Origin of the sequence: Faecalibacterium intestinale, assembly GCF_040096575.1 — a bacterium.
Taxonomy (GTDB): Bacteria; Bacillota; Clostridia; order Oscillospirales; family Ruminococcaceae; genus Faecalibacterium; species Faecalibacterium intestinale.
On the sequence record NZ_JBBMEN010000003.1, the window covers coordinates 170379 to 251301 of the forward strand.

An 80923-nucleotide genomic window follows, 5' to 3' on the forward strand; every position below is an offset into this window, starting at 1 on the left:
TCGGTAAGCTCCTGCGGCGGCAGCGCGGCAGGCTCCTGCGGGCGGCAGTAGCAGCAGCGCAGGTTGCAGCTCTCGGTCAGCGAGAGCCGCAGGCAATGGATATCACGGTTTGCCTGATCATACATAGCTTTGGTCTCCTTGCGCCCCGTCTGCGGGGCTGTTTTTATGCCTGCCGGATGCCGGATGAAAAAAGCCCCTGTCCGCCTTGCAGACAGGGGCTTTTCAATCAACCCTCGGTAAAGTATTCCGGGTGGACGCTGCGGGCCTGCTCCACCGAAAGCTTATAGCGGTTCAGGTGGCTTTCCAGCGCTTCGCCAAGCTCTTCGGCGGTGCCGTGCAGCACCATTTCCAGAATGCGGGTGTGCGCATCGCAGACGGACTTGTTCTCGTTGGTCTGCAGGCTGAACTTGCGGATGCGCTCCACGTGCTGCAGCTCGCCGAGCATATGGTCAAAATGTGCTTCCATGCCGGTGATCTCAAACGCCTTGCGGTGGAACTGGTTGTCCAGCTCCAGCAGGCGGGTCTCCCGGTTCGGCTGGGTCTGGTCGGCCTCCAGCAGGCGGTAGTTCTCAATGATCTGCCGATACTCCTGCTCCTGCTGGTCGGTCAGATGGCCGCGCACCCGGTTCAGGATCTCTTTTTCAAGGGTAAAACGGGCAAACTGCTCCAGCTCCATCCGCTTCAGGTCGATAGGGGCCACATGGGTGCCGCTCTGGGGCTTGATGTCCACCATGTGGGCAATGTTAAGCATGATCAGCGCTTCCCGCATGGGGGTGCGGCTGATGCCCATCTGCTCCGCAAGCTCCCTGTCGTTCAGGGGGTCGCCGGGCTTCAGCTCCATGGTGATGATCCGGCTTCGGATGGTCTGATACGCCTGTTCCCTCGCACTCAAAGATGCCATTGCAGTGTTCTCCCTTCGGGGTCAGTTGGTGATATATTAGTATATGACCATATTACCCAACTGCCGGGCAACTGTCAATAGCAGGAGCAACCGAAAATCAAGGGCAATTTTTTGCTATTTTGTTCAATGAAGTGCCCGCACCCGGCGGTACGCCACCGGCAGCCACACAAAAGCCACTGCCAAGCCGCAGGCCACGTCAATGACCGAGTGCTGCTTGGTGAACACGGTGGACAGGCAGATCAGCGCCGCCCAAACCCATGCCAGCGCCTTGCGCAGGGGCTTGCCCTCTGCCAGCTTACTGTGGCTGAAGGCCATTGCCATGCAGGCAGAACTCTGGCAGTGGATGGAGGGACAGACGTTCACGGCGGCGTCCGCTTTCCACAGCAGCTGCATGATCCGCAGCGCCGGGTTATCCCTGCCAAGGGTCTCCACAGCGGGGCGCAGCTCCAGCCCGTTGGGCAGGATCATGTACACGATCAGGCAGAAGGTCATGCCGGAAAACATGGTCAGGCAAAGCTTATCGTAGCTGGCGGTATCGCACCACCACAGTGCCGCCGTCACCCCCGCCAGCAGCAAAAACCAGCTGCAATAGGGGAGCACGAACCACTCGTTGAAGGGGATCAGATCGTCCAGCGGACTGTGAATGATATATTTCGGGGCGGTAACGGTGAGATCCAGCCAGAAGAACCAGATCAGGTACACCACCCAGTACAGCTGGTACCACAGGTGCGGGCGGCACCGGCTGCGCAATTGGCTAAGCTTCATGTCGTTTCTCCTATTTTTTATGTGAATTGACGTGCTATTATAGCACATTCCGTCCACTTGCGCAATTGCCGCCCCTGCGATACAATAAAAATAAGCTGGATCTTATTATAAAAGGAGTACCCTATGCCACAACAATTTCCCGCCATCCGTCTGGTCGCACTGGATCTGGACGGCACTCTGCTGAACCGCGAGGGACACGTCACTCCCCGCACCCGCGCCGCATTGCAGGCCGCCGTGGACAAGGGCGTGTACATCGTACCCGCCACCGGCCGTCCGCTGGCCAGCCTGCCGCCGGAGGTGGCGCAGCTGCCCGGCATCCGCTACGTCATCACCTGCAACGGTGCCGCCGTGTGGGACTTGGGCGCAGACCCCGTGGGCGCAGTGTACAGCCGCTATTCCAACGCGAAAGAGCACCGCACCAGCACCCCGGTCTGCCTGCTGCACAGCCTGATGCCGGTGGAGACTGCCCGCGAAGCCTTTGCCGTCTGCGAAAGCTTCCACGCCGACCTGCGCATTTTTTCGGACGGATACGCCTGCACCGATGCCCGCAGCATTGCGCTGGCCGCTGCCCGGGCAGCAAAGAAGGACGGCACCGAAGCGTGCCAGCCCAACGATGGCCGCTTTACCATCCTGCGGGACGCAGCCGAGTGGATGAGCCGCAACGCCTTTGCCATTGAAAAGCTCTGCGTGTTTTTTGAAAACCCGCAGCAGGCTGCGGCTGCCTTGCCCCGCTTTTACGCCGTCCCGGGCGTGGAGATCGTGCAGGGATCGCCGAAAAATGTGGAGGTGACCGCCGCCGGTGTGGACAAGGGCGAAGCGCTGCGCGCGCTGGCAGACCGGCTGGGCGTCCCGCACGAAAGTACCCTTGCGGTGGGCGACAGTGAGAACGACCGCGCCATGCTGCAAAAGGCAGGGGTCGCCGCTGTAATGGCCAACGGAATGCCGGAAATTCAGGCGCTGGCGCGCCTTGTCAGCAAGGCCGACTGCGACCACGACGGCGTGGCAGAGATACTGGAAACCCTTGGCATCTGAGCCAGTTTTTACAGCAATTTCACAGCATTTTCACTGGGTTTTGCCCCGATTTTTCGGGTCGTTCGTCATTTTTGTGCAATGTATACAAGCTATTATGCCAAACATTGTGCTTGTTGAGTATTACCAAAGACGGGCTGTTCGTTTATACTAGTATCATAAGCGCGTATGGGGGTATTGCGCCCACAGGAGCAAACCCGACGCACCGAGAGAGTTCAAATATAAAAGGAGAAATGCGTTATGAATCCCATCGTAGAAAAGGTCTATCAGATCGGCATTATCCCTGTTATCGCTTTTAACAGCGTTGATGAGGCCCTGCCCCTGTGCAAGGCTCTGGCTGAGGGCGGTCTGCCCGCAGCCGAGGTCACCTTCCGCACTGCCTGTGCTGAAGAGTGCATCCGCAAGATCCACGAGGAGATGCCCGAGATGCTGCTGGGCGCCGGCACCGTTCTGACCTGCGAGCAGGCTGACCGTGCTATGGCTGCCGGTGCTTCCTTCATCGTTGCTCCCGGCTTCGACCCCGAGGTCTGCAAGCACGTCATCGACAAGGGCGGCATCATGATGCCCGGCACCTGCTCCGCAGGCGAGATGCAGCAGGCCATGAACATGGGCTGCGAGGCTCTGAAGTTCTTCCCCGCCGAGGCAAACGGCGGCGTGGGTATGCTGAAGAACATCGGCGCTGCCCTGAAGGGCGCTCGCTGGATGTGCACCGGCGGCGTCAACGCCAAGAACGTCAATGATTATCTGGGCTACGACCAGATCTTTGCCGTGGGCGGCACCTGGATGTGCAAGAGCGACGTGATCAAGGCCGGCGACTGGGCAAAGATCACCGCACAGAGCAAGGAAGCTGTTGACACCATGCTGGGCCTGAAGCTGCTGCACGTCGGCATCAACACCGACAACGAGGAAGAGGCCATGAAGGTAGCTAACCTCATCAGCGCAATGCTGAACATGAAGGTCGCTCCCGGCAACTCCAGCATCTTTGTTGGCAACAAGGAGTTCGAGATCATGAAGAAGCCCGGCCGCGGCACCAATGGCCACATCGCCATCGGCTGCAACAACGTGGATCGCGCCATCTACCACCTGTCTCAGCGCGGCGTGAAGTTCGATCTGGACAGCAAGAACGTGAAGAACGGCAAGACCGTTGCCTGCTACATGGCAGACGAGATCGCCGGCTTTGCCTTCCATCTGGTGCAGGCATAAGCGCCTGTCCCCTTTTACCGTAAAAGCCCCGCCGCACCGGGTACGCCCTGCGGCGGGATGATGAAACACCTGATATAAAGGAGAATAACCAATGAAAGTCGTTACTTTTGGCGAACTGATGGTCCGTCTGCAGCCCTTCAACTACGAGCGTTTCGTTCAGGCTAACAGCCTGGAGTTCACCTTCGGCGGCGGCGAGGCTAACGTTGCTGTTTCTCTGGCCAACTACGGTCTGGACGCAGCCTTCGTCACCAAGCTGCCCGCACACGCCATCGGTCAGGCCGCTGTCAACAGCCTGCGCCGCTACGGCGTCGATACCAGCATGATCACCCGCGGCGGTGACCGTGTGGGCATCTACTACAACGAGAAGGGCGCTTCTCAGCGTGGTTCCGTCTGCATCTACGACCGTGCCAACAGCGCTATCCAGCTGGCTCAGCCTTCCGACTTTGATTGGGATAAGATCTTCGAGGGCGTGGATTGGTTCCACTTCACCGGCATCACCCCGGCTCTGGGCGAGAATGTTGTCGAGATCTGCCGCGAGGCCTGCAAGGCTGCTAAGGCTCACGGCGTGAAGATCAGCTGCGACCTGAACTACCGCGGCAAGCTGTGGACCCGTGAGCAGGCCCGCGCTGCCATGACCGATCTGTGCCAGTACGTTGACGTCTGCATCTCCAACGAGGAGGACGCAAAGGACGTGTTCGGCATCGAGGCCGAGGCTACCGATATCTACGGCGGCAAGCTGAACGCTGAGGGCTACAAGAGCGTTGCCAAGCAGCTGGCTGACAAGTTCCACTTCGAGAAGGTCGCTATCACCCTGCGTGAGAGCCACAGCGCATTCGACAACGGCTGGAGCGCTATGCTGTACGATGTTGCTTCGGGCGAGTACTGCTTCTCCAAGAAGTACGACCTGCACATCATCGACCGCGTTGGCGGCGGCGACTCCTTCGGCGGCGGCCTGATCTACAGCCTGCTGACCGGCAAGAGCACTCAGGAGGCTGTCGAGTTCGCAGTTGCAGCTTCCGCTCTGAAGCACTCCATCGAGGGCGACTACAACATGATGACCGTGTCCGAGGTCGAGAAGCTGGCCGGCGGCGACGGTTCCGGCCGTATCCAGCGCTAAGAGCAGGAGGGAGTCCGCTATGGATATCCGTTATTCCTGCAACCAGAAGGATTTCAAGCGCTATACCACCGAGGAAATGCGGGACGAGATGCTGATCACCGGCCTGTACAAGGCTGATGAGGTGGTGGCTGTTTACAGCCATGTGGACCGTATGGTCACGCTGGGCTGTATGCCGGTGCACGAGACCGTGTCCATCGACAAGGGCATCGACATCTGGGCCAACTTCGGCACCCACTACTTCCTGGAGCGCCGCGAGATCGGTATGTTCAATATCGGCAAGGATTCCACCGGCATCGTGGTGGCTGACGGCGTAAAGTACGAGCTGGGCTATAAGGACTGCTTGTACATCACGCAGGGCACCAAGGAAGTCACCTTTGCTTCCGCCGACCCGGAGCATCCCGCCAAGTTCTACATGGTCTCTGCTCCGGCACACTGCGCTTACCAGACCCGTCTGATCAAGATGGCTGATGCAAACCACCGCCCGCTGGGCAGCGTGGACACCTGCAACAAGCGTACCATCAACCAGTTCATCCACCCGGATGTGCTGAAGACCTGCCAGCTGAGCATGGGTATGACCGAGCTTGCACCGGGTTCCAACTGGAACACGATGCCCAGCCACACCCACGAGCGGCGCATGGAGATCTATACCTACTTTGAACTGCCCGAGGGGCAGGTGGTGTTCCATATGTGCGGCGAGCCTACCCAGACCCGCCACATCGTGATGCACAACGAGGATGCTGTCATCAGCCCCTCCTGGAGCATTCACAGCGGCGTAGGCACCTCGAACTATACGTTTATCTGGGCAATGGGCGGCGAGAACATGGAGTTTGACGACATGGACAACATCGCTACCACTGACCTGCGCTAAAAGCACCAATCAAACGCCCCGTACCGGGAAACCGGTACGGGGCGTTTTGCTAAAAAATTAACTTGGATACTGTGAAAAAAGGAGAACATCATGGATCTGTCTGCATTTAACCTGCAGGGCAAGGTAGCCCTGATCACCGGCGGTGCCCACGGCATCGGTTTTTCCATTGCAGAGGGCATGGCCAAGTGCGGCGCAACCATCTGCTTCAACTGCTCCTCTGAGGCCAGCTTGGAAAAGGGCATGGCCGCCTACAAGGCTGCCGGCATCGACGCCCACGGCTATGTGGCAGACGTTTCCGACGAGGACGCCGTGAACGCCATGGTGGCAAAGATCAAGGCCGAGGTCGGCTCTGTGGATATTCTGGTGAACAACGCCGGCCTGATGAAGCGCGTGCCCATGATCGAGATGAGCCACGCCGACTTTATGCGGGTGATCGACGTCCATGTGGGCGGTGCCTTCAACTGCTCCAAGGCCGTGCTGCCCGACATGATGGAAAAGCGCGAGGGCAAGATCATCAACATCTGCTCCATGATGAGCGAGCTGGGCCGCGAGACCGTCTCTGCCTACGCCGCTGCCAAGGGTGCATTGAAGATGCTGACCAAGAACATCGCCTCTGAGTACGGCGAGTACAACATCCAGTGCAACGGCATGGGCCCCGGCTACATTGCCACCGCCCAGACCGCTCCCCTGCGCGAGATCCAGCCGGACGGCAGCCGTCACCCCTTCGACCAGTTCATCGTTGCCAAGACCCCCGCAGGCCGCTGGGGTGACCCGGAGGACATGGTCGGCCCCTGCGTGTTCCTTGCCAGCCACGCATCCGACTTTGTGAACGGCCAGATCCTCTACGCCGACGGCGGCATTCTGGCCTATATCGGCCGCCAGCCTAAGTAAATCCTGAAAAAATCCCCCCGGCGCTGCTCGCCGGGGGGATTTTTATAGGAAAATTAGACTATTTTAAATGCGCTCCGCTTCTTCCGGATTGCAACAAAGTCAACTCCCCCAGTCATCGCTACGCGATGCCAGCCCCCTCTGGGATGGGGCCTTTGGCATGGCGGGAAAGTTTCTGGCTTGATTGCAAACTTTCTGGTTTCGCCAGAGGCTCCCTCTCCGAGGGAGCTGTCAAAACCGTCAGGTTTTGACTGAGGGAGTTTTTCAACAAAACCGGCTGCCGCACATTTTGTGCAGCAGCCGGTCGGTGTTTTATTTAGAGGTCATTCTGCCAAAGTGGCCTTTTTCCTCTTCGTCCTTTTTGGAGTCGGGCTTTTCCGCCGGGGTCAGACGTACCTCGGTCACGCGGCGCTTGGCGGTGCGGGTGACCACGCCGTCGTAGCTGCCCAGCGTGAAGCGGTCGCCCACCTTGGGCAGACGGCAGGTCTTTTCCTGCACCAGACCGTTCACTGTGTTGGAGTCGATATCCTCGTCCTCCGGCAGTCCCAGCCGCTCGTACAGGTCATCCACACCGGCGCTGCCCAGCACGATCCAGCTGCCGTCCGACTGCTTGCGGAAGTCCTCGGTCACCTCGTCGTGCTCATCCCAGATCTCGCCTACCAGCTCCTCCAGAATGTCCTCCAGCGTGATGATACCCTCGGTGCCGCCGTACTCGTCCACCACCACAGCCATGTGGTGGTGCTGCTCGCGCAGGGTGCGCAGCAGCTGGGAGATCTGGGTGGAACCGGTGGTGTAGAGGGTAGGCTTGACCAGATCCTCCAGCTTGACCTCCTTTTTCAGGCGTGCCATGTAGAAGTCCTTTTCATGTACCACACCAATGATGTTATCAATGGTGTCGTGGTACACCGGCAGACGGGAGTAGCCGGACTCGGCAAAGGTCTGCGCCACCTCTTCCAGCGGCAGATCGTCCTCCACCGCGATCACATCCACGCGGGGGGTCAGGATCTCTTCCACCTCCACGTCATCAAACTCGATGGCGCTGCGGATCAGTTCGCTTTCCCGGTCGGTCAGCTCGCCGTCATTCTCGGCTTCGCTGACCATGGTCATCAGCTCGCCCTCGGTGATGGTGTCCTCCTCAGTGCTGTGGACAAAGTGTCCCAGAAAGCGCTTCCACTGGCTGAACAGCCATGTCAGCGGGGTAAACACCAGCATCAGCAGGCTGAGCGCCGGCGCAACTGCGGTGGCAACCGTTTCCGGCATCTCCTTGGCAAGGCTCTTGGGGGTCACCTCGCCAAAGATCAGCACCACTACGGTCAGCACCATGGTGGACACCGTAGCGCCACGCTCTGCGCCCAGCATCTTGGTGAAAATGATGGTGCCGATGGAAGCTGCGGCAATGTTCACGATATTGTTGCCGATAAGGATGGTGGAAAGCAGCTTATCGTATTTTTCAGCCATTGCCAGCACCCGGGCGGCAGAGGTATCGCCGTCCTCGGCGCGGCTTTTCAGGCGGATCTGATTCAGGGAAGAAAATGCGGTCTCGGAGGCGGAGAAAAAGGCAGAGAGTGCCACCAATACTACCAGCGCTACCCAGAGCGTCATACTGCCATCGTCCATAAAAAGGGGAATCACACTCAACTTTCTGTTTTAAATTTAGTTTTATTTGCCCGCCGTGTTCCCGTTGTGCTTCAACAGTGCCACGCGGGCTTTTCCGTATACAAAAATGTGCTTTCCATCGTTGCCATTTCCGCGATGAAAAGCACATCAATGTTATTTTCTATAATAACATATTCTGCACACAGGTGCAAGCGTTTGGCCCGTACTCCATGTACAAAACCGGTAAAGTTTAGCGCAGAACCAATGCGCTGCCGTCATAATCCACCGTCAGGGTGTTGCCCTCGGCATAACTGCCCTTGATGATGGCCTTGGCGATCAGGGTCTCCACGCGGCTCTGGATGAAGCGCTTGATGGGACGTGCACCATAAACGCTGTCGTAGGCAGAATCAATGATGAAGTCCTTGGCGGCGGTGGTGACCTCCAGCTTGAGGTGCTTGCCCTCCTCCATGCGGCTGCGCAGATCCTGCAGCTGCAGATCCACGATCTTGCGCATTTCGTCCTTGGTCAGGCTCTTGTAGTAGACGATCTCGTCCAGACGGTTCAGGAATTCGGGGCGGAACTTGCTCTTGAGCAGCAGGTCGATCTGATGCTTTGCGTCCTCGCTCAGCTCGTTGGAGCCCTGCGCACGGCGCTGCTCCAGATCGTTCAGGATGATGTCACTGCCAAGGTTGGAGGTCAGGATGATGACCGTGTTCTTGAAGTCCACGGTGCGTCCCTGACTGTCCGTGATGCGGCCATCGTCCAGCACCTGCAGCAGGATGTTGAACACATCGGGGTGGGCTTTTTCCACCTCATCGAACAGCACCACGCTGTAAGGCTTGCGGCGCACAGCCTCGGTCAGCTGGCCGCCCTCTTCATAACCGACATATCCCGGAGGCGCGCCGATCAGGCGGCTGACGCTGAACTTCTCCATATATTCGGTCATGTCGATACGCACCATGTTGCGCTCGTCGTCAAACAGTGCCTGTGCCAGCGCCTTGGCCAGTTCGGTCTTGCCCACGCCGGTGGGGCCGAGGAACAGGAAGCTGCCGATGGGGCGGTTGGGGTTGGCGATACCGGCGCGGCTGCGCAGGATAGCTTCGCTCACCTTGGTCACGGCCTCGTCCTGTCCGATGACCCGCTGGTGCAGCACATCATCCAGATGCAGCAGCTTCTCGCGTTCGCCCTCCACCAGCTTTTCTACCGGGATGCCGGTCCAGCGTGCCACGATGCGGGCGATCTCCTCATCGGTCACGCGGTCGCGCAGCAGGCTGTCCTCCTTCTTGGCGGCAGCCACCTTTTCCTCTTCGGCCAGCTGCTTTTGCAGCTGGGGCAGCTTGCCGTATTTCAGCTCGGCGGCCTTGTTCAGGTCGTACTCGCGCTGGGCTTTCTCGATGGCGGCATTGGTCTGCTCGATCTGCTCACGCAGGGTCTGCACCTTGCCAATGGCATTCTTTTCGTTCTCCCACTTTGCCTTCATGCTGCGGAACTTATCCTGCAACTCGGCAAGCTCCTTTTCCAGATCCTTCAAACGGCTCTGGCTCAGGGCATCGGTCTCCTTTTTCAGGCTCACCTGCTCGATCTGCAGCTGGGTGATGCGGTGTGCCAGATCGTCCATCTCGCTGGGCATACTGTCCATCTCAGTCTTGATCATGGCGCAGGCTTCATCCACAAGGTCGATGGCCTTATCCGGCAGGAAGCGGTCGGTGATATAGCGGTCGGAAAGGGTGGCAGCGGCGATCAGGGCGTTGTCGTTGATCTTTACGCCGTGGAACACCTCATACCGCTCCTTCAGGCCGCGCAGAATGGAGATGGTATCCTCCACGGTAGGCTCATCCACCTGCACCGGCTGGAACCGGCGCTCCAGTGCGGGGTCTTTTTCGATATACTGGCGGTACTCGTCCAGCGTGGTCGCGCCGATGCAGTGCAGCTCGCCCCGGGCCAGCATGGGCTTGAGCAGGTTGCCTGCGTCCATGGCACCGTCGGTCTTACCGGCACCCACGATGGTGTGCAGCTCATCAATGAAGAGGATGATCTTGCCCTCGCTCTTCTTCACCTCGTTCAGCACGCTCTTCAAGCGCTCCTCGAACTCGCCGCGATACTTTGCACCGGCCACCAGAGCGCCCATGTCCAGACTGAACACGGTGCGGTCTTTCAGGTTTTCGGGCACATCGCCGCGCACGATACGCTGCGCCAGACCCTCGGCGATGGCGGTTTTACCAACGCCGGGCTCGCCGATCAGGCAGGGGTTGTTTTTGGTCTTACGGGACAGGATACGGATCACATTGCGGATTTCCTGATCACGGCCAATGACGGGATCCAGCTTCTGCTTGCGGGCAAGCTCCACCAGATCCTGACCGTACTTCTGCAAGGCGTTGTAGGTGTCCTCCGGGTTATCGGTGGTCACCCGCTGGTTGCCGCGCACGGCGGTAAGCTGCTGTAAAAAGGCGTCCTTTTTCAGGTTAAAGGCGCGGAACAGCTCACTGGTGGTCTGGTCCTGCTCGTCCAGCAGACCAAGGAACAGGTGCTCCACACTGATGAAGTCGTCCTTCATGGCCTTGGCTTCGCGGGCGGCGGCGCTGAGCACCTTATCGGTGGCCTGCGAGATATAGACCTTATCGGGGTCACGGCCGGAGCCGGACACCCGGGGCAGCGCGGACAGCTTTTCCGCCACGGCGGCGGCAAAGCTGCCGGGGTCAACGTTCAGCTTTTGCAGCAGCTGAGGGATCAGGCCGTTTTCCTGCGCAGCCAGTGCGTGCAGCAGGTGGGCGGGCTCCAGCGCGTTGTGCTGGTACTCCACAGCCAGCTGCTGGGCGGCCTGCAAAGCCTCAAGGGTCTTTTGGGTATATTGATTGGTATTCATAAAGTCAAGCCTCCATTCATACCGGAAGGTTTATTTTAGCGGACGGATAAGCTCTGTGCTAACAGCTCCGTGCCCGGCGGCGGCAGAGCCTTGCGTTGATTGTATCGATATTCTTCTTCATGGTCTTGCACACCTCCCGCGGGGCAGTTCGTTTTGTTTTTAGCACTCTATCTGCTCGACTGCTAAAAATATACTCCTGTCCACCTGCTTTGTCAATAGGGTTCACAAAAAGTTTGCAAAATAGACGCAAACCCATGCTTTTCTGCCCAGCGGGATAAAACAAAAAAGCACCGGCAGCCTTCGCCGCTGAATTTCAGAAACTCAGCGAATTGGTTGCCGATGCTTTATTTTTAGCGTCCTCGCCCTCTCAGTCATCGCTGCGCGATGCCAGCTCCCCCAAAGTGGGAGCCCTTGGCAGTCCACGCAAACTTCATCTCTTTGCCAAGGCCTCTCCCTTTGGGAGAGGTGGATGCGAACAAAGTGAGCAGACGGAGAGGGCGAGCCCGCTGCCCTTTTCCGTCTTATTTCAGCGCTTCTTCCAGCACCTTCAGCAGGTGCGGGATATCCAGCGGCTTTGCGATGTGGCCGTTCATGCCCGCATTCAAGGCGTTCTGCTTATCCTCCTCAAAAGCGTTGGCAGTCATGGCAAAAATGGGGATGCCCGCCTTGCGGGGGTCGGGCAGGGCGCGAATGCGCCGGGTGGCTTCGTAGCCGTCCATGCGGGGCATCTGGATGTCCATCAGGATCAGATCGTACTGCCCGGGCGCGGACTGCTCCATCTTTTCCACCGCTTCAACGCCGTCCTCGGCGGTGTCCACAAGGAAGCCCGCTTCCTTTAAGATCTCTATGGCGATCTCCCGGTTCAGGGCGTTATCCTCCACCAGCAGCAGGTGCTTGCCGTCAAAGCTTGCCTTGGGCTGCGGGGCGGTCGTCTGCTCCGGCTGCACCCGGAAGGGTTCTGCCAGCACCTTGCGCAGCTCCGAGAGGAACAGCGGCTTTTCGCAGAAGGCGGTCACACCGGCGGCGCGCGCTTCTTCCTCGATATCCGCCCAGTCGTAGGCGGTCAGGATGATGATGGGGCAGCTGTCCCCGATGACCTTGCGGATCTGCCGCACGATCTCGATGCCGTTCATATCCGGGATGAGCCAGTCGATGATATACACGCTGAAAGCATCGCCCTGCTCCACGGCGTACTTGGTGCGGATGACCGCTTCCTTGCCGGAGATGGTCCACTCCGGGCGCATCCCGATCTTGGAAAGCATGGTGCTGACGCTCAGGCAGGTGTTGGTGTCGTCATCTGCCACCAGCGCCCGCAGCCCTTCCAGCTGGGGCAGCTGCTTGATCTCCGCCTTCTGCCCGCTGAGGGGGAAGCAGAGGTTCACGATGAACTCGCTCCCCTTGCCCGGCTCGCTTTCAAGGGTGATGGTGCCGCCCATCAGGTCTACGATATTCTTGGTGATGGAAAGGCCCAGACCCGTGCCCTGAATGCCGCTGACGGTAGAATTCTCCTCCCGGGTGAACTCTTCAAAGATATGCTTCTGGAACTCCTTATTGATGCCGATGCCGTTGTCTTTAATGCGGAACTCGTAGTTGCCGCAGCCCTTGGGCGCACCGGGCTTCTGGGCGATGCGGATGCTCACCATGCCGCCGGTGGGGGTGAACTTGATGGCATTGGAAAGGATGTTCAGCAGTACCTGATTCAGCCGCAGCGGGTCGGTGATGATGTCCTCGTCCACCACGTCCATGGTGTCGATAAACAGCGACAGGCGCTTGGAGCTGATGTTGGGCTGGATGATGGAGCGCACATCGTGCACAAGGTCCGGCAGATGCACCGCCTTTTCCTCGATCTTTACCTTTCCGCTCTCAATGCGGCTCATGTCCAGCACATCGTTGATGAGGGAGAGCAGGTGCTGGCTGGAAATAGAGATCTTTTTCAGGTAGTCCAGCACCTGTTCCTTATTATCAATATGGGTCGCCGCCAGCGAGGTGAAGCCGATGATGGCGTTCATCGGGGTGCGGATGTCGTGGCTCATGTTGAACAAGAACTCCCGCTTGGCGCGGTTTGCCGCTGCCTCGTGCCGGACAGCCTTTTCCAGCTTGCGGTTCTGCTCCTCCAGCTGAGCGTGGTATTTCTGCTCCTGCTCCCGCTTTTGCTGCTCCGCAGCCTTTATGGAGCGATGGCGCAGCGTTTGCAGCACCGCCACAAAGATCAGATAAAGGATCAGCGTTGCCAGCAGTGTACTGCTGGAATTACGGAACACCGCTTTTTCGTTGATATAGATATACAGATCAAAATTCTGTCCGTTGCTGTACATCCCGAAATAACAGCCGGAATTTGCCCAGTCGTGGGTATGGGTCAAGGTATCGGGCGCACCGGCCTTGCGGATGCCCTGCACCAGCGGGCTGTTCGTGGTGTACAGTCCGATGAGGCTCGGGTCGTTTGCGGCGATCACCTTGTTATCCTGCACGATAAAGATGGTGCCGCTGATGTCCTGCGGGTAGCCGTCCAGCACGCTCTGGATGGACAGGGCTGCGCCCTCCACAAACTCCGGCGGGGTCACCCGGTAAGCCAGCAGTATGGCATCCCCTGCTGCGGCGCGGTGGGTGGCAACATCCACTGCCGTGCCATCCTGTAACAGAATGCGCTTGAGATAGGTCTTTTGCGGGTTTTGCAGCACGTTCAGCGCGGCTTTCTCCCGCAGCGACTCCGCAAACTGCGCATAGTCAACATTACCACTTGTATATTCACACAGTGCTTTTCCGTTTTCGTCCAGTACGGCAATGCCGGTAAGCCAGAGGGACTCTGTTTCTGCCCGGAGGCTTTCGGGGTCGTAGAGGTCTAAGGCATCATTTTCAGCCAGCTGCCGCACCGCCACCGCCATCCGGCGCAGCGCCTTTGCGGTGATGGTGTCGTTATGTTTTTCGAAGCTGGTGGACTGCACCTTTACAAAGCTGATGGTGCGGGCAAAGTAATCCTCGGTAGCACGTATGGACTCCTGCCCGGAGAAGAGGGTCACTGTCAGCAAAAGCAGCACGCCCATCAGCAGATAGAGCGCCGCCATCCGCATATTGGGAGTGAACGTTTTCTTTTTACGGTTCAAGGGCGTCCACCTCCAGATATTTTTCCGGGTCCGGCAGATACTTGCCTACGATCTGTTTCATCGTGCCGTCGGCGCGCATGGCGGCAAAGGTCTTGGTCAGCTGTTCGTCCAGCCCGCGGGTGTCGTTCAGCGCAAAAGCCACGCCGATGCCGGTGACCAGCAGCGGCTCTTCCAGAATGCGGAAGTTGGCATTGCAATCCTGCATATACTGCAAAATGGCAGTCTCGTGGGCGGCAACGGCGTCCACATAGCCGCAGTTCAGCATAGCGTACTGCACGCTGCGGTCCTCGGTGCTCAGCACTTCGCCCAGCTGCGGGATGCGGGGGTCGGTACCGGCAAGGAAAATTTCTTCCGGCTTGGTGGTGCTTTGCACCATCATGGTCTTGCCCGCAAGGTCGGCAAGCGTTTCAATGCCGCTGTCCGCATTAACCGCCACCACCTGACGGCTAGTCATATACGGCCCTGCCCAGCGGTACAGCTGCTCCCGCCCGTCCATGGAAAAGCAGCCCCAGATGCAGTCGATGGCACCGCTTTCCACCAGATTGGTTTTCTGCTCCCAGTCAATGATCTCGATCTGCACCGCATACCCCATGCGGGCAAAGGCTTCGGTGGCAATGTCCACATCAATGCCGGTGGGGGTGCTGTCATTGCTCAGGTAGACAAAAGGCGGGTAGGAATCGCTGCCCACCGTAAGTTCGGGCAGTGCTGCCGCCGCCTGCGTTTTGCCGCAGGCGGTCAGCCCGGCTGCCGCTGCCGCCGCGCACACTTTTAAAAAGGTGCGGCGGGGTATTTTATGGTTGGATCTCTGGTTTGTCACGCGTAATTTTCCTCACATTACCATTGTAAAATATCCTGCTTCAGTTCCCCCTGCACGTCCAGTAAGCACTGGATCAGCAGCGGGTTGAACGCCCCGCACGCGCCGTTTGTGATCATCTGGACAGCAGTCTCGTGCGGGAACGCCTTTTTGTAGCACCGCTCGCTGGTCAGCGCATCGTACACATCCGCCATGGAGACCAGCTGCGCACTGATGGGGATATCGTCCCCTTTCAGCCCGTCCGGGTAGCCCTTGCCGTCCCAGCGCTCGTGGTGCCAGCGGGCGATCTCGTAGGCAGTCTGCAAAAGCGGCTGGTCTGCAAAGCTTTCGGTCTTTTGCAGCATCTCTGCGCCCAGCATACTGTGGGTCTTGATCACCGCAAATTCCTCTGCGGTCAGCCTGCCGGGCTTATTCAGGATGGCTTCGTCAATGCCTATTTTGCCAATATCGTGCAGCGCCGACGCAAGCGGGATATCATCCTGCTGCTCCGGGGTCAGGTCGTAGCGGCTGGTCAGCTCCATCAGCCGGTGCAGCAGCGTCTCGGTGATGACGCGGATGTGCCGCACATGAGAGCCGGACTCGCCGTTGCGGAACTCCACGATCTGGCTCAGCACGCCTACCAGCACATCGGTGTTCTTTTCGCGGGCGCGGATCTGGTCGGACACCATCTGCACCAGCCGCCGCTGCTTGGCATACAGCTTGATGGTGTTGACCACCCGGCGGTAGACGATCTTGGCGTCAAAGGGGCGGCTGACGTAATCGCTTGCGCCCAGCTCATACGCCTTGCGGATGGCTTCTTCCGAGTCGTCGCTGGAGATCATGATCACCGGCACATCCTCGATGGTGTGGTTGGTGTTCATGGTGCGCAGCACCTCAAAGCCGTCCATGACCGGCATATTGATATCCAGCAGCACCAGCGAGATCTGCCCCGCCTTTTCCCGCAGCAGCTCCAGACACTGTTTGCCGTTCTCGGCTTCCAGAATGCGGTAGTCCCCGCCCAGAATGCCGGTAAGCATCATGCGGTTCATCATGGCATCGTCCACAAGCAGGATAGTGGGCTTTTCCTCCAAGACTTGCTCCTGAGCCGCCAACCGGCTGTCCTGTGTGTCCACCGCTACCGCGTCCTTGTGGTTCTTGGCCTGATACATTATAAAATCTGCCCGGCGCACCACATTCTCCATAGGGTCGGCAAGGGTCTGCATCGCGCCGCCGATGCTCAGTGAAAGCCGGAAGTGAGGGTAGCCCGGCACCACAGCCTTTTGCACGGCATCGCGGATCTGCTCCAGCTTTGTCTTGAGGTAATCTGCCGGGATGCCGGGCAGCACCAGCAAAAACTCATCGCCGCCGTAGCGGATCAGCAGATCCGTCTCCCGGATACAGCTGCGGATGGTCTTTGCAACGGTTTCCAGTGCCAGATCTCCGGCGTGGTGGCCGTAGGTATCGTTGCAGATCTTGAAATCGTCGATATCCATCAGGGCGATGCCCGCCGGGCCGAGGTTATTGCGCACCACATCCTCGTAATAGCGGCGGTTGTAGGTGCCGGTCAAAGCGTCATGGTTCAGCCGCTGCCGGTAGCGCTCTTCTTTTTCCATATTCCGGGCGGTGGTCTGGGCAAACTGAGTCTTTTGCTCCTCCATCTGCTGCATCATCCGCAGCAGGTTGCGGTTGGCGGTTTCCAGTGCTTCTTTCTGGGTGCGGTTCTGCTGTTCCAGCTTTTCCCGCAGCTCCATATAGGGGGTGATATCCGTGATAGTGCCCACGATATAGCCATCGCCGCGCCATTCCACCCGGTTGGCAGCACTGGAGACCCAGCGGTAGCCGTTTTTGCCCAACAGCCGAAAGATGTTGTCGCCCTCCTGTGCGTAAGTCGCGCTGTTTTCTGCGTTCCGGTAGCGCAGCCCGTCCGCCATATCATCCGGGTGTACCAGCGCTGTATAGCGGTTATCGAACCTTGCCGCAAACTCTGCCCGCCCCCAGCCCAGTATCTCCAGAAAGCGGTCGCTGATATAAATAAAGGGATAGCCGTTTTCCGGGTCCTCTGCGCAGCAGTGAAAGCCACCCGGTATATTCTGTGCATAGCGTTCCAGCCGCAGAAGTCCCTTTTTTATCGTCTCGCCTGTTTCCATCTGGTTTTCCCTGTCTCTTTCTCTGTGTACCGCACCTTGACAGCACGCGGTACACCCTGTTGCCGCAATTTACAAATTTACCTTCCTATGATGCCCCGATTTTGGGCGTACTGTAACAGTGTAATTTTATCATCAAAACCGCCTAGATGCAAGCATTTTTTGCCAATTTTGCCAGTGGGGTGGCAAGTAAAATGTATCAGAAAAAGTTACAAGGGCGAGCCTAGTGAAATCGTTCCGCGCAGCAAAAAAGCCGCTGCACAAAAAGTGCAGCGGCTTTGCGGGGTGTCACCTCACAGCCAGCGCTCTGCGATGATCCACCACATACCGGGCAGATTGATCCGACCCAGCAGATGCTCCAATACGATCAGCATGGTATTCTCCTTTCAGACCGTCCGTTTCAGCCGAACAGCCCCTTCAGTAAAAACAGAAGCAGCTTAGTCAAGCTGCCGCCGCCCAAAAGGTTGAGCAGCGGCCCAAGGCCTTGAAACATGGAAGGTTTGCTCCTTTCGTTTCTTTCCGTCCCGGCTGCTGCCGGGTGCCGGTCTGCCTTATATACGAACCAGCCCGCCGCAGGATTGCAAATACCATGGTGGTAAACATTGGGAGTATCGCAGCTGCCGTTTGTCTTTACGACCCCTTCCCGTGAAAAAAAGTTGCTCAGAAACGCCCGCAGGCGTTTCTGAGCAACAAATCCAAAATACTATTTCCGCTGAAAATGCCCAAAGCAGCGCGGAGGGCATTCTCAATCGTCTTGTTTAGAACGCTTCCATGCCGGGGTAGACGGCGCTTTCGCCCAGCTGCTCCTCAATGCGCAGCAGCTGATTGTACTTTGCCACACGCTCGGTGCGGCTGGGCGCACCGGTCTTGATCTGGCAGGTGTTCAGCGCCACAGCCAAGTCCGCAATGGTAGTGTCCTCGGTCTCGCCGGAGCGGTGGGAGCTGATGGCGTTGTAACCGGCCTTGTGCGCCATCTTGATGGCCTCCAGGGTCTCGGAGACAGAGCCGATCTGGTTCAGCTTGATCAGGATGGCATTGCCCGCACCCAGCTGAATGCCCTTTGCCAGACGCTCGGTGTTGGTCACGAACAGATCATCGCCCACCAGCTGCACCTTGCCGCCCAGCTCGCGGGTCATCTGCTGCCAGCCTTCCCAGTCCTCTTCGTCCAGACCGTCCTCGATGGAGATAATGGGGTACTTTTCCACAAGGCTCTTCCAGTGTGCGATCAGCTCGGCAGAGGTGAACTCGGTGCCCGCCTTGGGCAGCTTGTAGAAGCCCTTGCCCTTGGGGCTCTTCCACTCGGAAGCGGCGGCATCCATCGCCAGCATAAAGTCCTTGCCCGGCACATATCCCGCCTTTTCGATGGCAGCCAGAATGGTCTCGATGGTCTCCTCGTCGCTGGAAAGGTTGGGCGCAAAGCCGCCCTCATCGCCCACGGAGGTAGCCAGACCCTTGGACTTCAGGATAGCAGCTAGCGCATGGAACACCTCGGCGCACCAGCGCAGCGCTTCCTTAAAGGAGGATGCACCCACCGGCATGATCATGAACTCCTGCGTGTCCACGGTGTTGGTGGCGTGTGCGCCGCCGTTCAGGATGTTCATCATGGGCACGGGCAGGCGGTTGCCGTTTACGCCGCCCAGAAAACGGTACAGCGGCATTTCCAGCGAAGCGGCAGCTGCGCGGCAGGCTGCAATGGACACCGCCAGAATGGCGTTTGCGCCCAGATTGGACTTATCCTTGGTGCCGTCCGCTTTGTGCATGGCGGCGTCGATGGCGTAAATGTCGGAAGCATCCATGCCCACAACCGCGTCCGCAATGACCGTGTTGATGTTCTCCACCGCCTTGGTCACGCCCTTACCCAAGTAGCGGCTCTTGTCGCCGTCCCGCAGCTCCAGCGCCTCAAACTCGCCGGTGGATGCACCGGAAGGGGCGCAGCCGCGCGCCACCGTGCCGTCCGCCAGCGTGATCTCGGCTTCCACGGTGGGGTTTCCGCGGGAGTCCAGAATCTCGCGGCCTACAACAGATTCAATTTCCAGATAATTCATCTTGAAACCCTCCTGAATATCATTTTCTCTCCCATACTGCCCGGGCGGGCAGACGGGGAACTGCTCTATTTAGTTAGTTATATATAACTAACTGCCAATATCCTACCACGCTTTGCGCCCCGGCGCAAGAGCCCGGGCGGATGTTTGCAGCCCTAAATTTTTAACAGGAACGCAAACCGCCGTGGAAAACCCGTTTACAGTCTGCCCCCTTGTGGTAGTGGGGATACATTATGCTTACCATGTGTTTTTTATATGGCAGATATACCAAAAATTCTCTTTACTTTTTGGCAGTTCGGTTCTATACTGGTTGCGGCATTTACGCTGTTTTCCCATTTATAGTCGTTATAGAGGAGGATTTTTGCAATGAATAAGGATCTGACGGTGGGCAAGCCGTCACAGGTATTGTGGCAATTCTGTCTGCCCATGTTCGGCAGCATCATTTTCCAGCAGCTGTACAACATCGCCGACAGTCTGGTGGCGGGCAAGTTCATCGGTGAGAACGCGCTGGCTGCGGTGGGCAACAGCTACGAGATCACCCTGATCTTCATCGCCTTTGCCTTTGGCTGCAACATCGGCTGCTCGGTCATCGTGTCCCGCTACTTTGGCGCAAAGGAATACCGCGAGATGAAGACCTCGGTCTACACCTCCCTTATCGGCTCTGCCGTGCTGTGCGCGGTGCTGATGGGCATTGGTCTGCTGGGCTGCGACGCCCTGCTGAAGCTCATCAACACCCCGGAGGAGATCCTTGCGGACTCCGCGCTGTATCTGGATATCTACGTTCTGGGTCTGCCCTTCATGTTCTTCTACAACATTGCCACCGGCATCTTCTCTGCCCTTGGCGACAGCAAGACCCCCTTCTACTTCCTTGCAGTCTCTTCTTTGTCCAACATCGGCGTGGACATCCTGTTTGTAGCCGGTTTCAAGATGGGCATTGCCGGTGTGGCATGGGCTACCTTCCTGTGTCAGGGCGTCAGCTGCGTGCTGGCCATGGTGGTGGTGTTCCGCCGCATCCGCGCCTTCCGCACCGAGGGTCATGTGCAGCTGTTCTCGTGGAATATGCTGGGCAAGGTGGCCGTGGTGGCTGTGCCCAGCATCCTGCAGCAGAGCTTTGTCTCGGTGGGCAACATCATCCTGCAGAGCATCATCAACACCTTTGGTGCCAGCGTCATTGCAGGCTATTCTGCCGCCGTCAAGCTGAATAACATGGTCATCACCTCCTTTACCACCTTGGGCAACGGCATCTCCAACTACACCTCCCAGAACATGGGTGCAGGCAAGATGGACCGCGTCAAGGCGGGCTTTGGCGCAGGCCGCAATCTGGTGTGGCTGCTGTGCGTACCGCTGGTGGTGTTGTACTTCTTCTTCGGCCGCTTTTTGCTGCTGCTGTTCATGAACGACCCGCAGGGCCCCGCCATTGACACCGGTATGCTGTTTTTGCGCATCCTCTCCCCCTTCTACTTTGTGGTGTCGGTCAAGCTGGTGGCAGACGGCATCCTGCGCGGCTGCGGCCTGATGGTGCGGTTTATGATCGCCACCTTCACCGACCTGATTTTGCGCGTGGGCATTGCCGCCGTACTCAGTGCCACCGCGCTGGGCTCCACCGGCATCTGGATGGCATGGCCTGTGGGCTGGTGCATCGGCACGGCGCTTTCCATGGTGTTCTACGTCACCGCCATCCGCAAGGCACTGGCAGAGCCGGTGGCTGTTGCCGAGGCTGAGGGACAGGCCGCAGAGACCCGCGCCGAGGCCGAATTTGCCGCCGACGCCGAGATGGAAACTCTGTAACCTTTTTGCAACTTGTGAATCTGTTTCATGTCACAGATAAACAAAATGAACAATTTGAAATAGTGCACAAAATCGCGCTTTAATTTTTGTGTAAAGTATCAACAAAGCCGAGAAAATGCGCCCAAAAGTATGGACGGTTTGTGAATTGCGGATTTGAACCCAGATAGCTATAATAACAGACAAGGATAGGAGCAAGGCCGCTTTAGAGGGGAAGGGCCTTGCTTCCGTTTTTATCAGTTTACTTTATAGAACACTCCGAAGGAGGAGATTTTTATGAAAAAGATGATCACTCGTCGTCAGTTCATGGCTGCTGCCGGTGTTGTTGCCGCAGCAAGCGCTCTGACTGCCTGCGGCGGTTCTTCCGCAAGCACTGCCGCTTCTTCTGCTGCCGGTTCTACCGCCGGTTCCGCTGCTGCTTCCGGCAGCACCATCAAGGTGGGTGTGATGGGCCCCTTGACCGGTGACGCTTCCGTTTACGGTCAGGCTGTTGTAAACGGTGCCAGCCTGTACATGAAGCAGGTCAATGCCGATGGCGGTGTCAACGGCAAGCAGCTGGAGATCATCACCATGGACGAGCAGGGCGATGCTACGCAGGCTGTTACCTGCTTTACCAAGATGGTGGATCAGGGCATCACCGCTTTGGTGGGCGATGTTACCACCACCCCGACGCTGGCTGTCGCCGCTGAGAGCGCCGATTACAATATGCCCATGGTCACCGCTTCCGCTACTGCCGAGGCTGTTACCTACGATGCCGAGACCGACACCGTGAACGCCAACGTGTTCCGTGCAACCTTCACCGATCCGTTCCAGGGCATCAAGATGGCTGACTACGCTTACAAGAAGCTGGGCTACACCAAGGCAGCCGTTATCTTCCAGAAGGGCGCTGACTACAACGAGGGTCTGGCCGAGAATTTCGTGACCGAGTTCGAGAGCCTGGGCGGCACCGTTGTCGATCAGGAGAGCTACTCTGAGGGCGATGTGGACTACAAGACCCAGCTGACCACCATTCTGGGCAAGGGTCCCGAGGTGGTGTTCTGCCCCAACTACTATCAGGAAATTGGTCAGATCCTTGCGCAGGCCGAGAGCGTTGGCCTGACCGTTCCCTTCCTGGGCGGCGACGGCTGGGATGGTCTGGAGGGCTACGCTACCGCCGACCAGCTGAAGGATGCTTACTTCTGCGCCAACTACGCAAAGGGCTCCAACCCCGACTTTGAGAACGCCTACAAGGCTGAGTACGGCGAGGAGTACCCCAACGGCTTTGCACCTTTGGGCTACGATGCAGCCATGACCGTTGTGTACGGCATCAAGGCAGCTGAGGAGCAGGGTCTCGAGGCTGGCTCTGACGAGTACAAGCAGGCCGTCATCGACGCCATTGCCGGCGGCACCATCGATGGCATCACCGGCACCTTTACCTTCGACGAGCACCACAACCCCGTCAAGCAGACCGCTATCCTGTGCTTCGACGGCGCAACCCCCGTGCTGAAGGAAATGTTCTGATCTGCGCCGTTCCATCCACCGGTGATGGAGCCGCCCGCACAGAGCAAACCCCATGATTTTCTGGAGAACGCCGGAACAGCTTTTTTCTGGTCAGGCGTTCTCCGTTTTTTATATCAAAAAGTGTAAACGCCGCAAAGAAAGGAAGTATCCAACCATGACAGTGTTCTTTAGCCAGCTGATCAACGGCTTGTCCCTTGGCAGCATCTATGCACTGATCGCACTGGGCTACAGCATGGTGTACGGCATTATCCTGCTGCTGAACTTTGCCCACGGCGATGTCATCATGGTGGGCGCATATATGTCGTGGTTCGTCATGAACCAGCTGGGTCTTGGCCCGGTCACCGCTGTGTGCGCCACCATCATCACCTGTACGCTGCTGGGCGTGGTGATCGAAAAAATCGCCTACACCCCCCTGCGCAGCGCACCCCGCATCTCGCTGCTGATCACCGCCATTGGTGTCTCCTTCTTTCTGGAGTACACGGCAGAACTGATCCTCGGCTCGGGTGCAAAGGTGATCCCCGCCTACTACACCAACCAGACCTTCCGTCTGGGCAAGGTGCCGCTGGGTCTTACTTCGATCATCACGCTGGTGGTCACCGTGCTGTCCATGCTGGTGCTCACCTTTCTGGTGCAAAAGACTAAGCTTGGCAAGGCCATGCGCGCCGTTTCGGAGGATATGGATGCTGCCCGCCTGATGGGCATCAACGTCAACAGCACCATCTCCTTTACCTTTGCCGTTGGCTCGGCGCTGGCGGGCATCGGCAGCGTGCTGTACTGCTGCTCCTACCCGCAGGCTACCCCCACCATGGGCTCCATGCTGGGTCTGAAAGCTTTCGTTGCCGCCGTGCTGGGCGGCATCGGTTCCATTCCGGGTGCCATGATCGGCGGCATTGCCATCGGCCTGTGCGAGTGCTTTGTTTCCGCCATCGGCCTTTCCGCTTGGAAGGACGCTGTTACGTTTGCAATTCTGATCATCGTGCTGCTGGTCAAGCCCACGGGCTTCCTTGGCCGCAAGGTGCAGGAAAAGGTGTAAGGGGGCATAACGATGAAAACCAACCGTAAAACCATCAAAATGCCCGTGCGCTACCTGATGAACGCCGTGCTGGTGGCGCTGCTGTTCGTGGGGCTTTCCTTCCTCACCCAGAATGTGCTGTCCACCTACCAGAACAAGGTGCTGCTGACCGTGGGCATCAATATCATTCTGGCTGTCTCGCTGAACGTTGCCACCGGTTATCTGGGGCAGCTGCCGCTGGGTCACGCCGGTTTTATGGCCGTGGGTGCCTACACCTGCGCGCTGTTTACGAAGTATTCCAACCTGCCCAAGGGCGTTGCCTTTGTTATCGGTCTGGTGCTGGCATGGATCATGGCCGGGCTGTTCGGGGTGCTCATCGGCATCCCCGCCCTGCGCCTGACCGGCGACTATCTGGCCATCCTGACGCTGGGCTTTGGCGAGATCATCCGCATCACCTTGAACAACATTGATGATGTGCTGGGCTTCAAGCTGTTCTACGGCGCAAAGGGCCTGAAGAACATCCCCAAGTACTCCAACTACTGGAACGTGTTCCTGTGCGTGGTCATCACCTGCTTCCTCATCCACGCCATGATGAAGAGCCGCCACGGCCGTGCCGTGCTGGCCATCCGCGACAACGAGATCGCCGCCGAAAGCTGCGGCATCCAGACCACCTACTATAAGGTGATGGCCTTTGCCTTCTCCGCCGCCTTTGCAGGCTTGGCCGGCGGCCTGTACGCCTGCTATCTGGGCGTGCTGGATCCCTCCACCTTCGGCTTTATGAAGTCCATCGAAATTCTGGTCATGGTGGTGCTGGGCGGCATGGGCTCTATGCTGGGCTCCATCCTGTCCGCTACCGTGCTGACCATCCTGCCCGAGGCGACCCGCAGCTTTGACAGCTACCGCATGGTGGTCTACTCGCTGGTGCTGGTGCTGATGATGATCTTCCGCCCGGGCGGACTGCTGGGCAGCTACGATTTCTCCCTGAGCCGCATCGTGGAAAAGGCCATGAATGGCGAACTGTTCCGCAAACATACCAAAAAGGAGGCCGCTGACCATGAGTGAGTTCAAGACCAGACTGCACAGTGTTCCCTCCGGCGGTTTTCTGACCGACCGCGACAAGGACAAAAAGCCCATTCTGGACGTGCGTGAGCTGGGCATCGACTTTGGCGGCCTGACCGCCGTGGACAACTTTAACCTGATGATCGGCCGCAACGAGATCGCCGGCCTGATCGGCCCCAACGGCGCAGGCAAGACCACCGTGTTCAACCTGCTCACCAACGTCTACCAGCCCACCCGCGGCTCCATCCTGATCGACGGGATGCCTACCGCCGGGAAAAAGACCTATCAGGTCAACCGCATGGGCGTGGCGCGCACCTTCCAGAACATCCGTCTGTTCAAGGAGCTGAGCGTCATCGATAACATCAAGGTGGGTCTGCACGAGTCCATGAAGTATAATCTGGCGTCCTCCCTGCTGCGGATGCCGAACTACTGGAAAGAGGAAAAAAAGTGCACCGAGCGCGCACTGGAACTGCTGGACATCTTCCACATGGCAGACCTTGCCAATACACAGGCCGGTAGCCTGCCCTACGGCGCACAGCGGCGGCTAGAGATCATGCGCGCACTGGCTACCGGCCCGAAGCTTCTGCTGCTGGACGAGCCTGCCGCCGGTATGAACCCCTCCGAGACGGCAGAGCTGACCGAGACCATCCGCCGCATCCGCGACGAGTTCAACATTGCCGTGCTGCTCATTGAGCACGACATGAGCCTTGTCATGGGCATCTGCGAGGGCATTGCGGTGCTGAACTTCGGCCGCATCATCGCCAAGGGCACCCCGGACGAGATCCGCGATAACCCGCAGGTCATCGAGGCCTATCTGGGCAAAAAGGAGGGCTGAGCCATGGCTGATACATTACTGAAGGTGGACGGCATCAACGTCTACTACGGCAACATCCACGCCGTAAAGGATATCTCCTTCACCGTCAACGCGGGCGAGATCGTCACCCTGATCGGTGCAAACGGCGCGGGCAAATCCACCACCCTGAAAACCATTTCCGGCCTTTTGAAGCCCCGCACCGGCGATGTGCTGTACAAGGGCAAAAGCATCAAGGGCGTGCGCGCCCACAAGATCGTGGAAAGCGGCCTTGCACAGGTGCCGGAGGGACGCCATGTGTTTTTGCACATGACGGTGGACGAGAACCTTGATATGGGTGCGTACACCCAGCCCGCTTCCACCATTGCCGCCAACAAGGAAAAGGTGTTCACCCTGTTTCCCCGCCTGAAGGAGCGCCGCAAGCAGCTGGCGGGCACCATGTCCGGCGGCGAGCAGCAGATGCTGGCCATGGGGCGTGCGCTCATGAGCAACGCTTCCATGCTGATGCTGGACGAGCCTTCCATGGGTCTTTCGCCGCTGCTGGTGCAGGAGATCTTTGACATCATCCGCGACATCCACAAGGAAGGCATGACCATCCTGCTGGTGGAGCAGAATGCGCAGATGGCGCTTTCGGTGGCCGACCGCGCCTATGTGCTGGAGACTGGCCGCGTGGTCATGGACGGCACCGGTGCTGAGCTGCTGACCAACGAGCGCGTCCGCAGCGCCTATCTGGGCGGGTAAACGGAAAAATAGTTTGATCTGCAGTTCCGAAACGCCCATGGGCGTTTCGGAACTGCTTTTTCCTGCTATCACTTTACTTTCGTAAAAAATTGTGCCATAATGGGTGCAGTATTCCGGCTTTGCAAAAGCCACGCCCCGGCTCGGGAAAGCGGGGCGCAAACCACACAGAATGAGGGGTAAACGTTATGAGCAAGATCATCATCCCGGCAAACTACAAACCCGCGCTGAACCTGTACGACACCCAGCGCGCCATCGGCACGGTAAAGCGGCTGTTTGCCGATACCCTGTGCGCTACGCTGAACCTGTACCGCGTGTCTGCACCGCTGTTTCTGGAGGCTTCCACCGGCCTAAACGACGACCTGAACGGCGTGGAGCGCAAGGTGACCTTTGACATCAAGGACAGCGGCACCGAGGCACAGGTGGTGCAGTCGCTGGCAAAGTGGAAGCGTCAGGCACTGAAGGACTACGATTTCCGCGTGGGCAAGGGTCTGTACTGCGACATGAACGCCATCCGCCGGGACGAGGAGCTGGATAACCTCCACTCGGTCTATGTGGACCAGTGGGACTGGGAAAAGATCATCACGGTGGAGGACCGCAACGAGACCTACCTGAAAAACGTGGTGCGCTGCATCGTGTCTGCGGTGTGCGCTACCGAGATGAACCTGCACGCCATGTTCCCCCAGCTGCAGGATCTGCCCCTGCACACCCCCAACGTGACCTTTGTTACCTCACAGGAGCTGGAGGACAAGTACCCCGATCTGACCCCGAAGGAGCGGGAGAACGCCTTTGTCAAGGAGAACGGCACCACCTTCCTGATGAAGATCGGTGCACCCCTGCGCAGCGGCAAGCCTCACGATGGCCGCGCCCCGGACTACGATGACTGGGATCTGAACGGCGACCTGCTGTTCTGGAACGACCCGCTGCAGTGCAGCTATGAGCTGAGCAGCATGGGCATCCGCGTCAGCCCGGAAAGCATGGACAGGCAGCTGACCATGGCAGGCTGCGATGACCGCCGCACCCTGCCCTTCCACAAGGCAGTGCTGGCTGGCGAACTGCCCTACACCATCGGCGGCGGCATCGGCCAGAGCCGCCTGTGTATGCTGCTGCTGGGCAGCGTCCACATCGGCGAGGTTCAGGCCAGCGTGTGGGACAAGGCCACCCGCGAAGCCTGCGCTAAGGCTGGCATCCCGCTGCTGTAAGCGGAACGATTTTAAATATCCTCCGCTTATGCTCTGGATATTTTCAGCGGAAAAATATTTTTATTTTGAAATACAGCCAAGCCTGCGGGCTTGGCTGTATTTCGTTTTCACGAGAAGGGTCGTAAAGATAAGCTGCATCTCTCCCGTGAAAAAGAAAATCGGGAAGATCCGCAGATCTTCCCGATTTTCAAATATAAAAATAGAGTTCCTTGAATCATGCCCAGAGCAACGCGGAGGGCATTTTAAATCGTCCTCCGGCGGGCATTCCTGCTTATCAATTTTGCTTTTTCCAGCGGCGCATGACGCCCATGCCCAGTGCATAGGGGCCGGTGTGCACCGCAATGGTGCAGCCGATCTGCAACAGCCCTACCTCACACTGTGCGCCGGGGTACTTGGCGCGCAGGGCGGCACGGGTCTGCATCCACAGACGCTTACCTTCATCGGCATCGTAGCCGTAGCCCACCGTGATGCGGTAGTCATCCGGGGTGCCGCCGTGGGCATCCAGATAGTTCATCAGCTGTTCCAGTGCCTTTTCAAAGCTCTTCTGCCGGCCGCGGGCTACGCCGCCGGAGAAGATCTCGCCCTCCTTGAACAGGATCATGGGCTTCAGCCCCAGCATATTGGCGGCGCGGCCGGTCACCTTGCCGATGCGCCCGCCCTTGATGAGGTAGTCCAGATCACCCACGGTGAAGAAGATCTGGTTGGTGGATTTTTCCGCTTCCAGCCAAGTCACAGTCTCGTCCAGCGTGCAGCCTGCGTCCCGCATGGCCACGGCGTTTTCCACCATGGTGGATTCGGTCACGGTGGCGGCGGCAGAGTCGATGACCTCGATGCGGGCATCGGGGTAGTCCTCCAGCACCAGATCCCGGGCGTTGCGGGCGCTGCCCACGCAGCCGCTCATTTTGCCGGTGAACACCAGACACAGTACATCCCGACCCGTCTCGGCGTGTGCGCGGAAGGTCTTTTCAAAGTCCTCGATGGAGGCCAGACTGGTCTTGGGATAGGCCGCCGGGTTATCTACCATGAACTGATAGAAGTCCCGCACGGGGATCTCCAGCCCTTCCTTGCGGTAATGCTCGCCGTCCAGCGATACATAAAAGGGCACGACCTCGATGCCAAGCTGCTTGGCGGTGTCCAGCGTCAGGTCGCAGGCGCTGTCGGTAATGATATCAAACATCTGTGACGCTTCCTTTTCTGAAACTCGGGGGCTGCTTTTGGCGGCAGCTCAGCCGCGGTGGATGTAGGCTTCGCGCTCTGCGCCCACCGAGATATAGGTGATCTTGCAGCCCACAGCCTTTTCCAGATACTCCACATAATCGCGGGCCTGCTGGGGCAGGTCCTCCCACTTGCGGGCTGCAGTGATATCACAGTGCCAGCCGGGCAGATACTCCACCACGGGCTGTGCGGTATCCAGTGCCTCACCCATGGGGAAGCGGGTGGTAGTGGTGCCGTCGGTCAGCTTGTAGGCGGTGACCATGGGGATCTTTTCCATGTAGTCCAGCACATCCAGCAGGGTCAGAGCGACCTCATCGCAGCCCTGGCAGAACACGCCGTAGCGGCTTGCCACCAGGTCGATGGGGCCCACGCGGCGGGGACGGCCGGTGGCTGCGCCGTACTCGTGGCCGGCCTCACGCAGAGCGTGCTTCTCTTCCTCGGTCATGGCCAGTTCGGCGGCGAAGGGGCCGTCGCCCACGCAGGAGGAGTAGGCTTTCATGACACCGATGGAGTTGTGCAGCTTGTGGCCGGGGATGCCGGCACCGATGGGTGCATAAGCACCGATGACGTTGGAGGAGGTGGTGTAGGGGTAGATGCCAAAGTCGATATCGCGCAGTGCGCCCAGCTGTGCCTCAAACAGCACCTTCTTACCGGCTGCATCGGCATCGGCCAGATACTGACCCACATCGCAGATATAGTCCTTGAAGATGGCGGCATACTTTTCGAGCCAGTTCCACATCTCGTCCACGCTGATGGGGGAAGCGTTGTAGCTGCCCTCCATGACCAGATTCTTGGAATCCACCATGGTGACCAGACGCTTCTTCACGGCGTCGTCCAGATGCAGCAGGTCGCCCATGCGCAGGGTCTTTTTCATGTACTTGTCGCCGTAAGCGTAAGCGATGCCGCGCTTGGTGGAGCCGAACTGTGCGCCGGTCTTGGACAGGCGTGCTTCCTCCAGACCATCCTGCTCCACATGATAGGGCATGGTGATGGTTGCGCGGTCGGAGATCTTCAGGTTCTCCGGGGTGATCTTAATGCCCTGCTCGCGCAGCTTATTGATCTCGCCGTCCAGATGATGCGGGTCGATGACCATGCCGTTGCCCATGACGCAGACGACATTGGGGCGCAGGATGCCGGAGGGCAGCAGGTTCAGCACGAACTTGCCGCGCTCGTTTTTAACGGTATGGCCTGCGTTGTTGCCGCCCTGATACCGTGCAACGATGTCGTACTCCTGGCTGATCAGGTCGACCATGCGGCCCTTGCCCTCATCGCCCCAGTTGATACCCGTAATTGCAGTAAGCATAATAAATGACCTCTTTATCCTTTTTTCAAAAGACAGCCTTTTCCGTGCACCTTGCCCGGGATACGCTACCTTGGGTAAAACGCACCGGCTCGCTGCCCTTGCGGCACGCACCAATGCTATTATAGTATAGCACAGTCTGCCGCGCAAAAAAAGGGGCTGTTGTAAAATACAACGCCCCTTTTATACAGATACATCCGATTGACAAAACAGCCGCCCGGTCTGCCCGGACGGCTGCTTTGCACGGAAAAGCGCTTTTTCCGCACGCCCGTTTTACTGGATAAAGCCCACGAACACCGGGCAGAGCACGGCGGTCAGCACACCGGCTACAGCAATGGAAAGGCCGCTCATGGCACCTTCCACCTCGCCCATCTGCAGTGCCTTGCTGGTGCCCACGGCATGGGCTGCCGTGCCGATGCCCACGCCCTTGGCGATAGGGTCGGTGATGTGGAACAGCTTGCACACGGTCTCGGCCAGCAGTGCGCCCACGATGCCGGTGACGATGACGATGGCACCGGTCAGGGCGGCAATGCCGCCCAGCTCTGCTGCCACGTCCATGCTGATGGCGGTGGTCACAGACTTCGGCAGCAGGGTGGCGTACTGCTCCTGGGTCAGGTCCATCGCCAGTGCCAATGCAAAGGCGCTGCCCAGACTGACCAGCGTGCCCACCGAGATGCCCGCAATGATGGCGGGCGCGTTCTCTTTGAGCAGGTCCAGCTTTTCATACAGCGGGATCGCCAGCGCCACCGTAGCGGGCAGCAGCAGATAGCTTACCGGCGCGGCGCTGGTTTTATAGTCCCCATAGGGGATATTGCACACCGACAGAAAAACGATGACAAAAATACTGCCCAGCAGCAGCGGGTTAAAGATGGCCTTGCCGGTCACCCGGTTGATGAGCGCACCCAGCCCAAAGGCCGCCAGCGTAAGCAGCACGCCCCAGGCCGCAGAGCCGGTCAAAAAGTCATTCAGCAGTTCCGTCATGGTCGGCCTCCTCCTTTTTATTGCGGGCGGTCAGCGCCTGCGTGGTGCGGCCTGCCGCCGCCATCACCAGCACCGTCACCGGCAGAATGGCGATCAGGATGGGCAGCAGCAGCTGTCCCATCTCTGCCCACAGCTCCATGATGCCCGCAGCAGCGGGCACGAACAGCAGCGGAAAAATACCGGTCAGGTAGGTGCCGGTCTCCTTGACCTGCTCCAGCTTTACGATCCCGGCGGTCAGGGCTGCCAGCAGCAGCACCAGACCGTACACACTGGCAGGCACCGGCAGCGGCAGCACCACGTGCAGCACCTCGCCCAGAAAACAGAACGCGAGAATGCGCCCGAACTGAAAAATATACTTCGTGTCAGAACTCCCCTTTCTGGTCTTATAAACGAACAGACAACGGGCTTTTCGCCCGGAATTTTCTGCCTTACACAAAGTAAAAGTATACCGCGGACAGCCCGCCCCATCAACCGTAAATCTTGCCAAGAAGTTCTGCACCTTTTGCGCAGAACTGTACAAAAAAGCGCACCGATGCAGTTCCGGTGCGCAAGGCTCAGATCACATAATCGTTGCCGGCCTGATCCGGCAGGGCAAGGTCTGCCAGCGTGATCTTGCCAAAGTAGTCCGAGATCAGGTCGTTGAGCCCCTTCCACATCTCGTAGGTGCGGCAGTTGGCCATCCGGGCGCAGGCAGAAGCTCCGGGGGTCAGGCAGCTTACCGGGGCAAGACTGCCCTCGGTGAGCATCAGGATCTCGCTTACCGTGTACTGATCCGGGCTGCGGGTCAGCCGGTAGCCGCCGCCCTTGCCGCGCAGCCCCTCCAGAAAGCCGTTCTGCACCAGCACCTTGAGGATGTTCTCCAGATACTTTTCCGAGATCTCCTGCCGGGCAGCTACTTCCTTTAAGGGAACATATTTTTCAGACTGATGCTCCGCGAGGTCGATCATCACCCGCAGCGCATAGCGTCCTTTGGTCGAAACGATCATAATCCGTACTTCCTTCCGGTCAAATTTTAATATAACCCATTATACAACAGGGTAAATCACTTTTCAATCCCACTTTTTTCAAAATAACCCTTGACAAGCAGGGAAAACAGGGCTATAATGCCATCAAACCCACAAAGAATGTTGGTTTAAAGGTTTAGAGGGAATCACAGCCGGGCTCACCGGCACAAGACAGGGTCATACACCCCGTAACGATACCAGAAAGAGGGACAAGTATTATGAGCAAGATCTATACCGCCGCAGATCAGTTGATCGGTCACACCCCGCTGCTGGAGCTCAGCCATATCGAAAAGGAAGAGCAGCTGCCCGCCCACGTTATTGCCAAGCTGGAGTACTTCAACCCCGCTGGTTCTGTGAAAGACCGCATTGCGAAAAAGATGATCGACGACGCCGAGGCCAAGGGTCTGCTGAAGGAAGGCTCCGTCATCATCGAGCCCACCTCCGGCAACACCGGCATCGGTCTGGCTGCTGTGGCAGCTGCCAAGGGCTACCGCATCATCATCGTGATGCCCGAGACCATGAGCGTGGAGCGCCGCCAGCTGATGAAAGCTTACGGTGCCGAGCTGGTGCTGAGCGAGGGTGCCAAGGGCATGAAGGGTGCCATTGCCAAGGCCGATGAGCTGGCAAAGGAGATCCCCAATTCCTTCATCCCCGGCCAGTTCGTGAACCCCGCCAACCCGCAGGCGCACATCGAGACCACCGGCCCCGAGATCTGGGAAGATACCGACGGCAAGGTCGATATCTTTGTGGCAGGCGTTGGCACCGGCGGCACCGTGACCGGCGTTGGCAAGTACCTCAAGAGCAAGAACCCCGCCGTCAAGGTAGTGGCTGTGGAGCCCGCCTCCTCCCCTGTGCTGAGCAAGGGCACTGCCGGTGCACATAAAATTCAGGGCATCGGCGCAGGCTTTGTGCCGGACGTGCTGGACACCACCGTCTATGACGAGATCATTGCCGTGGAGAACGATGATGCCTTCGCCACCGGCCGTCTGATTGGCCACAAGGAAGGCGTGCTGGTAGGCATCTCCTCCGGTGCTGCCGTCTGGGCCGCCATCCAGCTGGCAAAGCGCCCGGAGAACGCAGGCAAGAACATCGTTGTCCTGCTGCCCGATACCGGCGACCGTTACCTGTCCACCCCGCTGTTCGCGGAATAATCCCCAAAAAACTCTCCTCTCCCGCTCTGCACCCCGCAGGGCGGGAGTTTTTGTTTGGGGACAAGACGATTTGAATGCGCTCCGCGTTGCTCTGCGCATAGTCATCGGAATAATTATTTTTATTTGTAGTTTCGAAACGCCTGCGGGCGTTTCGAAACTACTTTTTCACAGGAGGGGTTTGGAACGAACTCCCTCAGTCAAAACCTGACGGTTTTGCCAGCTCCCTCTGGGAGGGAGCCTCTGGCGCACCCGCAAACTTTGCACTTTAGCCGGAAACTGTACCGCCATGCCAAAGGCCCCATCTTAGAGGGGGCTGGCATCGCGCAGCGATGACTGGGGGAGTTTCCCCCGTCCACTCCCCTTTCCCCTCACCCGATTTTATGCTACAATACCGGTAACAAAAACGTTTGGAGAAACGCCCATGCTTTATTATGCTGCCCCCATGGAGGGGTTCACAGACCGGGTCTGGCGGCAGGCCCATCAGAAATGGTTCGGCGCACAAGGCGCTGCCGACCGCTATTATGCGCCGTTTATCTCCCCGCCGGAGAACCGGGTGCTCATTAAAAAGAAGATGGCAGAGCTTGCCCCGGCGGCAAATCCCGGTGCGCCGGTCATCCCGCAATTGCTGGCGAAGGACGGCGAGCTGGCTGCTTGGATGATCGGGCAGCTGCGGGCGCTGGGCTATACTGAGGTGAACCTGAATCTGGGCTGTCCCGCCGGGACGGTGACCGCCAAGGGCAAGGGCTCCGGGATGCTGCGGGACCCGGCCAAGGTAGATGCCTTTCTGGACGGGGTATTCTCCCGCGCCGAGGGACCTGTCTCGGTCAAGACCCGGCTGGGTGTGGAGAAGGCGGAAGAGTTTGCCGCCATTCTGGAAATTTATAATCGCTACCCCATCTCGGAGCTGACCATCCATCCCCGGGTGATGCGGCAGCAGTACCGCGGACAGGCCGACCGCGCCGCCTTTGCGGCTGCGCTGCCCCGGTGCACCATGCCGGTGTGCTACAACGGCGATGTGACCACCGCCGCCCAGCTCCACGCGCTGGAAGAGGAGTTTCCCGCCCTGTCCGGCATCATGGTGGGGCGCGGGCTCATTGCTGACCCGGCGCTCTTCCGCAGGGCGCGGGGCGGTGCGCCCGCCGCCAAGGAGGAGCTGCGGGGCTACCTGACCGACCTGTACCACGGCTACACTGAACTGTTCGGCAGCGCGGGCTGCGCCATCAGCCGGATGAAGGGGCACTGGTTCTACCTCATCCACTGCTTTGCCGGGGCGGAAAAGCTGGAAAAGCAGCTGAAAAAGCTGCGGGAGCCGTGGGAGTACGAGGTGGTGGTGAACCAGATCTTCACCCTGCCGCTGGTGGAAAACGATTAAAATGTGCTCCGCTTTGCTCTGCACATATTCAGCGGAAATCATATTTATAATTTCGTGTTTGTCGCACTCTGCGGAGTGCTCCAAACACATTTTCACGGGTGGGGTCGCAGAGGAAAACTGCATCTGCAATAAAAAAGCCCGCCGTCTTATGCAGACAGCGGGGCTGAAAAGGACCGTATTACACGTTGAGGTAGCTGCGCAGCATAGCCTGCAGCAGGTCGTCACGATCCACCTTGCGGATCATGGCACGGGCATTCTTATAGGTCGTAATGTAGGTAGGGTCTTCGGACAAAATGTAGCCCACCAGCTGATTGACCGGGTTATAGCCTTTTTCCTTCAAAGCATCGTACACCTGCTGTACGATCTCGTGGATCTCATAGTCCTTTTTATCGTGGATGGAGAAAATCGCGGTTGCGTCTCCCACGCAATACACCCCCTTCGGTTGAAACTAGTCTCATTGTACACGAAATGCGCCGAAACTTCAAGATAATTACGCCGGATTTGCACATCCTGTACAAAATTTCCAGCAATGTTCCGGCAAGATGAACGATGTCCGGGCGGCATTCTGCCCGCGAAAGGAGCCTTTGTATGCTTTACGGCATCGGCTGCGACCTGTGCAGCCTTTCCCATCTGGAAAAAAGCCTTTCCTCTGCCCACGCAGCAGCCTTTGTGCGCCGGGTGTACGGCCCGGCTGAGCAGGCGGCGCTGGGGCTTTTGGAAGGCTCTGCTGCGCCGCTGAACGCCCACCGCCTTGCCAGCGCCGCCGCAGATTTTGCCGCCAAGGAAGCCTTTCTCAAGGCGGCAGGCACCGGCCTGCGGGAGCCTTTTTCTCTATGTGAGATCGAGGCCGTCCGGCAGGAAAACGGTGCCCCGGCCTACCGCTTCAGCGGGCAGACCGCCGCATGGGTGGCGCAGCACCGGCTGCGGGCCCGGCTCTCCTTAAGCCACGAGGGCGGCATGGCGCTGGCCTTCTGCACGCTGGAAGAGGAAAGCTGACCGCCCTTTGTGCATACAATGGAATATCGCCCCCGCACTGCATAAGCCGCACCCGGTCTGCGCATACTGAGAGCAGACAGGATGCGCCGGACGCATCACATAGCGGGGCACATCCTCCAGACAAACAGGAGGGAGATTCCATGGAGGTACACAGAGGAGAAGTTTTCTACGCCGATCTTTCGCCGGTGGTGGGCTCGGAGCAGGGCGGTGTGCGCCCGGTGCTGATCGTACAGAACGAGATCGGCAACCGGCACAGCCCCACTGTGATCGCGGCAGCCATTACATCCCGGCTGGACAAGACCCGCCTGCCCACCCACATCAACATCCGGGCGGCGGACACCGGCCTTGCCAAGGACAGCGTGGTGCTGCTGGAACAGATCCGCACGCTGGATAAGCACCGCCTGCGGGAGCGCGCCGGGCAGATCACCGCCGCCGACCAGAAGCGGGTGGATCAGGCGCTGGACGTAAGCCTTGGGCTGAGCTCGTACTAAAAAACAAGCGGAAAGATTATTTATAATTTCGGGACACCGGAGCGTCTGCGGACGCTCCGGTGTCCCATTTTCACGGGAAAGAATTTGTGGAACCCCACCTATAACAAAAGGTAAATTTGCGAAAAAGACGTGACGAAACGGCGCAGATGTGGTATCGTTAAAGGGTAGATTTTTGTTCGGAAAGGATTTCTTTGCTATGACCCGGATCGCTTTCTGTGATGACGATGCCGCCCTGCTGCATCAGATGCAGGATTTTCTGGAGCAGTACCGTGCCCTGCGGGGTGTGCAGCTGGAGCTGTTTCCCTATACAAAACCCATGGAGCTTCTGGCAGATATCGAAGCCGGGGTGCGCTTTGACGTGCTGTTTTTGGATGTGCTCATGCCCGGCATCAACGGCATCAATGCCGCGCGGGAGATCCGCCAGTACGACACGGCGGTGCAGATCATCTTTGTCACTTCCTCTTCGGAATTTGCCGTACAGTCCTATGTGGTAGGCGCATACTACTACCAACTCAAGCCCATCTGGAAGGACAGCTTTTTCCGCCTTACCGATGCTGTGCTGGCCGAGTGCCGCAAGCGCACCCAGCACAGCCTGATCCTGCGCTGCAAAAGCGGCGTAACCCGCATTACACTGGACAGTCTGGAATACTGCGAGGTGCAGGGGCGCACGCTGGTATTCCATCTGCTGGACGGCACCGTCATCGAGAGCAGCGGCAGCATGGACGAGCTGGCACGGCAGCTGGCAGATTACCCGGGCTTTCTGCGCCCGCACCGCTCCTATCTGGTAAACATGGAGTACATCCAGAACATCACCGCCAAGAGCATCACCATGGAAAGCCTTGCCGAGGTGCCGCTGCCCCACGGGCGCTTTACCGCCGTGCGGGATCAGTATCTGGAATACGCCTTTGCGGGAAAGAAGGTCGTCCTGTGACCGCCCCGGGCATTCTGCCGGAAGTGCTGGACGGTGCAGCAGTAGGCATTTTCGGTATCCTGCTCAGTGCGGCGTTCTGCCCCATCCGCTGGACGGGCAAAAAGCGCTGGGCGCTGGCGGGCTGCACCGCCGGGCTGCTGGCACTGCAGGGCATCTTCTACTTTGGCACCAGTCCCACGGCTGCCCAGTACCTTTACCCCCTCATCACCCACCTGCCGCTGTATGTCGTGCTGGTGCTGTTCAGCGGACAGAAGGTCTGGCCGCTGGTGGCGGTGCTCACGGCCTACCTGTGCTGTCAGGTGCGGCGCTGGGCGGCGCTGGCCGTGGCGCTGTTCTTCCCGCAGCATCCGCTGGTGCAGCCGGTGGCTGAGCTGCTGTTCACCCTGCCGCTGCTGTTGCTGTTCATCCGGTTCCTTGCCCCCTCCATGCGGCAGCTTTCCCGCTACCCGGCTTCCGTGCAGTGCCAGTTTGGCATCGTGCCGCTGGTGGGTTATCTCTTTGATTACATCACCCGTGTCTACACCAGCCTTTTGTCCGGTGCAAACCCGGCGGCGGTGGAGTTCATGTTCTTTGTGTGCTGCGCAGCCTTTTTGTGCTCCATTTTGCGCGCCTCCCGGGTGGAGCGGCAGCGCATCCAGATGGAGCAGTTACAAACCAGCCTGAACTTGCAGGTCACGCAGGCCATGCGCGAGATCGAAGCACTGCGCCTTTCCCAGCAGCGCGCCAGCACCTACCGCCACGACCTGCGCCACCATATGCAGTTTCTGGCAGGCTGCATCGAGAATGGCCGCACCGAGCAGGCGCTGGGCTACATCCGCAGCGTGTGCAGTGAGATCGAGGCCGGCAAGGTGACCGTCTACTGCGAGAACGAAGCTGCGAATCTCATCTTTTCTGCCTTTGCAGACCGCGCCGCCAAGGCCGGGGTACAGTTCACGGTGCAGGCAGGCATCTCGCAAAAGCCGGCCGTCTCGGAGAGCGATCTGTGCGTGTTGCTTTCCAACGCACTGGAAAACGCCCTGCACGCCGCCGTGCGCTGCCGCGAAGCCGGGCACGAAGCCTTTATCGAGACCTCCGGGCACGAAAAAGGCCACAAGCTGTTTTTGCAGATCACCAACAGCTGTCTGCCGGACGTGCAGCTCCGGGATGGCATCCCGGTCACCGACCAGCCCGGCCACGGGCTTGGGGTGCGCAGCATCTGCGCCATCTCAGAGCGGTACGGCGGCCTGACCAGCTTTGCCGCAAAGGACGGACAGTTTACCCTGCGGGTAATGTTATAATGAAAAGGGTATCGGAACCGCCGCAGCGTTTCCGATACCCTTTTTTACAACATGAATTTCTCTCTGTGAAAATGGGACACCGGAGCGTCCGCAGACGCTCCGGTGTCCCGAAATCAAAAATATTCTTTCCGCTGAACATGGCCAAAGCAAAGCGGAGGCCATGCAAAATCGTCTTATTACAGCTGCTGCTTGCCCAGCACGTCAGAGGTAGGGGTCTGGAACACCGGGATGCCGGCATAGGGGTCGGCATCGGTGTCGGCGGGCAGGCTCTTCATATACTCATCCATGGCGACAGCCACCTTCTTGGCAACGGCCACAGCCTCCACCACGGTGCGTGCGCCCATGACGGCGTCGCCGCCGGCAAACACGCCCTCGCGGGTGGTGCGGCCGTCCTCGCTGACGCTCAGCAGGCCCTTCTGGTTGGTCTCGATGCCGGTCGTGGTCTTGACGAGGTTGCTCTCAGAGCCCTGACTGACCGACACGATGACGCCGGTGTGGGGGTACAGAGTTTCGCTGCCCTCCACCTGCGTGAACTTGCCGTCCTCGCCCTTGACGGTGTCGCGGCAGATCAGGCCGTTTTCCCGGATCTCCACCGGTGTCTTGCAGAAGCGGAAGCCCACGCCCTCCAGCTTGGCGTAGCTGACCTCGTACTCGGAAGCGCTGATGCAGCTTTCGTCCCGGCGGGCGTAGCAGGTAACATGGCGGGCACCGTTGCGGATAGCGGTGCGGGCACAGTCCATGGCGGAATTGCCCACGCCGATGACAGCCACGTCATCGCCCAGACGGAAAGCCTTGGAGTTTGCCAGATAGTCGATGCCAAAGGCTACGTTGCCAAGGCTCTCGCCCTTGATGTGCATGGCGTTGGCCTTCCACAGACCGGCACCGATGAACACGCTCTTGTAGCCGTCGCGGAACAGGTCATCGATGGTGATGGTCTTGCCGATGGTAGTGTTGGGGCGCACCTTGATGCCCTTCAGCTCCAGATGGCGGTACTGGAAATCGTCCAGCACGCTGTCCGGCAGGCGGTAGTTGGGGATGCCGTAGCGCATCACGCCGCCGATCTTATCCCGGGCGTCAAAGATAGTCACGTCATAGCCCCAGCGCGCCAGCAGCACGGCGATGGTCAGGCCCGCCGGGCCGGAGCCCACCACAGCGGCCTTCATGCCGTTTTTCGGGGCAGGGCCTGCGGTCATCTTGTTGGCGTAGGTGGTAGAGATATAGTCCTCGATGATGGAAAAGTGCACCGGGTCGTGGCTGAGCATCCGGTTGCGGATGCAGTGGCCCTCGCACTGCTTTTCGTGGTTGCACACCAGACTGCACACGGTGGTCAGGGGATTGTTTTCAAACAGCATCCGGCCTGCATCGTCCATCTGGTTTGCCTTGAGCAGACGGATGACCTCCGGGATATTGGTGTGGATGGGGCAGCCCTCCTGACACATCGGCTTTTTGCAGCCGAGGCAGCGGTTGGCTTCGTCCAGAACATGAAGTGCCATGGGTTCCTCCTTGTGTTTCCCCTGCGGGGACAGTCATTTTTTACAGGTTTGTTGTATCCAACATTGCATTGCTTTAATCATACACCCGAACCGCGCCGGATACAAGAGGGCACAATATAAAATTTTTCACGTTATTTTTTGTCAATTCGTCAAAAAGATAATTTTTTGACGATATATCCCGCCCATCGGCTCCGGTTTTGCCCGGCACAGCGCACCAAGGTCGCTGGCTCTGCTTTGGGCGGCAGCCATTTGGGCGCAGGTCCCGTTTTCCCGCGACAGACGCGCCAGCGAGTGGGACAGCGGCAGCGCCGTCTCCCCGGGCAGGGGCAGCGCTTCCTTGCGCGCACCCAGCAGGTGCAGGTAGGGCGGCAGCGCCGGGGTCTGGGCGGTGTAGCCAAGCGCCGCATCCATCGCCAGCCGCCGCATCCGTGCCCGGGGGTAGCGCACGGTGGTCAGGGCATCCAGCAAAGCGGGCAGGCTTGCGGTCTCCCGCACGGCGTTTTCCAGCCGGTGCTCCAAGCCCTCGGATACTCCGCGCACTGCTGCAAAGGGAGCTTGCTCTGTGCAGGCAGCCCGCAGCAGTGCCAGCTCGCAGTGCCCCATGACTGCAAAATCTGTATACTTTCCGTCATATTCCGCTTGTATATACAATTTTAGTGCCTTTTCCGGCACATAGGGCGCCAGCGCCGCCGCGCCGCCCTCCGCCCAGAGCGTCCGCAGGGCGCTGGCGCTGGCAAAGGCTGCGTGAGCGCTTTCGGTCAGCGCCTGCCCGTGGTCTGCCCCCTGCCGGGGCAGGGCGATGGGCTGCATTTCTACATTTTGTTCTATGATGGCTTTACAATACTCTACGGCAAGATTATTGTTGGGCTTGTCCAGCAGGGCGGCAATGTCCGACCCCGGACACAGCGCCTGCACCGCCGCCTGCCGGGCAGCGGCAAAGCTGCGTGCCCCGGCGGCAAGCTGCTGCCTGAGCGCGGTGCGGTATTCTTCGCTGCACAGCACCCGGGCGGCTTTTTGCAGCAGGGCGGTGTCCGGGGTCTCTGCCCCAAAGACCAGCGCATCGCACCCGGCAGCTGCCAGAATGCGCACGCCCGCCCGGGCAAAGGCCTCGGCACCGGCGCAGGCGCAGGGCGCGGGCAGGGCAAACACATGGTCTGCCCCGCAGGCCAGCGCCGCCTGCACCCGCACTGGCTCCGGCAGCAGCGGCAGCGCACCCCGCTGGGTAAGCCCGCAGCTCATGGCAACAGCCACCCGCTGCGCCCCCAGTGCCCGCGCCTGCGCCAGCTGCCATGCGTGGCCGTTGTGGAAGGGGTCGTACTCCGCAATGATGCCTGCAAACTTCATGGAACTGCTCCTTTTCACCAAAAGATTGTTAAATTTATATCGGATATACAGAAAAATCCTGCCGTCTCCGGGATTTGTGGGCAGGATGTACAAAAACCTTGTACACAAGTTTTACCGCTTTGCCCGGGTTGCGCCTTGAAAAGCCGCCATCCCTATTATATAATAAACATAGGAATCTGTAAAATTCTGTCCGCAGGTTTTTTCAGGCTGCGGACGGTACAAAAATTTTCAGGAGGCAACACAGATGAAAGTTCTGGTTATTAACTGCGGTTCTTCTTCCCTGAAGTATCAGCTGATCGATATGGACGGCGAGAAGGTGCTGTGCAAAGGCCTGTGCGAGCGCATCGGCATGGAGAGCAGCATGATCACTCACGAGGCCAACGGCACCAAGGCTACCACCCCGGCGATCTTCCCCACCCACACCGAGGCTTTTGCCGAGGTCGTGAAGAAGATGACCACCGGTGCAGGCAAGTGCATCAATGACGTGAGCGAGATCGACGCCATCGGTCACCGCGTCGTGCACGGCGGCGAGAAGTTCAAGAGCAGCTGCCTGATCACCGATGAGGTCATCAACACCCTGCGCGAGCTGAGCCCGCTGGCTCCCCTGCACAACCCCGCCGGTATTCTGGGTATCGAAGCCGCCCGCAAGGTGTTCGGCAACATTCCCATGGTAGCCGTGTTCGACACCGCTTTCCACAGCACCATGCCGCCGAAGGCTTATATGTACGCCATCCCCTACGAGTACTACGAGAAGTACGGCGTGCGCCGCTATGGCTTCCACGGCACCAGCCACAAGTACGTTGCCCACAAGGCAGCCGAGTATCTGGAGGAGCCCATTGAGCGCCTGAAGCTGATCACCTGCCATCTGGGCAACGGTTCTTCCATTGCCGCAGTCGATCAGGGCAAGGTGGTGGATACCTCCATGGGCATGACCCCGCTGGCCGGCCTGATGATGGGCACCCGCTGCGGCGATCTGGACCCCTCTGTGGTCAACTACCTGAAGTACACCCTGAACATCACCGGCCACGAGCTGGACGAGATCCTGAACAAGAAGTCCGGCCTGCTGGGCATCTCCGGTGTTTCCAGCGACAAGCGTGACGTGGAAGAGGCTGCCGAGGCCGGCAACAAGCGCGCACAGCTGGCTTCCGATATGCTGAACTATCAGATCAAAAAGACCATCGGCAGCTACATTGCAGCCATGGGCGGCGTGGATGCCATCGTCTTTACCGGCGGCATCGGCGAGCACGATGCCATTGCCCGCGCAAAAATCTGCCACCACATGGATTGGCTGGGCATCCGCATCGACACCGAGAAGAACAAGCACCCCATTGGCGATGTGTGCGAGATCACCGCTTGGGGCGCAAAGGTGCGCACGCTGGTCATTGCTACCGACGAGGAGCTGATGATTGCCCGCGACACCAAGGAAGTCATCGAAAAGAAGTAAGCTTTTCCCAAAGGGCTTTGCAGGGGCTGCTGCACAGAATGTGCAGCAGCCCCTTTTTGATATTTCAGAAAATCGGCAGTTTCTTTATTGTAGCTGTTTTTACTTTAGCATCCTCGCCCTCTCAGTCAATGCCTATCGGCATTGCCAGCTCTCCCAAAGGGAGAGCCTTTGGCAGTCCACGCAAACTTCATCTCATTGCCAAGGCCTCTCCCTTTGAGGAAAGACTTCCCCCGGCCGGGGGAAGATGTCGCGCAGCGACAAAAGGGGGAGTGTGGCACGGCGTAAGCCGTGACGGAGAGGGCGAGGGCGCTGACCTTGTGCAGTATACCGCTTTTCTATCTTCCGGCGGTGATTTTACCCAAATATATGCTGTCGGTTTGTGCCATGTGTACAAATAAAAGGGCGAACGGTTGTTTTTTGGTTGACAAATCTTAAAAATAACGGTACAATAGGAAAGTCCTCAATCCGAGGGCGTTTATCTATTCAAGCCCCTGGTAAGCTTACTGATCAGCGCGATGGTCCCAAAACCAAAGGTATGGTTACAATCCTTCCGTGGGCAAGAACTAACTAAAGAGGAGATACTACTATGTTTGAAGACAAGACTCTGGTCTGCAAGGACTGCGGTAAGGAATTTGTTTGGACTGCCGGCGAGCAGGAGTTCTACGCTTCTCGCGGCTTCGAGAACCAGCCCCAGCGCTGCAAGCCCTGCCGTGACGCCCGCAAGAACGGCGGCGCACGCAGCAACAGCGGCGAGCGTCAGATGTTCGACGCTGTCTGCGCAGCTTGCGGCAAGACCTGCAAGGTTCCCTTCCAGCCCCGTGAGGACCGTCCGGTCTACTGCTCTGACTGCTTCGCTCGCATGAAGCAGAACTAAGCGCTGATTTTCATTTAAATCGGTAACAAATCCCCCCGCTGCCTGCTTGGCAGCGGGGGGATTTTTGCGCTCCTCTTCAGGTATTCTTGCGCTGATTTACACCCGAAAGCATCAGCACCGTGCGGTACAGCCGCAGCTTGAGCAGCAGCAGCTTTACCCGGTCGTTCCGGCTCTGCATGGCGTGCAGCGGGGTGCTGCGCACCGCTGTGCGCACCCGGGGCTTTTGCAACGCACTGCGCAGCCAAGCAGTCTGCTCGGCGAGGGAAAGCGGGCTGCAGCCAAGGTTCTTGATCCCCATCATCAGGTCGCGGATGGTACAGTAATTGGCCTTTGCGCGGTGCATGGGACTGTCCAGCAAGCCCCACGCGGCAACGGTGTCCCACACCGCATCGCTCAGGTAGAAGTTATCTTCCAGCCGTTCCGGGTGGTAGCGGTTGGACAGACTGCCCCGCCGGGCGATGACATAATGGTACAGCGGCTTTTCCAGCACCACCAGACAGCCGGGGTTCTGGCGATAGAATGCTACGAAGAACATTCCATCCTCACCCAGCTGATGGGGAGGAAAGCGCAGATGGTGCTGTTCCAGAAACGCTCTGCGGTACATTTTGTTTGCAGCCAGATACGAGGACGCCATCTTGTCGAAATGCTCCTTGAAGGGCTCGCCCCGGTACACGCCGGAAAAGGTATAGTGGTCGGTTTCAGAGTGCAGCAGCTTTCCGTTTTCATCGCAGATGTCGTAAAACATCCCAAACTCCACACAGTCTGCATCCGCGTCCCGGACGGTATGGTACAGCACCTCTGCGGCGTCCGGCTCCACCCAGTCGTCCGGATCCAGAAAGAAAATATATTCTCCCCGGGCAGCATCCAGACCCGCATTGCGGGCAGCGGCTACACCGCCGTTGGGCTGGTCAATAAAGCGAAACCGCGCATCCTCGGCAGCAGCTTGTACGCACAGCGCGGCGCTGCCGTCCTTGGAGCCATCGTTGATGAGAATAGCCTCGAAGTCGGTCAGGGTCTGCGCCCGCAGTGAGCGCAGCGCCCGGGGCAGCAGGCGCTCCATATTATAAATGGGCACTATAAACGTAATACAGGGCATGATCCCAACTCCTTGAAATGATTATCCCGGCAGGCCGAGCCGACGCAGCAGCGGACGCAGATGCAGCCGACCGGCAAGACGGCAGAACAGGTACGGCACTACCAGACCGGCCGCACCGCAGATGAAAACTGTCCCGCCCGCAGAAACGCCCAGTTTTTCATACAGCACAAGCCCCGGCACTGCGCAGCAAAAGGGCTGGTGATACAGATAGAACAGCATGGTGTTCTGCCCCAGCGGAACCAGCCGCCGCAGGGGCTTTTGCAGCAGCACACACGCCGCCCAGATGCCCACACAGAACCCGCTGACCTTAAAATAGTCCACCCATGTGCACACAGCCTCTGCAAGCAGGCCGTCAGGCCAGACCATAGTGGGGAACAGCAGTCCCCACACCACCCACAGGCCGCACAAGGTGCCAAAAAGCATCAGCGGCTTTGCGTGCTGTTCGGCCTTTTCACGCGGGAGCACACAGCCCAGAAAGAAAAACGCACCCTGCTGGAAATAACTTTTCACTGCCCAGAACCATTCGGTGAAAAGCAGCTGATAGCACGCGGGCAGCGCCACCACCAACACCAGCTTTGCCGCCCGGGCTGCCGCCGGGGACAAGGCTTTGTCCAACAGCCATGCCGTGAGGACAAACCAGAACAGCGTAGGCAGATACCACAGATGAAAACCATAGGGGTTCTCGTTGCGCAGCACCAACCAGAGATATTCCGCAGGCTGTTTTAGCTGGTATGCGCTGCCGGACAGCAGCGCCCGCACCGGCGGCACCAGATTTGCCATGCAAAACAAAACGTATAAAAAGCCGGAATATATCCCCCACGGCAACAGCAGACTGCGTGCCTTTTTGCACACGTATTGCCGGGCGGAAAGGCTGCGGTTCTTCTGCGCGGTCAGGGTGCAGCCCATACCGGAGAGCAGAAACAGCAGCGGGACGTGGAACCGGTAAACAAAGGTATACGAGAACGCACACCATGGATGTGCGGCACGCATGGACATCCGAAAGGTATGACCGTAGATCACCAGCAGCAGGCCAATGGCCTTGGCGATGTCGATGTGATCCAGACGTTTGGTGGTTTGTGTCATCTCTGTCAGCCCTCCTGCATCAGAATATGGATGCGATCCCGCATCTCCTGCCGACTGTCCGGCATCCACACCTTGGGCTTCGGGGGCTTTTTGCGCTCCATTGCATAGGCAAGCGTCACCAGACGCAACGCCATCGTGCTCCAGAAATAAAAGGCAGTGTTATCGGTCAGATAGGTCACCGTCATATAGCCCAGTTCGCACAGATACAGCAGTGTGGTCTGCTGGTCTGCATAGTGCTGCCAGAACAGCGGGGTCAGAATATATTGAATGCCGGACCAGAGCAGAAAACCCGGAAAGCCCATTTCTACAAAGACCTTCAGGATATCGTTGTGGAAAGGAAAGGGCTGGTTGATAAGTCCCGCATCGTACCACTGGCTAATGATGGTATCCACATATTCAAAGCCATGGCCAAAATAGGTAATGGATAATTCATAGTAGGGGTTTGCCATGCTCCACAGGTAGTCCCGTCCCATCATATCTACGCCAACACTGTTCAAAAGCCTTGAAATGATGCCATTACGCACACCGTAGAGGAATGCCAGAAAAAACAGGATGCAGCACCCGCCCACTGTCGGGTAAACCCAGCTGGGCACCTTGCGCTTACGGAAAAACAAAGCAATCAGAACAAACAAGAGCACTGCCGGAATGGCGCTGCGCTTCATACCGACCAGAAAAAACCAGCAGCAGGCAAGCAGATACCGCCGACGTTTGCGTTTTTCCTGCTGAGTGTCATGGGGCGCAAAGACGGTATAATACAAAACCATCTGTCCGAACACAAAGGTCAGATCATGGATCTCCAGCTGCAGCGCGTAGCCGTCTGCATCGCCGAAGGTGACCAGACAGGTGATGAGAGACTGGAGGCTGGCTGCAACGCCATATCCGGGAACGCTCATCAGCATGATGGCAGTGTTGGTAATACAGATGCTGATGGTGAACAGTTCGATTGCCTTTTCCCGAAACAGATAGACCAGCGCCACGGCAGTAAGGATGGCAATGCTCTGGAACAAAAGCTTAGAACAGCTGCGGATCATGGAGGACACCGCAGCAAAGCTTTCGATCCAGATGACTATCGACCAGAAAAACAACGCCACCATCAGGGACATATACAGCAGGGTAGGCTTCCAGATCTCCCGGAAGCGCTTTTCGTCCGGGTAAAACAGAGCGTACAGCACCGCCAGCCCGATCACCCCCAGCGCAACGGCCTTGGGCAGACCGCCCACTGCACTGTTGATAGGTTTCCACTCCCCCAGCCCGGCACAGGACAAAAAGACCACGCAGCCGATGGTCAGCAGCCTTTGCCACAGCGGGCTGTCCTTATAAAATAAAGAGGCCGGTGTTTTCCGGCTATAATCCTTTTTGGTCAGGATCTGATCCAATGTGCGCATGAAAAAGGGTTCTCCTTTTGTAGCGGGTGTTCCCGCAGGTGACTTACGCCTCTCCGCTTAGTTGCAGGTACTGCTGCTGTAAGCGGGCGGCGGCGATGTTGATATCGTAGCCTGCCTGCCGGATCAGTTCTGCACCGGCAGAGCGGTCGCAGGGCTGTTGCAGCATCCGCTGCAAGCCAGCTGCCCAGTCTGCATTGCTGGCAGAAAGCGGGATCTGGATGGCGTGGGGCGAAAGCAGCACTTCCTCCGGCACTGCGTCCGAAAATACGCACCCCAGCCCGGCAGCCTGCGCCTCGATGCCCACCACCGGCAGACCCTCGAAGCGGGAAGGCATGACGAAGAGATCCATCAGCTGGTACCAGTCTGCCACATTACTTTGCAGCCCGGCAAACAGGATATGGTCTGTGATGCCCAGTGTCTGTGCCTGTGCGCGGACAGCCTGCTCCAGCCTGCCGGTGCCGATAAGCACCAGCATCGCCCGGGGCTCCAGCTGCAAAAAGGCGGCAAAGATCTCCAACAGACGCTCGTGGTTCTTGCGGACGTCAAAGCGTCCTACATGGCCCAGCACTACCCGGTCTTCCAGCCCGTAGCGCGCCCGCATTTCGGCGCGGACGGCGGGAGAGAAGCGGAAGGTCTCCGGCTCGATGGCGTTGGGAATGATCTGTCCCCGGCGCTCCCAGTCTGCTTTTCCAAAGTAGTAGATGCCCGCATCCCGTCCGCAGGCCCACAGGTGGGTGGCGGCACCGGGCAGCAGCCGCTTGCAGAACATCTTCAGCGGCCACTTGTAGTCCCGGACGATCCAGATATTATGGGCATGGGCAATGCGCACTTGCAGCCCCGCCTTCTCGGCGCCCTTCAGGGCGTACAGCCCCATCGCCTCGTTGTGGGCGTGCAGGATGCGGATGCGGGGATCTGCGGTCACAGTCTGCTGCACAAAGCGCAGATACGCCGGGTAATGCAGCGGGTCAAGTCCCGGGCTTTGGTAGATATGCCCGCCCAGACGGCGGATCTCGTCGTCGTAGTCGCCGGGCTTTTTCTTGTTGACGATAAAATCAAACTGAACCTTGCTGCGGTCGATATGCCGGTAGTAGTTCATCAGCATGGTCTCGATCCCGCCGCGGTCCATATTGCTGACCGAATGCAGCACTCGTATCATAAATTTCTCCCCTTATCTGTGTTTGCAGCCCTTATGTCAGGTTTTCTGCGGCAGCGAGATACTGTCCATAGTTTTTCGCCGCCAGTGCCTGATGCAGTGCCAGCAGACGGCTGTCCTGCACGCAGATATCCTGTGGGGCGTAGTACGCAGCATACATCTGCTGCATCACCAGAAATGCCGCCTGCTGGACGGCTTCGTCCAAACGGGAGAGCCGATACCATGCCAGCGCGATGTGCTGTAACAAAAGCTGCTGCACCTGCGCAGAGTGCACCTCTTTTTTCTGTGCCAGTTCTGCCATCAGATACCGCATGATCCATACGGTATCTACCGCCTTTGCCTTTTTGCGGGAGCGCATTGTAATGCCCAGCGGGTTCCGGGTATAGTTATAGACATACGCCGGGATCAGGTAATGGGCAGGCCGGAAAGGGCCGATGCAGAAGGCAAAGATCGTATCCTCGAACCAGTAGCCCTCCGGGAATTTCAGATGTGCAAAAAGGCTGCTGCGAATCACCTTGCCCCATGCCATGCCGTAGGGGGTCTGTCCGGTTTCGTCAACAGAGCCCTCCCGGTAGCCCGTCCGGCCAAAGACAAGGCCGTGCCCGGTAATGTTGACAAATCCGCCCTGCACAATATCTGCATTCGTCTCCATCGCTTTGGACAGCAGCGCCTCTACGGCACCTTTGCGCAGGGTGTCGTCCGAATCCACAAACAGGATGTACTTTCCCCGGATATGCTCCAGTGCGCGGTTCCGCGCCCCGGAAAGCCCGCGGTTAGCCTGTGTAAGGATCTCTACCCGGGGATCTGCGCGGTATCGCTCCAGCAGCTCCGGTGTTTTGTCGGTCGAGCCATCGTTGACCAGTGACACAAAAAATGTGTATCCGGTCTTTTGCGAAAGAATGGAGTCCGCACAGCGGACAATGGTGCGTGCAACATTATAGCACGGCACAATGATGTGCAGGTCGTACTGCGGCGTTATCTGGTTGTCAGCTTGCACGGTCCCCGTGGGGATCGGTGCAAGAGCTTTCAGGTAGTTCTCTGCGGCAGCGGCATCAGCAAACACCAACACAGACGGGACTGCGGCGGTGCGCTGTTTCCCGTAAGTCAGCTTTTTCAGCAACTGTTTCATCTACACTCTCCTGTTTTTCCGTATGCGTAACTCCATACAGAAAACAATTTTTCAGTTTTCAAGAAGTCCCAAGGGCAGAGCCGCCCTCCTCTGCGATCAGGGACATCTTTTTCTGCGCCGTGCGCACCAGATCCCTCACATTATAGATATCATCCTCCGAAGAGGTCGCCCATGCGGCGGTGAACAGGATGGGGTACTCCGGGTTCAGCTTGTTGTACTCGTCCACCTGACTTTGCAGGATGCGGATCATGACCTCTGCCTTCCGGCTGCTGCACTCACCAAAGAAGGCAAGGAACTTGCCCACGCCGTTGTAGCCAACCACGCCGTCGGTATCACCCATCAGCTGCAGCAGACCGGAAAAATCCTTCAGGATGCCATCGCCTACATGGTAGCCGAAGCGGCGGCTCATATCGGACAGATTATCCAGCTGCAAAGCAAAGCAGGTATAATCTTCCGGCAGGATGCGGTCTGCCATACTGCTGATATAAACATTGAGCTTTTCGCGGTTGGGCAGCCCGGTCTTTTTGTCCACATACAGCAGATAATCCACGATATCGGAGATACGGCCCAGCAGAACGGCACCGCAGCAGCCGATGACGAAGAACAGCACCAGCGCCAGCATCAAATACAGCTTGACATTGATGGCGGCAGCAACCTGCACCGAGCTGATCATCTTCAGATAATCCGCGCTGATGTACAGGTTCAGCTCCTTGCTGCTGGTATTGATGATCTCGTAGTAGCGCTTCAGCTGTGCCTCGTAGTCATTGATCAGGCTTTCCATCTTGGCGTGCTGCTCGTCTGTGCCGCCAAAATCCACGTTGCGGAAGCTTTGCAGGATCTCTTCCTGAAACTGCCGGTCGATCTGGCTGGCAGCCACCTGCTGTTCCAGTGACACCAGTTTCAGCACCAGACCGTCGTAGGTGGTCTGTGCCTTATCGCCCGCGCCCTCCAGCTCGATGTTGCCCAAGATGTAGTCCGAGGACACCACCTCGCCCCGGTCGGTAAAGTAGTTTTGCAGCAGGTCGGCGTTCTTGTACACATACTGGTCGGTCAGAGCCCACAGACTGTCCCGCTGCTCGGTGGAGATCTGTTCGTTCTGCTTTGCAGTCTCGATGCAGTTGGCCAGATACTCCTGCAGCACCGTGCCGTCCCGCACCTGCGGACCGTTGAGCACATAGGCGTACAGCTCTGGGATGGTGTATTTTTTAAAATCGGAATAGATATCGCACAGGTCTGCATAGGTGTAGCCGGTGCGGGAGGAGCGGAAGTCCGGGTAGTGCTCCCGCTTATTCAGCAGATAGTCCTGCATCTCGGTGGTATCGTTTTCCAGAATGCGGATGCACTCGTAGTAGTCGTAGCCGTTGTCCAGCAGACCGGAGGAAGGGTTGAGCGAGAGCTTCTGCTCCACATATTTTTCCGTGTAGTAGGTGCAGTAGCTCTGGATGATAGCATCCAGCATATTGCGGGCATAGCCCGCGCCCAGCGCTCCGTCTACCACAAGGCTCACCTTGTAGGTGTCGGGGAAATAGGTCACCTCTTCGCCCTTATCCAGCAGTGCCTCATTGATAGTCTGCTGATCCTCTGAAATCACCGGGGTCACCGAAATGTTGGAACGGATGGTGCTCAGCCGCCCGGAAGCGCCCAGCGCATCCATGGCTTGCGAAATGACCGTGGAGGAATAGATCTCGTTGACATCCAGCTCGCTGCCGTCCGGGGTGTAGCCGTCCGAGATACCGTCGTTGGTATAGCGGATGATGACCGATGCAGTGTACTTCTGCCGACCGTCCGCATACAGGTAGATGGCGGCCGCACCTGCCAGCGACACCAGAAAGATCAGCAGGCTGAAACGCTTCAGATAGCGCAGGATCTCAAACTTTTTCATTTGTGGTGCCTTACCTTTCTGCGTTTCCGTTCGTGGAGCAGCCATGCGCCGCCCAGCATCACGGCAACAGACTCCATCAGGGTCTTTTTCGGGCTCAGACGCTGGATAAAGGAGGATGAACCGTAGCTAAAGGTGATATAGTTCTGGGATTTATACTTGACGTAGGCTTTGTCCAGCACGAACAGCTGCTCCGAGATCTCGTTGATGGCAGCTTCCAGCTTGTTCACCATGGCCTGTGCCTCGGCCAAGCGCGGCTGCCCGGCATCCAGCTCCCGGATCTTCTGGATCACATAGTTCGTGCTCACGATCTCGGACTGGTAATCGGTGGCATCGGACAGAGAAGCGTCTGCCGAGCGCGCCAGCGCGTCCATGGCGGTCTTGGTGCGGGACATATAGTATTCGCTGTCCTCATCCACGGTGGGGATCATCATGATGGAGGTCATGGACTTTTCGTAGATGGAAATGCCCTTTTTATCGGCGTCATAATAAGCCTGCTGAGTGCGCATGGCAAGATCGTCGATTTTGTTCTTGTATTCCAGAATGCTGGTCAGCATGGACGGATCCCGGGCAACGCCGCCTTCGATCACAAAGGCCATGGCATTGGGCAGATCGTAAGCTACCAGATTGTTGATCTTTTTACCCAGCGTGGTAAAGTTGTTGGTGGCAGAGTCGGGGTTTGCCTCGTCCGTAAAGCTTTTGTTCTCCTGCAGACGAGCGTTCAGGTAGCGGTTCAGCCCCTCAGCGCGCACCTCCAGCTCGTTCAGCCGCAGATAAGGCTCACACGCAGAGGTCACGTCCAGCTTTTCCTTCAGCAGGCTCTGGTTGTCGCAGTAGTTGCTCTGAAAGATCTCCCGGTAGGATTCGCACACGCTCTGCAAAAGATCCGTAGCCTTGCGGCTGCCAAGCTCCAGTTTGCGGGTATTGATGGAAAGATAGTAGTTGGTGCTGATATACTCGCTGCCATTGGCGCTGCCGGTGCCTTCCGGGCTGAGGTAAAGACACTGGGCCAGCTGGGAGGCAGTCAGGCTGTCCTGCAAGCCCACCCGCCGGATGGCGCGTTCCATCACCTCGTCCGAAACGATCTCGTAGGCGTTGAAGCGGGTCTTGTTGGGGTTCATGCCAAGCGCCGCCTCGGAGTAATTGAAGGAGATGCTGGCGGTGGCGCTGTCCGCACTTTTGAAATAGTGAACCAGCCCGAACAGACAGCACAAGGTCAGCAGGCAGAAAAACAGACGGTATTTATTGATCCAGATATGGCGCAGCGCCTGTTTGATCTTTTCTTTGATGTCATCCATGGCATTCTACCCTTTTGCAGCGGCCTGTGCGCTCTGCGCAGACTGCTTAGTCGATGTCAATGACCGAAAGCTCCGGCACGTTATTGATGCGGGGCACCCAGCTGGAATCGCCCAGTCCCCGGCTTACAATGAGGGTGGCGTTGTTGGCAAGCCCATAGCTGCCACCGGCATAGTCGGGCAGAAAGCCCTCCTCGGCGCTATAAAGCGGGCCGATCTTCGGCAGACGGACGATGCCGCCGTGGGTGTGCCCGGCCAGACCCAGTTCAAAGGAATAATTTTCCAGATGCTCAGGAAAGTAGGTGGGAACGTGTGCCAGACAGATGCGCAGATCGTAGTCTGTCTGCGGCTCCACGCTGTCCATAAAGGTGCTTGCTCCGTAATTATAAAAGTCCTCCGGGCTACCCTCCACACCCAGAATGCTGATGACATTGTCGCGGACGGTATAGCGCGCTTCCTGATTGCGCAGGATGGTCACCCCGGCGGCGGTGAACTTTTCCACCAAAGCCTGATCGCCGTCCAGAAAATACAGCTCGTCCTCGTGGTTGCCCAGCACCCCGCATACCGGCGCGATCTCGCTCAGCTGACTGCACAGGGAGAGCATATTGTCGTAATTGGAGCCCTCGCCGTAGGTCACAAGGTCGCCGCCCAGCAGGATCAGATCCGGGGCAAGGCTGTGGATATCCTGCACCAGCTCGCAGTTATCCTGCCCGTACTCCCGCAGATGTAAATCGGTGAGAAAAACGACCCGGCAGCTCTGGGTCAGCTTGCGGGAATGGATCTGATAAAACTCTGCGGTATAGTGGGTACGGTTATAGCAGATATTCTGCCACAGCGCCTCGCCGATCAGAGCGAGCAGAGCAATAAAGATCAGCAGGGTCAGCAGCACCTGCTTCCACCGGGAAGCCGGCGCCTGTGCGCCGCCGCCGCTGTGTCTGCTGTTTTGCACTGCGCCTTTTCCGTGCTTTGCTTTGATAAAGGCCACATCCTTTCTGTGGGGGAACGTTGCAGGGAGACGCGCGCGGCACAAGGCCGCAGCCCATCTCTCCAAAAACGAATACAAGAATTGATATATAAAGAAATTATAACATATTTAAAGTGAAAAGCAAAGAGTGCATCGCTGTCGTGAGCGGATTTCACATTTGGGAGTTTCCCATAAAAAAGGGATGCCGCAGCGCAGCATCCCTTTTTTGCATATTTGCGGATCAATCGTCGTCGCTGTCCAGCTTGAGCACGGCGGTAAAAGCTTCGCTCGGCAGGGAAACGCTGCCCAGCTGACGCATCTTCTTTTTGCCTTCCTTCTGCTTTTCCAGCAGCTTCTTTTTACGGGAGATATCGCCGCCGTAACACTTGGCCAGCACGTCCTTGCGCATGGCCTTGACCGTCTCGCGGGCAATGATCTTGCCGCCGATGGCTGCCTGCACCGGGATCTCGAACAGGTTGCGCGGAATGTTATCCCGCAGCTTTTCGCAGATGCGGCGTCCCTTGGCGTAGGCGTTGTCCCGGAACACGATCATGGACAGTGCGTCCACGGGGTCTCCGTTGAGCAAAAAGTCCAGCTTGACCAAATCGCTCTCGCGGTATTCCTTGAACTCGTAGTCGTAGCTGGCGTAGCCCCGGCTGCGGCTCTTGATGGCGTCGAAGAAGTCGTACACGATCTCGCCCAGCGGCAGCGCGTAGTGCAGGTCCACCCGCACATCGTCCAGATACTTCATATCGATCAGTACGCCGCGCTTGCTCTGGCACAGATCCATCAGACCGCCCACATAGTCGTTGGGCGTGTACAGGTGCACATCCACAAAGGGCTCTTCCTGTTTGACGATATTGCTGGGATCCGGGTAGCTGGAGGGGTTATCGATCATTTCCACCGTGCCGTCGGTCAAAGTCAGGCGGTAGCGCACGCTGGGGGTGGTGGTGATGATGTCCAGATCGAACTCCCGCTCCAGACGCTCGGTGATGATCTCCATGTGCAGCAGACCCAAGAAGCCGCAGCGGAAGCCGAAGCCCAGCGCGGCACTGGTCTCCAGCTCAAAGGTCAGGGAGGCATCGTTCAGCTGCAATTTTTCCAATGCGTCCTTCAGGTCGGGGTACTTGGCACCGTCGGCGGGATAGATGCCGCAGAACACCATGGGCTTGACCTGACGGTAGCCGGGCAGTGCTTCTGCGGTGGGGCGCTCTGCCAGCGTGACGGTATCGCCCACGCGGGTGTCCTGCACCGTCTTGATGCTGGCGGTCAGGTAGCCTACCTCACCGGCCTGCAGTTGGGCGCAGGGAGTCAGGGCGGTGGCACCCATGTGACCCACCTCCACCAGCGTGAACTCTGCGCCGGTAGCCATCATACGGATGGTGTCGCCGGGCTTCACTGTGCCCTCGAACACGCGGATGTAGACGATGACGCCCTTGTAGCTGTCGTAGATGCTGTCGAAGATCAGCGCCTTTAAGGGGGCGTCCGGGTCTCCGGTGGGTGCGGGGATATCGCTGACCACACGCTCCAGCACCTGATCGATGTTCAGGCCGGTCTTGGCGGAGACGCGGGGCGCATCCATGCAGGGCAGGCCGATCACGTCCTCCACCTCCTGCGCCACCTCGTCCGGGTGGGCGCTGGGCAGGTCGATCTTGTTCAGGATGGGCACCAGTTCCAGATCGTGCTCCAGTGCCATATAGGTGTTGGCCAGCGTCTGCGCTTCCACGCCCTGCGTGGCGTCCACCACCAGAATGGCGCCCTCGCAGGCGGCCAGACTGCGGCTGACCTCATAGGCAAAGTCCACATGACCCGGGGTGTCGATCAGGTTGAACTCGTAGGTCTTGCCGTCCTTTGCAGTATAGTTCATGGTCACGGCACGCGCCTTGATGGTAATGCCGCGCTCGCGCTCGATATCCATGTTGTCCAGGATCTGATCCTCCATGGTGCGCTCGTCCACGCTCTTGGTCAGTTCCAGAATGCGGTCGGACAGGGTAGATTTGCCGTGGTCGATATGTGCAATGATGCAGAAGTTGCGGATGTTGTCTCTTGCCATGTAGTTCCTCCGGGCAGCTTTATGCTTCTAAGATCCAGTCCTCCACGGCCACGATCTGTCCGTGGTCGCGGTAGACGCGGGGCACGCGGCGGGAAACGCCGCACAGCACTTCGTAGGGGATGGTGTCGGTCTTGCGGGCGATGGTCTCTGCGGTGTCGCTCACGGTGCCGCCCCACAGGATGGCTTCATCGTCCTCGCGCACTTCCGGCACGTCGGTCACGTCCACCATCATCTGATCCATGCACACCCGCCCCAGCACCGGGCAGGCCTTGCCGTGGATCTCCACCACGCCCTTGCCGCAGCTCAAAAGCCGGGGGTAACCGTCGGCATAGCCGGTGCAAAGGGTGGCTACCTTGGTGGGCTTTTCGGCGGTAAAGCGGCGGCCGTAGCTGGCGCACTGACCGGGTTGCATCTCCTTGATCATGCTCACCACGGTCTTGAGGGTCATCACCGGCTTAAAGCGCCCAAAGCGTACCTCGTCGCTGGGGTCGTAGCCGTACAGGATGATGCCGGGGCGCGCCATGCAGCGCTCCCGGGGCAAGCCCTCCGGCCAGTCCGGGTGCAGCATGACCCCGGCAGAGTTATCGCAGTGCACAAGGGCAGGCTCCCGCCCGGCGGCCTTCAGCGCGTGGAAGGCTTTCACGAACAGTGCGTGCTGTTCGGCGGTATAGGCCACATTCTCCGGAGCGGTGTCATCGGCCACGGAAAAATGCTGGAACAGGCCGGTCATTTCCAGCCCGGGCAGCGCACAGGCTTCCAGCATCTCCCGGATGGCGGCGTCAAAATCGGTGCGCAGGGCAAAGCCGATGCGCCCCATACCGGTGTCGGCCTTGAGGTGGATATGCACCCTGCCGCCCGCCGCCACGGCAGCTTCGCTCAGGGCGCGTGCCTGCGCAAGGGAGTAGCAGGCCACGGTGATGTCGTTCTGGATCAGGGCGGCGGCGTAGGCGGGCTGCACATGACCCAGAATGAGAATGGGCAAAGTCTGCCCTGCCTTGCGCAGCTGCACAGCTTCGGTCAGGCAGCTGACCGCCAGCCATGCGGCACCCTCCTCGGCGAACACCCGGGCGCACTGTACCGCGCCGTGGCCGTAGCTGTCCGCCTTGACCACTGCGCACAGGGGCAGCGCCCCTGCCCGGGCTTTTACCTCCCGGAAATTATACCGAAGGGCCTCGAGGTCGATCTCGGCCCAGACGTGTTTTTCAAACGGTTGTTTCTGCATGATCTGTTTCCTTTTTTGGTACGATAAAGCTGCCCCGGCCCGTGTGGACGGGACGCCAGCCGTCAATGCCGCTCTCCTGCAAGGCATGGAGGGTCTTTTGCCGGAAGGCGTGGTCGGTGCGGCAGCGCTCCTGCACAAATTCTTTGGTCTGTTCCCGCACGGTAACGCCGTCGGCGGGGCAGCGGCTCTTCACGATGGGCAAACCTGCCTCCCGCACGGCGCACTGCACCTCGTACTCGGTTGCCAGCAGCATGGGGCGAATGAGGGTGAGATCCCGCTGGGAGAGGTAGGTCACCGGCGAGAAGCAGCCGATGCGCCCCTCCCGCCAGAGGTTCATATAAAAGGTCTCCACGGCATCGTCCAGATGATGCCCCAGCGCCACCTTGTTGCAGCCCAGCTCCTGCGCGGCGGTGTGCAGCGCGCCCCGCCGCAGCTTGGCACACAGGGCGCAGGGGTTCTTCTCCTTGCGGTACTCGAACACCACAGGGCCGATCTCGGTGCGGCGCACCTCGTAGGGAATGCCGTGCCGCCGGAACAGCTCTGCCAGCGCGGAGTAGTCCATGGGCTGATGGTCGAACTGCGGGTCCAGCGTGACCGCCACCACCTCGTAATCGAAGCCGATGTACTTGCGCAGCATGGAAAGGCCAATGGTCAGCGCCACGCTGTCCTTGCCGCCGGAAACGCCCACCATTACCCGGTCGCCGGGGGCGATCATTTCATAGTCCTGCACGGCCTTGCGCATCAGGCCGCAAAGCCGCTGCATTGCACGAAGATCACTCATGACAGGCTCACACTTTCTACCAGATTGACCACATCGCTGATGGACGCCAGCTTTGTCAGCGCCGAGACATAGACCACATCGCCGCTGTCGTAGGTGATGGTCGCCAGCACGGCGTAGTAGGTGCGGATATCGCAGCGCACCGCCTCTACCGTCGCGCCCTCCACGGTCAAGTTGACCTTGCGGGGCTTGATGACGCCGTAGGCCTGCTTGAGGTCGGCTTCCGAATCCTCAATAAAGTTGTCGTAGCTGTCGGCGGTGCCGCGCTGCAGCAGCACGGCCTGATAATCTTCGCTGTCTGCCGTATCGGCGGTGGCAAGTTCCAGCACGGTGCCGAGGGTTGCGTCCTCGGTCATGCGGCACACGCTCCACACGCTGCTGTCGTAGTAGACAGAGACGCCGTTCGTGCCGGTATAGTGGGTGTCGGGTGTCGCGGGGGTCTGCCGGTTCACCAGCAGGGTAAGCACCATGTAGGCTGCGATGCCCAGACAGATGAAAATGGCCATCGCCGTCAGCAGTTTGGAGCTGCGGCGCTGCGCCGAGGAAGTGCGGTCGATCTCATTTGGCATGGATGTATTCTCCTTGTGTTGGCAAGGCGGCGGTACGCCGCCCATATTCTTTATAGTATACCACAACCGCAGCGGGATTTGTAGCGGGCAAATGGCAAAAATATAGCGGCGCGGGCAAAAAACTTTTGCAAAAATTGAAATTCAGAAATCAAGAGGATTTGAGAGAAAACAAGCGATTTTGAAAGTTTCAAAAATTTCCACCGAAAAAATCCAAAAATCATGTTGACAGGCGCGTTTTTGTGTTGTATACTGACACTCGCGCCCCAAAAGGGCGCCTGAAACGTACAAAAAGCTTATCAGGAGGAAATAGATATGAGCACTACTCTCGTAAAGCCCGCTGAAGTCGAGCGTAAGTGGTACCTGCTCGACGCTACCGGCAAGAGCCTGGGCCACGTCGCTGCTGAGGCCGCTGTTCTGCTGCGCGGCAAGCAGAAGGTCGATTACACCCCCAACGTTGACTGCGGCGATTTCGTGGTTGTCATCAACTGCGACAAGGCTGTTCTGACCGGCAAGAAGGCCGAGCAGAAGTTCCACATCACCCACAGCAAGTACATCGGCGGCCTGAAGAAGGTCCAGTACAGCAAGCTGATGGCTGAGAACAGCGATCTGGCTATGACCTACGCTATCAAGGGCATGATCCCTTCCAACACCATCGGTGCTAAGGCTCTGACCCGCCTGCACTGCTACCAGGGTGCCGAGCACGCTCACGCTGCTCAGAAGCCCGAGAAGATCGAGTTCTAAGAAGGAGGCAATCGAATATGTACGAAACCAAACCTTATTTCTACGGCACTGGTCGTCGTAAGGATTCCGTTGCCCGCGTTCGCGTTTACACCGGCACCGGTAAGATCACCATCAACGATCGTGATATCGACAACTACTTCGGTCTGGAGACCCTGAAGCTGATCGTCCGTTCTCCGCTGGTCCTGCTGGGCCTGGAGGGCAAGTATGACGTCGTCGTCCGCGTTTCCGGCGGCGGTGTTTCCGGTCAGGCTGGCGCTATCCGCCACGGCCTGAGCCGCGCCCTGCTGCAGCAGAGCGACGAGAACCGTCCTGTGCTGAAGAAGGCTGGCTTCCTGACCCGCGATCCTCGTATGAAGGAACGTAAGAAGTACGGTCTGAAGGCTGCACGTCGTGCTCCCCAGTTCTCCAAGCGCTGATTATATTTCAGATGCAACTCTACGGCTCTGCTTCGGCAGAGCCGTTTTTTGTTGGCTGTATCTTGCAACAGTAGAGCCCCTGCACAGCAATCTGTGCAGGGGCTCTGTTACTTTTTACTTCTCCTTCCGCAGCTTTTCCAGATAGCCGTCGGCTTCGATGGCCTCCGGGGTGAAGGAGTTATTCTTCCACCAGCCCGCAAGGGCGGCGGCCACGGTCAGACCGGTGGTCACCAGCTGCTCCACGGTGGCGCTCTCAATGGGCAGCATGGGTTTTCCGCAGGCGCTCAGCACCTGATTGGTCAGTGCCAGCGCCAGCGCAGCCGTGCGCGCCAGCGTGGCGGCAGAAATTTTGCAATGGGTATCGTTCATAGCTTCAGTTCCTCTCTTTCTCCAGATCTGCGATGCGGTGGTTCGCCACCTTCATCTGTTCTTCTAAAATGGGTACGCGGCGGGCAAAGTTGTTATGCTCCCGCACCTCCCGGGTCAGCTCCTCCAGCTTGGTGTCGGTCACCGCCTGACTTTTGCCGTTGGCGATCAGCACACCGATCAGGGTCACTGCACCGGCAAGAATGGCCGAGATGATGCTCTCCATCGCGCTCACCCCCTCCACCGGGCTTTTTCTGCCCGGGTGTCCACGTGCACCCAGCCGGCGGCTCTGCCCGCCTTTGCCGGGTATCTCCCCACGCCGCCGCAGCCGTGCAGCAGGCGCTCGGCACAGGCGGCTACCTCCTCTACGCTTGCGCCCTGCACCCGGATATCTGCCGCCCGTCCGTACAGATGCTGGCTGAACCTCGTCCCGCCCGCTTTGGCGTTGTGCGCCGGGGTGCGGTAGCCGCTGGTAATGGTCACCGCCTTGCCAAAATGCGCCCGCAGCTGCTCCAGAAGTTCCACCAGCGCTGTGTCAACGAAAACCGGGTCGCTGCCGTCTTTACAGCGGAACTCCTGCACCCTGAAATGGGGCGAGAGGTACGCTTCGCCGTCCCGGGCAAGAGAGTATGCCTGCAATGCCATTGTGTCCCTCCTTACAGCCGCTTCAGCAGCGCAGCGATGGGCTCCATGTAAAACCGCTCGTAGCCGGCCTTGTTGGGGTGTGTGCCATCAATCGTGTACTTGTCGCTCAGCTCGCTGACGCCGTGGGCACCCATGGGCGGGGCGCATTCCTCAATATCCACATAGGGCACGCCCCACTTTTTAAGCGCCGCAAGGATCGCGGGCTTGTAGGTCTTGTACCAGTTTTCGCTGCTGGCAAACAGTCCGCCGTGCGGGAACACATAGGCCACACGCTTATCACTGTGCTTTTTGGCCAGATCGTCCAGCATCGCTTCCAGCGTACCGATCGTGTCCCCCGAATAGAACGCCGGATCAAAGCTTCCGTTCAGCGCGCCTAGCTTGGCATTGTTCCATGCATCATTCACGCCGCCCTCCAGCAGGATGTAGTCTGCCTTTTCCAGCTCCGTAGAGCTTTTCACGGTCATGCCGATGCTGGTGCGGTAACCGCCGTTCACATTGTCAGGGACCAGTGTCGCCAGCGTTGCACCGTCCACCGCTTCGTTGATCAGCTGCATTCCGTACCGGTCTGCAATGCACTTGCCGTAGCCGCCCGCGCTGCCCTTGCCATAGGCGATGCTGTCGCCTGCAACGTACAGTGTTTTTCCTGCCAGCGGGTCGATGATCTGACCGTTGATGTCGTATATCTCCATCTTACCACCCCTTATTGATATATGCTTTTATCCGGTTATCACTCAGCAGGCCCTTGTACACCTTGCACTGATACAGTGTGCCCGGCCAGAACTGCTGCTTTTTGCTGCCGTCCGCGCTCTGTGCCGCACCGATCAGGAAGGTCTGGGGCACATCGGTGATCGTGCCGTTGCTGGTCAGCCATTCAGTCATCGGGCAGTAGGTGCTGCCGCCGCGGTACTTTTTACCGTCAAGCTGCACCACATACCGCGTGCGGGTCTTGAGGTGCTCGATGCTGTCCGACAGGGTAACGCCGCCGTAGTTGTAGTAGGCGAACTCCGTCTTATTATTCAGCGGACTGCTGGTGGAGTTGAAGCCGGGCAGGTTGGCGGTGCTGCCGGTCTCGGTCAGGCAGTGCAGGAAGGCTGGCCATGTGCTTGCATCAAAGTTATCCCCCGCCTTTGCGTCCACCAGAATGGTGTACTGCGGCGACTCGGTGGAAGCGTGCTCCAGCAGCTTCAGGCCGGTGTCAAAGCCGCTGGTCAGCTCCGTTTCGGCGGGCAGGGTGTAGATCAGCTGTGCTGTCTCCGCCTGCGCAATATTCACCGTGCAGCTGGCGCTCTTGCCGCCTGCCGTAGCTGTCACCGTGCAGATGCCGGCCTTCACGGCAGTCACCGTACCGCCTGCCACCGTAGCAAGACCGGCGGGCGAAACGCTCCACCACACCAATTTGTTGGCAGCGTTCGCGGGCAGCACCATGGCGGTCAGGGTCTGGCTCTCGCCCTCGCTCAGGTTCAGGATCGCGGCGCTCAGGCTCACGCTCTGCACCGGAATGTCCTGTGCACTGCCGCCCCACTCTGCGCGCAGGGCATTCAGGGCAGACTGTGCATCGCCGGTCTTGTAGGCCGCGTTTTCAAACAGGGTCAGCAGCAGTTCCTTTGCACCTGCGGTAAAGCCGCCGGCTGCTGCAATGCCCTCCTCCATGTGGTTCAGGTGGGCAGCCGTCAGGGTCTGGCCGTCCACAAAGTTTTGTTTTTCGTAGCTCATTCGTTCCTCCCTAAGCTCATTTTTCCAAGGATCGCCCGTCCCAGCACGGCAAAAACGTTCTCCTTCGGCGGCTGCGGGGCGCTCCACAGCGCTTCCAGACGGGCATAGGCCGTCATGGCTGCGTCATTGCCCGCCGCCAGAAGCCGCAGCACTGCCAGCAGCGCCTGTTTTTCCTCTGCGGAAATGCCGCCCGCGCCCAGCAGCCTTACCAGCGCCTCCCATGCAGAGGTAGCCGGTGCGGGCAGTGCACCCTCTGCCGTGCCGCTGTTGGCACACACTTTACACCGCACATCGGCGCTGGTCACGGTGCGGCTGCCGTCCGACCCCTCAAAGGTGATGCAGCCCGCACCGGGCACGGCCGTCACCGCCGCCGGAACCTCCAGAACGCCGTTTTCCACAAGCTGGGCTGCACTCGCACCGGGGGTGTGCCAATGGGCGCACACGGTCAGTCCCTTCCACTCGCCCCGCTGCTCGATACGCAGCCGGTAGTTGCCCCGGTTGCCCGCATACCCCAGCAGCAGCTGCCCGCCGGGCACGGCTGCCGCGCCGTTTTTGTCCAGCCGGATGGTCATCTCGTTCATGCCGCACCACCCTTACACATACTGGTAGCCCTCTACGTTAAAGGGATACTCAAAGCTGAGACTCGTGTCCGTTCTCACAACGCCTATGCTCAGCACGCCGCTGTCTGCAAAGCTGATCCTTACAGGCGCTGCGCCGCTGCACTTGACGCCGTTGCTCAGATCAGAGCTCGTGCCGCCCACCATGGCCACCGCTGTGCCGCCCCGCACGATGCGGGTGCTGCCGTAGTCCGCAGCAGCGGCGACCGGGTTTGCGTCGTTTTCTGCCGTGGGTGCCACCATCCGCACCACAATGTAATTCACCGTGCCCGGCACGGTCAGGCTCGTGGCAGATTTGCCCGCAACGCCTGCGCCGGTGTAGACCAGTTTTCCATCCATATTCATCATCCTTTCCAGTCGTTCCAGTTTTTCTGTCAGGCTAAAGCCCAGTACCGCGTTCAGGTTTTCTCTGGTCACCTCCAATGTTCCGTCTGCGCCCACAGTCACTCCCCGCCCGGCCTTTACACCGCCCAGCACGGCGGCGGTGGCACACGGCAGCGTGTAGGCCGTGCCGAATTTCCGGTCAGCTTCGGCCTTGGAGTAGAACCGGTCATCTGCGCCCAGCTGCAGCAGCGCTGCCGCCTTTTCCTGCGCCGACCAGCCCGCCGCCCCGGCGGCGCTGGTCAGCGCTTTTTTTACGCCGTAGGGCAGCAGCGCCGGGGTCAGGGGCGCATAGGCTTCGGTCATGCGGTCCAGCTGTGCCGTTGTGGCGGGCACGGTGGTCAGGGTGGCGTCTGCCCGCACCGCAACACCGTACTGCCCGTCTGCACGCACTGCGCCGGACGTTTCCGCTGTGGGCACGGTCTCGCTGCGCACATAGGGGCGCAGATCCGGCAGCGGGGTCGTGTCCGTCTGCACCGCACCGGTGGCACTATTCACGCTGAGGATGCGCACCACCGCGCCGGGCAAAGGCTGTGCCGGGCGCGGCACCGCCGCCACATCCTGTGCGGTCAGCCGCACCGCGCCGCCCTTGCCGTTCACGCTCAGCACCCGTCCATCGGCAGGGGCATAGCTCTCGGCCCGCAGCGCAGCGGCCTCCGCCCGCTTTGCGCAGGCGTCGGCATCGGTGCGGTCGGCAAGGATCTTGTCCGCAGCCTTTTGCGCCAGCGCCGCCTGCACGGCCGTGTCTGCCGCACCGTTCTCGGCGCGGCGGGCGCTCTCCGCTGCGGCGCGGGCGCTTTCCAGCACGCGCGCCACGAACTGCTCGTACACCGAGGGCGGCAGCTCCTCACTGCCGCCGTCCGTGGGCAGGGTGGCGTACACGTCGTAGCTGCCGGGGCGGGTGTAGGCGGTGTAGCCGCTGCTGCCCATGGCGGCCAGCATCCACTGTCCCCGCACACTGCCGGTCAGGCGGCGGTCCACCGTCACGCTGCCGTCGGTGTCCAGCGGAATGGCGGCCAGCTGCACCCCGTCGCTGCGGCGCAGGTACAGCGCCAGCGTGCACTCCGCCCACGCTGCGGGCAGGATGAACTGCAGCCGGTCCACCCCCTCGGCGTTCTGTGCGCCAAGGTGCAGCCGGTGCGGGCTGGGCACAAATTCGGTGCCGCCGCACTGCTGTTCAAGGATCTCGATCTCCATGCAAAACCTCCTTTTCTGTTTGCTGTCCCGATTGTACCGCCGGGGGCGCAGAACTATCCAGTGTGTACAGAAAATGTGAAATTTTCTGTTCTTCGGCATTTTGCTAAACGGGTTTTCTGCCCCGCAGAGGCAGGCCGTTTTCCCCTGCCGGAGCAGGGTAATTCCCCCGCAGGTTTTCCATGCAAAACCCGCGATGTGGGGCAGCTTGTTTTGGGCGTAGCGGCAGTATCTGCGGCCTTATTTGCAGGAAAAAAAGTCGGTGCAAATGTTAAAAATTCATGAACAAATCATGCGCAGAAAAAAGGCAAAAATCAGAAGGAAACCACCTAAAAACCAAAATATAAAAGAAAACACTGTGAAAATTGCACAAAAAACTATGTTACAAATCTAACAAAATGCGAGACACAGATTTGACAGATGCTTTACGGTCTGGTAAAATACCGTTTGTGCAACGAACGTTGCAGCGTTTAAATTCTATCTGGATGAAGTAAAAAGCCGTCCTGCGTACGGCACGGCATGGGCAGATGCGGCCCGTGCCGGGGCAGTTTTGTGGTCTGCCCAAAGCGGATTCCAACCTGTAATACGATGCTTCTTCTTTTACCCAAAGAGAGCATCGTATTTGACTGTGCGGCGCTTATATCCCCAGCCGCCGCAGTCCGGGCGGTCGGGGTGCCGATGCAATACCCGCGGCCGCACCAAATACGACAAAGAGAGGAGTTGTCTCGTATCGCTTCCGTTAAATTGAAGAAAGCAGTTACTGCCGCAAAGCAGGCAGTATCTCCCCGTGTGCTGGCATTTTGTGTCATGGTGGTATGCCTTGTGGCTACCCTTGGCGTCACCGCTGCAAATCTGCGGCTGACCTACGTCACCGACTCCAATGGTGCGCGGCAGGTTCTTGTGACCGATGCCGCTGCTTCCCCCGCACAGGTCATGCACCTTTCCGGCATCCGCTCTGAAGAGGGCGATGAGGTCTACTACACCGCGTTCAGCGGCAATCTTGCATCCCTGAATATCGAGCGCGCATTCTCCGTCAGCATCACCGCCGACGGGCAGGAGTACCCGGTCAAGCTGGTGTACGGCACCGTAGCCGATGCGCTGGAGCGCGCCGGCATCACCCTTGAAGGGGACGACTACACCGAGCCGGCGCTGGATCACATCGTGACAGCCGGCAGCAAGATCGTGGTCCACCGCGTGGACTACGAAGAGCGTGTGGAGACGCAGGCTATCCCCTACGACACCCAGTATGTCTACACCAGCCTGTACTTCCGCAACACCGGCCGCACCACTACTATGCAGCACGGCGCAGCCGGTCAGCAGACCGTGACCACCCGCGACCGCTATGTGGACGGCGAGCTGGAGAACAGCACCGTTGTGGATACCACCACTACGGTGGAGCCCACCGACCACGTCATCAAGACCTACGGCGCAGGCGCACCGGTGTCCCCCCTGACCGGCGCGGACGGCACCACCAACGCCCCTACCTCTTATAGCAAGGTGCTCACCGGCAAGGCCACCGGCTACTATTCCCGTGGCGGCAAGGGCTCTTCCGGTCTGGGACTGGGCTACGGCACCGTGGCTGTGGATCCGGACGTGATCCCCTACGGCACCAAGCTCTACATCACTTCCACCGACGGCAAGTTCGTCTACGGCTACGCCGTAGCCACCGATACCGGCATCGCCGTCCAGAAAGGGCAGATCCTTGTAGACCTGTTCTACGAGACCTACGCCGAAAGCGTTATCAACGGCGCCATTCAGGTCAACGTCTACGTTGTGGACTGAGAAACGAAAAACAATAACCACTAAAAAATCGGAGCACCCGCGGGTGCTCCGATTTTTTTAGTTTCACGGGAATTTAAACTCCCTCATTCAAAACCGGTAGGTTTTGACAGCTCCCTCTCCGAGGGAGCCTTTGGCAATGCGGGACAGTTTTCCATTCAACGGAAAAGCCACCGGTTACGCCAGAGGCCCCATCCCAGAGGCCGACTTCCCCCGGCCGGGGGAAGATGTCACCGTAGGTGACAAAAAGGGGAATCTGGCATCGCACAGTGATGCCTGGGGGAGTTTGCTTTACCGTTATGAGCACCTTCTTATTCACAAAAATGTCGCATCCGAAACTCTTTCTTCTTTTTTCGCAACGCTTTCGCCGGAACCGTTTGTCAAATGAGCAGTTTACACGATGTCGAGCTGCAAATTTTGGATGGTATGCCCACAACATACAGAGAATGCCAGAAAATTTGTGTTAATTGTATTTGATTTTCGGACAAAAAGTCTTGCAAAAATGGTAAAAACCTTTTAATATAAAAGAGTACAAAGCTGCGAAAGCCGCTTTCGGCTTCCGCACGGGGAGGAGCAGTCTATGAAACCGACCGAAGAAAAGATTCAGAGCAATACATCGGATCTGCCGGTGTACCTGTTCAAGCAGGGCAATAACTGCGAGGCTTACCGCTACTTCGGCGCACATCTGGAAACACGGGTCGGGGAGTCCGGCGTTGTGTTCCGTGTATGGGCACCGCACGCCGCAGCCATCAGCGTTGTGGGCGACTTCAACAGCTGGAAGCCCGGCAGCCATCCCATGCGCAAGGTGGATGGCGATTCCGTGTGGGAATTGTTCATTCCCGGCATGAAGGAATACGATGTTTATAAATATTGCGTGACCACCCGCGCAGGCGACCTTGTCTACAAGGCCGATCCTTACGCTTTCCACGCCGAGACCCGTCCGTCCAACGGCAGCAAGGTCTACGACCTGTCCAGCTTTGCATGGCACGACGCCGCATGGCAGTCCGCACAGAAAAAGGCGGATGTGATCAACGGCCCGATGAATATCTACGAGATGCACGCCGGCAGCTGGAAGCTGAAGGAGGGCGGCAAGCCCTACAACTACTCCGAGCTGGCGGACGAGCTGATCCCGTACATCAAGGATATGGGCTACACCCATGTAGAGCTGCTGCCGGTGATGGAATATCCGTTCGACGGCAGCTGGGGCTATCAGGTCACCGGCTATTTTGCTCCCACCAGCCGCTACGGCACCCCCAAGGACTTTATGGCCTTTGTGGATAAGATGCACGCCGCAGGCATCGGCGTCATCATGGACTGGGTGCCCGCCCACTTCCCCAAGGATCAGTTCGGACTGTACAATTTTGACGGCGAGGCCTGCTACGAGGACCCCAACCCCAAGCGCGGTGAGCACAAGGAGTGGGGCACCATGGTGTTCGACTTCGGCCGCAACGAGGTGCAGAGTTTCCTCATTTCCAGCGCACTGTACTGGCTGGAGCAGTACCACATTGATGGTCTGCGGGTGGACGCCGTGGCTTCCATGCTCTATCTGGACTACAACCGCAAGCAGGGCGAATGGGAGCCCAATAAGGACGGCGGCAAGGAGAACCTTGAAGCCATCGCCTTCCTGCGCAAGCTGAACAACACCGTGCTGGGCCGTCACCCCCACAAGTACATGATCGCCGAGGAGTCTACCGCGTGGCCCATGGTCACAAAGCCCGCTTCGGACGGGGGTTTAGGCTTCAACTTCAAGTGGAACATGGGCTGGATGAACGATATGCTCAGCTACATGAAGACCGACCCGCTGTTCCGCGCCGGCAACCACAACAAGGTGACTTTCAGCTTCTTCTACGCCTTCAGCGAGAACTTCGTCCTGCCCATCAGCCACGATGAGGTAGTGCACGGCAAGGGCAGCCTGCTGAACAAGATGCCCGGCGAGTATGACGACAAGTTTGCCAACCTGCGCACCTTCTTCGGCTATATGATGGCACACCCCGGCAAGAAACTGCTGTTCATGGGCCAAGAATTCGGCCAGTTTGCCGAGTGGAACGAGACAAAGCAGCTGGACTGGATGCTGCTGGATTACGACAAGCACGCCGAGCTGCAGAACTACGTCCGCACCCTGAACGCTTTCTATAAAGAGCACCCCGCCCTCTGGCAGATCGATTACAGCTGGGAAGGCTTCCAGTGGATCGTGCCGGACGACTCGCAGCAGAGCGTCATCGCCTTCCTGCGCAAGGACGCCGCCGGCAAGCAGATCCTTGTCATCTGCAACTTCAACCCCGTCCTGCGCGAGGGCTACACCCTCGGCGCACCGGTGTCCGGCACCTACAAGGAGATCCTGAACAGCGACGATGCCACTTTCGGCGGCTCCGGCACCGTGCACAACAAGCCGGTGCGCACCCACAAAAAGCCGCAGCACGGCTTTGAGCAGAGCATCACCGTTACCCTGCCGCCCATGAGCACCCTGTACTTTGAGGTGCCCACAAAGCGCACCCGCAAGGCAGCAGAGGACAGCACGGACAAACCGGCAAAAAAGACCGCCAAAAAATCCACCGTCAAGGGCGCCGTGGAAAAGGCGGTAAAAAAGACGACCCGCAAGGCCAAAGCCGAGCCGGACGCCGACAAGCCGGTAAAAAAGACCCGCACCACCAAGGCCAAGGCCGCCGAAACGGCGGATGAAAAACCGGAAAAAGCAAAAAAGACCGCTGCCAAGTCCAAGGCCGCAGCGGACAAGCCGGTAAAGAAAACCGCCGCCAAGGCAAAGACTGCGGCAAAAGCAAAACCTGAGACCGAAGCAGAAACCAAACCCGCAAAGCGCACCCGCAAAGCAAAAGCACCCAAGGAGTAAGGATGCCCACACGGATGCACGCACGAACATTCTGATCTGTTGACTATCATTTCCAAAACGGAAATGCTAAAGGGGAGAATAAAGCTATGGCAAAAGAAATCGTGGCAATGATCCTTGCCGGTGGACGTGGCTCGCGCTTATACGCGCTGACACAAAAGACGGCAAAACCTGCGGTGTCCTTCGGCGGTAAGTACCGCATCGTGGACTTCCCGCTGTCCAACTGCGTCAACTCCGATATCGACACGGTCGGTATCGCAACGCAGTACCAGCCCCAGAAGCTGAACGAGTACATCGGTAACGGTCAGCCTTGGGATCTGGACCGTCTGCACGGCGGTGTGCACACTCTGCCCCCTTACGAGCAGGCAAACGGCACCGACTGGTACAAGGGCACCGCAAACGCCATCTACCAGAACATCGGCTTCATCGACAGCTATGATCCCGAGTACGTCATCATCCTGTCCGGCGACCAGATCTGCAAGCAGGACTACGCCGACTTCCTGCGCTTCCACAAGGAAAAGGGCGCAGAGTTCTCTGTGGCCGTTATGGAAGTGGACTGGAAGGAAGCCTCCCGCTTTGGCCTGATGGTGGCAGACGAGACCGACCGCATCACCGAGTTCCAGGAGAAGCCCCCGGTGCCCAAGTCCAATCTGGCATCCATGGGCATCTACATCTTCAACTGGGATGTGCTCAAGAAGTATCTGATCGAGGACGAGGCTGACCCCAACTCCAAGAATGACTTCGGCATGAACATCATCCCCGCCCTGCTGCGTGACGGCCGCAAGATGTACGCCTACCGCTTTGCCGGTTACTGGCGTGACGTGGGCACCATCGACAGCCTGTGGGAAGCCAACATGGAGGTGCTGGACCCCGAGAACTCCGGCATCGATATCTTTGATAAGACTTGGAAGATCTACAGCCGCAACCCCGTGCTGCCCGCCCAGAAGATCGGCGAGCGCGCCGTTGTGCAGGACTCCCTCATCACCGAGGGCTGCAAGATCTACGGCAACGTCAAGCACTCTGTCCTGAGCGCAGGCGTTGTTGTGGAAGAGGGCGCTACCGTTGAGGACGCCGTGCTGATGGACGGTGTCGTGGTCAAGGCAGGTGCCGTGGTCAAGCGCTGCATCCTTGCTGAGGACGTTGTTGTGGGCGCAGGTGCAAAGGTCGGCGGCGAGGGCGCAATTGCCCACGTTGGCACCGGTCTGACCATCGGCGCAGGCGCTACCGTCAAGGAGGGCGCAAAAGTGTTTGAATCCGTCAAGGAGGGTGTGGAAGTATGCTGAGACAGAACACCAATGCGTTGGGTATCATTTTCCCCAACAGCTATGACAATACCGTTCCCGAGCTGGTGACCGAGCGCGCAATGGCCTCGATCCCCTTGGCGGGCCGTTACCGCATGGTAGACTTTGTGCTGTCCAGCATGGCCAACTGCGGCATTTCCAACGTTTCCATCGTGGTGCGTAAAAACTACCACTCCCTGATGGATCATCTGGGCACCGGCCGCGAGTGGGATATGGCACGCCGTCACGGCGGCCTGAACATCGTGCCTCCCTTTGCAGAAAAGGGTGTGCGCATCTACTCCGGCCGTGTAGAGGCTCTGGGCTCCATTCTGAGCTTCCTCGAGCACCAGAAGGAGAAGTATGTGGTCATGAGCGATGCCAACATCGCTGTCAACTACGATTTCAACGCCCTGCTGGCTGCCCATCAGGCCAGCGGTGCCGACGTGACTGTGGCTTACCAGAAGACCGAGATCCCCGAGGGCCGCAAGAACGACAACTACACCCTGACCATTGATTCTGATGGCCGCGTGACCGAGCTGCTGTTCAACGACTACCGCTCCGGCGTGCAGAATCTGGATCTGAACATCTATGTGCTGGAGCGCGAGACCCTGATCAAGCTGGTCAAGGACGCCACCGCCCGCGGTCTGATCTACTTCGAGCGCGATATTCTGGCACACAACGTCAACATCCTGAACATCCATGCGCTGGAGTACACCGGCTATGTGGCTCATGTCTGCGACATGAAGAGCTACTTTGACGAGAACCTGAAGCTGATCAAGGACGAGAATCTGGAGGCACTGTTCCCCAAGGGCTGCCCCATCTACACCAAGATCCGTGACGATAACCCCACCCGTTACGTCACCGGCTCCAAGGTTTCGAATTCCATTCTGGCCGACGGCTGCGTCATCGAGGGCACTGTGGAGAACTGCGTGCTCTTCCGCGGCGTCAAGGTCAAGAAGGGTGCTGTGGTCAAGAACTGCGTCCTGATGCAGGATACCGTGGTCGAGCCCAACGTGGAGCTGGACTGCGTTGTCACCGATAAGAACGTGAAGATCACCGCCGGCAAAAAGCTGTCCGGCACCGAGAGCTTCCCGGTCTACGTCCAGAAGAACCACACCGTCTGATCGATGCAATATCCATAGGGGCGGCTTCCTCCCCGGTAGCCCCTCTTGAGAGGGGCGGGGGCATCTGTGTGCCCCCGCCTGCTCTTTTGTATGCAAGGTTCGCGCCGCTTTTCATAGCGGCGGGGAGCGCGAACATCTGCCTGTATCATGGAAGGAGCGAATCCTATGAAGATCCTGTATGCTGCTTCGGAAGCCAATCCCTTTGCCAAATCCGGCGGTCTGGCCGATGTGGCAGGTGCCCTGCCCAAAGCGCTGGTCAAGGACGGCGTGGACGCCCGCGTCATCATGCCCCTGTACGGCGATTTGAAGTACCGCGATAAGCTGGAATACGTTACCAACTATTCCGTCCCTGTGGGCTGGCGCAGCCAGTACTGCGGCCTGTTCAAGGCCGATGTGGACGGCGTGACCTACTACTTCCTCGACAACGAATATTACTTCAAGCGCCGCGGCCTGTACGGCTTCTACGATGACGGCGAGCGCTTCGCCTTCTTCTCCCGTGCGGTGCTGGAGACCTTGTTCTATATCGACTTCACCCCCGATATCATCAACTGCAACGACTGGCAGACCGCTCTGGTGCCGGTGTACCTGAACCTGTACTATCGTCATCTGGACAAGTTCAACCGCATCAAGACCGTGTTCACCATCCACAACATTGCCTATCAGGGCAAGTACGGCACCGATATTCTGGAGGACACCTGCGGCATCGGCCACCGGGACCAGCATATCGTGGAGTACGACGGCTGCGCCAACTTCATGAAGGGCGCTTTCGAGACTGCCGACAAGATCACCACCGTCAGCCCCACCTACGCACAGGAGATCTTGGACCCGTGGTTCAGCTACGGTCTGGACGCTCTGCTGCGTGAGAAGCAGTACAAGCTGTGCGGCATCCTGAACGGCATCGATATGGACGCCAACGACCCCGCCACCGACAAGAACATCCCCTTCAATTACAGCATCAAGACCTTTGAGACCGGCAAGGCCAAGTGCAAGGAAGCTTTGCAGGACAGATTTGGTCTGAACAAAGACGGTAGCCCCGTCTTTGGCATGGTCAGCCGCATGGTGGGCATGAAGGGCTTTGACCTTGTGCAGAGCATCGCTGACGGTCTGGTGGACCGCGGCATCCAGCTGGTCATTCTGGGCAGCGGCGAGAGCCAGTACGAGAACTTCTTCTCTGACCTGTGCGGCCGTCACCCGGGCCGTGTGGGCACCTACATCGGCTTTGAGCCCAAGCTCTCGCAGGAGATCTACGCCGGTGCCGACGCCTTCATCATGCCCTCCAAGAGCGAGCCCTGCGGTCTGGCACAGATGGTGGCCTGCCGCTACGGCACACCTCCCATCGTCCGCGAGACCGGCGGTCTGCGCGACTCCATCCACGACAGCACCATGGGCGATGGCAACGGCTTTACCTTCGCCGGTTACAACGCCCACGAGCTGTATGTGGCCTGCTGCAACGCACAGGATGCCTACAACAACAAGGAAAACTGGAAGAACCTCGTGCGTCACTGCATGGAGTGCGATTTCAGCTGGGACGTTTCCGCCAAGAGCTACGAGGGTCTGTACAACGAGACCGCAAACCTCTGGTAAGCGCCTGAATCCCAAAGCACCCGCCGGGGCTGCCGCACAAACGTGCGGCAGCCCCTTTTGCATAAGACGATTTAAAATGTGCTCCGCGTTGCTCTGCACATAGTTCAAGGAAGAATTATTTATAGTTTCGGAATTTCGGAGCGTCTGCGGACGCTCCGAAATTCCCTTTTCACCGGAAGAGCCCCAGAGGAAAACGGCAGCTGCTGCGCTGGTTTCCTACGGAAACAGTCGCGCAGCGGAAAGGCTTAGCTGGCCTTTAGCTGAAAAGCCCTCTCAGTCCGCTCCCGCTGGCATCGCGCAGCGATGACTGAGAAGTTTTTCCCGCTAAAAGCAGTCAGAAAGTCCCCCCAGCGCCGCGCTTTCGCAGAAAGCGGCGCGATAGCTGCCGTTTTTCGTTACGACTCCTCCCGTGAAAATGCGTTTGGAGCGCTCCGCAGAGCGCGACAAACGCGAAATAAAAATTCAATTCCTCTAATTATGGCTAGAGCGCAGCGGAAGCCATTTAAAATCGTCCTCCCCGCCGGGGAGCCGACCTTTCACTGTTTTTTACACTCTGCACAAACTTTTCTGCAAAGTTTGTGCAATGATGTGCCCGCAGGCGCACAATGTGTGTTTTCGGCGCACATTTATGGAATCAGTCTGAACAAACTATGAAATTTTACTATATTTCGGTGGAGAATTGATTGCAATATCCAACGTTTTGAAGTATACTGAGGGCATAGACTTTTTGGCTGCCTGTCCATCTCTGGCAAGACTTCCAGATACTGGAACACAGGCAGCACCCGCAGAAAGGAGCGGCGCAGGACTTGAAGGGCTGGTACAAGGCTTTGGAAGATCTGGTCTGGCTGACCCAGCTGGGGCTGAATATGCTGCTACCGCTGGTGCTCTGCCTTGCCGGATGCTGGTGGGCTGTGGAGCACTGGGGCTGGCCGGAATGGCTGTTTTTGCCCGCTGTGGGTCTGGGGCTTGCCGCCGGGGCGCAGAACTTCTGGGTGTTCTGCAAGGAACGGCTGGAGCGCTCCAAACACGAAAAAAATCATCGGGTGGGCTTTAACTCCCACCAGTAATGGAGGTCCGTTTTTATGAAATTGCAGCCGGAATCCAAAAAGGAGCTGCTGCGCATCGCCTGCGGCGTGTCCTTATGCACCGCCGTGATGTGGGTGGTGTTTGCAGCGCTGCATCTGGTGGGCTGGGTAGTCTTTGACTACCGGGTGCTGCTGGGCGGCATCATCGGCGCGCTGGTAGCCATCGGCAACTTTGCCGGCATCTGCTTTGTAGTGCAGAAGGTCATTGACGAGCCGGACGAAAAAAAGCGTAAAGCGCAGCTGCAGATATCCTATAATACAAGGATGCTGCTGCAGGCGTTGTGGATCATTATAGCCATTGCGGCTCCCTGTTTCCAGGCGTTTGCAGGCGTTCTGCCGCTGCTGTTCCCCAGAGTTACGATCTATTATCTCCAGATAACCGGGAAGTACAAGCCGCTCACACCCCCGCAGGAGCCGGTGGACATCTCTGTGGAAGATGACCCCGCCCCCGCCAAGGCGTCTGCGGTGCAGCCCCGTGACGAAGGGGGTGAACAAGAATAAATGGAACTGAACGGCGCAAAGATCCTGTATACCATCCACACCAATATCCCCCTGCTGGGTGATTTTAAAATTACCCAGACCTTGGTAACCACGTGGATCGTCATGGCGCTGCTCTCGGGTTTTGCCATCTGGCTGGGGCACGACCTCAAGCTGGAAAATGTGTCCAAACGACAGGCCGCAGCCGAGTTCATCGTAACACGGCTGGAGCAGTTCGTGCACGACAACATGGGCTTCCACTTCGATCAGTATATCCCCCTCATCGGTGCCATCTTTGCACTGAGCATCGGGTGTAACCTGATCAGCGTCGTCGGCCTGTGGAGCCCCACGGCTGACCTGAACACCGAAGCAGCGTGGGCCATCGTGGTGTTTGTTCTGATCATGTACTACAAGATCAAGACAAACGGCATTCTGGCCTATATCAAGGGTCTGCTCGATCCGATCTTTATCATGGCACCCATCAATGTGCTGTCAGAGATCTCTACCCCTGTCAGCATGGCGTTCCGTCACTTCGGCAACATCCTGTCCGGTACGGTCATCTCCACACTGCTGTACTGGGCACTGGCAAGCCTGAGCCACGTCATCTTTGGCTGGCTGCCGGGCTTCCTGAGTCAGATCCAGCTGTTCCAGATCGGCATCCCGGCCTTTACCGGTTTGTATTTCGACTGGTTCGGCGGCTGCATTCAGGCGTTCATCTTCTGTACCCTGACCGCAATCTTCATCAAACGTGCTGCCGGTGAGGATTAACCTTTCCCGGCATCCCCCAAAACACAAACACATTTTAGGAGGACAAATCTTATGACTGATTTCCAGTATCTGGCTCGTGGTATCGCTCTGGCAGGCTGCGGCATCGGCGCAGGCTGCGCACTGATCGCAGGTATCGGCCCCGGTATCGGCGAAGGCAACGCTGCTGCCGCTGCCTGTGAGGCCGTTGGCCGTCAGCCCGAGTGCAAGAGCGACGTTACCAGCACCCTGATCCTCGGTGTTGCCCTTTCCGAGACCACCGGTATCTACGGCTTTGTTACCGGCCTGCTGCTGATCTTCCTGGCTCCCGGTATGTTCATGAAGTATCTGGCATAAGCCTCCCGATCCGAAAAAATAACGAAAGGAGACGCTTATGGAACTGTATCAGGCGTTGATCACGCTGGATGGCTGGACCTTTCTGGCCCAGATCTGCAACCTGATGATCCAGCTGGTCATCTTCAAAAAGTTCCTGCTGAAGCCGATCAAACAGGTGATCGCCGACCGCAAGGCCAAGGCCGACAGCGAGATCGCAGATGCACAGAAGCTGCGCACCGAGGCCGAAGCCATGAAGGCGGAGTACGAGCAGAACCTGCAGAACGCCCGCACCGAGGCCAACCAGATCGTAGCTGCGGCGCAAAAGACCGCCACCGCCCGCTCGGAAGAGATCGTGGGCGAGGCCCGCGCACAGGCCGCTGCGCTGAAGCAGAAGGCCGAAGCTGACATTGCGCAGGAGCGCAAGAAGGCTGTGAACGAGGTCAAGGACGAGATCGGCGGCATCGCCATGGAGATCGCATCCAAGGTGGTGGAGCGCGAGATCAGTGAGAAGGACCACAAGGACCTGATCGACGAATTTATCAAAAACGTGGGTGAAGCATCATGACCGAAACTGCAAAGATGTACGGCGGCAGTCTGTACGATCTGGCGGCAGAGGAAGGGCTGGAGCCCCGCATTCTGGGCGAGCTTGACGAGGTGCAACAGCTTCTGAAGCAAAACCCGGACTACCTGCGGCTGCTCAGCACCCCCAGCATCCCCAAAAAGGAGCGCTGCGGCCTGCTGGACGAAGCCCTGCGCGGGCAGGTCCACCTCTATGTGCTGAACTTTTTAAAGATCCTGTGCGAGAAGGGCACCCTGCGGGAGCTGTCCGGCTGCGCACGGGCCTACCGCATCCGCTACAATCAGGCGCACGGCATTCTGGAAGCTACGGCCATCTCGGCTGTTCCGCTGACCGAGCAGCAGCGCACGGCGCTGCACGCCAAGCTGGAAAGCCTGACCGGCAAGACCATCGACCTTAAAACCAAGGTGGATGCCAAGGTGCTGGGCGGTATCCGGCTGGATATCGAGGGCACCGAGCTGGACGGCACCGTCCAGAACCGCCTTGCCTCCCTGCGCCGGGATATTGCGGCGGTCACTCTGTAACTTTTTCCCTGCCCTTTACAAACGGGGCAGAGCACAGAACGAATTTCCACCCGAAATGACTATTATGAATTGAGTGGTGAACAAACAAAGATGCAACTGAAACCTGAAGAGATCTCCAAGATCATCCGTGCGCAGATCAAGCATTATGAAAATGCCATCGAGCAGAGCGAGACCGGCACGGTCATTATGGTGGGCGACGGCATCGCCCGGGCCAGCGGTCTGGAAAAGTGCATGGCAGGCGAGCTGCTCCAGTTTGACAACGGCGAATACGGTATGGCCCAGAACCTTGAGGAAAATACCGTTTCCATCGTGCTGCTGGGCTCGGATGCCGGCATCAAAGAAGGCAGCATCGTCAAGCGCACCGGCAAGGTAGTCTCCGTGCCGGTGGGCGATGCCATGATCGGCCGCGTGGTCAACGCACTGGGTCAGCCCATCGACGGCGCAGGCCCCATCGAGACCACCGAGTACCGCGCCATCGAGAGCCGCGCGCCCGGCATCATCGAGCGCCAGCCCGTCAAGGAGCCGCTGCAGACCGGTATCAAGGCCATCGACTCCATGATTCCCATCGGACGCGGTCAGCGCGAGCTGATCATCGGTGACCGCCAGACCGGCAAGACCACCATCGCTTCCGATACCATCATCAACCAGAAGGGCAAGGACGTCATCTGCATTTATGTTGCCATCGGTCAGAAGCGCTCTACCGTGGCAAACCTCGTGCAGAGCCTGACCGAAGCCGGTGCCATGGGCTACACCATCGTGGTGTCCGCCACCGCCTCGGAGCTGTCCCCCCTGCAGTATATCGCCCCTTACTCCGGCTGCGCCATGGGCGAATACTTCATGCAGCAGGGCAAGCACGTTCTCATCATCTACGATGACCTTTCCAAGCACGCTGTGGCCTACCGTGCCCTGTCGCTGCTGATCCGCCGTCCCCCGGGACGCGAGGCTTACCCCGGCGACGTTTTCTATCTGCACTCCCGTCTGCTGGAGCGCGCTGCCAAGCTTTCCAACGAGCTGGGCGGCGGCAGCCTGACGGCTCTGCCCATCATCGAGACGCAGGCGGGCGACGTTTCCGCCTACATCCCCACCAACGTCATCTCCATCACCGATGGTCAGATCTTCCTTGAGACCGAGCTGTTCCACTCCGGCGTCATGCCGGCAGTCAACCCCGGTATCTCGGTGTCCCGCGTCGGCGGCAACGCTCAGATCAAGGCCATGAAGAAGGTTGCCGGCACCCTGAAGCTGATCTACTCCCAGTACCGCGAGCTGCAATCCTTTGCACAGTTCGGCTCTGATCTGGACGCCGACACCAAGGCGCGTCTGGCACAGGGCGAGCGCATCGTGGAGGTGCTCAAGCAGAACCGCTCCGCGCCCGTGCCTGTGGAAAAGCAGGTCGCCATCCTGTACGCTACCATTCACGACTACCTTGTCAACGTCAAGGTTCCGGATGTGGCAGAGTACGAGAAGAGCCTGTACGAGTATCTGGACAGCGATGCCGCCGGGGCTGCCGTGATGGACACCATCCGCACCACCGGCAATCTGGATAAGGACACCGAGGAGCAGCTCAAGACCGTGCTGACCCGGTACACCGAAAGCTTTGTCAAGGCGCATTAAAGGGAAGGAGGCGTAACGCATGGCTGGTTCCATGAAGGACATCAAGCTGCGCATCAAAAGCGTAGAGAGCACCATGCAGATCACCAAGGCCATGGAGCTGGTAGCTTCCTCCAAAATGCGCCGTGCCAAGGAGCGGGTCGAGCACAGCCGACCCTATTTTGAAACGCTGTACAAGACCCTGACCGAGATCGCGGCAGCGGACCCCCGGGCCCGCAACCCCTACCTGCGCCGCAGCGAGATCAAGCGCACGCTGCTGGTGGTCATTGCCGGTGACCGCGGCCTTGCTGGCGGTTACAACGCCAATGTGCTCAAGCTGGCCGCACAGGAAAGCGGCAATGTGGAGGTGCTGCCCATCGGCAAGCGCTCGGCAGAGTACTTTGCCCACCACGAAGCCGAACTGTTCACGCAGGAGGTGCTGCTGGCCGCCGATATTTCGGTGGGACAGTGCTTCCAGCTGGCGCGCCAGATCACCGAAGTGTACCGCAAGGGCGAGTTTGACGCCGTAAAGCTCTGCTACACCCGGTTCGATTCCATGATGACCCAGACGGCAGTTTCCATCGAGGTGCTGCCGCTGGCTATGGAGCCCACCGAGCAGCAGAAGGCGGAGGCACGCCGCAGTCAGATCCTGTACAAGCCCAGCAGCGAGGAAGTATTCAGCGCGATCATCCCGGAGTATGTGGCCGGTGTCGTCTACGGTGCCGTGTGCGAGAGCGTAGCCAGCGAGCTGGCCGCCCGCCGCACCGCCATGGACGCTGCCACCAAGAACGCCGGTGAGATGATCGACCATCTCAACCTGTATTATAACCGTGCCCGTCAGGCTGCTATCACGCAGGAGATCACCGAGATCGTGGCCGGCGCGGAGAACTAAAGGCAGCTCGCCCTCTCAGGCCGCTTCGCGTCCAGCTCCCCCAAAGGGGGAGCCCTTGGCAAAACCATCAACTTTATGGGGACTGCCAAGGCCTCTCCCTTTTGGAGAGGTGGCATTGCGAAAGCAATGACGGAGAGGGCGAGGACGCTGACCATTAAGCACTTGCATTATAAAAGATAAGGAGTTGTAGCCTATGTCCGAAAAACATATCGGCAAGGTGATCCAGGTCATTGGCCCGGTGCTGGACATCCAGTTCAAGGATGGCGAGCTGCCGGAGCTGCTCAACGCCATTGAGATCGACAACCACGGCCAGAAGCTGGTGGTGGAGGTCGCTCAGCTGACTGGCGACAATGTGGCACGCTGCATTGCCATGAGCAGCACCGATGGTCTGGTGCGCGGCACAGATGCCGTGGACACCGGCGAGTCCATCAAGGTGCCCGTAGGCGACCAGTGTCTGGGGCGCGTGTTCAACCTGCTGGGCGAGCCGGTGGATAACAAGCCCGCCCCCACCCCGGATGCCTACTGGCCCATCCACCGTCCCGCTCCCAGCTACGAGGAGCAGCAGTCCACCACCGAGATCCTTGAGACCGGCATCAAGGTCGTTGACCTGATCTGCCCCTACGCCAAGGGCGGTAAGATCGGCCTGTTCGGCGGCGCCGGTGTCGGCAAGACCGTCCTGATCCAGGAACTGATCTATAACATCGCCACCGAGCACAACGGTTACTCGGTATTTACCGGCGTTGGCGAGCGCACCCGTGAGGGCAACGACCTGTACGGCGAAATGACCGAGAGCGGCGTTATCAACAAGACCGCACTGGTCTACGGCCAGATGAACGAGCCCCCGGGAGCCCGTATGCGCGTGGCACTGTCCGGCCTGACCATGGCGGAGTACTTCCGCGATGTGAAGAATCAGGACGTGCTGTTGTTCATTGATAACATCTTCCGCTTCACGCAGGCCGGCTCCGAGGTGTCCGCACTGCTGGGTCGTATGCCCTCTGCCGTTGGTTACCAGCCCACGCTGGCCACCGAGATGGGCGCTCTGCAGGAGCGCATCACCTCCACCCGCAAGGGCTCCATCACCTCGGTGCAGGCCGTCTACGTGCCCGCCGACGACCTGACCGACCCTGCCCCTGCCACCACCTTTACCCATCTGGATGCCACCACAGTGCTGAGCCGTGACATTGCATCGCAGGGCATCTACCCCGCTGTGGACCCGCTGGATTCCACCAGCCGCATCCTCAGCCCGGAGGTCGTGGGGCAGGAGCACTACGAGATCGCCCGCGCCGTCCAGAAGGTGCTGCAGCGCTACAAGGAGCTGCAGGACATCATCGCCATCATGGGCATGGATGAGCTGAGCGAGGAGGACAAGCGTACCGTCAGCCGCGCCCGCAAGGTGCAGCGCTTCCTGAGCCAGAGCTTCCATGTGGCAGAGCAGTTCACCGGTATGCCCGGTCAGTATGTGCCGCTGAAGGAGACCCTGCGGGGCTTCAAGATGATCCTGAGCGGCGAGTGCGACGAGCTGCCCGAGAGCGCATTCCTGTTCGCGGGCACCATCGACGACGTGTTCGCAAAAGCGAAGAAGGGGTAAGCCATGACGACCTTTCATCTGACGGTGGTCACGCCGGACGGCTGCGCCTTTGAAGGTCAGGCCGAGCGCATCGTCTGCCGCGCCATTGACGGCGATATCGCCATTCTGGCAAAGCACGGCGATTACTGCACGGCACTGGGCATGGGCGAGGCGCACATTGTGGATGCCGACGGTCAGCGCCGCCGTGCAGCCTGCATGGGCGGCCTGCTCAGCGTGCTGGACGGGGACGTTCGTCTGGTGGCTACCACTTGGGAATGGGCGGAGGACATCGATCAGGCGCGTGCGGAAGCTTCCAAGAAGCGCGCCGAGGAGATCCTTGCCCGCAAGAACCTGAACGACCGTGAGTACGAGCTGGCACAAGCGCGCCTGAAGCGTGCGCTGGTGCGCACCTCTATCCGTTAAACCCTGTATGCAAAAAGGCACCCGCAGCCGACTGGCTGTGGGTGCCTTTTGTTTTGTGATGGACAATTGGGAATGCGCTCCGCAGGAGAAGTTACTACCTGCCGTCAGCGTGCAGGGACGCTCCGCTGGG

The 80923-nt window shown here is 58.7% G+C and carries 74 protein-coding genes (1 of these 74 running past the window's edge); 38 read left to right on the forward strand and 36 right to left on the reverse strand.

Going from position 1 to position 80923, the window contains the following annotated elements:
* The 3 genes from WMO20_RS04095 to WMO20_RS04105 all read right to left on the reverse strand — a co-directional run.
* On the reverse strand, positions 1 to 125 hold the beginning of the coding sequence (locus tag WMO20_RS04095) for a GTP 3',8-cyclase MoaA (RefSeq protein WP_316545143.1). It extends 880 nt beyond the left edge of the window; the window shows 125 of its 1005 coding nt (coding positions 1-125); it begins with the start codon at positions 123 to 125; its stop codon lies off the left edge, out of view.
* A 101-nt stretch (positions 126 to 226) separates the two neighbouring features.
* The gene (locus tag WMO20_RS04100) at positions 227 to 901 is read right to left on the reverse strand and encodes a GntR family transcriptional regulator (RefSeq protein ID WP_112090780.1); all 675 of its coding nucleotides are present in this window, start codon (positions 899 to 901) and stop codon (positions 227 to 229) included.
* A 123-nt stretch (positions 902 to 1024) separates the two neighbouring features.
* Complete coding sequence (locus tag WMO20_RS04105; RefSeq protein WP_349185936.1) at positions 1025 to 1666, reverse strand: phosphatase PAP2 family protein; 642 nt, start codon at positions 1664 to 1666, stop codon at positions 1025 to 1027.
* Between the two features lie 123 nt (positions 1667 to 1789).
* On the opposite strand from WMO20_RS04105, the gene WMO20_RS04110 reads away from it, so the two are divergent.
* The 5 genes from WMO20_RS04110 (at position 1790) to WMO20_RS04130 (ending at position 6774) form a co-directional block, all read left to right on the forward strand.
* Positions 1790 to 2698 carry a Cof-type HAD-IIB family hydrolase gene (locus WMO20_RS04110; RefSeq protein ID WP_349185937.1) on the forward strand — a complete coding sequence of 303 codons (909 nt, stop codon included), beginning with the start codon at positions 1790 to 1792 and terminating at the stop codon, positions 2696 to 2698.
* Between the two features lie 237 nt (positions 2699 to 2935).
* Positions 2936 to 3898 carry a bifunctional 4-hydroxy-2-oxoglutarate aldolase/2-dehydro-3-deoxy-phosphogluconate aldolase gene (gene eda / locus WMO20_RS04115; RefSeq protein ID WP_223450827.1) on the forward strand — a complete coding sequence of 321 codons (963 nt, stop codon included), beginning with the start codon at positions 2936 to 2938 and terminating at the stop codon, positions 3896 to 3898.
* A gap of 91 nt (positions 3899 to 3989) precedes the next feature.
* Entirely contained in the window at positions 3990 to 5015 is a 1026-nt protein-coding gene (locus WMO20_RS04120) for a sugar kinase (RefSeq protein ID WP_112090776.1), read from the forward strand.
* A 19-nt stretch (positions 5016 to 5034) separates the two neighbouring features.
* Positions 5035 to 5883, forward strand: a complete 849-nt coding sequence (gene kduI, locus WMO20_RS04125; RefSeq protein WP_005921078.1) for a 5-dehydro-4-deoxy-D-glucuronate isomerase — start codon at positions 5035 to 5037, stop codon at positions 5881 to 5883.
* 90 nt (positions 5884 to 5973) lie between these two features.
* Positions 5974 to 6774, forward strand: coding sequence for a gluconate 5-dehydrogenase (locus WMO20_RS04130; RefSeq protein ID WP_349185938.1), 801 nt, complete (start codon positions 5974 to 5976; stop codon positions 6772 to 6774).
* 309 nt (positions 6775 to 7083) lie between these two features.
* Here the strand turns inward: WMO20_RS04130 and WMO20_RS04135 are convergent, their stop codons facing one another.
* The 6 genes from WMO20_RS04135 to eno form a co-directional block, all read right to left on the reverse strand.
* On the reverse strand, positions 7084 to 8388 hold the full coding sequence (locus WMO20_RS04135; protein WP_349185968.1) for an HlyC/CorC family transporter: 1305 nt from the start codon (positions 8386 to 8388) through the stop codon (positions 7084 to 7086).
* A gap of 229 nt (positions 8389 to 8617) precedes the next feature.
* A complete protein-coding gene (gene clpB, locus WMO20_RS04140) occupies positions 8618 to 11230 on the reverse strand; it encodes an ATP-dependent chaperone ClpB (protein WP_316540389.1) in 2613 nt (870 codons plus the stop codon).
* 521 nt (positions 11231 to 11751) lie between these two features.
* Positions 11752 to 14331: a hybrid sensor histidine kinase/response regulator gene (locus WMO20_RS04145; protein WP_349185939.1), complete on the reverse strand. Its 2580-nt coding sequence runs from the start codon at positions 14329 to 14331 to the stop codon at positions 11752 to 11754.
* On the reverse strand, positions 14321 to 15148 hold the full coding sequence (locus WMO20_RS04150) for a substrate-binding periplasmic protein (RefSeq protein WP_349185940.1): 828 nt from the start codon (positions 15146 to 15148) through the stop codon (positions 14321 to 14323). The genes WMO20_RS04145 and WMO20_RS04150 overlap by 11 nt, the downstream gene beginning before the upstream one ends.
* Before the next feature lie 17 nt (positions 15149 to 15165).
* Positions 15166 to 17271, reverse strand: coding sequence for a diguanylate cyclase domain-containing protein (locus tag WMO20_RS04155; protein WP_349185941.1), 2106 nt, complete (start codon positions 17269 to 17271; stop codon positions 15166 to 15168).
* A gap of 755 nt (positions 17272 to 18026) precedes the next feature.
* Positions 18027 to 19313 (reverse strand): phosphopyruvate hydratase, encoded by a 1287-nt coding sequence (gene eno, locus WMO20_RS04160; RefSeq protein ID WP_349185942.1) that lies wholly within the window; start codon positions 19311 to 19313, stop codon positions 18027 to 18029.
* Positions 19314 to 19676: 363 nt separating this feature from the next.
* Between eno and WMO20_RS04165 the strand changes: the two genes are divergently transcribed.
* The 7 genes from WMO20_RS04165 (at position 19677) to asnA (ending at position 27417) form a co-directional block, all read left to right on the forward strand.
* Positions 19677 to 21098 carry an MATE family efflux transporter gene (locus WMO20_RS04165; RefSeq protein ID WP_349185943.1) on the forward strand — a complete coding sequence of 474 codons (1422 nt, stop codon included), beginning with the start codon at positions 19677 to 19679 and terminating at the stop codon, positions 21096 to 21098.
* A gap of 273 nt (positions 21099 to 21371) precedes the next feature.
* Complete coding sequence (locus tag WMO20_RS04170) at positions 21372 to 22595, forward strand: ABC transporter substrate-binding protein (RefSeq protein WP_349185944.1); 1224 nt, start codon at positions 21372 to 21374, stop codon at positions 22593 to 22595.
* Positions 22596 to 22749: 154 nt separating this feature from the next.
* Complete coding sequence (locus WMO20_RS04175) at positions 22750 to 23628, forward strand: branched-chain amino acid ABC transporter permease (protein WP_097778469.1); 879 nt, start codon at positions 22750 to 22752, stop codon at positions 23626 to 23628.
* A gap of 12 nt (positions 23629 to 23640) precedes the next feature.
* Positions 23641 to 24669: a branched-chain amino acid ABC transporter permease gene (locus WMO20_RS04180; protein ID WP_349185945.1), complete on the forward strand. Its 1029-nt coding sequence runs from the start codon at positions 23641 to 23643 to the stop codon at positions 24667 to 24669.
* Positions 24662 to 25501: an ABC transporter ATP-binding protein gene (locus tag WMO20_RS04185; protein ID WP_112090767.1), complete on the forward strand. Its 840-nt coding sequence runs from the start codon at positions 24662 to 24664 to the stop codon at positions 25499 to 25501. The genes WMO20_RS04180 and WMO20_RS04185 overlap by 8 nt, the downstream gene beginning before the upstream one ends.
* Positions 25502 to 25504: 3 nt before the next feature.
* Positions 25505 to 26218 carry an ABC transporter ATP-binding protein gene (locus WMO20_RS04190; protein WP_112090766.1) on the forward strand — a complete coding sequence of 238 codons (714 nt, stop codon included), beginning with the start codon at positions 25505 to 25507 and terminating at the stop codon, positions 26216 to 26218.
* A 185-nt stretch (positions 26219 to 26403) separates the two neighbouring features.
* Complete coding sequence (gene asnA, locus WMO20_RS04195) at positions 26404 to 27417, forward strand: aspartate--ammonia ligase (protein WP_118657881.1); 1014 nt, start codon at positions 26404 to 26406, stop codon at positions 27415 to 27417.
* 274 nt (positions 27418 to 27691) lie between these two features.
* Here the strand turns inward: asnA and WMO20_RS04200 are convergent, their stop codons facing one another.
* The 5 genes from WMO20_RS04200 to WMO20_RS04220 all read right to left on the reverse strand — a co-directional run bounded on the left by WMO20_RS04200 (position 27692) and on the right by WMO20_RS04220 (position 31899).
* Entirely contained in the window at positions 27692 to 28594 is a 903-nt protein-coding gene (locus tag WMO20_RS04200) for a DegV family protein (RefSeq protein ID WP_256266009.1), read from the reverse strand.
* 48 nt (positions 28595 to 28642) lie between these two features.
* Positions 28643 to 29935, reverse strand: a complete 1293-nt coding sequence (locus tag WMO20_RS04205) for an adenylosuccinate synthase (RefSeq protein WP_055185523.1) — start codon at positions 29933 to 29935, stop codon at positions 28643 to 28645.
* Between the two features lie 270 nt (positions 29936 to 30205).
* Positions 30206 to 30913, reverse strand: a complete 708-nt coding sequence (locus WMO20_RS04210; RefSeq protein ID WP_349185946.1) for an LrgB family protein — start codon at positions 30911 to 30913, stop codon at positions 30206 to 30208.
* On the reverse strand, positions 30894 to 31310 hold the full coding sequence (locus WMO20_RS04215) for a CidA/LrgA family protein (RefSeq protein WP_435387755.1): 417 nt from the start codon (positions 31308 to 31310) through the stop codon (positions 30894 to 30896). The genes WMO20_RS04210 and WMO20_RS04215 overlap by 20 nt, the downstream gene beginning before the upstream one ends.
* A gap of 157 nt (positions 31311 to 31467) precedes the next feature.
* Positions 31468 to 31899 carry an RrF2 family transcriptional regulator gene (locus WMO20_RS04220; RefSeq protein WP_005922796.1) on the reverse strand — a complete coding sequence of 144 codons (432 nt, stop codon included), beginning with the start codon at positions 31897 to 31899 and terminating at the stop codon, positions 31468 to 31470.
* A 236-nt stretch (positions 31900 to 32135) separates the two neighbouring features.
* Here WMO20_RS04220 and cysK point away from each other — a divergent pair, with 236 nt between their 5' ends.
* Together cysK and WMO20_RS04230 are read left to right on the forward strand one after the other, a co-directional pair.
* Positions 32136 to 33068, forward strand: coding sequence for a cysteine synthase A (gene cysK / locus WMO20_RS04225; RefSeq protein ID WP_236130744.1), 933 nt, complete (start codon positions 32136 to 32138; stop codon positions 33066 to 33068).
* A gap of 421 nt (positions 33069 to 33489) precedes the next feature.
* Positions 33490 to 34440 carry a tRNA dihydrouridine synthase gene (locus tag WMO20_RS04230; RefSeq protein WP_349185947.1) on the forward strand — a complete coding sequence of 317 codons (951 nt, stop codon included), beginning with the start codon at positions 33490 to 33492 and terminating at the stop codon, positions 34438 to 34440.
* Between the two features lie 178 nt (positions 34441 to 34618).
* On the opposite strand, the gene WMO20_RS04235 is transcribed toward WMO20_RS04230, so the two are convergent.
* Positions 34619 to 34864, reverse strand: a complete 246-nt coding sequence (locus tag WMO20_RS04235; RefSeq protein ID WP_005921243.1) for an IreB family regulatory phosphoprotein — start codon at positions 34862 to 34864, stop codon at positions 34619 to 34621.
* Positions 34865 to 35028: 164 nt separating this feature from the next.
* On the opposite strand from WMO20_RS04235, the gene WMO20_RS04240 reads away from it, so the two are divergent.
* The 4 genes from WMO20_RS04240 (at position 35029) to WMO20_RS04255 (ending at position 38135) form a co-directional block, all read left to right on the forward strand.
* Positions 35029 to 35436, forward strand: coding sequence for a holo-ACP synthase (locus WMO20_RS04240; RefSeq protein ID WP_349185948.1), 408 nt, complete (start codon positions 35029 to 35031; stop codon positions 35434 to 35436).
* 140 nt (positions 35437 to 35576) lie between these two features.
* The gene (locus WMO20_RS04245) at positions 35577 to 35927 is read left to right on the forward strand and encodes a type II toxin-antitoxin system PemK/MazF family toxin (protein WP_005921241.1); all 351 of its coding nucleotides are present in this window, start codon (positions 35577 to 35579) and stop codon (positions 35925 to 35927) included.
* 196 nt (positions 35928 to 36123) lie between these two features.
* On the forward strand, positions 36124 to 36858 hold the full coding sequence (locus WMO20_RS04250) for a LytR/AlgR family response regulator transcription factor (protein WP_316545490.1): 735 nt from the start codon (positions 36124 to 36126) through the stop codon (positions 36856 to 36858).
* Complete coding sequence (locus WMO20_RS04255) at positions 36855 to 38135, forward strand: sensor histidine kinase (RefSeq protein WP_242983199.1); 1281 nt, start codon at positions 36855 to 36857, stop codon at positions 38133 to 38135. The genes WMO20_RS04250 and WMO20_RS04255 overlap by 4 nt, the downstream gene beginning before the upstream one ends.
* A gap of 176 nt (positions 38136 to 38311) precedes the next feature.
* Here WMO20_RS04255 and WMO20_RS04260 read toward each other — a convergent pair whose 3' ends face one another.
* On the reverse strand, positions 38312 to 39628 hold the full coding sequence (locus WMO20_RS04260) for an NAD(P)-dependent oxidoreductase (protein ID WP_349185949.1): 1317 nt from the start codon (positions 39626 to 39628) through the stop codon (positions 38312 to 38314).
* Between the two features lie 141 nt (positions 39629 to 39769).
* Positions 39770 to 40972 carry a nucleotidyltransferase family protein gene (locus tag WMO20_RS04265; protein WP_349185950.1) on the reverse strand — a complete coding sequence of 401 codons (1203 nt, stop codon included), beginning with the start codon at positions 40970 to 40972 and terminating at the stop codon, positions 39770 to 39772.
* Positions 40973 to 41216: 244 nt separating this feature from the next.
* On the opposite strand from WMO20_RS04265, the gene WMO20_RS04270 reads away from it, so the two are divergent.
* Both WMO20_RS04270 and WMO20_RS04275 read left to right on the forward strand, forming a co-directional pair.
* Positions 41217 to 42416: an acetate/propionate family kinase gene (locus WMO20_RS04270; RefSeq protein WP_349185951.1), complete on the forward strand. Its 1200-nt coding sequence runs from the start codon at positions 41217 to 41219 to the stop codon at positions 42414 to 42416.
* 586 nt (positions 42417 to 43002) lie between these two features.
* Positions 43003 to 43290: a zinc-ribbon domain containing protein gene (locus tag WMO20_RS04275; protein ID WP_112090753.1), complete on the forward strand. Its 288-nt coding sequence runs from the start codon at positions 43003 to 43005 to the stop codon at positions 43288 to 43290.
* 76 nt (positions 43291 to 43366) lie between these two features.
* Here the strand turns inward: WMO20_RS04275 and WMO20_RS04280 are convergent, their stop codons facing one another.
* The 12 genes from WMO20_RS04280 to WMO20_RS04335 all read right to left on the reverse strand — a co-directional run bounded on the left by WMO20_RS04280 (position 43367) and on the right by WMO20_RS04335 (position 57896).
* Entirely contained in the window at positions 43367 to 44386 is a 1020-nt protein-coding gene (locus WMO20_RS04280) for a glycosyltransferase family 2 protein (RefSeq protein WP_349185952.1), read from the reverse strand.
* A gap of 21 nt (positions 44387 to 44407) precedes the next feature.
* A complete protein-coding gene (locus tag WMO20_RS04285) occupies positions 44408 to 45469 on the reverse strand; it encodes an acyltransferase family protein (RefSeq protein ID WP_349185953.1) in 1062 nt (353 codons plus the stop codon).
* Positions 45470 to 45474: 5 nt separating this feature from the next.
* Entirely contained in the window at positions 45475 to 46854 is a 1380-nt protein-coding gene (locus WMO20_RS04290; protein ID WP_349185954.1) for an O-antigen ligase family protein, read from the reverse strand.
* Between the two features lie 43 nt (positions 46855 to 46897).
* Positions 46898 to 48010: a glycosyltransferase family 1 protein gene (locus tag WMO20_RS04295; protein ID WP_349185955.1), complete on the reverse strand. Its 1113-nt coding sequence runs from the start codon at positions 48008 to 48010 to the stop codon at positions 46898 to 46900.
* 31 nt (positions 48011 to 48041) lie between these two features.
* Positions 48042 to 49136, reverse strand: a complete 1095-nt coding sequence (locus WMO20_RS04300) for a glycosyltransferase family 2 protein (protein ID WP_349185956.1) — start codon at positions 49134 to 49136, stop codon at positions 48042 to 48044.
* Between the two features lie 58 nt (positions 49137 to 49194).
* Complete coding sequence (locus tag WMO20_RS04305; protein ID WP_349185957.1) at positions 49195 to 51018, reverse strand: GGDEF domain-containing protein; 1824 nt, start codon at positions 51016 to 51018, stop codon at positions 49195 to 49197.
* The gene (locus WMO20_RS04310; protein WP_349185958.1) at positions 51015 to 52313 is read right to left on the reverse strand and encodes a hypothetical protein; all 1299 of its coding nucleotides are present in this window, start codon (positions 52311 to 52313) and stop codon (positions 51015 to 51017) included. Before WMO20_RS04310 ends, WMO20_RS04305 begins: the two co-directional genes overlap by 4 nt.
* 46 nt (positions 52314 to 52359) lie before the next feature.
* Positions 52360 to 53259: a metallophosphoesterase gene (locus tag WMO20_RS04315; RefSeq protein WP_349185959.1), complete on the reverse strand. Its 900-nt coding sequence runs from the start codon at positions 53257 to 53259 to the stop codon at positions 52360 to 52362.
* 256 nt (positions 53260 to 53515) lie between these two features.
* Complete coding sequence (gene lepA / locus WMO20_RS04320; RefSeq protein WP_112090745.1) at positions 53516 to 55327, reverse strand: translation elongation factor 4; 1812 nt, start codon at positions 55325 to 55327, stop codon at positions 53516 to 53518.
* Between the two features lie 19 nt (positions 55328 to 55346).
* Positions 55347 to 56549, reverse strand: a complete 1203-nt coding sequence (gene alr / locus WMO20_RS04325) for an alanine racemase (RefSeq protein ID WP_097783053.1) — start codon at positions 56547 to 56549, stop codon at positions 55347 to 55349.
* Positions 56530 to 57330 (reverse strand): tRNA 2-thiocytidine biosynthesis TtcA family protein, encoded by an 801-nt coding sequence (locus WMO20_RS04330; RefSeq protein WP_316540416.1) that lies wholly within the window; start codon positions 57328 to 57330, stop codon positions 56530 to 56532. Before WMO20_RS04330 ends, alr begins: the two co-directional genes overlap by 20 nt.
* The gene (locus WMO20_RS04335; RefSeq protein ID WP_349150864.1) at positions 57327 to 57896 is read right to left on the reverse strand and encodes a hypothetical protein; all 570 of its coding nucleotides are present in this window, start codon (positions 57894 to 57896) and stop codon (positions 57327 to 57329) included. The genes WMO20_RS04330 and WMO20_RS04335 overlap by 4 nt, the downstream gene beginning before the upstream one ends.
* 312 nt (positions 57897 to 58208) lie before the next feature.
* Between WMO20_RS04335 and rplM the strand changes: the two genes are divergently transcribed.
* Positions 58209 to 58637: a 50S ribosomal protein L13 gene (gene rplM, locus WMO20_RS04340; RefSeq protein WP_055185524.1), complete on the forward strand. Its 429-nt coding sequence runs from the start codon at positions 58209 to 58211 to the stop codon at positions 58635 to 58637.
* Positions 58638 to 58654: 17 nt separating this feature from the next.
* Positions 58655 to 59053, forward strand: a complete 399-nt coding sequence (gene rpsI / locus WMO20_RS04345) for a 30S ribosomal protein S9 (RefSeq protein WP_005921092.1) — start codon at positions 58655 to 58657, stop codon at positions 59051 to 59053.
* Between the two features lie 114 nt (positions 59054 to 59167).
* Here rpsI and WMO20_RS04350 read toward each other — a convergent pair whose 3' ends face one another.
* From WMO20_RS04350 to WMO20_RS04380, 7 genes are read right to left on the reverse strand one after another with little or no spacing between them, the layout of a single operon-like run.
* A complete protein-coding gene (locus tag WMO20_RS04350; protein WP_112090740.1) occupies positions 59168 to 59422 on the reverse strand; it encodes a phage holin in 255 nt (84 codons plus the stop codon).
* A gap of 4 nt (positions 59423 to 59426) precedes the next feature.
* Positions 59427 to 59645 carry a hypothetical protein gene (locus WMO20_RS04355; RefSeq protein WP_112090739.1) on the reverse strand — a complete coding sequence of 73 codons (219 nt, stop codon included), beginning with the start codon at positions 59643 to 59645 and terminating at the stop codon, positions 59427 to 59429.
* A gap of 5 nt (positions 59646 to 59650) precedes the next feature.
* Positions 59651 to 60064 (reverse strand): YcbK family protein, encoded by a 414-nt coding sequence (locus tag WMO20_RS04360; protein ID WP_112090738.1) that lies wholly within the window; start codon positions 60062 to 60064, stop codon positions 59651 to 59653.
* An 11-nt stretch (positions 60065 to 60075) separates the two neighbouring features.
* Complete coding sequence (locus WMO20_RS04365) at positions 60076 to 60753, reverse strand: SGNH/GDSL hydrolase family protein (protein WP_349185960.1); 678 nt, start codon at positions 60751 to 60753, stop codon at positions 60076 to 60078.
* A 1-nt stretch (position 60754) separates the two neighbouring features.
* Positions 60755 to 61777 (reverse strand): Ig-like domain-containing protein, encoded by a 1023-nt coding sequence (locus tag WMO20_RS04370; RefSeq protein ID WP_349185961.1) that lies wholly within the window; start codon positions 61775 to 61777, stop codon positions 60755 to 60757.
* Positions 61774 to 62358, reverse strand: a complete 585-nt coding sequence (locus WMO20_RS04375) for a hypothetical protein (RefSeq protein ID WP_112090735.1) — start codon at positions 62356 to 62358, stop codon at positions 61774 to 61776. The genes WMO20_RS04370 and WMO20_RS04375 overlap by 4 nt, the downstream gene beginning before the upstream one ends.
* Before the next feature lie 12 nt (positions 62359 to 62370).
* Positions 62371 to 63972, reverse strand: a complete 1602-nt coding sequence (locus WMO20_RS04380; protein WP_349185962.1) for a hypothetical protein — start codon at positions 63970 to 63972, stop codon at positions 62371 to 62373.
* Positions 63973 to 64758: 786 nt separating this feature from the next.
* Between WMO20_RS04380 and WMO20_RS04385 the strand changes: the two genes are divergently transcribed.
* From WMO20_RS04385 to atpC, 16 genes are all read left to right on the forward strand, one after another.
* On the forward strand, positions 64759 to 65751 hold the full coding sequence (locus WMO20_RS04385; RefSeq protein WP_316545462.1) for a resuscitation-promoting factor: 993 nt from the start codon (positions 64759 to 64761) through the stop codon (positions 65749 to 65751).
* Positions 65752 to 65887: 136 nt separating this feature from the next.
* Positions 65888 to 66136 (forward strand): hypothetical protein, encoded by a 249-nt coding sequence (locus WMO20_RS04390; RefSeq protein ID WP_349185963.1) that lies wholly within the window; start codon positions 65888 to 65890, stop codon positions 66134 to 66136.
* Positions 66137 to 66328: 192 nt separating this feature from the next.
* A complete protein-coding gene (gene glgB / locus WMO20_RS04395; protein ID WP_349185964.1) occupies positions 66329 to 68596 on the forward strand; it encodes a 1,4-alpha-glucan branching protein GlgB in 2268 nt (755 codons plus the stop codon).
* A gap of 86 nt (positions 68597 to 68682) precedes the next feature.
* Complete coding sequence (locus WMO20_RS04400) at positions 68683 to 69876, forward strand: glucose-1-phosphate adenylyltransferase (RefSeq protein WP_005921531.1); 1194 nt, start codon at positions 68683 to 68685, stop codon at positions 69874 to 69876.
* On the forward strand, positions 69870 to 70997 hold the full coding sequence (glgD, locus tag WMO20_RS04405; RefSeq protein ID WP_349185965.1) for a glucose-1-phosphate adenylyltransferase subunit GlgD: 1128 nt from the start codon (positions 69870 to 69872) through the stop codon (positions 70995 to 70997). The genes WMO20_RS04400 and glgD overlap by 7 nt, the downstream gene beginning before the upstream one ends.
* A 165-nt stretch (positions 70998 to 71162) precedes the next feature.
* Entirely contained in the window at positions 71163 to 72581 is a 1419-nt protein-coding gene (gene glgA / locus WMO20_RS04410; RefSeq protein WP_113993175.1) for a glycogen synthase GlgA, read from the forward strand.
* Positions 72582 to 73387: 806 nt separating this feature from the next.
* Positions 73388 to 73648, forward strand: coding sequence for an AtpZ/AtpI family protein (locus tag WMO20_RS04415; RefSeq protein WP_172679811.1), 261 nt, complete (start codon positions 73388 to 73390; stop codon positions 73646 to 73648).
* 15 nt (positions 73649 to 73663) lie between these two features.
* Positions 73664 to 74167 (forward strand): ATP synthase subunit I, encoded by a 504-nt coding sequence (locus WMO20_RS04420; protein WP_112090729.1) that lies wholly within the window; start codon positions 73664 to 73666, stop codon positions 74165 to 74167.
* Complete coding sequence (locus WMO20_RS04425) at positions 74168 to 74911, forward strand: F0F1 ATP synthase subunit A (protein ID WP_112090728.1); 744 nt, start codon at positions 74168 to 74170, stop codon at positions 74909 to 74911. It begins immediately after the preceding gene.
* Between the two features lie 51 nt (positions 74912 to 74962).
* Positions 74963 to 75244 (forward strand): ATP synthase F0 subunit C, encoded by a 282-nt coding sequence (atpE, locus tag WMO20_RS04430; RefSeq protein WP_005921517.1) that lies wholly within the window; start codon positions 74963 to 74965, stop codon positions 75242 to 75244.
* 37 nt (positions 75245 to 75281) lie between these two features.
* Positions 75282 to 75788, forward strand: a complete 507-nt coding sequence (gene atpF / locus WMO20_RS04435) for a F0F1 ATP synthase subunit B (RefSeq protein WP_112090727.1) — start codon at positions 75282 to 75284, stop codon at positions 75786 to 75788.
* The gene (gene atpH / locus WMO20_RS04440) at positions 75785 to 76324 is read left to right on the forward strand and encodes an ATP synthase F1 subunit delta (RefSeq protein WP_349185966.1); all 540 of its coding nucleotides are present in this window, start codon (positions 75785 to 75787) and stop codon (positions 76322 to 76324) included. The genes atpF and atpH overlap by 4 nt, the downstream gene beginning before the upstream one ends.
* Positions 76325 to 76414: 90 nt before the next feature.
* Positions 76415 to 77935 (forward strand): F0F1 ATP synthase subunit alpha, encoded by a 1521-nt coding sequence (gene atpA, locus WMO20_RS04445; RefSeq protein WP_308564019.1) that lies wholly within the window; start codon positions 76415 to 76417, stop codon positions 77933 to 77935.
* 19 nt (positions 77936 to 77954) lie between these two features.
* Positions 77955 to 78803 carry an ATP synthase F1 subunit gamma gene (gene atpG, locus WMO20_RS04450; RefSeq protein ID WP_349185967.1) on the forward strand — a complete coding sequence of 283 codons (849 nt, stop codon included), beginning with the start codon at positions 77955 to 77957 and terminating at the stop codon, positions 78801 to 78803.
* 193 nt (positions 78804 to 78996) lie between these two features.
* Complete coding sequence (gene atpD, locus WMO20_RS04455; RefSeq protein ID WP_005921508.1) at positions 78997 to 80391, forward strand: F0F1 ATP synthase subunit beta; 1395 nt, start codon at positions 78997 to 78999, stop codon at positions 80389 to 80391.
* A gap of 3 nt (positions 80392 to 80394) precedes the next feature.
* The gene (gene atpC / locus WMO20_RS04460; RefSeq protein WP_112090724.1) at positions 80395 to 80793 is read left to right on the forward strand and encodes an ATP synthase F1 subunit epsilon; all 399 of its coding nucleotides are present in this window, start codon (positions 80395 to 80397) and stop codon (positions 80791 to 80793) included.
* Positions 80794 to 80923 lie beyond the last annotated feature (130 nt).

Coding starts and splice junctions, on each gene's coding strand:
- WMO20_RS04100 (WP_112090780.1), bottom strand. CDS start 901: ATGGCATCTTTGAGTGCGAGGGAACAGGCGTATCAGACCATCCGAAGC.
- WMO20_RS04105 (WP_349185936.1), bottom strand. CDS start 1,666: ATGAAGCTTAGCCAATTGCGCAGCCGGTGCCGCCCGCACCTGTGGTAC.
- WMO20_RS04110 (WP_349185937.1), top strand. CDS start 1,790: ATGCCACAACAATTTCCCGCCATCCGTCTGGTCGCACTGGATCTGGAC.
- eda (WP_223450827.1), top strand. CDS start 2,936: ATGAATCCCATCGTAGAAAAGGTCTATCAGATCGGCATTATCCCTGTT.
- WMO20_RS04120 (WP_112090776.1), top strand. CDS start 3,990: ATGAAAGTCGTTACTTTTGGCGAACTGATGGTCCGTCTGCAGCCCTTC.
- kduI (WP_005921078.1), top strand. CDS start 5,035: ATGGATATCCGTTATTCCTGCAACCAGAAGGATTTCAAGCGCTATACC.
- WMO20_RS04130 (WP_349185938.1), top strand. CDS start 5,974: ATGGATCTGTCTGCATTTAACCTGCAGGGCAAGGTAGCCCTGATCACC.
- WMO20_RS04135 (WP_349185968.1), bottom strand. CDS start 8,388: ATGGACGATGGCAGTATGACGCTCTGGGTAGCGCTGGTAGTATTGGTG.
- clpB (WP_316540389.1), bottom strand. CDS start 11,230: ATGAATACCAATCAATATACCCAAAAGACCCTTGAGGCTTTGCAGGCC.
- WMO20_RS04155 (WP_349185941.1), bottom strand. CDS start 17,271: ATGGAAACAGGCGAGACGATAAAAAAGGGACTTCTGCGGCTGGAACGC.
- eno (WP_349185942.1), bottom strand. CDS start 19,313: ATGAATTATCTGGAAATTGAATCTGTTGTAGGCCGCGAGATTCTGGAC.
- WMO20_RS04165 (WP_349185943.1), top strand. CDS start 19,677: ATGAATAAGGATCTGACGGTGGGCAAGCCGTCACAGGTATTGTGGCAA.
- WMO20_RS04170 (WP_349185944.1), top strand. CDS start 21,372: ATGAAAAAGATGATCACTCGTCGTCAGTTCATGGCTGCTGCCGGTGTT.
- WMO20_RS04175 (WP_097778469.1), top strand. CDS start 22,750: ATGACAGTGTTCTTTAGCCAGCTGATCAACGGCTTGTCCCTTGGCAGC.
- WMO20_RS04180 (WP_349185945.1), top strand. CDS start 23,641: ATGAAAACCAACCGTAAAACCATCAAAATGCCCGTGCGCTACCTGATG.
- WMO20_RS04185 (WP_112090767.1), top strand. CDS start 24,662: ATGAGTGAGTTCAAGACCAGACTGCACAGTGTTCCCTCCGGCGGTTTT.
- WMO20_RS04190 (WP_112090766.1), top strand. CDS start 25,505: ATGGCTGATACATTACTGAAGGTGGACGGCATCAACGTCTACTACGGC.
- asnA (WP_118657881.1), top strand. CDS start 26,404: ATGAGCAAGATCATCATCCCGGCAAACTACAAACCCGCGCTGAACCTG.
- WMO20_RS04200 (WP_256266009.1), bottom strand. CDS start 28,594: ATGTTTGATATCATTACCGACAGCGCCTGCGACCTGACGCTGGACACC.
- WMO20_RS04205 (WP_055185523.1), bottom strand. CDS start 29,935: ATGCTTACTGCAATTACGGGTATCAACTGGGGCGATGAGGGCAAGGGC.
- WMO20_RS04210 (WP_349185946.1), bottom strand. CDS start 30,913: ATGACGGAACTGCTGAATGACTTTTTGACCGGCTCTGCGGCCTGGGGC.
- WMO20_RS04220 (WP_005922796.1), bottom strand. CDS start 31,899: ATGATCGTTTCGACCAAAGGACGCTATGCGCTGCGGGTGATGATCGAC.
- cysK (WP_236130744.1), top strand. CDS start 32,136: ATGAGCAAGATCTATACCGCCGCAGATCAGTTGATCGGTCACACCCCG.
- WMO20_RS04230 (WP_349185947.1), top strand. CDS start 33,490: ATGCTTTATTATGCTGCCCCCATGGAGGGGTTCACAGACCGGGTCTGG.
- WMO20_RS04240 (WP_349185948.1), top strand. CDS start 35,029: ATGCTTTACGGCATCGGCTGCGACCTGTGCAGCCTTTCCCATCTGGAA.
- WMO20_RS04245 (WP_005921241.1), top strand. CDS start 35,577: ATGGAGGTACACAGAGGAGAAGTTTTCTACGCCGATCTTTCGCCGGTG.
- WMO20_RS04250 (WP_316545490.1), top strand. CDS start 36,124: ATGACCCGGATCGCTTTCTGTGATGACGATGCCGCCCTGCTGCATCAG.
- WMO20_RS04260 (WP_349185949.1), bottom strand. CDS start 39,628: ATGGCACTTCATGTTCTGGACGAAGCCAACCGCTGCCTCGGCTGCAAA.
- WMO20_RS04265 (WP_349185950.1), bottom strand. CDS start 40,972: ATGAAGTTTGCAGGCATCATTGCGGAGTACGACCCCTTCCACAACGGC.
- WMO20_RS04270 (WP_349185951.1), top strand. CDS start 41,217: ATGAAAGTTCTGGTTATTAACTGCGGTTCTTCTTCCCTGAAGTATCAG.
- WMO20_RS04275 (WP_112090753.1), top strand. CDS start 43,003: ATGTTTGAAGACAAGACTCTGGTCTGCAAGGACTGCGGTAAGGAATTT.
- WMO20_RS04280 (WP_349185952.1), bottom strand. CDS start 44,386: ATGCCCTGTATTACGTTTATAGTGCCCATTTATAATATGGAGCGCCTG.
- WMO20_RS04285 (WP_349185953.1), bottom strand. CDS start 45,469: ATGACACAAACCACCAAACGTCTGGATCACATCGACATCGCCAAGGCC.
- WMO20_RS04290 (WP_349185954.1), bottom strand. CDS start 46,854: ATGCGCACATTGGATCAGATCCTGACCAAAAAGGATTATAGCCGGAAA.
- WMO20_RS04295 (WP_349185955.1), bottom strand. CDS start 48,010: ATGATACGAGTGCTGCATTCGGTCAGCAATATGGACCGCGGCGGGATC.
- WMO20_RS04300 (WP_349185956.1), bottom strand. CDS start 49,136: ATGAAACAGTTGCTGAAAAAGCTGACTTACGGGAAACAGCGCACCGCC.
- WMO20_RS04305 (WP_349185957.1), bottom strand. CDS start 51,018: ATGAAAAAGTTTGAGATCCTGCGCTATCTGAAGCGTTTCAGCCTGCTG.
- WMO20_RS04310 (WP_349185958.1), bottom strand. CDS start 52,313: ATGGATGACATCAAAGAAAAGATCAAACAGGCGCTGCGCCATATCTGG.
- lepA (WP_112090745.1), bottom strand. CDS start 55,327: ATGGCAAGAGACAACATCCGCAACTTCTGCATCATTGCACATATCGAC.
- alr (WP_097783053.1), bottom strand. CDS start 56,549: ATGCAGAAACAACCGTTTGAAAAACACGTCTGGGCCGAGATCGACCTC.
- WMO20_RS04330 (WP_316540416.1), bottom strand. CDS start 57,330: ATGAGTGATCTTCGTGCAATGCAGCGGCTTTGCGGCCTGATGCGCAAG.
- WMO20_RS04335 (WP_349150864.1), bottom strand. CDS start 57,896: ATGCCAAATGAGATCGACCGCACTTCCTCGGCGCAGCGCCGCAGCTCC.
- rplM (WP_055185524.1), top strand. CDS start 58,209: ATGAGCACTACTCTCGTAAAGCCCGCTGAAGTCGAGCGTAAGTGGTAC.
- rpsI (WP_005921092.1), top strand. CDS start 58,655: ATGTACGAAACCAAACCTTATTTCTACGGCACTGGTCGTCGTAAGGAT.
- WMO20_RS04350 (WP_112090740.1), bottom strand. CDS start 59,422: ATGAACGATACCCATTGCAAAATTTCTGCCGCCACGCTGGCGCGCACG.
- WMO20_RS04355 (WP_112090739.1), bottom strand. CDS start 59,645: ATGGAGAGCATCATCTCGGCCATTCTTGCCGGTGCAGTGACCCTGATC.
- WMO20_RS04360 (WP_112090738.1), bottom strand. CDS start 60,064: ATGGCATTGCAGGCATACTCTCTTGCCCGGGACGGCGAAGCGTACCTC.
- WMO20_RS04365 (WP_349185960.1), bottom strand. CDS start 60,753: ATGGAGATATACGACATCAACGGTCAGATCATCGACCCGCTGGCAGGA.
- WMO20_RS04370 (WP_349185961.1), bottom strand. CDS start 61,777: ATGAGCTACGAAAAACAAAACTTTGTGGACGGCCAGACCCTGACGGCT.
- WMO20_RS04375 (WP_112090735.1), bottom strand. CDS start 62,358: ATGAACGAGATGACCATCCGGCTGGACAAAAACGGCGCGGCAGCCGTG.
- WMO20_RS04380 (WP_349185962.1), bottom strand. CDS start 63,972: ATGGAGATCGAGATCCTTGAACAGCAGTGCGGCGGCACCGAATTTGTG.
- WMO20_RS04390 (WP_349185963.1), top strand. CDS start 65,888: ATGCGGGACAGTTTTCCATTCAACGGAAAAGCCACCGGTTACGCCAGA.
- glgB (WP_349185964.1), top strand. CDS start 66,329: ATGAAACCGACCGAAGAAAAGATTCAGAGCAATACATCGGATCTGCCG.
- WMO20_RS04400 (WP_005921531.1), top strand. CDS start 68,683: ATGGCAAAAGAAATCGTGGCAATGATCCTTGCCGGTGGACGTGGCTCG.
- glgD (WP_349185965.1), top strand. CDS start 69,870: ATGCTGAGACAGAACACCAATGCGTTGGGTATCATTTTCCCCAACAGC.
- glgA (WP_113993175.1), top strand. CDS start 71,163: ATGAAGATCCTGTATGCTGCTTCGGAAGCCAATCCCTTTGCCAAATCC.
- WMO20_RS04420 (WP_112090729.1), top strand. CDS start 73,664: ATGAAATTGCAGCCGGAATCCAAAAAGGAGCTGCTGCGCATCGCCTGC.
- WMO20_RS04425 (WP_112090728.1), top strand. CDS start 74,168: ATGGAACTGAACGGCGCAAAGATCCTGTATACCATCCACACCAATATC.
- atpE (WP_005921517.1), top strand. CDS start 74,963: ATGACTGATTTCCAGTATCTGGCTCGTGGTATCGCTCTGGCAGGCTGC.
- atpF (WP_112090727.1), top strand. CDS start 75,282: ATGGAACTGTATCAGGCGTTGATCACGCTGGATGGCTGGACCTTTCTG.
- atpH (WP_349185966.1), top strand. CDS start 75,785: ATGACCGAAACTGCAAAGATGTACGGCGGCAGTCTGTACGATCTGGCG.
- atpA (WP_308564019.1), top strand. CDS start 76,415: ATGCAACTGAAACCTGAAGAGATCTCCAAGATCATCCGTGCGCAGATC.
- atpG (WP_349185967.1), top strand. CDS start 77,955: ATGGCTGGTTCCATGAAGGACATCAAGCTGCGCATCAAAAGCGTAGAG.
- atpD (WP_005921508.1), top strand. CDS start 78,997: ATGTCCGAAAAACATATCGGCAAGGTGATCCAGGTCATTGGCCCGGTG.
- atpC (WP_112090724.1), top strand. CDS start 80,395: ATGACGACCTTTCATCTGACGGTGGTCACGCCGGACGGCTGCGCCTTT.